We start from the raw sequence: 115,343 nt of genomic DNA, 5'->3' as shown, positions 1-115,343 counted from the left end.
CTTGCTCAGGCCGGTGAGGCGGACGTCCCCGCCGCGGGCGGCCGTGTCGTTGGTCGTCTTCATCTCGTCACGCCCCCGTGAGCTTCGCGAACTTCGTTTCGAATGCCGTCTCTTCCTCGGTGCTCAGGGAGCGGAAGGCACGGGACTTGGCCTGCATGGCCTGGTCGGGGAGGATCAGCGGGTTGTTCGCCGCGTCCTCGTCGATCTTCGCGAGTTCGTCCTTCACGCCTTCGACCGGACAGACGAAGTTGATGTAGGCGGCGAGTTCGGCGGCCGGCCGCGGCTCGAAGTAGTAGTCGATGAGCCGTTCGGCGTTGGTCTTGTGCCGGGCCCTGTTCGGGATCATCAGGTTGTCGCTCGAGGTCATGTAGCCGCTGTCCGGGATCAGGAAGTCGATGTCCGGGTTGTCCGCCTTCAGCTGGACGACGTCCCCGGCCCAGGCCACGCAGGCGGCGAAGTCGCCCTTGCTGAGGTCGGAGGTGTAGTCGTTGCCGGTGAAGCGGCGGACCTGGCCCTTGTCGACGGCCTTCCGGAGCCGGGCGATCCCCGCGTCGTAGTCGTCGGCGGTGAACTTCCCCGGGTCCTTGTCCATGTCGAGCAGGGTCAGCCCCATGGTGTCGCGCATCTCGGTGAGGAGGCCGACACGCCCCTTGAGCTTCGGGTGGTCCAGCAGGTCGGAGAGGGTCTTCACCTCGACGCCGTCGAGCGCCTTCTTGTTGTAGGCGATGACGGCGGCGATGCCCTGCCAGGGGTAGGAGTAGGCACGGCCCGGGTCCCAGTCGGGGCTGCGGAACTGCGGTGACAGGTTGGCGTAGGCGTGCGGCAGGTGGGACGGGTCCAGTTTCTGCACCCAGCCCAGGCGTATCAGGCGGGCGGCCAGCCAGTCGGTGAGGACGATGATGTCGCGGCCCGTGTCCTGGCCGGCGGCGAGCTGCGGCTTGATCTTGCCGAAGAACTCGGTGTTGTCGTTGATGTCCTCGGTGTACGTGACCTCGATGCCGGTCCGTTCGGTGAACGCGTCCAGCGTGGGGTGCCGGCGCCCGCTGTCGTCGACGTCCATGTACTCGGTCCAGTTGGAGAAGGCGACACGCTTCTCCTCCTTCGAGTGGTCCTCGGCCGGTACGCCGCCCCGGGTGTTGCCCGCCGGAGGGATGCCGCAGGCACTCAGCGCCCCGGTTCCGCCGGCCGCGAGCGCAGCGCCCGCACCGGCGCGCAGCAGGGACCGGCGGGACAGGGCCGCCCTGCCGTTTCGGAAGCTGCGCCGCACGGCGGCCACCTGGGCCGGGGAAAGGCGGTCGGGCTCGTACTGCTCCATACGCGTGGTGCCTTTCGGGAGTGGGGCCGCGGGTCGGACGGCCCGGCTGCTATCGGTCCCCGAAGATCGTGCGGTGCCAGTCCTTGCGGACCACCGCGGTGTTGTCGAACATGACGTGCTTGAGCTGGGTGTACTCCTCGAACGAGTAGGCGGACATGTCCTTGCCGAAGCCGGACGCCTTGTAACCGCCGTGCGGCATCTCGCTGATGATCGGGATGTGGTCGTTGATCCACACGCACCCGGCCCTGATCTCGCGCGTGGCACGGCCGGTGCGGTACACGTCCCGGCTCCAGGCGGAGGCGGCGAGTCCGTACGGCGTGTCGTTGGCGAGCGCGATGCCCTCGTCGTCGCTGCCGAAGGGCAGGACGACCAGCACCGGTCCGAAGATCTCGGCCCGCACGGCCTCGCTGTCCTGTGGGGCGTCCGCGATCAGGGTGGGCCGGTAGTAGGCGCCTGCGGCGAGTTCCCCGCCCGGGGCCTCGCCGCCGGTGACCACGCGCGCGTAGGCGCGCGCGCGGTCGACGAAGCCGGCCACCCTCTCGCGCTGCGCGTGCGAGACCAGCGGACCGAGGTCGGTGCCCGCGGCGAAGGGGTCGCCGAGCCGCACGGTCTCCATCAGCGCGGCGGTGCGCTCCACGAACTCCTCGTAGAGGGGCCGTTGCACGTACGCGCGGGTGACGGCCGTGCAGTCCTGTCCGGTGTTGATGAGCGCGCCCGCGACCGCTCCGTTGACGGCGGCGTCGAGGTCGGCGTCGTCGAAGACCACGAAGGGCGCCTTGCCGCCGAGTTCGAGGTGGACGCGTTTGACGGTGGCGGTGGCGACGGCGGCGACCCGCTTGCCCACGGCGGTGGAGCCGGTGAAGGAGGTCATGGCCACGTCGGGATGGCCGACGAGGTGCTCTCCCGCCTCCCGGCCGGTGCCGGTGACGATGTTGATCACTCCGTCCGGGATGCCGGCGTCGGTGGCCGCCCGGGCGAAGAGGAGTGAGGTCAGCGGGGTGATCTCGGCGGGCTTGAGGACGATCGTGTTGCCCGCGGCGACCGCCGGGAGGATCTTCCACCCGGCCATCTGGAGGGGGTAGTTCCAGGGTGCGACGGAGCCGACCACTCCGATGGGCTCGCGGCGCACGTAGGAGGTGTGGTCGCCGGAGTACTCACCGGCCGACCGGCCCGTCAGGTGCCGGGCGGCACCGGCGAAGAAGGCGATGTTGTCGATGCTCCCGGGGACGTCGAACTCCCGGCTCAGCTTCAGGGGCTTGCCGCACTGCAGGGACTCGGCGCGGGCGAAGTCCTCGGCGCGCTCGGCGACCACGGCGGCGAACCGGTGCATCGCGTCGGACCGCTCGCCCGGGGTGGCACCGGCCCACGCCGGAAACGCCCTGCGCGCGGCGGTGACGGCCGCGTCCACGTCGTCGGTGCCGGCGAGTTCGTAGGCGTACACGTCCTCACCGGTGGCCGGGTCGACGACCGTGTGCGTCCGGCCCGAGGTGCCCTTCGTCAGGCGGCCCGCGACGAACTGCGCCCCGTCGGCGAACCGTTCCCGGGCCGGGAACCGTTCCGGGGTGGCCTTGCCCGGGTGCTGCATGTCGCTCTCCTCCGTTTCCCCGAGGGGGCGGCGTGGCGCCGGCTCGATTTGAGTGCCGATCCTGGCAGAGGTATGCGATGCCAACAAGTGATTCCGTTGTTTCCATTTGGTTAAGCAACGAAATCTGTCGACAAGGCTTCTGGGCACCACGGAAAAGGCAGGCTGGTTGTCGGTGCCGCCTGCGAAACTCGCGCGCATGGGGATGAACACGGAGACGGGAACGGCGGGGGACGGGACTGCGGTGGGAGCGGGGGCGGCCGGTTCCCGCGAGGCCCTGATCGAGGCACTGGCGGCCGGGAAGCGGATCAAGTACCTGCACTTCTGGAAGCACCGGCCGCTGCCCGACGGCCGGATCGGGGCGGGCTGCCTGAGCCAGTGGTGGCCGTCGCCGTTCACGGTGGACCGCGTGGCCTACGTGACCGCCGAGCACTGGATGATGGCGGCCAAGGCCCGGATGTTCGCCGACCCGGAGGCGGAGCGGAGGATCCTGACCGCGCAGCACCCCGCCGACGCCCAGAAGGAGGGCCGGCTCGTCCGGGACTTCGACGAGGCGACCTGGCGGCGCGAGCGGTTCCGCGTCGTCGTCGAGGGCAGCACGCACAAGTTCGCGGCCCACACGGACCTGCGCGCCTTCCTGCTGAACACGGGCGACCGCGTCCTGGTCGAGGCGAGCCCCAGGGACCGCGTCTGGGGCATCGGCCTCCCGGCCGACGACGAGAGGGCATCGGACCCCGCCCGGTGGCGTGGCCCGAACCTCCTGGGCTTCGCCCTCATGCGGGCCCGCGCACTTCTCCGGGAGAGCGCGGCAGGGTGACCCGCGCCGCGGCACGTGGCGTTCACCCCGGTGCGGTCGGTGCCGTCCGGACGGCCCGGTGGACACCACCCCGTCCGGACCGGGGTCCCAGCGGCGCGTCACAGCACCGCGGGCGAGGTCCCCGGACGCGGTGCCGGGAGCGCTCAGAGCAGGGTGACGAGGAGGCCGAAACCGCCGCCCAGCACGATGCCGGCCCCGCCGCAGAGGAGGCCGGCCAGGGCGTGGCCCGGGTTCGTGGCCTCACCTCGGGCCGCCTTGCCCCGGCCGAGGGCGCTGAAGATCACGGCCAGGACGCCGAGTCCGACGGCCAGCGGCCAGAGGCAGAAGACGCAGGCCGAGATGATCCCGAGCACGAGTCCGGTGACACCCATGCCGTTGGCCGGCTGCGGCGGCACACCGGTCCAGCCGTAGCCCTGGTCGGGCAGGCCGCCGTGGGCGGGAGCACCGGCGTGGGCGGGCGGCTGTGCGGCCGGGTGGGCGTACCCGCCCTGGTACCCGCTCCCGCGGCCGCCCGGGTAGCCGTACGGCACCCGGCCGGGACCGCCGGGGGCGATGGGCGGCGGCGGGACCGGCTCGGTGGCCGGGGGCGCGAAGGGGTTGGAGGCCGCGACTCCGGGGCCGGCGGGCGGGGTGGAAGAGCCGGAGAGGCCCGCCCACGGCCGGGCCGGCGGTGTGGCCGAAGAGGTGGCCGGGGCACTCGCCGCGGGGAGGGACGTGACCGTCCGCTGGTCGTGCACGGAGGGGGCGGACGGGGCGCCGGAGGCCCGGGGCGCGCCGGGCGTCCCCGGGGCGGGGGCCGGAGGGTCGAACTCCGGAAGGGCGAACGGGTCGGTGACTGCGGCGGAGCCCGACGGCCCGGACGTGCCGTGGCCGCCGAGGTCCACCTGGGTGGGCTCGGGCGGCGACACTTCCCTCGGTGGGCTCTGGGGCGGCTGGGCCTGCGCGGCCCTGCTGTCGGCCGGCGCCGCCCAGACGTCGTCATGGGCGTGCGGGGCCCGGGGCGGAGTGCCGCCCGCCGGGTTCCCCCGCGCTTCCGGCGCCTGCGCGTCCTCGGACATGCGCTGGACCCCCTCCGTCGAACGTCCCGTCATGGTACGGCCCGCCACCGCCTCGTGCGCGCCCGGCCTACGATGACCCCCGATCCATCGATCCACCGATCAGCCGATCACCCGCGTCCCGCCACAGCCGCACCCCGGCCGGGGACGCCGTTTCCGGGAGGGACCATGACCGAACGCCTCGCCGTGTCCGCCGAGACGGCGGGCAGCGGCCCGCACGACTTCATCGCCGGACTGCCCAAGGCCGAACTGCACGTGCACCACATCGGTTCCGCCTCCCCCCGCATCGTCTCGGAGCTGGCCGCCCGCCACCCCGACTCCAGGGTCCCCGTCGACCCCGAGGCGCTCGCCGGCTACTTCACCTTCACGGACTTCGCCCACTTCATCGACGTGTACCTGTCCGTCGTGGACCTGATCCGCACGCCCGAGGACGTCCGGCTGCTCACCTACGAGGTGGCGCGTGAGCTGGCCCGGCAGCAGGTGCGGTACGCCGAGCTGACGATCACCCCGTTCTCGTCGACCCGTCGCGGGATCGACGCGCGGGCGTTCATGGAGGCGATCGAGGACGCCCGCAAGGCGGCCGAGTCCGAGTTCGGGACCGTGCTGCGCTGGTGCTTCGACATCCCCGGCGAGGCCGGACTGGAGGCCGCCGAGGAGACCACGCGGCTCGCCACCGACGACCGGCTGCGCCCGGAGGGCCTGGTCTCCTTCGGCCTGGGCGGGCCCGAGATCGGGGTGCCCCGGCCGCAGTTCAAGCCGTACTTCGACCGGGCCATCGCCGCGGGCCTGCACTCGGTGCCGCACGCCGGTGAGACGACCGGTCCCGGGACGGTGTGGGACGCCCTGGTCGACCTGCGCGCGGAGCGGATCGGGCACGGCACCGGCGCCGCCCGGGACCCCGAGCTGCTCGCGCACCTCGCCGAGCGGCGCATCGCGCTGGAGGTGTGCCCCACCTCCAACATCGCCACCCGCGCGGTCACCCGCCTCGACGAACACCCGATCAGGGAGTTCGCCCGCGCCGGTGTGCTGGTCACCGTCAACTCCGACGACCCGCCGATGTTCGGCACCGACCTGAACACCGAGTACGCGATCGCCGCACGGCTGCTGGACCTCGACGAGGAGGGCCTGGCGGCGCTGGCGAAGAACGCGGTGGAGGCCTCGTTCCTGGACGCGCCGGGCAAGACGCGGCTGGCCGCCGAGATCGACGCGTACACCGCCTCCTGGCTCTCCTCCCGGCCGCTGCGGTGAACCCGTCCCCCACCGCCGTGGACCAGCCGCCCCGTGAGCCGACCCCGCGAAGGACCGCCATGCACCACGTGACCGCCGTGGCCCACCGCGGCGACCCGTACCACGTCCGCGAGAACACGCTCGCCTCACTGCGTTCCGCGCTCCACAAGGGCGCGGACGCGGTCGAGTTCGACGTACGCCTCACCCGGGACGGCGTACCGGTCCTGCTGCACGACGAGACGCTCAAGCGGCTCTGGGAGCACGACCGCCCACTGCGGGCGCTGTCCTGGGAGGAGGTGCGCGGCCTGACCGACGGCGGGGTGCCCACGCTGCCGGACGCGCTGTCGGCGACCGAGGGCACCAGGGTCATGCTGGACCTCCCGGGCGATCCCGGCCCCCTGGCGGTGCGCCGGATCGTGGACGCCGTACGGGAGCACGGCGCCCGGGACCGCGTCTACTACTGCGCGGGCGCCGCCCCGATGCTCGCCGTGCGCGCGGCGGACCCGTCCGCGGAGATCGCCCTCACCGTCGCGTCGTCGGCCCCGCCGCGCGCCGGTGTCCTGGACGCGGTCCGGCCGCGCTGGCTGAACTACCGCTTCGGCCTGGTCGACCGGGCCCTCGCCGACCGGGTCCACGCGGACGGCTGCCTGCTCTCCGTGTGGACCCCGGACACCCGCCGCTCCATGCGCCGCCTGCTGGCGCTGGGTGCCGACTCGATCACCACCAACCGCATCGACGTCCTGTGCGCCCTGCGCGGGCCCGCACAGGGCGCGAGCGCCGGGTCCCCGTCACCGCGGCGGCGGTAGCCGACCGGCGAGGGGGCCCGGCCCCGGTACGGCTCAGATGCCCAGGGAAGCCATCTCGATCGCCGAGCGGTAATGGGCCGCGGCCGTCACCACACAGGCGCGGTAGGTGCGGTTGTCCTTCACGGCCAGGAAGTAGTCGCGCAGGTTCTTCCAGTAATTGACGAGGTAGCCGAGCCCCGGGACGAAGCCCGGCGGGCGCGGCACGAGGGAGAACGCCTCACTGCATCGGAGGATCTCCCCGGTGGCCGTGGACAGCACGTCGGCCACCTCGGCGTTCATGTTCCATCCGGCGGCCAGCTGAGGGGTCCAGATCGCGCCGGCCACTTCCCTGAGCTGCTGCTGCTCCTCGGGGGTCGGATCACTCAGCGCGCTCGCCGCCACCGGGGCCGGCGCGGTGGCGGACGGTCCCCCGGCCGCGACCGCCACCGGCCCCGCGACCGTCACAGCGACCAGCGCCGCCGTCACCACGCCGCAGGCCCTCAGCCCTCGCCGTCTCGCCCTGTTGCGGCCCACTGCCGTCATCGGTCGTCCCCTCCCGTCGTCCTGCCCCGGCCGATCCTGCCGGGGACGGCCCGACCGTGTCATGGGCGGGACAACCCGGTCAACGGCGACAACGCGCCACCTTCCGCGGCCCGTGGCCGGTGGACTCCGACCGCCCCAAAGGTGCCGGTACCGCCCGACGGAACGGCTCCCACCATCCCTCGGAGACCAGACGCTCCACCGTCGCGACCACGCCCGCCGGCCCGGCGACCAGGCCGGTGGAGACGGCCGCCGCCGTCACCCCACCGCAGTGCCGAGTTCACGGTGGCCGACGGTCCCGGCCTGCCGCCACACCTGCTCCGGCACCTCCGGAACCGCTCGCACGCCTCGGACGCATCGCGCCGCGGCCGGCCCGGCCGGATCACCGGCGCCTGCGGGTCGCGCACCGCACGGACCGCGAGCAGCCCGTGCGTGACGGTCCCGTCCACGAGCCCGCCGCTCGGCGGGTCGCCATCCCGCCGCACCACCCCTCACGAGAAAGTTCTCCACACCCTCGAGGGGCGCGGGGAACTGCGGGACCGGCTGTCCACGGCCTCCGGACGGCCGGGCCCCTCGTCGCGCTCAGGACCTCGTCCGGCCGATCCGGCCGAGCGCCTACGCGTCGAGCGACGTCATCACGTGCTTGATGCGCGTGTAGTCGTCGAAGCCGTAGGCGCTGAGGTCCTTGCCGTAGCCGGACTTCTTGAAGCCGCCGTGCGGCATCTCCGCGACCAGCGGGATGTGGGTGTTGATCCACACGCAGCCGAAGTCGAGCTTCTTGGACATGCGCATCGCGCGGGAGTGGTCCTTGGTCCACACCGAGGAGGCCAGCGCGTACTCGACGCCGTTGGCGTACGCGACGGCCTGGTCCTCGTCGGTGAAGGTCTGGACGGTGATGACCGGGCCGAAGACCTCCTTCTGGATGATCTCGTCGTCCTGCTCCAGGCCCGAGACGACGGTCGGCGCGAAGAAGTAGCCCTTGTCCCCGACGCGCCGCCCACCGGCCTCCACGCGCGCGTGCGCGGGCAGCCGGTCGACGAAGCCCTGGACCTGAGCCAGCTGACCGGCGTTGTTGAGCGGGCCGAAGAGGACGTCCTCGTCGTCGGGGGCGCCCGTCTTCGTGTCGGCGGCGGCCTTGGCGAGGGCGGTGACGAACTCGTCGTGGATCGACTCGTGGACGAGGACGCGGGTGGCCGCCGTGCAGTCCTGGCCGGCGTTGAAGAAGCCCGCGACGGAGATGTCCTCGACGGCCTTGGCGATGTCGGTGTCCTCGAAGACGACGACCGGCGCCTTGCCGCCCAGCTCCAGGTGGACGCGCTTGAGGTCCTTGGACGCGGACTCGGCGACCTGCATGCCGGCCCGCACCGAACCGGTGATGGAGGCCATCGCCGGGGTCTCGTGCTCGACCATCATGCGGCCGGTGTCCCGGTCGCCGCAGACGACGTTGAAGACGCCCGTCGGCAGGACCGAGCCGAGGATCTCGGCGAGCAGGACGGTGGAGGCCGGGGTGGTGTCCGAGGGCTTGAGGACGACCGTGTTGCCCGCCGCGATCGCCGGGGCGAACTTCCACACGGCCATCATCATCGGGTAGTTCCAGGGGGCGACCTGGGCGCAGACGCCGACCGGCTCACGGCGCACGATGGAGGTCAGGCCCTCCATGTACTCGCCGGCCGAGCGGCCCTCCAGCATCCGCGCCGCACCCGCGAAGAAGCGGATCTGGTCGACCATCGGCGGGATCTCCTCGGTGCGGGTCAGCCCGACGGGCTTGCCCGTGTTCTCCACCTCGGCCGCGATGAGTTCCTCGGCGCGCTCCTCGACGGCGTCCGCGACCTTCAGCAGGGCCTTCTGCCGCTCGGCCGGTGTGGTGTCGCGCCAGCCGGAGAAGGCCTCGGCGGCGGCCGCCATCGCGGCGTCCACATCCGCCTGTCCGGACAGCGGCGCGGTCGCGTACGCCTCGCCGGTCACGGGGTTGACCACCTCGGTGGTCCGTCCGTCGGCGGCGTCGCGGAACTCGCCGCCGATGCAGTTGCGCAGACGTCGCAGCTCGGTGCTCACTGCAGGTCCTCCCGGTGCTCCTCGTGGGTGTCGGAGGTGTCCAACCCCTGAGACACCCACCCTAGACGGACCTCTGACGCATTCAACACCCCCACTCGCTCCGAGTCTGCGAAATCCGCAGACATCAACCACCGATACAACGGATTTCATCGAATGCGCCTTGCGGAACAGTCGAGACGTCGTGCACAGTGACCATGTGGCCAGTCGAAGCGCAGAACCCAGGGACTCCCGCGAGTCCAGGAACGGCGGCGGTCCCCACCTGGACTCCGTCTCCCTCGCCATCATCGAGCAGCTCCAGGAGGACGGCCGCAGGCCCTACGCCGCCATCGGCAAGGCCGTCGGCCTGTCGGAGGCGGCCGTGCGCCAGCGCGTCCAGAAGCTGCTCGACCAGGGTGTGATGCAGATCGTCGCCGTCACGGACCCGCTCACGGTGGGCTTCCGCCGGCAGGCGATGGTCGGCGTCCGCGTCGAGGGCGACGTGGAGTCCGTGGCCGACGCGCTGAGCGCCATGGACGAGTGCGAGTACGTGGTGATGACCGCGGGCTCCTTCGACCTCATGGTCGAGATCGTCTGCGAGGACGACGACCACCTTCTCGAGGTCATCAACAAGCGCATCCGGGCCGTGCCCGGCGTGCGCACCACCGAGAGTTTCGTCTACCTCAGGCTCAAGAAGCAGACCTACATGTGGGGAACCCGATAATCGTGAGCACCGACAGCCCCAAGGACCTCAGCAAGGCCGCGTACGACCACCTGTGGATGCACTTCACCCGCATGTCCTCGTACGAGCACTCCCCCGTGCCCACCATCGTCCGCGGCGAGGGCACCCACATATACGACGACAGGGGCAAGCGGTACCTCGACGGTCTCGCCGGGCTGTTCGTCGTCCAGGCGGGGCACGGCAGGGTCGAGCTCGCCGAGACCGCCTTCAAGCAGGCGCAGGAACTGTCGTTCTTCCCCATCTGGTCCTACGCCCACCCCAAGGCCGTCGAGCTGGCGGAGCGGCTGGCCCACGAGGCGCCGGGCGACCTGAACAAGGTCTTCTTCACGACCGGCGGCGGCGAGGCGGTGGAGACCGCCTGGAAGCTCGCCAAGCAGTACTTCAAGCTGACCGGCAAGCCGACCAAGTACAAGGTCATCTCCCGCGCGGTGGCCTATCACGGCACCCCGCAGGGCGCCCTGTCGATCACCGGCCTGCCGGCTCTGAAGGCCCCGTTCGAGCCCTTGGTGCCGGGCGCCCACAAGGTGCCGAACACCAACATCTACCGCGCCCCGGTCCACGGCGACGACCCGGAGGCGTTCGGCCGCTGGGCCGCCGACCAGATCGAGCAGCAGATCCTCTTCGAGGGCCCGGACACGGTCGCCGCGGTCTTCCTCGAGCCGGTGCAGAACGCGGGCGGCTGCTTCCCGCCGCCGCCCGGCTACTTCCGGCGGGTCCGCGAGATCTGCGACCAGTACGACGTGCTGCTCGTCTCCGACGAGGTCATCTGCGCCTTCGGCCGCCTGGGCACGACGTTCGCGTGCGACAAGTTCGGCTACGTCCCGGACATGATCACCTGCGCCAAGGGCATGACGTCCGGCTACTCCCCCATCGGCGCGTGCATCGTCTCCGACCGCCTCGCCGAGCCGTTCTACCAGGGCGACAACACCTTCCTGCACGGCTACACCTTCGGCGGTCACCCCGTCTCGGCCGCGGTGGGCGTCGCCAACCTCGACCTCTTCGAGCGCGAGGGGCTCAACCAGCACGTGCTGGACCACGAGGGCGCCTTCCGCGCGACGCTGGAGAAGCTCTACGACCTGCCGATCGTCGGCGACATCCGCGGCAACGGCTTCTTCTACGGCATCGAACTGGTCAAGGACAAGCACACCAAGGAGTCCTTCGACGACGAGGAGACCGAGCGCGTCCTGTACGGCTTCCTGTCCAAGAAGCTGTACGAGAACGGCCTGTACTGCCGTGCCGACGACCGCGGCGACCCGGTCGTCCAGCTCGCCCCGCCGCTGATCTCCGACCAGGAGACCTTCGACGAGATCGAGCAGATCCTGCGTGCCACCCTGTCGGAGGCATGGACGAAGCTGTGACCCGCACCGCGGTCCCCAGCCGTGATCTCCCGCTGTGATCTTCGGCTGGAATGACCGCATACGGCCCCGGTGCCGCCCGTTCGAGTGAGAAACGGCGGTCCGGGGCCGCGTGCTGTCCGGCGTCCCGCCGTGCGCTGCCTAGCGTGCCCAATGACCGATCGGCTCTGCTTTCGTTCCCCCGCACGGGGGATTCACGAATCTCGCACGGCATTTCTGATCCGAACCGAGGTGTACGCCATGGTGGCCCCACCGGACAACGACGTGCTCTGGGCACGTGCCCTGCACTTCCGTTACGACGACGGTTCACCCGGGCTGAGCGGGGTCTCGCTCGGTGTCAGGGAGGGCGAGATCCTCGCCGTCGGCGGCCCGCGCGGCAGCGGCAAGACGACCCTGCTGCGGTGCCTGTCCGGACTGGCCTCCGTGGCGGACGGCGAGGTCTGGTACAACAGCGTGCCCGTGCACACCATGCGCCCGGCCGCCCGCGAGCGGCTGCGCCGGGAGCGCTTCGGCTGGATCGACCCGGCGCCGGTGCTCGTGTCCGAGCTGAACGTCTGGGAGAACACCGCCCTCCCCCTGATGCTGCGCGGCACCGCCCGGCGCCGGGCCAGGGCGACGGCCCTGGAGTGGCTGGAGCGCCTCGACATCGGCGACAAGGCCCGCAGGCGGCCGGCGGAGCTGGTGCACGCGGAGCGGCAGCGGGTCTGCATCGCCCGCGCCCTCGCCCCGGCTCCCTCGGTACTGTTCGCCGACGAGCCGACCGCCCCGCTGCACCGCGCCGACCGGCGGCACGTCCTGCGTACGCTGACCACGGCGGCCCGTTCGCACGGCATCACGGTGCTCCTCGCCACCGCCGACGCGTACACCGCGGCCCTCGCCGACCGCACGGTCTCGCTGCTCGACGGGCGCCGGGTGCGCACCGTGCACCTGCCTCCGGTCTCCGGGACCGCCGAGACGGAGGGCCGGGCGGCGTGCTCGCTCTCCGTCTGACCCGAGGTGCCCGTCCGGCCGTCCAGCTGCGCCGTCTCCTGGTCGCGACGGCCTCGGCGGGTACGGGTTTCCTGCTGCTGTGCGCCCTCGGCCACGCGATCGGCCACCCGGGCGCGCCGTCCGCCTCGCTGCTCCGGCTGGCCTGGTGCGCGGCCCCGCTGGCGGCCACGGTGCACTTCGCGGTCGCGGCGGCCCGCACCGACCCGGGGACCCGGCCCCGTTCCGGGCTCTCGGCGCTCGGCCTGGGCCCGGCACGGCTGATGGCGATCTCCGCGACGACCACGGCCCTGGCCTGCACGCTGGGGTCGGTGACCGCCCTGCTCGTCTTCCTCCACCTGCGCGGCGACCTCACCGGCGTGCCCTTCGACGGTGCCGGCACCGACTTCCTGGCCGCCGGCCGGCCGCTGCCACTGCCGGCGACCCTGACGCTGCTGGCGCTGGTGCCGGTGAGCGCCTCGGTGGCGGTGGCGACGGCGCTGCGTCCGCGCGGACGGGCGGCGGACCCGTCCCGTACGGAGCGGACGGGGTACGGACGCTTCGGCGCGTACCGTGCCACCGCGGGGCGGGAGACGTTCGGCGCGTACGGACGCTTCGGCGCGCGCCTGGAGCCGGCGGCCCACGGCCGCCGACTGGCAGGCGGCCGGCCGGCGACGCCGGAGCAGGCACAGACACAGGCACAGGCACAGGCACAGGCACAGCAGGATCGGGGGCGGGCGGGTCTTCCGGGGAAGGATTCCGAGCGGCCGCGGGGCGTGGAGGGCGGCCCCGCGCCGGTCGTCGCGGCCCCGTCGCCCGGCGTCGGCAGGGCACCGTCCGGCCTGCCCTGGGGCATCGCGGTGCTGGCCATGGGGCTGGCCGTGGAGGCCTACGCGAGCCGCACCGGCACCGCGCCCGGTGACCGGCCCGGCGCTGTGGCCGGTCTGGTGCTGGCCGCCGTCGGCCTCGCGCTGGCCGGCCCCGGTCTCACCCATCTGTGCGGCCGGCTGCTCCAGTCGGTCCGTCCGGGTGCCCTGCGGCTGTTGGCCGGACGGGTCCTCATGACGGAGGCCACCAGGATCGGCCGCCCGCTGGGTGTGGTCTGCGCCGTGTTGTCGGGCGCGTACGCCCTGGGCTCGCTGCACTACGCCGACGGCCTGTCGGTCGGCCCGCTCACCCTGCTCGGGGTCCTGCTGGTGACCGGCTGCACCGTGGCGACGCTGCTGACGGCGGCCGTCGAGGCCAAGCAGGCGCACGCCGGCACCACGGCGGCGCTGCTGCGCCTCGGGGCCCCCGCCTCGACACCGCGCCGGGCCGCGGCCCTCAGGGCCGGCACGCTCCTCGCCCTGTTCGGTCCGCTGACCGTGGTGGTGGCCGAACTGTCGACCCTGCCCCTGGCCCTCTGAGACCGCGCCCCCAGGCCACCGGACCCCGGAGAGGACCTCCGCGGAGCGATGAGTTCCCTACCCTCCGCCGGTCCACCCCTCGAACGGCACGGCACCACTCGAAACCGGTACGGAACCGGGGAACCGCACGGGAGAGGCACCACCATGACACAGCAGATGATCTTCGTGAACCTGGCCACCAACGACCTCGACGCCTCGAAGAGGTTCTTCACGGCACTCGGCTACGGGATCAACGAACAGTTCAGCGACGAGAACACCGTCTCCGTCGTGATCGGCGAGGCCGTCGTCGCGATGCTGCACACCAAGCAGCGCTACGCGGAGTTCACGAAGAAGGAGATCGCCGACTCCACGAAGACCAGCGAGGTGCTGCTGGCCCTGAGCGCCGAGAGCCGCGAGAAGGTCGACGAGCTGGTCGAGAGGGCTCTCGCGGCGGGCGGTTCGGTCAGCCGCGAGACCCAGGACGAGGGCTTCATGTACGGCCGCGCCTTCGACGACCTGGACGGCCACACCTGGGAGGTCGCGTGGATGGACCCGTCCGCGCTGGAGGGCTGAGGGGGAGGCCCGCGGCCGGGGGCGGGGCCCGCCGAGAAGACTCCCAAGGCGTTGAAACGCCTTGGGAGTTAAAGAATCAGTAAAGCGATGGCCTGCTATCGGCATATGCGTTGACACTACTTATGCGGCGCTTATAGACCTGGGAGCCTCATGGGAGCGCTGATGCTCCATCAGCGCTCCTTCAACCCCCCGCATTTGCGTATCCCGTAAGGACAAACGTGACAGTTCTGTCCGTATCACGCCGTACGGCCTCGCGCCGTAACGTCGCGCGCACCGTTCGCGCCCTCGGTGTCGTCTCCGCGTCGGCCGCGCTCACCATCGGCCTCGCCGGCAGCGCGGCCGCGTGCAACATCAACGAGTTCTCGGCCGAGGCGAAGTGTGTCGGTGACAAGGGTGTCATCACCGTCACCGACGTCGACCCGGCGGGCGTTCCCGCGACCGTCACCGTGTTCCTGGAGAACAACGGTGCCGACGAGAAGAAGATCGGCGAGCAGGTCGTCAAGGGCTCCCGCGAGGGTGTGACCATCACCTTCGAGGAGGACTGGCAGCCCAACGCCGAGTACCGCATCCACGTCAAGGCCGAGCCCTACGTGGACGAGGACATCAAGCCGAACCTGACCACCCCGGCCACGGCCTGCAAGGAAGAGGAGGAGCCGCCGGCTCCGTCGGAGCCCGCTCCGACGCCGTCGGACTCCGCCTCGACGCCGTCCGAGGACGAGCCCGGTACCCCGGCTCCGTCCGAGCCGGAGCCCGAGACCACCGCCCCGGCGGGCACCTCGGACAACGCTCCGTCGCCCTCCGTCGGTGAGTCGAACCTCGCCGAAACCGGCGCCGACTCCAACACCGGCCTGATCGCCGGTATCGCGGCGGCCCTGGTCGCCGTCGGTGGCGGTGCGGTCTTCTTCGGCATGCGCCGTCGCGGGGCGAACAGCGACAGCTGACGCCTCGACGACATGACGTGACGGCCCGTCCCCGGTGGGGGCGGGCCGTCACCGTGCGCGGGCCCCCGCCCCTCCCTGCGGTTCGCCTCGTCCGGACAAGCCGCTCCAGCGCCCCCTTCGGAGTGGTGGGCACCGTGCCGTCCGGATCGGCTCCCGGGGTCACCACGGACCGCAACCGGCCTGCCCGGCCGGCGGTCTCGCCGCGGTGGCGAGCACGCGCGAGTGGTGTCGTACCCCTCACCCCGGGCAGGGTGCCTCAGCCGAGCACGACGGTTTCGTCCGCGTCGAACTCCACCCCGACCTCGTCCCCGACCTCCGGTGCCGCCCGCAGCGCACAGGCCGCCTCGAGAACGGGCGCGTCCTCGGGCTGGAGACGGACGGCGACATGGGTGCCGCGGAAGGTGCGCGCGGCCACGGTGCAGCGCAGCCCCGACCCGTCCGGGACCAGACGGACGCCGGCGGGCCGCACCAGCAGGGTGCGGGTGCCCTGCGGGGCGTCGGCCGGCACCGGGATCCTGCCCCAGGGCGTCACCGCGACGTCCGCGGCGATCGTCGCCCCGGCCACGTTCTCGAAGCCGAGGAAGCGGGCCACGAACGCGTCGGCCGGGCGCTGCCACACCTCGAGCGGCGTACCGGACTGGGCGATCCGCCCGTCCCGCATCACCACGACCCGGTCGGCCAGGGCGAACGCCTCGCCCTGGTCGTGCGTCACGGCGAGCACGGTGGTGCCCAGCCGGCCGAACAGCTCACGGAGTTCGACGACGAGCCGTTCCCTCAGCGACCTGTCGAGCTGGCCGAGTGGCTCGTCGAGCATCAGCAGCCGCGGACGGGGCGCCAGCGCGCGGGCGAGGGCCACGCGCTGCTGCTCGCCGCCGGACAGGGCCGCCACCGCCCGTCCGACCGCCCCGGGCAGCCCGACAAGTTCCAGCAACTCCTTTACACGATCTGCCTGTTCGCTGCGGGACGCACCGTGCATCCGCAGCCCGAAGACCACGTTGCCGCCCACGTCGCGCTGCGGGAACAGCTGGTGGTCCTGGAACATCAGTCCGACCCCGCGCCGGTGCGCGGGCACACCGGTCTGGTCGCTCCCGGCGAGCGAGATCCGCCCCGCGTCGAGGGGCTGCAGCCCGGCCACCGCCCGCAGCAGCGTGGACTTGCCGCTGCCGCTCGGCCCGAGCACGCAGACGATCTCGTGCTCGGCGACCTGGAGATCCACGGCGTCCAGCACCGCCCGCCCGCCGAAGCGGACGGTGACACCCTCGAGACCCAACAGCATCTAGAACTCCCCGGACCGGTCGGTCCGCAGCCGCTCGAGGAGCAGCAGCGCCACCGCGCACACGATCATCAGAATCGTCGACAGGGCCATCGCCTGCCCGTAGTTGAGCTCCCCCGGCCGCCCCAGCAGCCGTGCCACGGCCACCGGCAGCGTCGGATTGTCCGGCCGCGCGATGAACACCGTCGCCCCGAACTCCCCCAGCGACACCGCGAAGGCGAACCCGGCCGCGACGAGCACGGCCCGCCGTACCATCGGCAGGTCCACCTCCCGCCACACCCGCCACGGCGACGCTCCGAGCACCGCCGCCGCCTCCCGCAGCCGCACGTCCACGGCCCGCAGCACGGGCAGCATGGTCCGTACGACGAAGGGGACACCGACCAGCGCCTGGGCGAGCGGCACCAGGATCCAGGAGGAGCGCAGGTCCAGCGGCGGCTCGTCGAGGGCGATCAGGAACCCGAAGCCGACGGTCACCGCGGACACCCCCAGCGGCAGCATCAGCAGGGCGTCGAAGCCCCGCACCAGCCGTCCCGCGTCCCGCCTGGTGAGCGCGACGGACGCCAGGGTTCCGATCGTCACGGCGATGGCGGTGGCCACGACCGCGTAGCGCAGGGAGGTGCCGACCGCCTCGATCGGCGCGACCAGGAACACGCCCCCGTCGTCGTGGGTCAGGGCCCGGTAGTGGCCGAGGCCGGCGTCACCGAAGGACCGTTCCACCAGCACCGCGAGCGGCAGGAGCAGCAGCACGGCGGCGGTCGCGACGACCCCGGCGAGCAGCGCCCACTGCCCTGCGCCGCGCGGCCGGCGCGCGGTGTGGGCGGCGTCCACCAGTCGCAGCGCGGTCTCCCGCCGTCGCACGGTCCAGGCGTGCAGGGCGAGGATCGCGCCCACCGCGACGAACTGGATCATCGTCAGGACGGCGGCGGTGGACAGGTCGAAGATCTCCGAGGTCTGCCGGTAGATCTCCACTTCGAGGGTGGCGAAGGTGGGCCCGCCGAGGATCTGCACCACGCCGAAGGAGGTGAAGGTGAACAGGAAGACCATCAGTGCGGCGGCGGCCACGGCGGGGGCCAGCGCGGGCAGCGTGACGGTCCGCCAGGCCGTGAGCCGGGAGGCGCCGAGCATCCGCGCGGCCTCCTCCTGCCGCGGGTCGAGCTGCCCCCACAGTCCGCCGACGGTCCGTACGACGACGGCGTAGTTGAAGAAGACGTGCGCGAGCAGGATCGCCCACACGGTGGTGTCCAGCCGCAGACCCCACAGCTCGTCGAGAAGCCCGCCACGCCCCACGAGCGCCATGAACGCCGTACCGACGACGACCGTCGGCAGCACGAACGGGACGGTGACCACGGCCCGCAGGACCTGCTTGCCGGGGAAGTCGAAGCGGGCGAAGACGTACGCGCCGGGCAGGGCGACCAGGAGGGTGAGGGCGGTGGAGACCAGCGCCTGCCAGGTGGTGAACCACAGCACCTGTCGGACGTCGGACTGCGCCAGCACCTCCCCGATCCGCCCGGGCTGCCAGACCCCGTCGGTCCTCAGGCCGCGCGCGACGATCGCGGCGACGGGGTGGGCGAAGAAGACGGCGAAGAACGCGACGGGCACGGCCATCAGGCCGAGCCGCGCCGCGGCCCCGCGCCACCTCGCCGCGGCCCGGCCCACCTCGGCCCGGCCCACCTCGGCCCGGCCCACCTCGGCCCGGCTCACTTCGGCCCGGCTCACTTCAGTACGAGCGAGGTCCACGACTTGATCCACTGGTCGCGGTGGTCGGCGATCCTCGCCGGGTCCATGGTCTCGGGGCTCTCGGCCTGCGGTCCGAACTCCGCGAACTCCTCGGGCACCTGGGCGGCCTCCCGCACCGGGTAGACGAACATGTTGAGCGGCATGTCCTCCTGGAACCTCTTGCCGACCAGGAAGTCGAGCAGCGCCTTGCCGCCCTCGGGGTTGTGCGCGTTGCTCAGCAGCCCCGCGTACTCGACCTGGCGGAAGCAGGTGCCGTCGGCGACACCGGTCGGCGCGCTCTTCGGCTTCGGGTCGGCGTAGATCACCTCGGCGGGGGGCGAGGAGGCGTAGGACACCACCAGCGGCCGGTCGCCCCCGGCCTGCTTGCCGCCGGCCGAGCCGGAGAACTCCTCGTTGTAGGCCTGCTCCCAGCCGTCGACCACCTTGACGCCGTTGGCCTTGAGCTTCTTCCAGTAGCCCTGCCAGTCCTCGTCGCCGTACTCGGCGACGGTGCCGAGGACGAAGCCGAGTCCGGGCGAGGAGGTGGAGGCGTTCGACGTGACGAGCAGGTCCTTGTACTCGGGCTCGGCCAGGTCGTCGAAGGTCCGCGGCGGGGCCAGGTCGCGCTCCTCGAACCACGCCTTGTCGTAGTTGACGCAGACGTCGCCGGTGTCGACGGGCGTGACCCGGTGCTTGTCCTCGTCGACCCGGTACTCCGGAAGGACGGCGTCGGATTCCTTCGCCTCGTACGGCTGGAACAGTCCGTTGTCGAGGGCGCGGGACAGCAGGGTGTTGTCGACGCCGAAGAAGACGTCTCCCTGGGGGTTGTCCTTGGTCAGGATCGCCTTGTTGACGGCCTGTCCGGCGTCGCCGTCCTCCAGGACCCTCAGCCGGTAGCCGGTCTCCTTCTCGAAGGCGGCGACGACGTCCTTGGACGCGGCCCACGAGTCGTGGCTGACGAGCGTGACGGTCTTCGAACCGCCGCCGCTCCGGCCGTCGCCGCCGGATCCGTCCGACCCGTCGGACGAGGAACCGCAGGCGGACAGCGTGACCAGACCGAGCCCGACGGCCAGGCTCGTGACCTTCTTGGTGATGTTCACCGGTATTTCCTCCTGGGGTGACCAGGAAGAGACGCGGCCCTGCCCGGGACCCCCGCAGGTGCCCAGGGCAGGGCGCAACAGCTCGAGTGATGACCGATCTCCCTACCCAGAATGACCTGGGCGAGGTTCGGAGGGTCTGCGGCCGGTGCCGCACTCTCAGCGCTGTGGCGCTCCCCTGTCGGAATATGAACGTGTGATGGCGCGGTATGAAGTTGTTGTTCCTGCGCCGGTCAGGTTACCGCTCGCTCGCGGCGAGCTGACCGCAGGCCCCGTCGATCTCCTGTCCACGGGTGTCCCGGATCGTCACCGGCACACCGTGCGAGGCGATCGCGTCCACGAACGCCCTCTCGTCCTCGGGCCGCGAGGCGGTCCACTTGGAGCCGGGCGTCGGGTTGAGCGGGATGAGGTTGACGTGCACGGGCCTGCCCTTCAGCAGCCGCCCGAGCCGGTCACCGCGCCACGCCTGGTCGTTGATGTCCCGGATCAGCGCGTACTCGATGGACAGCCGCCGCCCGGACCTGGCCGCGTACTCGAACCCGGAGTCGAGGACCTCACGCACGTTCCACCGCGTGTTCACGGGGACGAGGGTGTCGCGCAGTTCGTCGTCGGGGGCGTGCAGGGAGATGGCGAGGCGGCACTTGAAGCCCTCGTCGGAGAACCGGTTGATCGCCGGCACGAGTCCGACCGTCGACACGGTGATCCCGCGCTGGGACAGGCCGAGACCGTCCGGCTCGGGGTCGGTCAGACGGCGGATGGCTCCGACGACCCGGTTGTAGTTGGCGAGCGGCTCGCCCATCCCCATGAAGACGATGTTGCTCAGCCGCGCCGGCCCACCGGGGACCTCCCCGTCCCGCAGCGACCGCATCCCGTCCACGATCTGGTGCACGATCTCCGCGGTGGACAGGTTCCGGTCGAGACCGGCCTGTCCGGTCGCGCAGAACGGGCAGTTCATGCCGCAGCCCGCCTGCGAGCTGATGCACATCGTCACCCTGTCCGGGTAGCGCATGAGCACCGACTCGACCAAGGTCCCGTCGAAGAGCTTCCACAGCGTCTTGCGGGTGGTGCCCTGGTCGGTGGACAGGTGCCGGACCACCGACATCAGCTCCGGAAGCAGCGCCTCCTGCAGCTTGGCCCGGGCTCCGGCGGGAATGTCGGTCCACTGCTCCGGATCGTGCGCGTACCGCGCGAAGTAGTGCTGCGAGAGCTGCTTCGCCCGGAACGGCTTCTCACCGGCCGCTGCGACCGCCTCCTTGCGCTCGGCGGGCGTGAGGTCGGCAAGGTGCCGCGGCGGCTTCTTGGATCCGCGCGGCGCGACAAAGGTCAGTTCTCCGGGCTTAGGCATGGCTCCACCAGTGTCGCAGATCCATCGGGGTGACCGCGCGGACCGGCCGCGGGCCCCGGGGCCGCCCGGAACGGCCCGCGGAGACCTTTCCGGCACGGCGCGAGCCCCCGCGTCCGGCGGGACGCGGGGGCTCGAAGAGGTGTCGGGCCGGTCGGGTCAGCTCCCGACGAACAGCACCAGCAGCAACCACACCACCGGCGCCGTCGGCAGCAGCGAGTCCAGCCGGTCCATGATGCCGCCGTGCCCCGGGAGCAGTGTGCCCATGTCCTTGATGCCGAGGTCCCGCTTGATCATGGACTCGCCCAGGTCGCCGAGGGTGGCGCTGACCGAGACCGCGAGACCGAGCAGCAGCCCCTGCCACCAGGTGCCCTCGTCGATCAGGAACTGCATGCACAGCGCGCCCGCCGCCATGGCGAACCCGACCGCGCCCAGCAGGCCCTCGCGGGTCTTTCCGGGGCTGATGCGCGGGGCGAGCTTGTGCGTGCCGAAACGCCAGCCGACGGCGTACGCACCGGTGTCTGCGACGACCGTGATCACTATGAACGTCAGCACCCGCCAGGGCCCGTCGTCCGCGGCCAGCATCATCGACACGAAGGTCGCCAGGAACGGCACGTAGAACACGGCGAAGACCCCCGCCGTCACATCCCTGAGGTAGTTCTCGGGCGGCTGGGCCATCCGCCGGACCAGCACCGCCAGCGCGGTGAGCGCCACGGCGATCCAGGCGCCGTCGCTGCCCCAGACGTACCCGGAGACGATCATGGCCGCCCCGCCGACCGCGAGCGGCACGAACGGCGCCCTGATGCCCTTGCGCTCCTCGAGCCGCTTCGTCAGCTCCCGCAGGCCCACCACTATGGCGACGGCGACAACGCCGACGAAGACGGCCTTCACGATGAACAGCGAGACCACGACCAGCGCGCAGAGGCCGACGCCGACGCCTATCGCGGCACCCAGATCACGCCCCGCGGTCTTCTTCTGCGGTGGGGGCACCGGCTGCGGGGCGTCGGACATGGACTCCGGATTCTGCGGATGGTGCGGCATCTCCCCGGGGTGGGGGCGCGCCCGCGTCGTCTCGTCTCGGACCAGGGGGCCGCCCAGCCGAGCGGCCCCCTGGTCCACGTCCTGGCCACCGCCGTGTTCGGGTGCGGCGGGCACGAGGGGCATGGGGCGAGTCTGCTGCGCGTAGTGCGCATCGTACGGGGGACCCACCGGGCCGGCTCCCTGGGCGGGCCCCCGGTCGGGCGACCCCCAGTACCCGGCCTGCGGCGGCGCCTCCCAGGAAGAGTCGTTCATCAGACCTCGAGCAGTTCCGCTTCCTTGTGCTTCAGGAGCTCGTCCACCTGGGCGACATACTTCGCGGTGGTGTCGTCGAGCTCCTTCTCCGCACGGCGTCCCTCGTCCTCGCCGACCTCGCCATCCTTGATCATCTTGTCGATGGCGTCCTTGGCCTTGCGGCGCACGGAACGGATGGAGACCTTGGCGTCCTCGGCCTTGGCCTTGGCCACCTTGATGTAGTCGCGGCGGCGCTCCTCGGTCAGCTCGGGGAACACCACGCGGATGATGTTGCCGTCGTTGCTCGGGTTGACTCCCAGGTCGGAGTCGCGGATGGCCTGCTCGATGTTGCGCAGCGCGCTCTTGTCGAACGGCGTCACCACGGCCATGCGCGGCTCGGGCACGGAGAACGAGGCCAGCTGGTTGATCGGCGTCGGCGCACCGTAGTAGTCGGCCACGATCTTGTTGAACATCGCCGGGTGCGCACGGCCAGTGCGGATCGCGGCGAAGTCCTCCTTGGCGACCACGACGGCCTTCTCCATCTTCTCCTCGGCCTCGAGGAGGGTCTCTTCGATCACCACTTGCTCCTGCGTGTCTTGAGTAGGCCCGGCCGCGGTTCCCTGGCGGGGCAACGACCGGCTGCGTCGCGTCTTGTTCCTGCACGGTTCCCGACCGGTGGGACATTGTCCATCCCCCGGCCCGGTCCGCCCCGTCCGTCCCCCGGGGGTGTCGCCCCTCGGACGGGTGCTTGTGGTCCGGTCACTTCCGGTCCATCGGGTCACCCACCAACGTGCCGATCTTCTCACCCTTGACGGCGCGCGCGATATTGCCCTCCGCCAGCAGTTCGAAGACGACGATGGGGAGCTTGTTGTCGCGGCACAGGGTGACGGCCGTGGCGTCGGCGACCTTCAGATCACGCGTGATGACCTCGCCGTACCCGAGGTGGTCGAACTTCACCGCGTCGGGGTTGGTCTTCGGGTCGGAGTCGTAGACCCCGTCCACACCGTTCTTGCCCATCAGCAGTGCCTCGGCGTCGATCTCCAGGGCGCGCTGGGCGGCGGTGGTGTCGGTGGAGAAGTACGGCATGCCCATGCCGGCGCCGAAGATGACCACACGGCCCTTCTCCAGGTGCCGTACGGCCCGCAGCGGGATGTAGGGCTCGGCGACCTGGCCCATGGTGATGGCGGTCTGGACCCTGCAGTCCACGCCCACCTTCTCCAGGAAGTCCTGGAGCGCGAGGCAGTTCATCACGGTGCCGAGCATGCCCATGTAGTCCGAGCGGGCCCGGTCCATGCCGCGCTGCTGGAGTTCCGCGCCGCGGAAGAAGTTGCCGCCGCCGATGACGATGGCGATCTGTGCGCCGTCACGGACGACCGCTGCGATCTCGCGTGCGATGGCGTGCACCACGTCGGGGTCGACGCCCAGGCCCCCGCCACCGGAGAAGGCCTCTCCGGACAGCTTCAGCAGAAACCGTCCGTGCACGGTGCCGTCGTCGCTCTTCTCAGCCTTGGTCATCGCGGATCCCGCCTCTTTCACCTGTTGCACATACGAAGGAGGCCACTGCCGGCGGGGTGTACGACGCATCCCATGCCGCAATGGCCTCCTCGTCAGATCTGCTGTCGTCCGGCACGCGCGCGTGCGTGACGGCGTGTCCGAACGACTGCTGACGACCCTATAGGGGTCGCGCGCCCGTCGCGGTACGGACTCAGATGCCGACCTTGATGCGCGTGAAGCGCTTCAGGGTGACACCGGCCTCGTCGAGAACCTTCTGGACGGACTTCTTGTTGTCCAGCGCGTAGGGCTGGCCCAGCAGCGTGGCGTCCTTGAAGAAGCCGTTGAGGCGACCCTCGACGATCTTCGGCAGGGCGGCCTCGGGCTTGCCCTCCGCGCGGGTGGTCTCCTCGGCGACGCGGCGCTCGGTCTCGACGACCTCGGCCGGCACGTCCTCCTTGGAGAGGTACTTCGGCGCGAAGGCGGCGATGTGCTGGGCGACGCCCTTGGCGACCGCAGCGGCCTCGTCGGTCTGCTTGTCGAACTCGACGAGAACACCGATCTGCGGGGGCAGGTCGGGCATCGTGCGGTGCATGTACGCCGTCACGTAGCCGTCGGTGAACTGGGCGAAGCGGTCCAGGACGATCTTCTCGCCCAGGTTGGCGTTGGCCTCGTCGACGTACGCCTGGACGGTCTTGCCGGCCTCGATCTCGGAGGCGAGGAGCGCCTCGATGTCGGCCGGGGAGGTCTTGGTGACGTGCTCGGCGATGGTGGTGGCCACGGCCTGGAACTTCTCGCCCTTGGCGACGAAGTCCGTCTCGCACTTCAGCTCGACGAGGACGCCGGAGGAGTTGTCGTCGGCGATGATCGAGACGACGGCGCCGTTCTCGGCGGAGCGGCCCTCGCGCTTGGCGACGCCCTTCTGGCCCTTGATACGGAGCGCCTCGACGGCCTTCTCGACGTTGCCCTCGGCCTCGTCCAGCGCCTTCTTGCAGTCCATCATGCCGGCGCCGGTGAGCTCCCGGAGCTTCTTGACGTCGGCGGCGGTGTAGTTCGCCATGAGTCTGTGAGTCTTCCTCGAAGTCTGGAGAATCGGAGATCTGCGGGGTCTTCGGTCCTCAGTGAGCTGGAGGGCCATGACGCGCCGCGCACCTACGGGTGAACGGCGGGAGCGGACTTCATGTCACCCGCTCCCGCCGTCATCAGCCCGGACAGGCAGGTCAGGCCTGGTCGGCCTCGGCGGCCGGAGCGGCGTCGGCCGCGGGGGCCTCCTCGGCCGGCTTCTCGGCCTCGGCGGCCGGAGCCTCGGCCGCGGGGGCCTCCGCCTCGGGGGTCTCGGCGGGCTTGTCGGCCTCGGCGGCGGCCGGGGTCTCGTCGGCCTTCTTCTCACCCTCGAGCAGGTCGCGCTCCCACTCGGCGAGGGGCTCGCTCGCGGCCTTCTCGCCCTTGCCCTCGGTGGCGGCACCGGAGCGGGACATGAGGCCCTCGGCGACCGCGTCGGCGATCACGCGGGTGAGCAGGGTGACGGAGCGGATCGCGTCGTCGTTGCCCGGGATCTTGTAGTCGACCTCGTCGGGGTCGCAGTTGGTGTCGAGGATGGCGACGACCGGGATGTTGAGCTTCCGGGCCTCGCCGACCGCGATGTGCTCCTTCTTGGTGTCCACGATCCAGACGGCGCTGGGCACCTTCTGCATCTCGCGGATACCGCCGAGGGTCTTCTCCAGCTTGGCCTTCTCGCGGGAGAGGACCAGCAGTTCCTTCTTGGTGAGGCCGGAGGCGGCCACGTCCTCGAAGTCGATCTGCTCGAGCTCCTTGAGGCGCTGCAGACGCTTGTAGACGGTCGAGAAGTTGGTGAGCATGCCGCCCAGCCAGCGCTGGTTGACGTACGGCATGCCGACGCGGGTGGCCTGCTCCGCGATGGCCTCCTGCGCCTGCTTCTTCGTACCGACGAACATGACCGTGCCGCCGTGGGCGACGGTCTCCTTGACGAACTCGTAGGCGCGGTCGATGTACGACAGCGACTGGAGCAGGTCGATGATGTAGATGCCGTTGCGCTCCGTGAAGATGAAGCGCTTCATCTTCGGGTTCCAACGACGGGTCTGGTGACCGAAGTGGACGCCGCTCTCCAGCAGCTCCCGCATCGTGACGACGGCCATGGCCGTATCTCCTTGATTTTCTCGGTTGTGCCGCGGGAACCGGCGGCTCCCGCGCCTGACGCCCACGACGCGCCGTTGCCACGAAGGACCGAGGGGCGCTGACACCGGGAGCGGCCGTGACCGGTCCTGATGTCGGGGCGTGCGAAGTCGACCCGGTGACCCGGGTCGCCACCAGAAGTGTACGGGACCCGCGGGGCACCGGGTGACGCCGTTGTCCACAACCGGGTGACGGTCCACAGGTCCGGGCCGTGATCACGGATTCCGTGGAGGCTTTCCGGCATGCGAATGAGCCGATCCGTGAGCCGGTCCGTGGGGCGGTGTGTGAGCCGGTCCCCGAGGACCTGGGCGCGCCTGGTCGCCCTGCTGGTCCTGACACCGACGATCCTGTCGTCCCCGCCGCCGTCGCCGCCGCTGCGGCCCGCGGCTTCGGCCGGGGACACCGCTCGGGCCGGTGCCGGGGTACCGGCCGTCGGACGGGTCTGGCCCGTGGGGGTACGGCCCCGGGTACTGCGGGGCTGGGAGCCACCGAAGACCCCGTACGGGCGCGGGCACCGGGGAGTGGACCTGGCGGCGGCACCGGGGACGCCGGTGCGGGCGGTGGCAGCGGGCCGGGTCTTTTTCGCCGGCCGGGTGGCCGACCGGGGCGTCGTCTCGGTGGAGCTGTCGGGCACGGGGACACCGCCGCTGCGTACGACCTACGAGCCGGTCCGCCCGTCGGTGGAGAAGGGGGCCGAGGTGGCAGCGGGCGAGGTGGTCGGGGCGGTGGCGGCGACGGAGCCGGCGAGGAGCCCGCACTGCACGGCTCCCTGCCTGCACTGGGGCCTGCTCGGAGCGGACGTCTACCTCGACCCGCTCACCCTGCTTCCGCCCTGGCTCCTGCGCGCCGGTCCGCCGAGGCTCCTGCCGGTCCTCGGACTGCCGGTACCGGAGTGACCGGCAGGACGGGAGCGCGGGGCGGGGCGGCGGGGGGTCCTGCCGCCCCGCGGGCGTGCCGGGAGGAGCCGGGACCCGGCGCGGCCGGACGGCAGCCGTCACGCGCCGCAGCGCCGGACGTCCGGCGTCGAAGTGTCCGGGCTCGGGGGCCCGGAGCTTCGGGCCGTCAGGGCTGGATGCCGCGCAGGGTCATGGCGACCGCGGCTTCCGTGATCGTCTCCGGGTGTTCGGCGGCGCCGAGTTCGATGCGGCGCACCGCCGCGTCGACCACGCCCTGGAGCAGCATCGCGGCGAGCCGGGGCTGGTCGTGGCCCAGTTCGCCCAGGGCCTCGACGATCATCGCGACGAGGCCGCCGTGGGCCGCGCGGATCTTCTCCCGGGCGCCCGCGTCGAGTTCGCTCGCGGAGATCGCCACCACGGCCCGGTGGCGCCGGTCCCCGACCAGTTCCAGCTGCTTGCGGACGTACGCCTCGATCTTGGCCCCGGCGCCGTCGGCCGTGGCCATGGCCGTCTCGACCTCGGCCGCCCAGACCGGGAAGTCGACCTCGCACAGTTCCTCGACGACGGCCGCCCGGGACCGGAAGTACTCGTACACGGAGGAGCGCGCCAGGCCCGTGCGCTCGGCGAGGGCGGGGAAGGTCAGCGCCTCCGTACCGCCCTCGGACAGCAGGGAGCGTGCCGCGTCCAGCAGGGCGGCGCGTTGCATCGACCGGTGCTCGGCCACGGAGGCCGCTCGAATCCTTGGCACGCCACCACTTTACGGACGCGCCGCGCGAGGTGGGAGTCCCCGGCCGAAACCGCAGGCCGGGCGGGCCTACCGCAGGGGGAGGTCCGGCGGCCGGCTCGGACGGCGGGGCGAGCGTGGGGCCCGGCGTCCGGCTCAGCCCCGGAAGCCCGCCAGCTTCGCCCTGAGCTGGAGGACGGACTTGGTGTGGATCTGGCTGACCCTGCTCTCGGTGACCCCCAGCACATGGCCGATCTCGGCCAGGGTGAGCCCTTCGTAGTAGTAGAGCGTGACCACGGTCTTCTCCCGCTCCGGGAGGGTGTTGATCGCCCGGGCCAGGAACCGTCGCAGCTCCCGGTCCTCGGCCACTTCCACCGGGTTGTCGGCGGCGGTGTCCTCCAGGGTGTCCATCAGGCTGAGCCGGCCGCCGCCGTCGCCCCCGGCATGCAGCAGCTCCTCCAGGGCGACGACGTTGGCGAGCGACAGCTGGCTGAAAACCGCGTGCAGTTCGTCCACGGCGATGCCCATCTCGCCGGCGACCTCGCTCTCCGTCGGCGTACGCCTGAGCCGTGCCTCCAGCGTCGCGTACGCCCGCTCGACATTGCGCGCCTTCTGCCGCACCGAGCGCGGAATCCAGTCCAGGGCCCGCAGTTCGTCGATCATCGCGCCCCTGATGCGGGTGATCGCATAGGTCTCGAACTTGATCTCCCGCTCGACGTCGAACTTCTCGATCGCGTCGATCAGCCCGAACACCCCGGAGGAGACGAAGTCCGCCTGGTCCACGTTGGGTGGCAGCCCCACGCTGACCCGGCCCGCGACGTACTTCACCAACGGCGAGTAGTGCAGGATCAACTGCTCCCGCAGCCGCTCGTCGCCCGTCGCCTTGTACGACCGCCACAGCTCGTCGAGCGTCGAGGGAGCGGGCGGCCGCACGCTGCCACCGTCACGGGCGGCTGGGGGGATCGCCGCCCGGTCGGACCCGGAGGTGTGCTGGGGCATTCGTCGCCTTGTGCCGTTCTGCAGTGGGCTGGTGTTGCCCGGGTGGGCCGTCTGTCTGATACCGGGCCGCCTGCCGGCGGCTGCCTGCCCGTATCGCCTGCGGTCGTCGCCTGCCGGGCTTCCTTCCATGCCGTCGTTCCGTGCGGGGACGCCTGTGAGCGTAGCGTGACTGCGAGATCGCGGTGTGCGAAGAAGTGAGGTCGGGGTGGGTGCGAGCGTGTCCCGCACGCCGCCCACCGGGTGAACCTCGTCGCTCTAAGTGATCACCCGGGTGTCCCAACTGACGTATTTTCCAAGGGGTGTAGCCGTTCCCCCGGACGGCCGAACACCCTCCGTCAGGGGACCCCGGAACCGTCGTCGACCGGAATCACCGCCTGGCGTGTCAACTTCCAGCCGTCGCCGTGTCGTTCGACGTACCCGAGTGCGCGCAGTTCGTACAGTCTCGCGATCGCGTCGTCCCGGGTGGTCCGCGCGTCGCGCGCGATCGAGTCGGCCGGGGCCGCCCCGCGCGCGGGCAACGCGTCGAGGACCTGGTGGGCGGCGGGGTCCAGCAGGTCCCGGGGCAGTACCGGCCCGCACCGTTCCGGGGCCAGTTCACCCATGTCCCCGACCAGTTCGACGATCTCCGCGGCATCGGTGACCAGTACCGCGCCCTGCCGCAGCAGTTCGTGCACCCCGGCCGAGCGCCCGCTGGTGGCCGGTCCCGGTACCCCCATCGTGTGACGTCCCAGGCGCCCGGCCGCCCTGGCGGTCACCAGGGAGCCGCTGCGGTGCGCGGCCTCGACGACCACGGTGCCCCGGGTGAGCGCGGCGATGACCCGGTTGCGGAGGATGAACCTGTTCGGAGTCGGGTGGTCGCCGGGCGGCAGCTCGCCGACGACCAGTCCTTGTTCCGCGATCCTGGTGATCAGCCCGGTGTGTCCGCGCGGGTAGGGCCGGTCGACGCCGCAGGCGAGGACGGCGACGGTGGCGCCGCCCGAGCCGAGCGCGCCGCGGTGTGCGGCGCCGTCGACCCCGTAGGCACCGCCGGAGACCACGACCCAGCCGCGCTCGGCGAGCTCGGCGGCGAGGGTGGCGGCCATGTGGGCGCCGTACTCGGTGCAGGCGCGGGCGCCGACGACGGCGACCGAGCGCAGCGCCCACATCCGCAGGTCGGCGGGACCGCGCACCCACAGCCCGAGGGGCCGGCCGTCCCCCAGGTCGTCGAGCTGCCGGGGCCATTCGGCCGTCCCCGGGTGCACGAACCGCACCCCGGCGTTCCGCGCGACGGCGAGATCCCGGCCCGGGGCGGCCTGCTCGGCCCGGGCCACCATTCCTGCCCAGCGCCGGCCGCTCGCCCCCGGCAACGGCTCGCCCCTCGTTCGCAGCCGCTCCGCCACCTCCCGCGCGCCCAGCTCCCGCACCCATCGCCCACCGGTCTCGTCGCCGGGTTCGAGGACCCGTGTGAGGAAGACCCGGGCGAGGAGTTCACCGTCCGCGGGCCCGGTGGGCCCGGTGGGCCCGCCGGCGCCGCTCATGTCAGCGCCCCGATCGCCATGGGCACTCCGCGCGGGACGCCGGTACGCAGGTGCAGGGCGAGGGCGACGTCCCTGGCGTCGGGCCGGTCGCGGCCGACCAGGTCGGCGACGGTCCACGCGACCCGCAGCACCCGGTCGAGTCCGCGCGCGCTGAGCACGCCGCGCTCCAGGCACCGCTCGGCGTCCTCCATCGCGCCCGGGGCCGCGTGCCAGCGGTTGCGCAGGTCCCGTCCGGGGATGTCGCTGTTGGTGCGCCACGGAGTGCCCGCGAGCCGTCTCGCGGCGCGCTCCCGGGCCGCGCGCACCCGGTCGGCGACCGTGGCGGTGGACTCGCCGCGGGCTCCGTCGGCGGTCAGTTCGGCACGGGTGACGCGCTCGGCCTCGACCCGCAGGTCGACCCGGTCGAGCAGCGGGCCGGACAGCCGGGCCTGGTAACGGCGGATCGACGAGGGCGGGCACTCGCACAGGCTGTCCTTCGGCGAGAAGCGGCCGCAGGGGCAGGGGTTGGCGGCGAGCACCATGAGGAACCTTGCCGGGAAGCGCACGACGCCCGAGCTGCGCGCGATGACGACGTGTCCGGCCTCCAGGGGCTGACGCAGGGCGTCCAGGGCATGGCTGCCGAATTCTGGCGTTTCGTCCAGGAAGAGCACGCCGCGATGGGCGAGCGACACGGCTCCGGGACGGGCGATGCCGGGGCCGCCGCCGACGAGCGCCTGCATGGTGGCCGAGTGGTGGGGGGCGCAGTAGGGGGCGGTGTCGATCAGGGGCCGGTCCGGAGGCAGCAGGCCGGCCACCGAGTGCACGGCGGTGACCTCCAGGGACGCCTGCCGGTCGAGCGGCGGCAGGAGCGAGGGCAGCCGTTCCGCAAGCATGGTCTTGCCCGCGCCGGGCGGCCCCTCGAGGAACAGGTGGTGGCCGCCGGCCGCCGCCACCTCCACCCCGGTCCGGGCCGGGAGCTGGCCGACGACGTCCGCGAGGTCGTGGCCGGTGTCGTAGTGTGCCGCGCCGGCGCTGTGCATGCCGGTGGCCGCGCCGGTGCCGGGTACCCGCAGTCCGGCCAGGAGCGGGTCGGGCCGCCCCTGGCCGCCGGGTTCCTCCTCGGGCACCGGCTCGTCGGTGAGCAGGGCGATCAGCTGGCGCAGGCTGCGGACCCCCAGTACGGACACGCCCGGCACCAGCGAGGCCTCGGCGGCGGCGCACTCGGGCACCACGACCTGTTCGTATCCGGCGTCGGCCGCCGCGACGACCGCGGGCAGCGTGCCCCGGACGGGCCGCACCCTGCCGTCCAGGCCCAGCTCGCCGATCATCACGAGGTCGGCGAGCACCCGAGGGTCGATCCGCTCGGCGGCGCCCAGGACGGCACTGGCGACGGCCAGGTCGAAGCCGCTGCCCGCCTTCGGCACCGACGCCGGGCTGAGCCCCACGGTGAGTTTCTTCTGGGGCCATTCCTCCCCGGAGTTGACGATCGCGGCCCTGACCCGGTCGCGGCTCTCCGTCAGGCTCTTGTCCGGCAGCCCCACCAGCGTGAACGCCGACACTCCCGGTTCGAGGTCGGCCTGGACCTCCACGACCACGCCCTCGACGCCGACCAGCGCCACCGAGCACGTACGGGCGAACCCCATCTCAGGCCGCCCCCCGGACATGCTCCACCCGGGGCGCGCCGCGCTTCGGCAGCAGGACGCCGACCAGGTCGATGCGGACGCCGCCGGGCGGCGCTCCCCCGTGTTCCTGGAGCCAGCGTTGTGCCAGACCCCGCAGGCGGGCCGCCTTGGCGGGGGTGACCGCCTCCATGGGGTGCTGGAAGGACCCGGCCCTGCGGGTCTTGACCTCGCAGACGACGAGAGCGTCGCCGTCCCGGGCCACGATGTCGATCTCGCCGGTCCTGCCGCAGCGCCAGTTCCGCTCCAGGACCGTCATTCCGGCCTGCGCCAGCCGTCGCGCGGCCAGCGTTTCGCCGTACCTGCCGAGTGCGCCGCGTGCCTGCTGTCGTGGGTTCATGTGGGCACCACCTCCGGTGCCCACCGTCACCCGGCCGGCCGTCCGAAGTGGATCTTGGTGGACGACCCGGCGGTTGTGGAGAACTCCGTCACCCGCCCGGGAGCTCCAGGTCGCTCTTGTTGAGCTCCTCGATGTTCACGTCCTTGAATGTCAGGACGCGTACCTGCTTCACGAACCTGGCCGGCCGGTACATGTCCCAGACCCAGGCATCCGCCATGGATACCTCGAAGAACACCTCGCCCTGGACCGAGTGCACCTGCATCTCGTAGTCGTTGGTCAGATAGAAGCGGCGCTCGGTCTCGATCACGTATTTGAACAGACCGACGACGTCGCGGTACTCCCGGTAGAGCTTCAGCTCCATCTCGGTCTCGTACTTCTCGAGGTCCTCGGCGCTCATGGCATGTTCCCCTTCACCTGTGCGATCCCACCATTGTGCGCCAGTCCCGGGGGCCCCGTCCCCGAACCGGCCCGACCCGCCGGACGGCCCCCGGGGCCCGCGTCCAGGTCCTGTCCTAGACGGTCTCGGTGCCCAGGGGGACGGGTCCGGCCGGGGGACCCTCGTCGAGCAGGACGCGCAGCAGCTCGGCGAGTCCCGTCGGGTACACCGTCTCACGGGCCCGGGCCAGTTCCGGGCACGTCCACCAGCGTGCTCCGGTGACGCTGCGGCGCTCGAGCTCGGTCAGCGCCGTGGCCCCGGTGACCCTCCCGGTGGTGCGAGCGAGGTAGTACCACTCGTCCTGGTCCCAACGGCGGCCCGCGAACGGGAAGGAGCACGTCCGCCGCCACAGCACGGGCCCGAGCTCCACCTCCGTGATGCCGGTCTCCTCCGCGAGCTCCCGCAGCGCCGCCTGTTCACGGCTCTCGTCGCCCTCCACACCGCCGCCGGGCGTGAACCACCAGTCGTCGGCGGGGTCGTCCGGCTCATGACCGTGCAGCAGCAGGATGCGGTCCTCCGGGTCGAGCAGGACGACGCGGGCGACCCTGCGCAGCCCGCCCCCGGTCCCGCCCTCGTGGGAGTCCCCGGCGGAGTGGGCCGTCTCAGCGGACACCGTTCGCCTCCGCTCCCTCGTCCGCCCGACGGGCCCGGGAGGCACCGGCCCGCGCGGCGAGCGGGCCGTACGCGGCCCCGCCGAGGATGAGCACGGCACCGCCGGTGACCAGGGCGATGACCGTCGGCAGCGGCCCCGGTGAGGAGAGTCCGCCGAGCTCTTCGAAGCCGGTCGGAGCCTGCAGCATGCCGTCCATCGGCCAGACCACCGCGTCGACCCGGGCCTCGACCGCCTCGCGGGAGACGGTGCCGTTCGCGGTGTCGGTGAGATGGGAGGCCGAGTCCAGGGAGCCGCTGCGCTCGTCACCGAGCAGGAACAGGCGGCCCTTCGGCACGGTCACCTCCGGGAAGGCATTGAGCCCGGCCGTCTCGTCCGCGGAGAGATACGGCTCGTCGATCTCCGTACCGTTGACCCTCAGCCTGCCGTCCTGTCCGGTGGAGACGGTGTCCCCGCCGACGGCGACCACCCGCTTGACGACCGGTACGTCCGCCCAGTTCTCGTCCTCGAAGACCACGACGTCGCCGCGGCGGACGTCGCCGCCGTCGACGCGCTGGGCCAGCACCCGGTCCCCGGCACCGATCGTCGGCGCCATCGAGGGGGTGGGCACGGTGTACGGCAGGTACACCAGCGCTCCCCAGACGAACCCGCCGAGGAACAGCACCAGACCCAGCGCCACGGCCAGTGAGGACAGTCGCTGCCCGGTCCGGCTTCCCGCCGGACCCCGGCCCGCACCGCCGCCGCCGCCGCCGCGAGAAGCCGTACGTGTCGTGCTCTGCCCAGTCATGGGCGGCACCCTATCCGGCAGTACCGGACCGGGTCAGCCCCTCCTGCGGGCGGCCGCCGCGGCGGCCGCCCGCAGCGCTCAGGCCCTGGGCCCGTCCTCGCGGCGGCGGTCCCACCCGCGCCGCCACAGCACCGGTGGCACCGCGCCCACGAGCGCGACCCCCTGGGGTGCCACCGTCAAGGCCGCGGACGCCGATGCCTGCGTGCCCAGCGCGGACTGGTCGAAGGTGTCCGGAACCTCGAGCATGTCCCAGCGGCCGACCGGCCAGGCGATGACGACGGCACGGCCGACGACCTCACTCACCGGAACCATGCCGTCGTTCTTGTCGGCCCGGTTGTAGCGCGAGTCCCGGGAGTTCTGCCGGTGGTCGCCCATGACCCAGATCTTGCCGTCGGGAACCTCGACCTTGAACTGGCCGCCCTGGTCGTCCTGGCTGCACGGGGTGTTGCCCGGATAGACGTAGTCCGCCTCGTTCAGGGCGACGCCGTTGACCGTGAGCGGGCCGGTGCCCTTGCACTCGACGACGTCACCACCGACCCCGACGACCCGCTTGATCAGGTCCTTCTCCTCGGCGGACGGCATCAGGCCGATCCAGCTGAGGAACGTCTGCAACACGTTGGATTCGGGCGTCGGCTCGCCCGCCAGCCAGTTGTCGGGGTCGTGGAAGACCACGACCTCGCCGCGCTCGGGCTCGGAGCCGAACCAGGGGGTGAGCTTGTCGACCAGGACGCGGTCACCCTGCTGGAGGGTGTTCTGCATCGAGTCCGACGGAATGGAGAACGCCTGCAGCAGGAACGTCTTGATCAGCAGCGCCAGAACCAGGGCGATACCGACCAGGATGGGCAGCTCCTTCCAGAAGGAACGTGGCTTCCTCTGTTCGCGGGGCGGCTCGTCCGGCCCTCGGCCACCGCGCTCCGACCGGTCGTCCGCCACTCTTCCCTCTCCTGCCGCCGGGGAGTCGCTCCCGGAGGTCGCGGCGCCGTCCTCGGCCGGGACGCGGGGTTCCGCGGGACGCCCGCGGTGCTCCTCGCCGTCGGCTCCGGACCGTGCGCCAACCGCCACATCCCCCACGCCAGCTCCTCACTCTGTGCCGCCGCCTGCCCCATGCGCGGCGCAGGCCCACCACTCCCATAACGAGCGGGAGTTCCGCAGGGCTCGGGAGCTGGATCATTCCGTTCGAATCATCCGGGGCAACCCTATGCGACAGCTGGGCGACGGCGGTCGACCCGGTCGTCGAGTCCGACACGGAGGCGTAGGTCGTCGGTTCGTCCAGCGTGTTCCAGTGACCGAACGGCCAGGCGATGACCACGGCCCGGCCCACCACCTGTTCCTCGGAGACGGTGCCGCCGTAGTCGGTGTCCTGGTGGGCTCGGGAGTCGGCGGAGTTGGACCGGTGGTCGCCCATCACCCACAGACGCCCCTGGGGCACGGTGACGTCGAACGGCGTGGTGGACGGGGCGTTCCCGGGGAAGAGGTAGTCGCTCTCCTCCAGGGGCACGCCGTTGACGGTGACCCGTCCCTGCGTGTCGCAGCACCGGACCTGGTCACCGCCGACCCCCACGACCCGCTTGATCAGGTCCTTCTCGTTCTCCGAGGGCAGCAGGCCGATGAAGGTGAGCCCGGTCTTGACCTGCTTGATGCCGACCGGGTCCTCCTTCTGGGGAGTGGGCTGCTCGTCCTGCAGCCAGCCGCCGGGGTCCTTGAACACGACGACGTCCCCGCGCTGCGGCTCGGAGCCGAACCACGGGGTCAGCTTGTCGACCAGGACACGGTCGCCGACCTGGATGGTCTGCTCCATGGAACCGGACGGGATGACGAAGGCCTGGACGAGGAACGTCTTCAGCACCAGCGCTATCAGGAGGGCGACTCCGATGAGCAGCGGTATCTCCTTGACCGCGCCCTGCCGGCGGCGCCGCTTGACCTTCCGCTGGAGCTTGCGCCGGTCGGCCCGGCTGCGGCCGCTCGCCGCGCTCACCGCGCGGCGCGCGCCGGTGGGCAGCAGGTTGTCCGCGGCGCTCGCCGGGACGCCGCGGGGTTTGCCGCGGTTACCCATGGATCCCCTCCCCCGGGCGCGCCGCGTCCGCCTGCGCCGCCGGATCCGGGGCCGGCACGCGCGCGTAGGCGTCGGGGCGGTGCAGCCGGGTGGCACGGCCGAAGGGCTGGACGATCCAGTCGGCGCGGCCGATCACCCTGCTCACCGGGATCATGCCGCCGCCGGGCGAACCGAGACGGTCACGGGAGTCGCTGGAGGCTCCGCGGTGATCGCCGAGGACGAACAGGCGCCCCTCGGGGACGACGACGTCGAAGGGGACCGTGGAGGCGCTCTCGCCGGGGAACAGGAATCCCGACTCGTCGACCGACCGGCCGTTCACCCGGATCCTCCCCTCCCTGTCGCAGCAGACCACGTGGTCCCCGTCCACCCCGGCAACGCGCTTGATGTAGTCGGCGTCCCCGAAATACCCGGTGCCGTCGAACACGACCACGTCGCCGCGCTGCGGTCCGGCACCGAAACGGTATGCCAACTTGAGTACGAGAACGCGGTCTCCGGCCCTCAGCGAGGGCTCCATCGATCCGCTGGGGATCTGGAACGGACGGGCCACGAAGGTGCTGAGCGCCAGCAGGAGCAGCAGCACGAGGAGCAGGGCCGCGGTGATCCGTCCCCCGGGAAGCCGTCCCGCGAGGTGCCCCGCACACGAGGAACGCGACCGTCCCTCCGGGCCCGGGGCCCCCGAGGTGTCCTCGGGGCCGGCCGGGTGGGAGGAGCGGTCGCGCTCCGTGGGCTGTGCTTCGGTGTCCATCGAGGCCAGATGTTATCCGGCCCCGCGCTCACCTCGGAAAAGCGCTCAGTTCTCGCGCTTCTCCTTGATCTTCGCGGCCTTGCCGCGCAGCTCACGCAGGTAGTACAGCTTGGCGCGGCGGACGTCGCCCCTGGTGACGAGCTCGATCTTCTCGACGATCGGGGTGTGCACCGGGAAGGTGCGCTCGACGCCGACGGAGAAGGAGACCTTGCGGACCGTGAAGGTCTCGCGCACGCCGGCACCCTGGCGGCGGATCACGACGCCCTTGAACTGCTGCACACGGGAGCGGCTGCCCTCGATGACGCGGACGTGGACGTTGACGGTGTCACCGGGGCGGAAGCCGGGGACGTCGTCGCGCAGCGACGCGGAGTCGACGGAGTCGAGCAGGTGGGACATTTCGTCTGCTTTCTTCGCTGATGCCGCAGGTCATCAACGGCGATAGGAGTGGGGATCGGGGTGTGCGGTTCGAAGCGGGCGTCATGTCCCCCTGCGGCAGGGGCGCACGCCGGACGACGCACAACAGCGGCCTATTGTTCCACGCCGCCGGTCCTGCGCCAAAATCTGCCGTACGGCTCCCCTGCCGGGTCCGCCTCCCAGCCCAGGACGGAGAGCATCTCACGGTCCTTCTTGTCGAAGGCCCCGGGCTCGCAGCGCTCGATGAGGTCGGGCCGGTTGGCCGTGGTGCGGCTCAGGGCCTCGTCGCGCCGCCAGCGGGCGATCTTCCCGTGGTGGCCGCTGAGCAGCACGTCGGGGATCCCCCTGCCGCGCCAGACCGGCGGCTTGGTGTGGACGGGGCCTTCCAGGAGGTTGGCCATGGCGCCCGGGGCGAAGGAGTCGTCCCGGTGGGACTCGGCGTTGCCCAGGACACCGGGCAGCAGCCTGGCCACGGCCTCGGTGACGACGAGGACGGCGGCCTCGCCGCCGGCCAGGACGTAGTCGCCGATGGACACCTCGTACACCGGTATGCGGGTCGCGTACTCGTCGACGACGCGCCGGTCGATTCCCTCGTAGCGGGCCGGTGTGAAGATCAGCCAGGGGCGCTCGGAGAGGCGGACGGCGAGTTCCTGGGTGAAGGGGCGGCCGCTGGGGGTGGGGACGATCAGGGCGGGCGCGTGCGCGCCGGTCTCGTAGCCGTCCGCCAGGATCTCGTCGAGCGCCTCGCCCCACGGCTCGGTCTTCATGACCATTCCGGGGCCGCCGCCGTACGGGGTGTCGTCGACGGTGTTGTGCCGGTCACGGGCCCAGGAACGGAGGTCGTGCACCTGGACGTCCAGCTGTCCCCGTGCGCGTGCCTTGCCGACGAGGGAGACGTTCAGCGGTTCGAGGTACTCGGGAAAGATGGTGACGACGTCGAGCCGCATCACATCTCGTCCCGCGAGGAGGCGATCTCGGCCCGGTCGTCGATGAGACCCGGCGGCGGGTCGATGACCGCGCGCTGCTCCTCGAGGTCGATCTCGGTGACGATCTGCTCCACGAACGGGACGAGTACCTCGCTGCCGTCGGGCCGCTCCACCACGAAGAGGTCCTGCGTCGGCAGGTGGGAGACCTCGGTGATCCGGCCCACCGGCTGTCCGTCCCGGGTGACGACGTCGAGGTCGATCAACTGGTGGTCGTAGTACTCGTCCTCGTCCTCGGGCCGCTCGTCCGGGTCGGCCTCGGCGATGAGGAGGGTGTTGCGCAGCGCCTCGGCGCCGGTGCGGTCACGGACGCCCTCGAAGCGCAGCAGGAGGCGGCCGCTGTGCACCCGCCCGGTCTCGATGGTGAGCGGTCCGGTGGAGGCCGGATCGGTGGCCAGGACGGCACCGGGCCCGAGCCTCAGCTCCGGCTCGTCGGTGCGGACCTCGACGGTGACCTCGCCCTTGATGCCGTGGGCACGGCCGATGCGAGCGACTACCAGCTGCACTGTGCTTGTTCTCCTGTCGTACGACGACGGGCCGGGGACGGCCCTGGGGCCCTCCCCGGCCCGAGCCGGTTGCGCTGAGCGTCAGCGGACGTGGTCCACGTCGACGAGGTCGACCCGGACACCGCGGCCGCCGATGGCGCCCACGACGGTGCGCAGGGCGCGTGCGGTGCGGCCGTTGCGGCCGATCACCTTGCCGAGGTCGTCCGGGTGGACCCGGACCTCGAGCACACGCCCGCGGCGCAGGTCGCGCGAGGCGACCTGCACATCGTCAGGATGGTCGACGATGCCCTTCACGAGGTGCTCGAGAGCGTCCTCGAGCATGCTCAGGCCTCGGTCGACGCAGACGAAGAGGAGTCGGCCGGAGCCTCGTCCTTCTTCTCAGCCTTCTTCTTCTGGGTGATGGCCTCACCCTTGCCCTCGTCCTCGCCGCCGAGCGCCTCGAACGACGGGCGGGCGGACTTCTCGGCCTGCTGCAGCAGCGGAGCCGGGGCGGGCTCGCCCTTGAACTTCTGCCAGTCGCCGGTCTTCTTCAGAATGGCGAGCACGGGCTCGGTCGGCTGTGCGCCGACACCGAGCCAGTACGCCACACGCTCACCGTCGACCTCGATCACCGACGGGTGGTACGTCGGGTGGTACTTGCCGATCTCCTCGATGGCCCGGCCGTCACGGCGGGTACGGGAGTCGGCGACGACGATGCGGTAGTGAGGCGAACGGATCTTGCCCAGACGCTTCAGCTTGATCTTGACTGCCACGGGAGTGGGTTCTCCTGGATTTTGACGTGGTTGGGCACGGCGGGACGGCCGCGTGGGGTTGCGGTACCCGAGTGCCCGATGGACGCGTCAGCCGGAGGAGAGAGGGTTCCTGTGCGACTGTCGAGTACAGCTAGCCATTGTGCCACACCCCGCGGGGCGCCCGGGACCGCGGGGCACGGCAGGCCGTCGCACCGGGGTACGCCTCACCGGCACCCGGCGCGACGGGGGCCGTGCCGCCACGCCGGGTGCCGGCGCCCGGCACGACTGCCGTGGATGCGCCCGCCGGGGCGGCATCCGCGCGTCTGACGTGCGTCCGGCACCCACGAGATGCCGGGTTGCTGTCAGCTCGCGGCCGCGGCCACCCCCTCGGGGATCCGGAACGGCTTGCCGCAGCCGCCGCAGACGATGGGGGCCTGCGCCAGGACCGACGGGACGACGCGCACGTTGCGGCCGCAGTCGCAGACGGCCTTGACGCGCACACCACCGCCGGACGAGCCGTGCCTCGCCGCCGGACCGCGGAAGCTGCGGGCGGTGTCGCCCGCGGTCGCGACGGTGTGTGCCTTCAGGGCCCGCTGGAGGCGCTCGGTCGTGGGACGGTAGCGGCGCTTCGCCTCCGGCGTGAGGGAGACCAGCGAGAAACCACTGCTGGGATGCGGCTCGTCGGGGTGGTCCAGACCCAGTTCCTCTGCGATCGCGAGGAATCTGCGGTTGTGGTAGCGACCGGCGCGGGAAGTGTCGCGTACGCCGCGCGCGGCGGCGACGCCATGGACTGCCTCGTGCAGCAGTCGCTCGAAGGAGAGCTCGTGACCGCACGCGGACGACGACTCCCCGATCAGGGACTCGGGCGCGGCAAGATCGGGCAGCTCGGGGTGGTACCGCTGAATGTCGGCCCACGCCTGCGCCAGTTCTGCGGCGAGTACAGGTGGTGTCTGTGTCGTGCTCACGTAATGACAACGAGCCTGGGTGCCTCTGTGTTCCGATTCCGGGGCATCCCAAATAATTTGCCCTTACCCGTCAGTATGCGCTCATGCGTCCCGACGAGGGCGGGTGCGCTGATCTGCGGAGAAGCCTCGCAGCTCACCTCAAGGTGGTGCGTAGGCTGACGTACACGATCCCCCGGCCCGGCGCGTACGCGGTACCCGCGCGCCGGTGCTCCCGTGGCCCACGCGCGCGCAAGGGGCGTTTCGGCCGCCCTCGCGACGGAGCGGTCCCGCACCGGACCCGCTTCCCCGGGCGGGTGCCACGGTCGCGACGTTACCCCCTTTGCCGGCGGCATCCGACACCGGCCCGCCCTCCCCCGCCGCCGCCTGCTCCGACCTGGTCCGCGATCACCGTTTTGCGGACCTTGGCCGGAACCATCCGGTCTCCGCCGGATTACCGGAATGTGAATTCTTGCCACTGGCACGAGCGACTCCCAAGCCGCCGCCCCGTTCCACTGGACGCCGGGTCGTGGGCGGAGTTTCCTGGCATGACGGGGGGAGTACGAGCGCGCCGCACGACGGGGGCGAGGCGATGGGGCGGCGCGGGAACTCTCGGCTGATTGGGGCGCTCACCTATGACACCTACGCTCGTGCGGCAGCACCTTCCTCGCACAGGGCACGACCCTCGCGTGGACCGGCGGGCACGCGCGCGTGACTGGTCCGAGATACAGGAGAGGATGCTCGTACCGCTCTACGAGGCCGTCTACGGGCGATTGGACGTGGGCTCCGGGACGCGGCTGCTCGGCCTCGGCTGCGGTTCCGGGCTCGCCCTGCTGATGGCGGCCTCCCGGGGTGCCTCGGTCACCGGCGTCGACACCTCGTCGGACCGGCTGGTCCTCGCGCGCGAGCGGCTGCTGCCCGCCGGGCGGGACGCACGTGGGCACACGGACGCCCGGATCGTGGACGGCTCGCCCGGGGACACGGCCGGCACGGACACGGCAGGCGGGGACGGCCCCGCGTACACCGTGGTGACCGCCTTCGAACCGATCGGCTGCCTGGCGGGCGAGGCGGACGGGCTGGGCGAACAGCTCGCCGAGGCGGTCCTGCTCGCCGGTCACGGAGCGGCCGTGGTGCTCGCCGGCTGGGGCCCGCCGGAGCGCTGCGCCACGGCGTCCGTGCTCCGGGTGGCCACCCGGCTGGCGGAGCCGCTGCGCGGTACGGGCGCCTGGCGCCCCGCACACCGCGACGACCTGGAGGACGTCGCCCGGCGGGCGGGCCTCAGGCCGGACGGCTCGGGACGGGTGGCCTGCCCCTTCGGATACGCCGACATGGACAGTGCCGTGCGGGGCCTGCTGTCGACGGGACTGTTCGACCCCGCGATCACGGCGACGGACCAGGTACAGGTGGACAAGGAACTCGCCGAGGCGCTGCATCCGTACGAGCGGCAGGACGGGACCGTGTGGATGCCGAACGTCTTCCGGTACCTGATCGCCCGCACCTCCTGACCCCACGGCTCCACGCACCCGACGCCGATACGGGACGGGGGCGCCCCCGGGCAAGGGGCGCCCCCGCTGCACGGCCGACCCGACGGATCGAACCGCTCGTCAGCCCATGAACTTCTTGAACTCGTCCGGCAGCTCGAAGTCCTTGCCGCCCTGCTGCGGCAGCCCGAAGGCGCTGCCCCCCTCGGCCGCGGCGGCGCGGCGCTGGGCCTCCTCTTCCTCCTGCTGCTTGCGCTTCATCGGATTGCCCGAGCGCTGCTTGCCCTTGGCCTGCTTCTGCTTCTTCTTCGTCCGGCCGGGACCGCCGCCCGTGCCCGGCATCCCCGGCATCCCCGGCATGCCGCCGCCCTGGGCCATCCGGGACATCATCTTGCGGGCCTCGAAGAACCGCTCCACAAGGGACTTCACGGCGCTGACCTCGACGCCGGACCCCTTGGCGATACGGGCGCGGCGGGAGCCGTTGATGATCGACGCGTCCTGGCGCTCGGCCGGGGTCATCGACTTGATGATCGCGGCCGTGCGGTCGACGTCCCGCTCGTCGAGGTTGTTGATCTGGTCCTTGATCTGCCCCATGCCGGGCAGCATGCCGAGCAGCTTGGAGATGCTGCCCATCTTCCTGACCTGCTCCATCTGGGCCAGGAAGTCGTCCAGGGTGAAGTCCTGGCCCTTCTTCGACGCCAGCTTGGAGGCCATCTTCTCGGCCTCGTCCTGGCTGAACGTCTTCTCCGCCTGCTCGATCAGGGTGAGCAGGTCACCCATGTCGAGGATGCGGGAGGCCATCCGGTCGGGGTGGAAGGCGTCGAACTCGTCGAGCTTCTCGCCGTTCGACGCGAACATGATCGGCTTGCCGGTCACCGAGGCGATCGACAGGGCCGCACCACCGCGGGCGTCACCGTCGAGCTTGGAGAGCACCACGCCGTCGAAGCCGACGCCGTCGCGGAAGGCCTCGGCGGTGTTGACCGCGTCCTGGCCGATCATCGCGTCGACGACGAACAGGATCTCGTCGGGACGAACGACGTCCCTGATGTCCGCGGCCTGCTGCATCATCTCCTGGTCGATGCCCAGGCGGCCGGCGGTGTCCACGACGACGATGTCGTGGACCTTGGACTTGGCGAATTCGATGGAGTCCTCGGCGACCTTCACCGGGTCACCGACGCCGTTGCCCGGCTCGGGCGCGTAGACGGCGACGCCGGCGCGCTCGGCGACGACACTGAGCTGGTTGACGGCGTTGGGGCGCTGGAGGTCACAGGCGACCAGGAGCGGCGAGTGGCCCTGCTCCTTGAGCCAGTGTCCGAGCTTGCCCGCGAGGGTGGTCTTACCGGCACCCTGCAGACCGGCGAGCATGATCACGGTCGGCGGCTGCTTGGCGAACCGCAGCCGGCGGGTCTCGCCGCCGAGGATGCCCACCAGCTCGTCGTTGACGATCTTGATGAACTGCTGTGCCGGGTTCAGGGCCTTGGAGACCTCGGCGCCGAGCGCCCTCTCCTTGACGCTCTTGATGAACGCCCGGACGACCGGCAGGGCCACGTCCGCTTCGAGGAGGGCGATGCGGATGTCGCGCGCCGTGGCGTCGATGTCCGCTTCGCTCAGCCGGCCTTTTCCGCGGAGGTTCTTGAAGGTCAGGCTGAGGCGGTCGGAGAGAGTATCGAACACGGCGGCGTCGGTCCTCGGAGTCGGGGGCGGAGCTGGGCTGCCCTCCAGGGTATCCGGCCCGGCAGGCAAATCGCCCCCGCCCGCTGCAGTCAGTGGACGGGGGCGGGCCCCCGCGTCGGCGGAGAGCAGGTGGACACTCCCTCTGAACGCCTGCCGGTCGCCGGATCACCCCCGCGTCAGCGGGGAGCACATCCGGTCGACGCGCGACATGACCGAAAGGTCATGCCCGCAGGATCTCCTGCAACTTCCCCGCGAGCGCCTCCGCCTCTTCACCCGGCAGAGGCACACCCGGCGCTTGCGTCACGTAGAAGGCGTCGACCGCGTTCGCGCCCAGCGTGCTCGCGTGCGCGCTGCGCACCCGTACCCCCGCCCCCTCCAGCGCCTGCCCGATCCGGAACAGCAGTCCCGGTGCGTCCTGCGCCCGGACCTCGATCACCGTGGCCAGACGGGACGCGGCCGGGGCGACCGTCACCCGGGCCGGGGGCGGGACCACGCCCCGACGGCGCGGGTAGGCGGCGTCGCGTTCGGCGAGACGGCCGGCGATGTTCAGGGTGCCGTCCAGGGCGCGGACGAGGTCGGCGCGCAGGCGGGCGGCCTGGGGCAGCGAGCCGTACTCGGCGGCGACCCGCCAGTCGAGCAGCAGGACGGAGCCCTCGACGCCCTCCGGCAGGTCGAGGGTGCGCAGCTCGGCGGTGCGGACGGTCAGGCGGTGCAGGGCCAGCACCCCGGCGACCGCGGGGAGCACGCCCGCCTGGTCGGGTAGGGCGATCAGCAGCTCCACGCCGAGGGGTTCCGGCTCGCCTGCCCGCTCCGGTTCTGCCGGTGTTTCCTTCGGCGGCCCGGCGGGCGGTTCGGTCTGGGCGCGCAGGGACAGCACCGGGCCGCCGGTGGCGATCGCCTCGAGGGCGAGCCGTTCCTGCTCGGCGGTGGGCGCGGCGGGCGCGGCGGCCTCGGACTCCTCCGGCGGGTCCCCGGCCAGGAGCGCGGAGACGCGTTGGACCAGGTCGGCGACGAGTGAGGCGCGCCAGGACGACCAGGCCGCCGGTCCGGTGGCCAGCGCGTCCGCCTCGGTCAGGGCGTGCAGCAGTTCCAGGGTTCCCTGGGTGCCGACCGCGTCGGCGACCGCGCGCACCGTGGCCGGGTCGTCGAGGTCGCGACGGGTGGCCGTCTCGACGAGCAGCAGGTGGTGGCGTACGAGGGTGGCGAGGACGCCCGCGTCGGCGCGGTCGAAGCCGATCCGCGCGGCCATGTCCGAGGCGATGGTCCCGCCGGTCACGGAGTGGTCGCCGGGCCAGCCCTTGCCGATGTCGTGCAGCAGCGCGGCGACCAGGAGCAGGTCGGGGCGGTGCACGCGCCGGGTGAAGGCGGAGGCGCGGACCGCCGTCTCGATGAGGTGCCGGTCGACGGTCCACAGGTGCACGGCGTTGCGCTGCGGACGGCAGCGGACCCGCTCCCAGTCCGGCAGCAGCCGTGTGATCAGGCCTTCCGCCTCCAGTGCCTCCCAGACGTCGACGGTGGGGCGGCCGGAGCCGAGCAGGGTCACCAGTTGTTCGCGGGCCTCGGCGGGCCAGGGGGTGGGCAGCGGACGCACGGTGGCGGCGAGGCGCCGGACGGCGTGGAGCGACAGCGGGAGCCCCGCCTGTGCTGCGGCGGCTGCGGCACGCAGGGGGAGCACGGGGTCGCGTTCGGGGCGGGCGGCGCGGGCGAGGACCGCCTCGCCGTCCTGCTCGACGACGCCCTCGGCGAGCGGCGAGCGCTCGGCGTTCTGCTTTCCGCCGCCGGGCGCCCTCCCGCCGCCCGCCACCGCCCTTCTGAGGAAGTCGCTCCGTTCCCTCGCCAGTTTGCGCAGCCTCGGTCGCACGGCCCGGGAGCGCAGTACCCGTCCGACCTCGCGCCAGGTGACGTCGCCGGCGTACGCGATGCCCCGGGCGGCCTCGTACACCTGGCGCAGCAGGGCGTCGGCGTCGAGCAGGCCGAGTTCGGCGGCGACCTGGTCCTGTTCCTGGAGGGCGAGCCGGTCGGTGGCGCGGCCGGTCGTCAGGTGCAGCGCGTCCCGTACGTCGAGGAGCCGGCGGCGGGCGTCGGCGAGGCCTTCGCGCGGGGCGTCGGCGAGCCAGGATGCGGCGACGGCGCGCAGGACGGTGGCGTCGCGCAGCCCGCCACGGGCCTCCTTGAGGTCGGGTTCCAGGAGGTACTGCAGCTCTCCGTGGCGCTCGGCGCGTTCGGCGCAGAGTTCCTGGAGTTCGGGAAGGCGTTCGGGTGCCTGGTTGCGCCAGTCGGCCAGGAGGGTGGTGCGCAGGGCGGCGGTGAGGCCGAGGTCTCCGGCGATGTGCCGGGCGTCCAGGAGGCCCAGCTGGACCTTGAGGTCCTCGCCGGCGGTGCGTCGGGCCTCGGCCGGGGTGCGTACGGAGTGGTCGAGGGCGATGCCGAGGTCCCAGACCGGGTACCAGAGCCGGTCGGCGAGGGCGGCGACGGCCTTGGGGTCGCTGCCGTCGTGCAGCAGGAGCAGGTCGAGGTCGCTGCGCGGGGACAGTTCGCCCCGCCCGTAGCCGCCGACCGCGATCAGGGAGGCACCGCGCAGTTGTTCGGTGCCCGCGGTGAACAGTGCGGTGAGCCAGTCGTCCGTGAGCCGGGCGAGGGCGGCACGGCGCGGCGGCCCGGACCGCGCCCCCTCGGTGAGGAGGCGCAGCCGGGCCGCCGCGTAGCCGCTGGGTCCCGAGTCCTGTGTCTCGTTGTGCGTGTCGGTGCTCGTCACCCGGCGACTCCTGTTCCGTCGGTCTTCCTCAGAGCGCTTCCGGTCCGCGCTCGCCGGTCCGGACCCGTACGGCCGTGTCGACCGGGATCGACCAGACCTTGCCGTCACCGATCTTGCCGGTGCGGGCCGCCTTGACGACGACGTCGATGAGCTGTTCGGCGTCGTCGTCCTCGACCAGCACCTCGATGCGGATCTTGGGGACCAGGTCGACGGTGTACTCGGCACCGCGGTAGACCTCGGTGTGGCCGCGCTGGCGGCCGTAGCCGCTGGCCTCGGTGACCGTCAGGCCGTGTACCCCGAAGGCCTGCAGGGCCTCCTTGATCTCGTCGAGCCGGTGCGGCTTGACGACGGCGGTGATGAGCTTCATGCGTCCACCTTCTTGCTCTCGGCCTGGGCTGCGGACGGGGCGGCGGTGCTGCGGGCGCCGCCACCGGCACCGCTGTAGTCGTACGCGGTCTCGGCGTGCTCGACCTGGTCGATGCCGGCGACCTCGTCGTCCTCGGAGACTCGCATACCGATCGTCTTGTCGAGGAGGAGGGCGAGGACCGCGGAGACGACCAGGGAGTAGGCGAGGACGCCGAAGACACCGGCGCACTGCTTCCAGAACTGGTCGAGGCCGCCGCCGTAGAAGAGGCCCTCGACCTCGGACTGGCCCTTGCCGCTGGCGAAGAAGCCGACGAGGAGGGAGCCGAGGATGCCGCCGACGAGGTGGACGCCGACGACGTCCAGGGAGTCGTCGTAGCCGAACTTGTACTTCAGGCCGACGGCCATGGCGCACAGCACACCGGCGATGGCGCCGACGGCGATCGCGCCGAGCGGGGTGACCGCTCCGCCGGCCGGGGTGATGGCGACGAGGCCGGAGACCGCGCCGGAGGCGGCGCCGAGCGTGGTGAAGGCGCCGTGGCGGATCTTCTCGTAGGCGAGCCAGCCGAGGACGGCGGCGGCGGTGGCGATCTGGGTGTTGACGAACATCAGCGCGCCGACGCCGTCGTCGTTGCCGAGCCAGGAACCGGCGTTGAAGCCGAACCAGCCGAACCACAGCAGCCCGGCGCCGAGCATGACCAGCGGCAGGCTGTGCGGGCGCATCGGGTCCTTCTTGAAGCCGACCCGCTTGCCGATCACCAGGATGACACCGAGTGCGGCGGCGCCCGCGTTGATGTGGACGGCCGTACCGCCGGCGAAGTCGATGACGCCCATTTCGAAGGCCCAGCCGCCGGAGCCCCAGACCCAGTGCGCGACCGGGAAGTAGACGATGGTGGCCCACAGGGCGACGAACAGCGCCCACGCGGTGAACTTCACGCGGTCCGCGAGCGCGCCGCTGATCAGGGCGGGCGTGAGGACGGCGAACATCAGCTGGAAGACCAGGAAGACGAAGACGGGGATGGTGTAGCCGTCCCAGAGTTCGGTCAGGCCGATGTCGCTGAGGCCGATCCAGTCGGAGTTCCAGCCGACGAGACCGGCGGAGTCGGTGCCGAACGCCATCGAGAAGCCGTACAGCACCCACAGGATGGTGACGATTCCCAGGCTGATGAAGCTCATCATCAGCATGTTCAGGGTGCTCTTGACCCGGACCATGCCTCCGTAGAAGAAGGCCAGGCCTGGCGTCATGAGCATCACCAGAGCGGAACAGATGAGCATGAACCCTGTGTTGGCGGCAGAGAGCGTGGGCGCTTCTGCGGCAAGGGTGATGGCTGGTGCCATCGGCGTCTCCTCGTCGTTGGTACGGCCCCGTGCGGGCGAAGCCTGAGCGGGTCGTGAGGGGTGGGCCGGTTCTGCGCCAAGAGATTCGCGCAGCGCCGTTTCGGTGGAAGCCCCTCGCTGTTTCACCGCCGTGACGAAGGCACCCGGCGTGTTACGCGTCGATGAACTGCCGGATGCGGACAGTGCCGATCGTTATCGTGACGCAATCTTCGCCACACGGCACCGCGCCCATCGGTGGCGGCACCACGACGGCGGGCAGCCGGGCCCGCGAGAGCGGCGCCGGCTCGGGTGCACAAAGGTGCCGGCCGCGGCGGGCCTTCCGATGACCTGGCATGGGGGAGCCGAGTCGGGCGGTTCGGGAGGGCCGGCCGCGGCCGGGGTTCTGGATTTCCCGGAGATCTCCGGGGTTTTGGGACGTCAGACCGCTTCGGCGGTCTCCGGCAGTTCGACGGCGAGCCGCTCGGTGAGGTCGACGACGTCGGCCCGGTCGCCGAAATCCCGGACGGCCGTGCCGACCGTCTTTCGGATACGAGTGTTGACGCGCTCGGAGCGGACCTTCTTGGCCGCCTTGATGGCGTCGGTGGCGAGAACCGCTCCCTGCTCGGGCTCGCGCTGGAGCAGGTGGACGGTGGCCATGCCGATCAGGTTGAGGGCGTACGACCGCTGGTGCCGGTCGGCCTCCGCGGCGAACAGCTCGACGGCCCGTTGCATCAGCGGCTCGGCGAGCGAGGCGTACGTGGGGCTGCGGCCCGCCACGTAGGCGAGGTCGCGGAAGGAGTGGGAGTTCTCGCCGTACAGCTCGGCCTCGGAGAAGAAGCGGATCCAGTCGGGGTCCGGCTCGTCCCACTCGTCGGCCTCGGCGAAGGTGTCCTCGGCCATCCTGACCGCGCGCTTGCACCGGCCGGGCTGGCCCATGTTGGCGAAGGCGCGGGCCTCCATCGCATACAGCATCGCCTGGGTGCGGGGGCCGGCGCAGTCACGGCTGCCGTACTGCGCGAGATGGATGAGCTCCAGGGCGTCCTCGGGCCGGCCGAGGTGGATCATCTGACGACTCAGATTCGACAGGATGTACGAGCCGAGCGGCCGGTCCCCGGCCTCCTTCGCCGCGTGCAGGGCGAGGACGTGGTACTTCTGCGCGGTGGGCTGCAGCCCGACGTCGTACGACATCCAGCCGGCCAGTTCGGCGAGCTCGGCGGCGACCTTGAACAGGCGCCGCCGGATCGGGGCGGGCTGGGGTTCCTGGAGCAGGTCCGTCACCTCGTGGAGCTGCCCGACGACCGCCTTGCGGCGCAGGCCGCCGCCGCACTGGGCGTCCCACTGCCGGAACATCACGGTGGTGGTCTCCAGCAGGTCCAGCTCCGGCGGGGACAGCCGGCCGCGCGCGCGGCCGGCGGGGACCGGCTCGGGCTCCGGGGGGGACTGCGCCGCGGACGGCGAGGGGACGAGCCAGCGCTGCATGGGCTCGATGAGGGACGGGCCCGCGGAGAGGGCCAGCGAGCTCCCGAGGAAACCGCGCCGCGCGAGCATCAGGTCGCTGCGCGAGAACTCGCTGAGCAGGGCCACGGCCTGCGGGCCGGTCCAGGGCAGGTCGACGCCGGTGGCGGAGGGTGAGGGCCGGGTGGTGCGCAGGCCCAGGTCCTCCACGGACACGACGACGCCGAAGCGCTCGGAGAACAGCTCGGCGAGGATCCGGGGGATGGGCTCGCGCGGATTCTCGCCGTCCAGCCAGCGGCGCACGCGCGAGGTGTCGGTGGAGATGTGGTTGGCGCCCAGTCGGCGGGCTCTGCGGTTGACCTGGCGGGCGAGCTCGCCCTTCGACCAGCCGCTGCGGGCGAACCACGAGGCGAGCAGCTCGTTCGGACGCTTCTGACTGCTCGCAGCGTTCGTCCCGCCACCGCCGTTGCCGCTCAACTGGAACGCCCCCATCCCTGAAAACCACTTGCCGCTGAGTGCGCCAAGCCCTACCAGAATGCCGGTTGCCGGAACCGCCGTCCGGCGCTTCCCACCCTTCGAACGGAATGCCGAGTTGCCTCCGGCATACCCGCACGCGCATGTGCCCCGGCGGACCGTGCACACAACGTAGCCCCACGATCACCCGTCCAGCCACGGCGAACCCGGAATCGCCACCATTCGCCACCCCATCGAATGAACTCGCCGTGACCGACTCGCGCTTCACTTGGCACGGGACGGCCAGGAGTGGTGCGGCGACGCACTCGGGGGCGCGCGGCACCGTACACACCACCCCGGTCACCCCGAAGCGCCGACTGAGCAGGACCGCACCGGGAAGTCGAGAACAGAGAGTCACGCGTCGCGCCCGTTGCGTAACCGGCGGTGCGTCGGACCCGTTGGAGGGGGCATGGGCTTCACGATCGGTATCAGCCGGGGCATCCGTGACATCCGGTCCGGCTCGCGCCGCCGGGGCCGCGGGTCGGGGGGCACCGCCGTGGCGGAGTACACCGGGCTGTGGGGCTGGGACGTGGTGCCGGGCGCCCGCGCCGCCGCCGGCGCCTGCTCCTGCGGCCGGGCGGGGTGCCGGGCACCGGGCGCGCATCCGCTGGATTTCGCGCCGGAGATCCCCGCCGGGGCCCCGCTGGACGACGTGTCGGAGATCTGGGCCGAGTACCCGGGTGCCGCGATGATGCTGCCGGTCGGGCGGGCCTTCGACGTGATCGAGGTGGCGGAACCCGCCGGGTGCCGAGCCCTGGCCCGGCTCGAGCGCATGGGCCTGCCCGTCGGCCCCGTCGCCGCCACCCCGGACAGCCGGGCCCAGTTCTTCGTCGCCCCCGGCGCCGCCGCCGCGCTGCCCGAACTGCTCTACCGCATGGGCTGGGACGACCCGGCCGCCCTCGACCTGCACGGCCTCGGCCCCGGTACGCACATCACGGCGCCGTCGTCCGACCGGGGCGGTCTCGGTCCGGTGCGCTGGCTGCGCTCCCCCGCCCTCGATTCGGCACTCCAACCGCCGGAGGCCCGCCTGGTGCTGGGCACGCTGGCCTACGTGGTGCACCGGTCGCGGGCGTAGGCCACCGTGCCCGCATGGCGAAGCGCCCGTTTCCGGATTCCGGAAGCGGGCGCTTCTTCGCGTTTCCAGGGCGGGTCCGGTCCGGCCGGCCGCCACGGGGTCTCACTCGCCGATCAGCGCGTCCACGAACGCGTCCGGCTCGAACGGCGCCAGGTCGTCCGCGCCCTCGCCGAGACCGATCAGCTTGACCGGGACGCCCAGTTCGCGCTGGACGGCGACCACGATGCCGCCCTTGGCCGTACCGTCGAGCTTGGTGAGCACGATGCCGGTGATGTCGACGACCTCGGCGAAGACCCGGGCCTGGACCAGGCCGTTCTGGCCGGTGGTGGCGTCGAGCACGAGCAGCACCTCGTCCAGCGGGGCGTGCTTCTCCACGACCCGCTTGACCTTGCCGAGCTCGTCCATGAGGCCGGTCTTGGTGTGCAGCCGGCCGGCGGTGTCGATGAGCACGACGTCCGCGGCCATCTCCTTGCCCTCCTTGACCGCGTCGAACGCGACGGAGGCCGGGTCGCCGGCTTCCGGGCCGCGCACGGTGTGGGCGCCGACCCGCTCGCCCCAGGTCTCGAGCTGGTCGGCGGCGGCGGCGCGGAAGGTGTCGGCGGCGCCGAGGACGACGGTGTTGCCGTCGGCGACCAGGACCCGGGCGAGCTTGCCGGTGGTGGTGGTCTTGCCGGTGCCGTTGACCCCGACGACCATCACGATGCCCGGACCGCCGGTCTCGTTCTCGGTGTGCACGGTGCGGTCCATGCCCGGGTCGATCAGGGCGACCAGTTCCTCGCGGAGCAGTCCGCGCAGCTCGGCGGGGGTGCGCGTGCCGAGCACCTTCACGCGCTCACGCAGCCGCTCCACCAGTTCCAGGGTGGGCTGCACGCCGACGTCGGCGGTGAGCAGTGTGTCCTCGACCTCCTCCCAGGTGTCCTCGTCGAGGTGCTCGCGGGACAGCAGGGTGAGCAGGCCCTTGCCGAGCGCGTTCTGCGAACGGGAGAGACGGGCACGCAGCCGGACGAGCCGGCCGGCGGTGGGCTCCGGGATCTCGATCGCGGGCGCCTCGGTGGGCGGTTCCTCGACGACGACCGGGGCGGAGCCGTCCGGAAGGTCAACCTCCTCTACGGTGCGCCGCGGTTCCTCCCGCGGCGTCTCGGCCTCGTCGCCGACGTGCGGCTCGGCCGGTGGGGCGGTGATGTCGGGGGCGGCGGATGGCGGCGGGGGCAGCTGCTTCTTGCGGCGGCTGCCGACGATGAGCCCGCCGAGCGCGCCGACCACGACCACGGCGATGACTACAGCAAGGATGAGGATGTCCATAACAGCCCCAGTATCAGCCATGGGCACCCCGGCCGTGCCGAGGGCGGCCCGTACGACGCGCCCCGTTCCGTCGGGCGCCTGCGGCCTGGTGGTCCGATGCCCCGCCGGTCAGGGTCCGCCCCCGCACACGGCCCGCCCTGTGCACGGGGAGGAGAGGGCCAGGTCCTGCCCGTCACGGTCGGGGGTCTCCCTCCGGGACGAGGTGCCGGAGGTGGTGCGGCACCCCGCCGCCCCGGCCCGGACGGGGTCCGGGCCGGGGCGGCGGGGGTACGAGGAGAGGGACAGCGGGGACTTGGACCCTTCTCCTCGGTCCGGGGGGCGGGCGGCCCGAAGGGGACCCGTCGGCATCGGCCCTGCGGCCGCGCTCAGCCCATTTCCTCCAGGGCCTTGCCCTTCGTCTCCTTGACGAACTTGAGGACGAACGGGATGGAGAGCGCGGCGAACACGGTGTAGATCACGTAGGTGACCGACAGGTTCCAGTCGGCCAGGGACGGGAAGCTCGCGGTGATGGCCCAGTTGGCGATCCACTGCGCGGCGGCGGCCACGCCCAGGGCGGCGGCGCGGATCCGGTTGGGGAACATCTCACCGAGCATGACCCAGACGACGACACCCCACGACAGGGCGAAGAAGAGGACGAACACGTGGGCGGCGACCAGCGCGACCCAGCCCTGGGTGGCGGGGAGCTTGCCGTCGACGAGGTCGAAGGAGAACGCCCAGGCCTCCAGGGCGAGGCCGATCACCATGCCGACGGAGCCGATGATCGCGAGCGGCCTGCGGCCGATGCGGTCGACGAAGATCATCGCGATGACGGTGCCGACGATGTTGATGATCGACGTGGTGAAGGAGTAGAGGAACGAGTCCGTCGGGTCGACGCCGACCGACTGCCACAGCGTCGAGGAGTAGTAGAACGCGACGTTGATGCCGACGAACTGCTGGAAGACCGAGAGGCCGATACCGACCCAGACGATGGGCTTGAAGAAGAAGCTGCCGCCGAGCAGGTCCTTGAAGCGGGACTTCTCCTCGCTGTGCATCGCCGACTCGATCTCGGTGACGCGCGCGTCCAGGTCGACACCCCGGCCCTCGACCTCGCCGAGGATCTTCCGGGCGCGCTCGTGCTTGCCGACGGAGATCAGGTAGCGCGGGGACTCGGGGATGGCGAAGGAGAGCAGTCCGTAGAGGACGGCCGGGACGACCATGACGCCGAGCATGAGCTGCCAGGCCTCCAGGCCCAGCAGTTCGCCGCGCTGGTCGCCGCCGGCCGCGTTCAGGATGCCCCAGTTGACCAGCTGCGAGACGGCGATGCCGATGACGATCGCGGCTTGCTGGAAGGAGCCGAGCCGGCCGCGGTAGGCGGGCGGGGCGACCTCGGCGATGTAGGCCGGGCCGATGACGGAGGCCATGCCGATGGCTATGCCGCCGACGATCCGCCAGAAGGCGAGGTCGTAGAGGGAGAAGGGGACGGCGGAGCCGACGGCGCTGACGGTGAACAGGACCGCGGCGATCTGCATGCACCGGATGCGGCCGATGCGGTCGGCCACACGGCCGGCGGTGGCGGCACCGATGGCGCAGCCGATCAGCGCGATCGCGATGACCTGGGCGAGAGCGGCCGAACCGATGTCGTAGCGGTCGCGGATGGCCTCGACGGCGCCGTTGATCACGGAACTGTCGTAGCCGAAGAGGAAACCGCCCATGGCGGCCGACGCCGCGATGAAGACGACGTGCCCGAGATGATCGGGGTGAGCCGTACCGGCTCCTGACTTCTGTACCTGCACTGAGCTGGTCACGTGTAACTCCTCGGGCCACCGGCAGCACCGCCGGGTGGGGGTTCAGCCCTTCGAGGTCCACCTGAAGGTACCTGAAGGTAAAAGCGACGCCGACGAGACTATGTCTTCAAGTCCTGAAGTCAAGAGAGAAGGTGAGTGGCGAATCAGACACACACTTCCTGCAATGCCTGCACACGCACGGCAGCATTGAGTTCAAAATGTGAAGCCAATGAGTGCGAAGGGCCGTCAGGATGCCTGGCGGAGACGCTGGCTGATGACCTTGGACACACCGTCGCCCTGCATGGAGACGCCGTAGAGCGCGTCGGCGACCTCCATGGTGCGCTTCTGGTGCGTGATCACGATCAGCTGCGAGGCCTCCTGCAACTCCTGCATGATCCGGATGAGCCTCTGGAGGTTGGTGTCGTCGAGCGCGGCCTCGACCTCGTCCATGACGTAGAACGGGCTCGGCCGCGCCTTGAAGATCGACACCAGCAGCGCCACGGCGGTCAGCGACCGTTCTCCGCCCGAGAGCAGCGACAGCCGCTTGACCTTCTTGCCCGGCGGACGCGCCTCGACGTCCACGCCCGTGGTGAGCATGTTGTCGGGATCGGTCAGCACCAACCGCCCCTCGCCGCCGGGGAACAGCCGCGAGAAGACTCCTTCGAACTCCCTGGCCGTGTCCCGGTAGGCCTCGCTGAAGACCTGCTCGACGCGCTCGTCGACCTCCTTGACGACCTGGAGCAGATCCGCGCGGGTCTTCTTCAGGTCCTCCAGCTGCTCGCCGAGGAACTGGTGGCGTTCCTCCAGCGCGGCGAACTCCTCCAGGGCGAGCGGGTTCACCTTGCCGAGCTGCTGGTAGGCGCGCTCGGCCGCCTTCAGCCGCTTCTCCTGCTCGGCGCGGACGAAGGGACGGGTGGCCCCGTCCCCCGGCTGCCCTCCCCCCGCGGAGCCGCCGCCGGAGCCGGCGTCGGAACCGGAACCGGCATCGGCATCGAAGCCTGCGGAGCCACTGGGCTGTCCGTCGTCCGGGCCGGCCGTGGCCGGGAGCCGTCCGCCCGGTCCGCCCTCGGGAGGCGGTGCCGCCGGTACCGGCCGGTGCGGGCCGTACTCGGCCATGAGGTGGGCGGGTTCCACGCCCAGCTCCTCCAGGGCCTTGGTCTCCAGCTGCTCCATCCGCAGCCGCTTCTCGGCGCCGAGCACTTCGCCCCGGTGCACCGAGTCCGTCAGCTTGTCGAGGTCCGCCTTCAGGTCGCGTCCCTCGGTCCGCGCGCGGGCGAGCCCCTGCTCGCTGCGGGCCTTCGCCGCCTCGGCGGCGGTGCGCTCCTCGTCGGCACGCGCGAGGGACACCTCGACGTGCGCGAGCAGGTGCCGGGCACCGGCGGCGACGGACCCGGCGACGGCCGCCTCGTGCCGCAGCCTGGCCCGCCGCTGCTCGGCACGCGCGCGTGCCTCGCGTTCCGTACGGGCGGCCCGGTCCAGGGAGTCGGCCCGCCCGGCAAGCCCCTTGACCCGCTCCTCGTGCGTGCGCACCTGGAGGCGGGCCTCCATCTCGGTCTGGCGGGCGTTGGCCCCGTCGGCGGCGAGCCGGTCGCGCACGGAGGTGTCGGGCTCCTCGTCGAACGGCATCTCCTCGGCGACGGCGAGCCGTTCGGCGAGTTCCTCCACGTCGTCGAGCGCCTTGTCGAGGACCTCCTGCGACCGGGCCGCCGCGGCGGCGGACCGCTCCGCCTCCCCGGCGGCCCCACGGGCCTGCCCGGCGAGCCGGCCGAGCTGCTGGGCGACGGAGGACTTCTCCCGCTCGGCCGCCCGGCGCCGCTCCCCCAGTTCCTCGACGAGGGCGGCGCACCGCCCGCGTTCCTCGGTCGCCGTGTGCTGTGCCCGGGTCAGCTCCTCGCACCGCACGGCGAGCTCCTCCAGCTCGGCGGCGGCCTCGTCCACGGAGGCCTGCACCTCAAGCAGGCTCGGAGCGCCCGCCGAGCCGCCGTGTGCGAAGTGCGCGCCCAGCAGGTCGCCTTCGGCGGTCACGGCGGTCAGCTCGGGCCGCTCGCACACCAGTTCCTCGGCGTCCTCGAGGGTGCCGACGACGACGATCCCGCGCAGCAGCCGGCGTACGGCAGGGAGCAGCTCGGCGGGCCCGCGCACCAGATCGGCGGCGTACCGCGGTCCGTCGGACACGCCGGTGAGCGGCTCGTGCGGACCGTCGGGTGCCCCGGTACCCACCGCGTCCGGGCCGGTGGTGAGGAGCAGGGCGGCACGGCCCGCGTCCTGTGTGCGCAGCAGGCGGATCGACTCGGCGGCAGCGGCGGGGCCGGTCACGGCGAGGGCGTCGGCGGCGGCCCCGAAGGCGGCGGCGAGGGCGGTCTCGTGGCCCGGGGTGACGGTGAGCAGTTCGGCGGCGGGACCGAGCAGTCCGGCCGGCCGGTCCTGGGCCGAGAGCAGCGCGCCGGTGCCGTCCTTGCGGCGCAGGCCCAGGGCGAGCGCCTCGTGGCGGGCCCGGGTCGCCGCGCGTTCGCGTTCGGCGGCGGTGGCCGCCTCGCGGGCGGCGGTGAGGGCGGCCTCGGCCTCGGCGAGCCGCTGCTTGGCCGCCTCGTGCTGTCCGGCGAGGTCCGCGTCCCCGGCGTCGAGGCCGTCGACCTCGGCCTGCAGGGTCTCGTACTCCTCCTGGGCGGCGGCGGCCCGTTCCCGGGCCTCGTCCCGGGCGGCCGCCAGGCGCTCGATCTCGGCCCGGGCCGCCGCGGCGCGCGAGCGGGCGGCACCCACCTTTCCGGTGAGCCGGGCGAGTTCCTCGCGCCGGTCGGCGATGGCGCGGGCGGCGTCCTTCAGGCGCCGTTCCTCCTGGGCCAGGTCGCGTTCCAGCTCGGCGCGATGGGCGACCGTGTCCTCCAGGGCGCGTTCGGCGGCTTCGAGGGCGGCCTCCAGCCCGGCCTCCTGTTCGCGGACCCGGGCGGCCTCGCGTTCCAGGTCCTCGGGGTCGCGTCCACGGCGTTCCTCGGGAGGTGCGGAGGTGGCGCTCTTCACGCGCGCGTCGGCGAGCGAGACGGTGCCGCGCACCCGCTCGGCGAGCTGGGAGAGCTCGTACCAGGTCTGCTGGGCGTTCTGCAGGCCCGGGGTGAGGCGCCGGACCTCGTCCTCGAGAACCGCCTCGCGTCGGAGGGCCTCGCGCAGTTCCTGCTCGGCGGTGTCCTTGCGCTCCTTGAGGGCGGCCTCGTCGGCGATCTCCGCCGTGAGGGCCTCGCGCAGGCGGACGAGGTCGTCGGCGAGGAGGCGCAGGCGGACGTCGCGCAGGTCGGCCTGGATGACGGCGGCCCGCCGGGCGACCGCCGCCTGGCGGCCGAGGGGTTTGAGCTGGCGCCGCAGTTCGTCGGTGAGGTCCTGCACGCGGGCGAGGTTGGCCCGCATCGCGTCCAGCTTGCGCAGCGCCTTCTCCTTGCGCTTGCGGTGCTTGAGGACGCCCGCGGCCTCCTCGATGAAGGCGCGGCGGCCCGTCGGGTCGGCGTGCAGGACGGAGTCCAGCTGGCCCTGGCCGACGATGACGTGCATCTCACGGCCGATGCCGGAGTCGGAGAGCAGTTCCTGGATGTCGAGGAGGCGGCAGGTGTCGCCGTTGATCTGGTACTCGCTGCCACCGTTGCGGAACATGGTCCGCGTGATGGTGACCTCGGCGTACTCGATGGGCAGGGCCCCGTCGGAGTTGTCGATGGTCAGGGACACCTCGGCCCGGCCGAGCGGCGGGCGGCCGGTGGTGCCCGCGAAGATGACGTCCTCCATCTTTCCGCCGCGCAGCGACTTGGCGCCCTGCTCGCCCATGACCCAGCTGAGCGCGTCCACGACGTTGGACTTGCCCGAGCCGTTCGGTCCGACGACACACGTGATCCCCGGTTCGAACCGGAGCGTGGTCGCCGAGGCGAACGACTTGAAGCCACGGAGGGTCAGGGCCTTGAGGTGCACGCCGCCGGACTCTACCTGCCCGGGATGTCCCCCTCCGTGAACCGGCGGTTTCACGGGTGAACGCTCAGGGCACACCACACGTTGAAGACGGTGAAAGGATGCGCGGAGCAAGGAACTTGGGAATCCGGTCGGCGCGGGGGACGCGGAGGCAAGAAAGAAGGGACGCCGGGGCGTCCCTTGCACTTCTGACAGCGTGGCGGTGGTGACGGGCGGGCCGACCGACCACTGCGTGCCGTGGTGGAGCGGTGCAGTGATCAGGTCAGCGCAGGCTCCGCCTGGTGTGCGTCAACGCTCTCCATGATCCTGTCGTGAGAAGCGGCAGCCGCAAGCTCGTCGTTCTCCGCCTGGATCCGTACGAGTTCGGATTCCAGGTCCTGGACGCGCTGCTGGAGCCGTCGCATCTCGGCGAGGAGTCGAGGGTCGGAGCCGCCGACGTAACCGAGAAGCGCCTTTGCCATGATGGATGGTCCTCCACAATGCGTGACCGACCTGTGCGGTGTGGGTCGTGAGGGATGAGCACCCGCGATGCCTGGCAGACCTGCAGTTGTGCTGCCGTTCAGCCATGCCAAACAGCTAAGGTGCGCGGGGACTTTCAGCGTCTCACCAAAAAGTTTGACGGTCAACACGATCACACGCCGTATCGGCCGACGACGCGGCGCACACGGCCGCCGGGCGGCGTCGCAGCGGTTCCGGCGGGCCCTCCCGGCGTTGTGGCCGTCGGTGCCGGAGGGCTTCCCACGGCACCCCGGGCCTCGGCGGTCACCAGGACTTTTCCGCGCCCGAGAGCCTGCCGAGGCGGTCGGCCGGCACCCCGGAGGCCCTTCGGACGCGGAGGGCTCAGCGGATGGCGAAGCCGTCGTATCCGCCGCGGGGTGTGTCCCAGATCTCGGTGACGCCGTCCACGCGCCCGGGCGTGTCGCCGTCCTGGAGCCAGTCGAGCAGTCCGTCGCAGCGCTCACGGGAGCCCTCCGCGACCACTTGGACGCGTCCGTCCGCCAGATTGAGAGCAAAGCCACTCAGGCCGCCGATCTCCAGCGCCTTGGCCCGCGTGAACCAGCGGAAACCCACACCTTGGACACGTCCCCGCACCCAGGCGACCAGTCGCACATCCTCGCTCATGGCTGCAACCTAACCGGACAATGTCACTCGGGGCACTCCCTCCCCTGACGGCATGCGGTACCGTCCCGATCGAATGAATCTCATATGAAACTCACTCGATGGTGTGAGTTTCATGTTGAACGCGAGGACGAGTCGACCGACCGCCAGGACTGAGGAAGGCCAGAACATGGGACGCCACCGACGCTCCGCCGCCGGCCGCGCCGCCACGGGCCGCGCCGCCACGGGGGTCACTCAGCACGACGACCTGCACGACGGAGGCCACGGTCCGCTGGGTGCTCACGCCGAAGACGTTCCGGCCATGGGCATCGCCCCCTATCTGAACCCGGAGGCGTACGCCGAGACGGCCGCGAGGAGCGAGGCCTACCTCTTCGCGACGGAGGGCGCTCCCGGGGACGACTACGCGGGGGACTTCGCGCAGGGCGGCTTCCCTCCGGGCGCCCACCGGGAGAACCACCACCAGGGGTACGTCCACCGGGACGACCGCTTCTCCGCGGGGCCGGACCGCTCCAGGTCCGCTGACACGGCCGCCGCCGACACGGCCGTGTTCGCGGGCGACGGCCTCCGGCCCGGGGGCTTCCCGCGGAGCGGCTCCCCGGGCGACGGCTTCACGCCCGGCGAGAGCGACCGGCACGCGGGGGGACGGCGCCGGAAGAAGAAGGCCGCGACCCCGGTCCGCACCGGCCTGCTCGGGGTGTCCGCCGCGGTGGCCCTCGGCACGGTGGCGGTGGCCACGGGCGTGGTGCCCGGCCTCGAGAACTACAAGCTGGGCGGCGACCGCGCGCCCGGCGACAGCGTGGAGGCCGCGGGCACCCCGACCAACACGCCCGGCGAGCTGGGGGGCACCTCGGGCAGCCTCGAGAGCCCGGGCCGCGACGCCGGTGAACCCGCGAGCCGCGACGCCGACCGCGACGTCTCCCCCACGCCCTCGCCGTCGGGTTCCTCGGACGAGAAGAGGACGAGGACCCCGGAGAAGGAGGCACCCGCCGAAGCAGAAGCGGGAGCGGCAGAGGAGAAGGAGAAGCCTTCGACGACACCGGGCGAGGAGGTGTCCGAGAAGACGACGGCTCCGGAGCGCAGGACCGCTCCGCAGCCGGAGAAGATGACGCCCGGCAGCCCGGTGACCGTTTCCGAGGAGGCCGCCGCCGGAGCCCAGGTACTCCGGCTGGTCAACCAGGAGCGGGCCAAGGTGGGCTGCAGGCCGGTGGCCGCGAACAGTGCGCTGTCCGGTCTGGCCACGGCGTTCAGCAAGGACATGGCCGACCGCGACTTCTTCGACCACACCGACCCCGACGGCGACACACCGTGGGACCGGGCGTCGGCGGCCGGGATATCCGACCTCGGCGGGGAGAACATCGCCCGCGGCCAGGCCACCGCCGCGGCGGTCATGGAGGCCTGGATGAACAGCCCCGGCCACAAGGCGAACATCCTGAACTGCGACTTCAAGACCCTGGGCGTGGGCGTGCACTTCGGCTCCGGCGGCCCCTGGTGGACCCAGAACTTCGGCTACTAGGGGGTGTCCGGCGCATGAGCGCGGGGGAAGGAACGATGCCCGGCACGTGCGATCGCAAGGCGCCGGGGCGTCCTCGACGGGGGTTCCCCCGCTCGGGCGAAGCCGAGAGTGGGGGAGGAGCCACGTGGGCGTTTGGGCAACGCGGCGAGCGTGCGTGCCAGATGCCGTGACGCCGTGGGCATGTGCCAGACACCCCCCAGAGGTTCACCCACCCGAGGATCGCAGCAGTACGCACACGGAAGCACGGACGGCGGCCCGGGATGTCCCGGCCGCCGCCGGGTTCCGCGCACTTCTCCGCGTGGTCTGCCTGCGCTGTCGCGTGGTGAGTGCCACCTGCTGGTAAGCGCTGCGCCGAAGTACGCTGAAGGCATGACCACCACGCGGCCGCACCCGGAGGACTCGGCGGAGCAGCGGCTCCCCTACGACGTGTTCGCCAGGGGGTGCCCCTCGCGCGGCACGCTGGAGCATGTGACGGGACGCTGGGGCGCGCTGACGCTCGGGGCGCTGTGCGGGGGATCGCTGCGCTTCAACGAGTTGCGCCGCCGTGTCGACGGCGTGAGCGAGAAGATGCTCTCCCAGACACTGCACGCGCTGGAGCGCGACGGCCTGGTGCACCGCGAGGCCCAGGCGACCAATCCGCCCCGGGTGGACTACGAACTCACCCCGCTGGGCCACGAGGTGGCACGGCGCGTGCTGTCCCTCATCCATTTCCTGGAGGGCAGGATGGGCGACGTGCTCCAGGCCCGCGAGCGCTACGACGAGACGCGCGGCGCCCGCTGACATGTCGGGCAGAAGTAACTGGACCGGTTCATCCAGGGCCGGCGGCGCATCGGCGTACCGCAGCGGCGGCAGGGCAGGCCCTCCCGGCCGTAGGCGTCCAGGGAGCGGTCGAAGTAGCCCGATTCGCCGTTGACGTTGACGTACAGGCTGTCGAAACTGGTGCCGCCCACCGCGAGGGCCGCGTTCATCACGTCACGGACGTGGTCCAGGAGGAGCTGGGAGCGCGGGCGGGTGAAGGTCTCCGTGGGGCGCTCGTAGTGGATGCGGGCCCGCCACAGTGCCTCGTCCGCGTAGATGTTGCCCACTCCGCTGATCAGGGACTGGTCGAGCAGGGCCCGCTTGATCGTGGTGCGCTTGCGGCGCAGCGCCCGGTGGAAGGCCTCGTCGTCGAAGAGCGGGTCGAGCGGGTCGCGGGCGATGTGCGCGATGACGTCGGGCAGCCCGTCGGGGGTGTTGTCGTGCAGCGAGAGCCCGCCGAACGTCCGCTGGTCGACGAAGCGGAGTTCGGTGTCGCCCGCCGCGGCAGCGGCTGACGTCCGCGTGTCGGTGAAGCGGACGCGGACACGCAGGTGCTTCTCGTCGGCGGCGGTGTGCGGCTGGACCAGCAGCTGGCCGCTCATGCCGAGGTGGGCCAGGACCGACTGGTCCGCGTCCTCGAGTGGCAGCCACAGGTACTTGCCGCGGCGGCGGGGAACGCCGAGGCGGTGGCCCTTCAGCCGGTGCGCGAAGTCGTCGGCGCCGGCGAGATGGCGGCGCACCGCACGCGGGTGCAGCACCTCGGCCTCGGCGACGGTCCGGTGGGCGACCCACCGCTCCAGTCCGCGCCGTACGACTTCGGCCTCGGGCAGCTCGGGCATGGTTCCTTTTCCCTCCGAGGACCGGTCTTCACGAGCGCGACCCGGGTGCCCGTCCCCTTGCGGGGCGGGCACCCGGGTCGCGCTCTGCGTGTGTCGCGAACACCCCGGCGCCCGCGGGTGCCGCGCGATCCGTGGACGTGTGCGCGGGTGCGCGCGGGTACGGATCGTCAGGCGGAGGCCGACGACGTGTCGGCGGCAGGCTCGACATCTGCCGCCGCACCTGTCTCCGCGCTCGCCGCTTCGACAAGGCCGGCCGCTTCGACAAGGCCGGCCGCCTCGGCGGGGGCGGCCGCTTCGGCGGGGGCGGCCGCTTCGGCGCGCTCGTCCGCCGCGGCCCGGATGGACCGCCAGGCGGACTCGGCGGCCTGCTGCTCCGCCTCCTTCTTGCTGCGGCCGGTGCCGGTGCCGTACGAGACGCCTCCGACGCGGGCGGCAGCAGTGAAGGTCTTCTCGTGGTCGGGGCCGGTCTCCGTGACCAGGTACTCGGGCACGCCGAGTCCTTCGGTCGCGGTGAGCTCCTGGAGACTGGTCTTCCAGTCCAGGCCGGCGCCGAGGTTGGAGGACTTCTCGATCAGGGGGTCGAACAGGCGGTGCACCAGCTCCGCCGCCGAGTCGAGTCCCTGGTCGAGATAGACGGCGCCGATCACCGCTTCGAGGGTGTCGGCGAGGATGGACGCCTTGTCCCGGCCACCCGTGCCCTCTTCACCGCGGCCGAGCCGGATGAAGGAGCCGAGGTCGAGCCCGCGGCCCACCTCCGCCAGCGCACGCGAGTTGACCACCGCGGCCCGCAGCTTGGCCAGTTGGCCTTCGGGCAGGTCGGGGTGGGCGTGGTACAGCGTGTCCGTGACGACGAGACCGAGCACGGAGTCCCCGAGGAACTCCAGCCGCTCGTTCGTCGGCAGACCGCCGTTCTCGTACGCGTAGGAACGGTGGGTCAGCGCACGCACCAGAAGGGCGGACTCGAGCCGGTAGCCGAGCCGCCCTTCCAGAAGCGTGGGGGACGAGGCCTGGTTGTTGTCCGCCGATCCGCTCCCGCTCGCGCGGGGCGACTGCTTCTTGGGCGTGGACACAGTGCCTCTCACCAGCCGCTCAGACCTCGAGGACCTGGCGCTTGTTGTAGGTGCCACAAGACGGGCACGCGATGTGCTGCTGCTTGGGCTCGTGGCAGCGCTCGCACGCAACCAGGGTGGGGACCGCAGCCTTCCACTGCGACCGGCGGTGGCGCGTGTTGCTGCGCGACATCTTCCGCTTCGGAACAGCCACGGCTACTTCTCCTGCTTCTCGTCGACGCCCGGTTCGGCGCCGCTCATCTCGTCCTTCTCGCCATCTTCGAGTGAACCGGCGAGTCCCTGCAGTGCCGCCCAACGGATGTCGACGGCGTCGTGGTGGTGGTCCGGGTCGTCCGCGAGCCGGGCTCCGCATTCGGAGCACAGGCCGGGGCAGTCGTCCTGGCACACCGGCTGCATCGGCAGTGCGAGCACCACCGCATCACGCAGCACGGTCTCGAGGTCGAACATGCCGTCCTCGAGGAAAAGCCTGTCCTCGTCGTCCTCGGCGTCGTCGCCCGGTTCCGCCTTCACGCGGCCCCGGTCGTCGGCGTCAGGGTACGAGAACATCTCCTGGTACTCCGCGACGAGCTCCCGCTCGAGCGGCTCCAGACACCTTACGCACTCCCCCTCGGCCGTCGCACGGGCGGTGCCGGTGACGAGCACACCTTCCATGACCGACTCGAGCCGGAGTTCGAGTTCCACCGGGGCGCCTTCCGGCACTCCGACGACTCCCTGGATCCCGAGGTCCCCGGGCGCCTCGATCGAGCGGGTCAGGCGCTGTTGCGCGCCCGGCCTCCGTCCCAGCTCGTGTGTGTCGAACACGAGGGGATTGCGGTGGTCGAGGCGGGCGTTCAGAACCATTCCTGCTTTCGATCTTCGAGCTCGGAGATACGCTGCCCCGTCGTGTTCTGGGCAGCGTGGGTCGCGGACGTCCACGAAGTCGGCACAACGCACACACGACCGATGAGCCAGGATACTGGACCTTCGGCTCTCGTCCCAATCCGGGCCGGTGGCAGCCGTGGGGCCGGGTGGCGCCGGCCGGGCCGTGGCCGGGCGGTCAGCCGTTGCCGCGGCCCTGTTCGTAGGCGCGCAACTGCTCGGCGCTGATCATGCTGGTGTCGAAGAGGCTGGTCTCGTCGAGGGCGGCCGGGTCCTGCTGCTGCGGGGCGTAGCCCTGCCGGTCCTGACCGGTCTCGTAGGCCGGCTGCTGCGGCGTCTCGTAGCCCTGGTAGGCGGCGTACGGGTCGGCCTGCTGCGGGTAGCCGTACGAGTCCTGCCCCCCGCCGTACTGCTGCGGGTAGCCGCCGTACGGATCGGACTGCCGGTTCTGCTGCTCGTAGCCGTACGTCTGCTGCTGGGCGTAGTCCTGCTGCGCGGCCTGCGGAGCCTGCTGGGGCGGAGCCTGCTGGGGCGGAGCCTGCTGGGGCGGAGCCTGCTGGGGCGGAGCCTGCTGGGGCCGGTCGGGCGCGGTCTGCTGGGACCGGGCGCGCTGGGCCGGGGCGTCCGACATGGCCGCGAGGTCGGCGAGGTAGTCGGCGTCGCTGGAGTGCTGGACGGTCGTCATGTCCTCGGAGAGGGCGCCGAGGTCGTCGCTGGCGATCCGGCCGTGCAGGGTCTGACGGCCCCGGCCCACCGCCTCCAGGGTCTTGGCGAGGACCGCCTCGAAGGCGCCGAGCTTGACGTCGACGTACGCGTCGGCACTGCGGCGCAGGGTCTCCGGGTCGTGACTGCGCTCGGGGGCGTCCTCGTCCTCGTAGCCCTGCTCGTCGAGCCCGGGGCCGGTGCCGAGCAGCTTCTCGCGGCCGCGGCCGACGGAGCCGAGGGTCTTGGTCAGGACGACCTCGAAGTTGGCGAGCTTGGAGTCGACGTAGTCGTCGGCCTCGGCACGGACCTCTTCGGCCTCCTTGCGGGCCTCGGTGAGGATCCGGTCGGCCTCGGACTGGGAGCGGCGGGCGATCTCGGTGCCCGAGACCAGGGAGCCGCGCTCGGCGTGCGCGCCCTCGATGATCCGCTCGGCCTCCTGGCGGGCCTGCTCGACCATCTGCTCGCGGCCGCCGATGAGTTCCCGGGCCTGGGCGAGGGAGTCGGGCAGCGCCGCGCGCACCTCTTCGAGCATCGAGAGCAGTTCGGCGCGGTTGACCACGCACGAGGCCGACATGGGCATCGACCGGGCCCCGGAGACCAGGTCGACGATCTCGTCCAGCTTCTTCTGCACGTCCACCGTGTGCTCGCCACTCTCTACAGCTGTGTTGGAGACGGACGCAACGACTGTACGGCCCTGGGACGGGTGGGGAACACCGCCCGGCGAATTCCCCGGAGGCCGGCCCGGCGGCGGGCCTCGGGCCGGCCCGGCACCGTCGCGCGCCCGTGCGGCGCGCGGGCGGCGCCCGGTCGCTCTCAGTCCTTGCGCAGGCGCTCGGAGAGGGCGGCGAAGACCTCCTGGGGCACCAGGTGGGAGACGTCGCCGCCCCAGGTGGCGACCTCCTTGACCAGGGAGGACGACAGGAAGCTGTAGGTGGGGTTGGTGGGGATGAAGAGGGTCTCCACGCCCGAGAGGCCGTTGTTCATCTGGGCCATCTGCAGTTCGTAGTCGAAGTCGCTGACCGCGCGCAGGCCCTTGACGATCGCGGGGATGTCGCGCTGCTTGCAGAAGTCGACGAGCAGGCCGTGGAAGGCCTCGACCCGGACGTTCCCGTACTCGGCGGTGACCCGGCCGATCAGGTCGATCCGTTCCTCGACCTCGAAGAGGCCCTTCTTGGACTGGTTGATCATCACCGCGACGTAGACCTCGTCGTAGAGACTCGAGGCTCGGGCGATGATGTCGAGGTGTCCGTTGGTGATCGGGTCGAACGACCCGGGGCAGACGGCGCGGCGCACTGGTGATCCCTCGCTCTCCGGTCCGGTCATCGTGCGTCTTTGCACGCAGCGGCGGCGCGACCGTACCAAAACGTTCCCTCGCCGTACCGACGGGACCGGAGCGCTTCGAAGCCGGGTGGCCACGCGAACTCCCCGCCTCTGGTGCTGCGCTCCACGGTGACGAGGGCTTCGTCGGCGAGCCAGCCCCCGGTGCGGAGTGTGAGCAGGATCTCGCGGAGATCGTCGTCGGAGACGGCGTACGGAGGGTCGAGGAAGACGACGTCGTACGGCTCGGCCGGCGGGGGCGTGCGGATGACCTGTTCCGCTTTGCCCGGTCTGACCTCGGCGCCGGGGAGCCCGAGTGCCTTGACGTTGTCCCGGACGGTACGGACGGCCCGGGAGTCGGCCTCGACGAGGAGGGCGTGCCCGGCCCCCCGGGACAGGGCCTCCAGGCCCACGGCACCGGAACCGGCGTACAGGTCGAGGACGCGCTCGCCGTGCAGCGGGCCGCCGAGGAGGGCCTGCCAGGTGGAGAACAGGCCTTCGCGGGCCCGGTCGGAGGTGGGGCGGGTGCCGTTGCCCGGCGGTACGCCCAGGCGGCGTCCGCCGGCCCGGCCGGCGATCACGCGGGTCATGTCCTCGTCCTTGTCCTCGGTCGTCCTGGGTCGCTGGGGTCCTGCCGGCGTGCCGACCGGTGCGGCCGGCCAGTGCCCAAGGGCCGGCCGCACCAGTCTGTCAGCCCTTCTCCAGGTACTGCTCCCTCTCGTCGTCCAGCAGGGCCGCGAGCGCGGTGCGCAGTCCCGGCAGGCTCTCCAGCCCGGGGTCGGTGGCGACGACCGCGGTGGCCTCCTCGCGGGCTTCGGCGATGATCTCCTCGTCGTCGATGACGGCGAGCATGCGCAGGCTGGAGCGGGTGCCCGACTGGGCCTGGCCCAGGACGTCGCCCTCACGGCGCTGTTCGAGGTCGAGGCGGGAGAGCTCGAAGCCGTCGAGGGTGCCGGCGACCGCGCCGAGCCGCCCGCGGGCCGGGCTCGCCTCGGGCATCTCGGTGACGAGCAGGCACAGGCCGGGGGCCGAGCCCCGGCCGACCCGGCCGCGCAGCTGGTGGAGCTGGGAGACGCCGAAGCGGTCCGCGTCCGTGATCACCATGACGGTGGCGTTGGGAACGTTGACCCCGACCTCGATGACGGTGGTGGCGACCAGGACATCGGTCTCCCCGGCGGCGAAGCGGCGCATGACGGCGTCCTTGTCGTCGGGCTGCATCCGGCCGTGCAGGACCTCCACGCCCAGGCCGCTCAGCGGGCCCTTCGCCAGGTGGTCGGCGACGTCGAGGACGGCCAGCGGCGGACGCTTCTCGGCGTCGTCCTCGGGAGACCCGGGCTTCTTCCTCCCCGCCTTCTTCGGGTCGTCCTCCTCGTCCCCGATGCGCGGGCAGACCACGTACGCCTGGTGGCCGTTGCCGACCTCCTCGCGGACCCGTTCCCAGGCGCGGGCCAGGAAGTGGGGTTTGTCGGCGGCCGGGACGACGTGGCTGGCGATGGGTGAGCGGCCGGCCGGGAGCTGGTCGAGGACGGAGGTCTCCAGGTCGCCGAAGACCGTCATCGCGACGGTGCGCGGGATGGGCGTGGCGGTCATGACGAGCAGGTGCGGGGGCTGTTTGCCCTTGCCGCGCAGGGCGTCGCGCTGTTCGACGCCGAACCGGTGCTGCTCGTCGACGACCACCAGGCCCAGGTCGTGGAACTGGACCTTGTCCTCGATCAGCGCGTGTGTGCCGATGACGAGGCCGGCCTCGCCGGTGACCAGGTCGAGCAGGGCCTGACGGCGGGCGGCCGCGCCCATGGAGCCGGTGAGCAGCACGACCTTGGTGGCGTTCTCCGCCCCGCCCAGCATGCCGCCCTCGGCCAGCTCGCCCATCATCTCGGTGACCGAGCGGTGGTGCTGCTGGGCGAGCACCTCGGTGGGCGCCAGCATGGCCGCCTGCCCCCCGGCGTCGACGACGGCGAGCATGGCGCGCAGGGCGACCAGGGTCTTTCCGCTGCCGACCTCGCCCTGGAGCAGCCGGTGCATCGGGTGCTCGGTGGCGAGGTCGTCGAAGATCTCCTCGGAGACTTTCCGCTGGCCGTCGGTGAGCGTGAAGGGGAGCCGGTCGTCGAAGGCGGCGAGCAGGCCGTCGGGCCGCGGTCTGCGGGCGACGGCGGGCAGCAGGCCGTCGGCGTGGCGGCGTCGGGCGAGGGCGACCTGGAGGACGAAGGCCTCGTCCCATTTCAGGCGGGCGCGGGCGTCCTCGATGTCGGCCCTGGTCTGCGGGCGGTGGATCTTCAGCAGCGCCTCCGGGAGCGGGACCAGGCCGCGTCCCTCGCGCAGCGGTCCGGGGAGGGGGTCCACGGCGTCCTGGGCACGGGGCAGGACGGTCTGGAGCGCCTTGCCGATCTTCCAGGACTCCAGTTTGGCGGTGGCGGGGTAGATCGGGATGAGCGAGCCGGCCCAGGTCTCGACGCTCTCCTCCGGGTCGCCCCGCAGCAGCTCGTACGCGGGATGGGTGAGTTGGAGGCGGCGGTTGAAGAGGGAGACCTTGCCGGCGAACATCGCGCGGGTGCCCGGCAGGAGTTCCTTGTGCGGCTTGTGGACACCGTGACCGAAGAAGACCAGTTGGAGCCTGCCGCTGCCGTCCGTGATGGTGACCTCGAGGCGCTGGCCCTTGCCGCGCGGGGCCTTGGCGGAGGCGAAGGTGTGCAGCCGCGCGTCGGCGACCTGGGCGACCACGGTGACGTGCTCGTCCATGGGGAGGTCGGCGAGGTGGGTGAGCTGGCCGCGCTCCTCGTATCTGCGGGGGTAGTGGTGGAGGAGGTCGCCGACCGTGTGCAGGCCGAGGTGCTCGGCCATCACCTTCGCGGTGGGCGGACCGAGCACCGACCTCAGCGGCTGTTGCAGTGGTTCTCGCGACGGTTCTTGCAGTGCGGGCACGGGATCCATTGCACACCACGGCACTGACAAAGCGGGAACACCGGTGCCGCGGCGCCTTCCGGCGGATGGGGAATTCCCTGGTCGGCGGAGTCCTCCGGGCCCTAGGATGACGCGCCGACACCCCGGCCATCCCCGCGGTCACCGCCTCACCGGACCGCCCGACCCCGCGCCGTCGAGAGCCCCCCACCGGCGCCGTGACGATGGACTCCCAGATCTCTCAGGCATCCCAGGCATCCGGCCCACCTCAGCCGCCCCACACGTTCCAGGTCGATCTCCGCGGCCTGGTGGACCTGCTCTCCCACCACCTCTACTCCAGTCCCAAGGTCTATCTGCGCGAGCTGCTGCAGAACGCGGTGGACGCCGTCACCGCCCGCCGCGCCGAGGATCCGGACGCCCCGGCACACGTGCGGCTGTCCGTGGAGGCGGACGGGCTGCGGGTGGAGGACACCGGCGTCGGCCTCACCGAGGCGGACGTGCACGACCTGCTGGCCACCATCGGGCGCAGCTCCAAGCGCGCCGAGGGCCTGCAGGAGGCCCGCTCCGGCTTTCTCGGACAGTTCGGCATCGGGCTGCTCGCCTGCTTCGTGGTGGCCGAGCGGATCCGCGTCGTCAGCCGCAGCGCGCGGACGGCGGACGCGCCGCCCGTGGAGTGGACCGCGCGCGACGACGGTTCGTACACCGTGCGGACGCTGCCCGGGGAGGCGCGGCCCGAGCCGGGCACCACCGTGCACCTGGTGGCGCGGGCCGGGTCCGCCGAGTGGCTGGCCGAGGAACGGGTGCTGTCGCTGGCCCGGGACTTCGGCTCGCTGCTGCCGTACGACGTACGGGTGGGCGAGGAGGCGGTGACCGGGCTGCCCGCGCCCTGGGACCGCGCGTATCCGAGCCCCGCCGCCCGCAGGGTGGCACTGGCCCGGCACTGTCACGACCTGTTCGGCTTCACCCCGCTGGACTCCGTCGACCTGGACGTGCCGCTGGCGGGGGTGCGCGGAGTGGCGTACGTGCTGCCGTCCGCGGTCGGCCCGGCCCGGCGCGCGGGGCACCGCGTGCACCTGAAGGGCATGCTGCTGACCGAGCGGGCCGAACAACTGCTGCCCGACTGGGCGTTCTTCGTGCGCTGCGTCCTGGACACGGACAGTCTGCGACCGACGGCCTCGCGCGAGGCGCTGTACGAGGACGAGACGCTGGCCGGGGTCCGCGAGGCGCTGGGCGAGCGGATCCGCGGCTGGCTGACCGGGCTGGCCGCCGGGGACCCGGAGCGCCTTGCGGCGTTCCTGTCGGTGCACCATCTGGGCGTGAAGGCGCTCGCGCGGCACGACCGGGAGATGCTGCGCACGATGCTGCCCTGGCTGCCGTTCGAGACGACGGACGGGCGGCTGTCCCTGGAGGAGTTCGCGCAGCGGCACCCGGTGGTGCACTTCACGCGCACGGTCGAGGAGTACCGGCAGGTCGCGCCGATCGCGTCCGCGCAGGGCATCGGCGTGGTCAACGGCGGTTACACGTACGACAGCGAGCTGGTCGAGGCGCTGCCGGCGGTGCGGCCGAACACCGCGGTCGCCGAGCTGGACGCGGACACGGTCACCGCCCATCTGGACGCGGTGGACCCGGCCGAGGAGCTGGCCCTGTCGGGCTTCCTGGCCGCTGCACGGGCCAGACTGGACCCGCTGGGCTGCGACGTGGTCCTGCGCGCGTTCCACCCGCTGTCGGTGCCCGCGCTGCACCTGGACGACCGGGAGGTCCGGCACGAACAGGCGCGCGCCGAGGCGGAGTCGGGGGCCGACGACCTGTGGGCGGGCATTCTCGGCTCGCTGCGCGGCAGCGCCCCGCGGGCACGTCTGGTGCTCAACCATCTCAACCCGCTGGTACGGCGCATCGGTTCACTGGGCGAGACCGAACTCATCGGCACCGCCACCGAGTCCCTGTACGGGCAGGCGCTGCTCATGGCACAGCGGCAGCTGCGGCCCGCCGACTCGGCGCTGCTCAACCGGGCGTTCCTCGGCCTGCTGGAGTGGGCCACCCACGACGACTCCACGGGGGGCTCCGGCCGATGACCTCGATCACCGATCTCGATTCCCTGCGCCGCGCGATGGGCGAGAACTCCGAGCAGCCGGAGGGGCCGGCCCGCAACGCGCGCGCGGAGCACCTGCTGCTCGAGGCCGAGAAGCTGGGCATCCCGCTCGCCGTGATCGAGGCGCTCGGGCACCAGCTGAAGGTCTACAACTACAGCTCGGAGAAGGGAAAGATGTTCGTCCCCTTCGCGCGGCTGCTGCGCCTGTGGGACGAACGCCCCGAGGACTTCGACGCGGACGAGACGCATGCGCTGCACTGGGTGTTCAAGTGGATGTCGGCCGGCATGCTGGACCAGCCGCACATCCCGCTCGCCTCGATCGAGAAGTGGCTCGGCGAGATGGAGCGCCGCTACCGGCTGGCCGGTCATTCCGAGCGAGCGGTGCGCAGTGCCGAGTTCAGTGTGGCCGCGCATGTCGGGGACATGCCGCGGGCCGAGCGTGCGTACGCCGCGTGGCTGGCCGCCGACCGGGACACCATGGCCGACTGCCATGCGTGCGAGCTGCACGGGCAGGGCTGGTGGCAGGCGCACAACGGGCGGGACGCGGAGGCTCTCGAGCTGTGGCGGCCGGTCCTGGAGGGCGGGTTCACCTGTGCCCACGAACCGCACACGGTCCTGGCGTCCTCCCTGGTGCCGCTGCTGCGGCTGGGCCGCGTGGACGAGGCGCGCGCCCACCATCTGCGCGGTTTCCGGCTGGTCCGGCCCATGGAGAGCATGCGCGGCGCGTACGCGGACCATGTGGAGTTCTGCGCGCTGAGCGGCAACGAGGCGCGCGCCCTCGAACTGCTCGCGGAGCGGCCCGCCTACTTCACCGACGAGGGGCATCCGCGCAGCAAGCTGGACTTCCTGAGTGTGGTGACGCTGGTCATGGACCGGCTGACCGGGCTCGGTCTGGGCGGCAGCCGGGTCCCCGGGCCGGCCGGGCGGACCTGGACCGCCGCGGAACTGGCCCCGCACGCGCGGGACCGGGCGCTGGCTCTGGCGGCCCGTTTCGACGAGCGCAACGGCACGGAGTACGTCGGTGAGCGGGCCCGCGCGCGGATGGCGCGCCGCCCGCTGGTGGACCGGCTGCCGCTCGGCGTGCGGCCGTCGGGCACGTCCCCGGCACGGTCGCCCGAGCCCCCGGTACGGCCCGTGGCGCCGGGTGCCGGGGCGTCGGCGGCGCCGGACACGGAGCCCTTCGGCGGTTCCGGGCTGCCCGCGCTGCTCGTCGAGGCGCGGCGGTTGTCGGACACCCTGCGGCCGCACGCCGCGGAGGCGTGGGCGGCGGTGGCGCGCGCCGCGCGGGAGGCCGAGGCGGCGGGGAACGACGACGTCCTGGAGGTCCGCGACCGCGCGGAGGTCGCCGACCACGAGGCGATGGCCCTCGGCCCCGGGGCCACCGGCCTCTTCGAGCGGGCCGCCGAGCTGTACGCGGAGGCGGGCGACCCCGGGGAGGCTCTGGCGGCACGCGCGCGTGCGGCATACGTCCACGCGTTGGAGGGCCGGGTGGACGAGGCGCTCGCGGCGGTGGCCGGACCGCACGAGGAGATCCTCGCGCTGTACGCCGCCGGCGGTACGGGCCCGCGGCAGACGGCGTCGGTACTGATGGCGCGGGCGCGGATCCTGACCCGGCGGGTGCACGCCGCCGGTGAAAACCGTGAGGACGCCGTCCTGGAGGAGGCCGTGACCGCCGTCCGCGCGGTCCTGGCGTTCGTGGAGGGGCACACCGGCGAGGACGTGCGGCTCGCCGCGCGGGCCGCCGAGGCCCAGGCGATGCTCGGCGAACTGGCGGGGCACTCCGGGGACGTGGAGAGTGCCGCGGAGCTGTCCGCGCGGGCCGCCGAGGCGTTCGTCGCGGCGGGGCTGCCGTGGTTCGCGGTGGAGTACGAGGCCCGGCTGGCGCAGCTCGCCCACCATCTCGGTGACGTCGACGGTGCCGAACGGGCGCTGCGGACGGCTCTGGAGCACGGCGGGCCGTATCTGGAGCCGGTCGGGCGGGCGCAGCTGCATCTACAGCTCGCCGAGGTGACCGGCGGGCTGGGGCGGGTGGCTCAGGCCGCGGACCACGCCCTGGAGGCCGCGCACTGGGCCGACGAGGCGGGCGAGGGAGCGACGCTGGGCGCCTGGGCGCGGCATCAGCTCGGCGGGTTCCTGCTGCGGCGCGGACGGTGGGCGGAGGCGGCCGAGGTGCTGGAGTCCGTCCTGCCCGACGTGACGGCCGGTACGCACGGGGACGGGGCGGTCGTCCAGACGCTGTGGTGGCTCGGGGACTGCCTCGGTGAGCTGGGCGAGCACCGGGCCGCCGCCGAGCGGCGGTTGCAGGCCGCCGAGATCGCCCGGCACTGGCCGGAGCAGCAGGACCACGCGACGCTGGCCCATCTGGCCGCGGCCAGCCTGGAGCAGGCGGGCCTGTCCGGGGACGCGGAACGGGCCTTCGCCCGTGCGGGCGAGCTGTGGCGCACGGTCGGCGACGTGCCCGGCCTGGTGCGCTCGTTGCGTGCCCGCGCGTGGCTCCTGCTGCGTGCGCAGGCCGACCCCGACGGGGCACGCGCGCTGATGGCGGACGCGGTCGAGGAGTGCGGGGCGGCGGCGGCCGCGGCCCCGGACGACGAGATCCGTGTGCGTCTGGCCGCCGAGCTCGGCCACACCCACCTGCAGTTCGCGGACCTGCTGGTGCGGGTGGCGGGCGTCGGGACCGCCGACGACGGGAGGTCCCTGCTCGAGGAGGCGGTGGCCGCGCTGGACCGGGCGATCGCCACGTTCGCCCCGCTGGGCCCGGACACCCTCGAGGACCGTTCCCGGGCCGAACTGGCCGCGGCCCGGCTGGAGGCCGACCTGGGCCGCCCCGCCGCCGCGACGGCACGCGCGCGTGCCGTCCTGACCGCCCACGGGAACGCCCCCGAGCAGGACGGGACGGCCCGGGCCCTGCGCGCCCAGGCGGAACACCTGGTGCATACCGTCGAGGGGAAGCAGGCGGAGGACGAGCGGGGCACGGCGGAGAGCTGAACCCGCCGCACGACGACCGCGCGGACCGGACCGCCCCTGGAACCTCCTCGCACGCAGCCGGGCCCACCGCCGGCCCGGGGCGGGGCGGTCCGGCGCGCAACGGGGCGGCGACGGCGACGTCCGGCTGTCTCCCGCCACGTCATCCAGCCGGCCGGGCCGACGGAACAGCCGGACCGCGGCCCCGGTCGCACCGTCGCCGGCGTCCCGGTCCGGCGTCGTGGAGCCGGGCGGCGACGGCCGGCGGGCGCTCCCTCGGCGGATGCGCCCGCCGGCCCGGACCGGAGGCAACGGGTCGTGGCCGGCGGCACCACGGCGGATCCGGCGACCGAAACGTCCGGGAACAGGACTGGACAGGACTGCCGCGGCAGCGACCAGGCGCGCACACGCGCCCCCGGCGACGACACGGCTCGGGCCGCCCGCCGGGGGACCCGTCCTCACTCCACCCCGATGAGGAGCAGGGCTCCCTGCCTGCCGCCCTGGTGGAGGGCCGTGTCGACGGCCAGGTAACCCTCGCGGACGTGGGTCTCCAGGCGGGTGGCGACGGTGTGCGGGGTCTCGTCTCCGAGGACCAGGGTGACCATCTCGCCGCCGGCGGAGAGCATGCGGTCCAGGACGGCGGTGGCGGTGGCGGTGACGTCGTCACCGATCACGGCCACGTCGCCGTCGATGAGGCCGAGGACGTCGCCGGCCTGGCAGATGCCCGCCATGGTCCAGGACTGCCGTTCGGCGACGGCGATCTCGGCGTACCGGGTCGCGCCCGCCGCCGAGGTCATCGCCACCACGTCCTCGTCGAAGCGGCGCTCCGGCTCGTGCACCGCGAGCGCCGCGATGCCCTGGACCGCGGAACGGGTGGGGATGAGGGCCACCCTGAGCCCGTCGGCGCGGGCCTGTTCGGCGGCCGCGGCGGCGGTGTGGCGCAGCTCCGCGTCGTTGGGCAGCAGCACCACCTCGTGCGCGTGGGCCCGCCGTACGGCGTCGACCAGCTCGCCGCTCGCGGGCGGCTCGCCGGGGCGGGCCAGCACCGTGGTCGCCCCGGCCTCGGTGTACAGGCCGGCCAGCCCTTCGCCGGGCACCACGGCCACCACGGCCCGCGCGACGCGTTCCGCGGGCGGGCGGCCGGCACCGGGGGCGTGGGCGTCACCGGCGCCGAAGTGCGTGATCCGGATGCGGTGCGGGCGCCCTGCCTCGACCCCCGCCTCCACGGCGGCTCCGGCGTCGTCGACATGGACGTGGACGTTCCACAGTCCGTCGCCACCGACCACGACGAGTGAGTCCCCGAGGGCGTCGAGCCGCTGCCGCAACCGCTGCACGGCCGCGTCCTCGGCCTCCAGGAGGTAGATCACCTCGAAGGCGGGTCCGGTGACCGCGGCCTCCGCCGCTCCCCGGCCGTCGGCGCACCCGGCGGGAGGCGTGACGCCGGCGGGGCGCCCGGCCCCGGCGGGTTCCCCGTGCCCCACCCGCGCGTGCCCCACCCACGCGTGCGCCCCGGGCCCGGTCCCTCCCGGTGTCTCTCCCGTGAACGTCTCCACCAGGGCCGCCAGCACCGCCACCAGTCCCTTGCCGCCCGCGTCCACCACCCCCGCCCGCTGGAGCACGGCCAGCTGGCCCGGCGTCGCGGCGAGGGCCGTGCGGGCGCCGTCGTAGGCCGCCCGCGCCACCTCCCCGCAGTCGCCCTCCGCACCGCCGGCCGCGTCGGCGGCGGCCGTGGCGACGGTGAGCACGGTGCCTTCGACGGGGTGGGCCACGGCCCGGCGCGCGGAGTCGGCCGCGGTCCGCAGGGCGCGCCGCAGCACCTGGCCGTCGGCGTGGGCCGCCTCCTCCCCGGCCAGCACCTGTGCCATTCCGCGCAGCAGCTGCGCCAGGATCGTCCCGGAGTTGCCGCGGGCGCCGATCAGCGCCCCGTGCGCCATCGCGCGCGCCGCGTCCGCCAGCGTGGGCCCCTCGGGCCCGCCCGTCTCGTACCCCGCGAACACCGCCTCGACGGCCGTGGCCGCGGACTCGACCGTCAGGTAGAGATTGGTCCCGGTGTCCCCGTCCGCCACGGGGTAGACGTTGATCGCGTCGATCTCCTCACGCGCGCGCCCCAGCGCGTCGAGCGCGAGTCCGCACCAGGCACGCACCGCGAGAGCATCGAAGAATGTCTGCGGCACCTGCGCCACCTGCGCCTCCTTGAGCTGCTGGACGTGGCACGCAGCGTAGACCTCGGGGGTCCGGTCGGCGGAAGCGGGCCGGGCGGGCCCCTGAGCTGCCATGCCGGTTTCGTTCTCCTGGTTCACCCGTTGTATGCTGCTCCGGTTGCCCGATCCGAATCGGGCCTCTCCCTGGCAGAGCCACTCAGATTCCCAAGAGCTCCTCGAGTTCCGACGTTCCTGATCCCGGCATGCCGGGATCAACCGTAAGTGCATCTGAAGTCTTTGGAGTGACCCGTGGCTGCCAACTGCGACGTCTGTGGCAAGGGGCCGGGCTTCGGCAACAACATCTCGCACTCGCACCGCCGTACGCCCCGTCGCTGGAACCCGAACATCCAGCGTGTGCGTACCGTGGTGGGCGGGACGCCGAAGCGCGTGAACGCTTGCACCTCGTGCATCAAGGCCGGCAAGGTCTCGCGCTGACGCTCTCGCTGAGCGCGCGGCCACAGCTGGTTCACCGCACTGAGCCGGTCCACCCAGGGGTGGACCGGCTTCTTGCCATGCCCGCGCGAGCTGTCCCGGCCGTGAGGCGGGCCTCAGCACCCGTCGGACGCGGGGCGGGCCCCGGATCCGACGCCGGCCCTGCGCCCGAGCGCCCATCCGTGGTCCACCGGCCCGATCCCGGCGCCCAGCCCGAACCCGGCCGCGATCGCCCCCGTGACGTACTCCTTGGCTGCCGTCACCGCCTCCGGCACCGACTGCCCCTTGGCCAGCTGCGCGGCGATCGCCGAGGCGAGGGTGCAGCCCGTTCCGTGGGTGTGCCGGTTGTCGTACCTCGGGGCGCGCAGCCAGTGTTCCTGTGAACCGTCCGTGAGCAGGTCGACGGCGTCGCCCGGGTCCCCGGCGAGATGGCCGCCCTTGATCACCACCCACCGCGGCCCGAACGCCAGCACCGCTTCCGCGGCCCGGCGAAAGTCCCGTTCCGACTGCGCCCGGACACCGGTGAGCTGCGTCACTTCGTCCAGGTTCGGCGTGGCCACGGTCGCGACCGGCAGCAGCTTCGTCCGCACGGAGTCGAGCGCGGAGGGCGCCAGCAGCGCGTCCCCGTGCTTGGAGACCCCCACGGGGTCGACGACCACCGGTACCCGGCTCCCGGCGAGCAGGCCGGCCACCGCCTCCACCAGCTCGGCGGAGGCGAGCATGCCGGTCTTGACCGCCCGGACTCCGATGTCGTCGACGACGCTGCGGTACTGGGCCCGCACCGCCTCCACCGGCAGCGGCCAGGCGCCCTGCACGCCGAGGGAGTTCTGCGCGGTGACCGCGGTGATCACGCTCATGCCGTGGGTGCCCAGCGCGAGCATCGTCTTCAGGTCGGCCTGGATCCCCGCTCCCCCGCCGGAGTCCGAGCCGGCGACCGTCAGCACCCTCGGCGGCACGGCCGCGGCACCCTCGGCTCCCTCCACGCTCCCGGCGCTCACGACTCGATGTCCGCGAAGTGGTCCCAGCCGCCCTGGGCGGTCCAGGGGGCCCCGTCGACCGTCACCTGGGGCAGCGCCGAGGGGTTGAGGACCTCGCCTATCACCTTCCAGCGGGCGGGCAGCTTCACGTCCGGCGGGAAGGTGGCCACGATCGCGTGGTCCTCTCCGCCCGTCAGCACCCACTGCATGGGGTCGACGCCGACGGCCTGCCCGATGTCGTTCATCTGGGAGGGGATGTCGACCGCCCCGGAGCGGATGTCGATGCGGACCTTGCTGGCCTCGGCGATGTGCCCGAGGTCGGCGATCAGTCCGTCGCTCACGTCGCACATCGCGGTCGCCCCCAGCCCGGCCGCCGCGGGGCCCGCGTGGTACGGCGGTTCGGGCCGGCGGTGCGCCTCGACGAAGGCGCGCGGCGAGCGGAAACCGCGCGAGAGCACCGCGAACCCGGCCGCGGACCAGCCGAGCCAGCCGGTCACCGCGACGAGGTCGCCGGGCTGTGCGCCGCCCCGGGTCACCGGCTCCTGGTTGCGCAGGTCACCGAGCGCGGTGATCGCGACCATGATCGTGTCGCCGCGTACGACGTCTCCGCCGACCACCGCGGCGCCCGCCACCTGGCACTCGTCGCGCAGGCCGTCCATCAGCTCGGAGGGCCAGGTCACCGGCAGTTCGGCCGGGACGACCAGCGCGAGCAGCAGCGCGGTCGGCACGGCGCCCATGGCGGCGATGTCCGCGAGGTTCTGCGCGGCGGCCTTGCGGCCGACGTCGTAGGCGGTGGACCAGTCGCGGCGGAAGTGCCTGCCCTCGAGCAGGACGTCACTGCTGGCCACGACCCTGCGGTCGGGTGCGGCGACCACGGCGGCGTCGTCGCCCGGGCCGATCCGGACCGCCGGGGTGGTGGTGAGGCGGGAGGTGAGCTCCCTGATGAGCCCGAACTCCCCGATCTCACCAACCGTACCCTTCATGTCCCCAGCTCCCCTTCTGTCCCGGTCCGTTCCCGGTTCCGTTCCCGGTCGCGAGTCGTCTCCGCCCTCGCTACGGTCGAAGTGACCGTCACCTTGTGTCCAGCCCGTGCCCCGGCGCGCGGGACCCGGTTTCCGCAGGTCTCCCCGCGACGAGCGGCAACGCGATACCGTGGCGTTCCTTTTCCCCACATGATCCTCGTGGCCGCTCTGGAGGTTCCGTGGTACAGGCGTACATCCTGATCCAGACCGAGGTCGGCAAGGCGTCGACCGTCGCCGACACGATCGGCAGGATCCCTGGAGTCGTCCAGGCCGAGGACGTGACCGGACCCTATGACGTCATCGTGCGCGCTCAAGCCGACACCGTCGACGACCTGGGCCGCATGGTGGTCGCGAAGGTGCAGCAGGTGGACGGCATCACCCGTACCCTGACCTGCCCGGTCGTCCATCTGTAGCCCCCGTCTACCCTGTGGCGGTGAGCTCCTTCCGTCACCGTCACGCCGTCCTTCCCGCTCTCGCCCTGCTGATCACCGCCGTGGGCTGCTCCTCGGCAGACGACAGCGCGTCGGCGGCGGTTCCCAGCCCGGACGCGAAGGCCGCCCAGCTGTGCCAGAACCTGGACCAGGTCCTGCCGGCGGAGGTGGACGGCGAGAATCGCGACGATCCCGAACCCGCGTCCGCGCTGACCGCGGGCTGGGGCGGCGAGGCGATCATACTGCGGTGCGGTGTCGGGCAACCGCCGAAGATGGTGGATCCCCAAGTGGCGGGCGGCAACGACCCGGAGGCGTTGGCGGGCGGCGTCGACGGCGTCGACTGGCTCATGGAACAGCAGGACCACGGGACACACCGCTTCACGACCGCGAGCCGTGAGGCCTATGTCGAGGTCAGGGTGACTGACGGACGCGACAGCACGGGCGTACTGATCGATCTCGCGCCCGCCGTCAAGGAGGCGATCCCCGAGGGGATCGCCTCCTAGGGCCGTTCTTCCGGCCGCCCGTTTTCCGACCGCCCGGCCGTGCGTCTCAGCGCAGTCCGGTCCGCCGGCGCAGCGCCGCCTGCACCAGTCGGTCCACCAGCTCGGGGTACTCGAGGCCGGTGGCCTCCCACATCTTCGGGTACATCGAGATGGGCGTGAAGCCGGGCATCGTGTTGATCTCGTTGATGACGAACCCGCCGTCCTCGGTGAGGAAGAAGTCCGCGCGCACCAGCCCTTCGCAGCCCGCCGCCTCGAACGCCTCCACCGCCAGCCGGCGCACCTCGGCGGTCTCCTCGCCGGTCAGCGGTGCGGGCACCACGCCGGGCGTGGAGTCGATGTACTTGGCCTCGAAGTCGTAGTAGGCGTGCGCGTCGGGCGGCGGGATCTCGGCGGGCACCGAGGCGCGCGGGCCGTCCTCGAACTCCAGCACCCCGCATTCGATCTCGCGGCCGCGCAGCGCGGCCTCCACCAGGATCTTCGGGTCGTGCCGCCGGGCCTCGGCGATCGCCTCGTCCAGACCGGCGAGGCCGTCGACCTTGGTGATGCCGATCGAGGAGCCCGCCCGCGCGGGCTTCACGAACAGCGGCCAGCCGTGCTCCCCGGCGAAGTCGACGATCTTCTTGCGGGCGGCGGACTCGTCGTTCTCCCACTCGCGGGGCCGGATCACCACGTACGGGCCGACCTCCAGCCCGAAGGAGGTGAACACCCGCTTCATGTACTCCTTGTCCTGCCCGACGGCGGAGGCGAGCACCCCCGAGCCCACGTAGGGGACGCCGGAGAGCTCCAGGAGCCCCTGCAGGGTGCCGTCCTCGCCGTAGGGGCCGTGCAGCACGGGGAAGACGACGTCGACCTCGCCGAGCGCCTTCGGGACCGAACCGGGCTCGCTGTAGACGACTTCGCGGTTCGCGGGGTCGAGGGGGAGCACCACCGTGCCCTCGGCCGCGTCGGTGAGCTGGTCCACGCTGGGCTGGCGCCGGTCGACGATGGCCATACGGTCCGGCTCGTCGGCGGTGAGTGCCCAGCGGCCGTCCCGGGTGATACCGATCGGCAGGACGTCGTACTTCGTCCGGTCGATGGCCTTGAGGACGGCGCCGGCGGTGACCACGGAGATCCCGTGTTCGGAGCTGCGCCCGCCGAACACAACGGCCACACGCGGCTTGCGAGGCGGCTGCTCGGGGCTCTGGGGGAGGTTCTGGGTGCTCATATGGCGATGAGAGTACCCGGTGGCCGTACCCCTGATACAGCGCCCACGGTGCGGCAGACGGAGGGTTGCCGCGCAGGACGGCGCCCACGCCGCTCCCCCGCCGCCGCGCCGTCGCTCAGTGTCGTTCCGGCTTCGCGCTGCGCGACATCAGCTCCTTGAGGGCGACCACCGGGGGCTTGCCCTCGTGCACGATGCCGACGACCGTCTCGGTGAGCGGCATGTCGACGCCGTGCCGACGGGCGAGATCCAGCACCGACTCGCAGGACTTGACGCCCTCGGCGGTCTGACGGGTGACCGCGACGGTCTCCTGAAGGGTCATGCCCTTGCCGAGGTTGGTGCCGAAGGTGTGGTTGCGCGACAGCGGTGAGGAGCAGGTGGCCACCAGGTCGCCGAGGCCCGCGAGTCCGGCGAAGGTCAGCGGGTCCGCGCCGAGCGCGACCCCGAGCCGGGTGGTCTCGGCGAGCCCGCGGGTGATGAGCGAGCCCTTGGCGTTGTCACCGAGCCCCATGCCGTCCGCGATGCCGACGGCCAGCCCGATCACGTTCTTCACGGCGCCGCCCAGTTCGCAGCCGACCACGTCGGTGTTGGTGTACGGGCGGAAGTACGGCGTGTGGCAGGCGGCCTGGAGCCGCTGGGCGACGGCCTCGTCGGTGCAGGCGACGACGGTGGCGGCCGGCATCCGGGCGGCGACCTCCCGGGCGAGGTTGGGTCCGGTGACCACGGCGATCCGGTCGGCGCCGACCCCGGCGACGTCCTCGATCACCTCGCTCATCCGCATGGCGGAGCCGAGTTCGACGCCTTTCATCAGCGACACCAGGACCGTGTCCGGGGCGAGCAGCGGCTTCCACTCGGCGAGGTTGTCGCGCAGCGTCTGGGAGGGGATCGTGAGGACGGTGAAGTCGGCGTCGCGCGCGGCCTCGGCGGCGTCCGTGGTGGCCCGCAGGTTCGCCGGGAGTTCGACTCCGGGCAGGTAGTCGGGATTGGTGCGGGTGGAGTTGACCGCGTCGACGAGTCCGGGGCGCCGCGCCCACAGCACCACGTCGCACCCTGCGTCGGCGAGCACCATGCCGAAGGCCGTGCCCCACGATCCGGTGCCGAAGACGGCCGCCTTGACCGGCTTGCTCACGTGTTCAGCCCCTCTTCCCGCGCGGTGGCGCGTTTTTTGGGCCACCGCTGTTCGTTCTGCCGTTCCTGGTGCCGGTGTTCCGCCGGTCCGTGCCCGGACGGACCGGCGGGTCCCTTTCGCCGGGTCTGGGCCCGGGTCTTGCGGCGCTGCTCCACACGTTCACGCTGCGGATCGTAGGGCTCCCCGGGGGCCTTCTCGCCGCGGATCTCCTCCAGCTGGCGGGTCACCGCGGCCATGATGACCTCGGTCGCCTCCCTGAGCAGCTCGGGTGTCATCTCCCGGCCGTAGAAACGGTCCAGGTCCACCGGCGGTCCGGCCAGCACGCGGTGCGTCTTGCGCGGGAAGAGGCGGGGCCTGGAGGCGTACGGCGGCAGCAGCTCGTTGGCACCCCACTGCGCGACCGGGACGACGGGGCACCTGGTCTGCAGGGCGACCCGCGCGGCACCGGTCTTGCCGGTCATGGGCCAGCCGTCCGGGTCCCGGGTGAGGGTGCCCTCGGGGTAGAAGGCGACGCATTCGCCGCGCTCCACGGCGTCGATCGCGGCCCGGAAGGCGCTGAGCGCGTCCGTGCTCTCGCGATAGACGGGGATCTGCCCGGTGCCGCGCATCATGGCGCCGACGAATCCCCTGCCGAAAAGGCCGTTCTTCGCCAGGAATCGCGGAACGCGACCGGTGTTGTACTGAAAGTGCGCGTAGGCGACGGGGTCAATGTGCGAATTGTGATTTACCGCAGTGATAAATCCACCTTGGCGCGGAATGTTCTCCATTCCGCGCCAGTCCCGCTTGAGCAGAACCACCAGCGGAGGTTTGCAGATCACCGCGGCGAAGCGGTACGCGAAGCCGATTCTGCGGCGCGGCACACGGACACCTTCCTCTAAGTCCTGGACCCGGGGGCCAGGCGGGCCGCACAAGTGTCGCCCCGGGCCGCCGGTCTGTCGAGAACACCGTACGCCCCGGTCCCCCGGCCACCGGGTGCCGCGGGGGACAATGCCGACGACAAGAGAGGGACGTAACACGCGTGCAGTGGACCTTGGTGGTACCCCTGAAACCGCTGGCCGAGGCCAAGAGCAGGCTCTCCGGCACCGCGGACGACGCCCTGCGTCCGGGGCTCGCGCTCGCCTTCGCACAGGACACCGTGGCGGCCGCCCTGGCCTGCCGCGCGGTGCGGGACGTGGTGGTTGTCACGGACGACGCCCTGGCCGGCCGCGAGCTGGCCGCGCTGGGTGCGGGCATCGTCGCCGACGAGCCGGGCAGCGGGCTGAACGCGGCCCTCGCCCACGCGGCCGCCACCGTGCGGACCGTGCGGCACGCGGGTCCCGTGGCGGCCCTCAACGCCGATCTCCCGGCACTGCGCCCGGCCGAACTGGCGCGCGTGCTGGAGGGGGCGGCCGCGTTCCCGCGCGCGTTCCTCCCCGATACCGCGGGCGTCGGCACCACGCTGCTCGCAGCGGCGGCGACGGAGGAGCTGCGGCCGTCCTTCGGCCCCGGCTCCCGGGCCCGGCACCGCGCGCGGGGAGCCGTCGAACTGTGCCTCGACGCGGTGGATTCCGTACGGCAGGACGTGGACACGGGGAACGATCTCCGGGCGGCGCTGGCGCTGGGGGTGGGGCCCCGCACGGCGGCCGCCACCGCGCGGCTGCTGATCGCGGAGCAGTAGGCTGCGGCCCATGCAGGCGACCGCGTACACCTACGACCCCGAGAGCCGAAGCGGCCAGGTGCTGCTGGACGACGGCACTCCGGTGCCCTTCGACGCACCGGCCTTCGACGCCGGAGGCCTGAGGCTGCTGCGTCCGGGGCAGCGCGTGCGCATCGAGTTCCGGGGCGAGGGCGAGGCCCGGCGGATCACCCTGGTGACGCTCCAGACGTTCTGACCACCGTCCACGCTCCGACGGCGTTTCGGGTGTGTGCCGGCACACCGCGGGCCGGACTCCGTGACGGAGTCCGGCCCGGCGCGTGAGTACCGTTTCGCCGCCGCTACTTCTTGCGGGCGGTGGTCTTCTTGGCGGTGGTCTTGCGTGCGGTCGACTTCTTGGCGGGCGCCTTCGTGGCCGTCGCCTTCTTCGCCGGGGACTTCTTGGCGGTCGTCTTCTTCGCGGCGGCGGTCTTGGCGGTCGCCGCGGACGCGCCGGTGGCCTTCTTGGCGGTGGTCTTCTTCGCGGCGGCCTTCTTTCCCGCGGCCCGCTTCGCCGTGGCCTTCTTGGCGGCGCTCTTCTTCGCGGCGGCCTTCTTCACCGTCGCGGAAGCCCCGCCGGACAGGCTGCCCTTGGGCGCCTTCTTGACGGCGACCTCGCCACCGCGCGGCAGCTTCTTCGAGCCGCTCACCAGGTCCTTGAAACCCTGGCCCGCACGGAAACGCGGCACCGACGTCTTCTTGACCCGCACCCGCTCACCGGTCTGGGGGTTGCGGGCGTAGCGGGCCGGGCGGTCGACCTTCTCGAACGAACCGAAGCCGGTGACCGAGACCCGGTCACCCGCGACCACGGCACGGACGACGGCGTCCAGGACCGCGTCGACGGCATCGGCGGCCTGCTGCCGGCCGCCCATCTTGTCGGCAATCGCTTCTACGAGCTGCGCCTTGTTCACGTCTTCCCCTTCGGAGACATCGCCCGAACGAATCCGTTCAAGCGTTTTCGCACGTTAGGCAGATATATACCGCAAATCAAACATGAAACGGGCTTATCACCCTTGTGCCGCAATGAGCTCGGCCGCCTCGAGTGGCTCAGCGTTCCTCTTCGGGAAATCGGCCCTCGTCGAGGTCCGCGATGAACCGCTCCAGCCGCTTTGCCGCAGAGGCGAGATCGTGCTTGGCCGCGGCCGTAATGACCAGCAGCTTCCGGGCCAGCGCCATCCGTACGCCCTCCGGTACTTGCAGTGCGCGCACTCTTGCATGCGCTTCTTTGAGCCGGACCGCGACCACCGTGCAGAGCTCGAGTTGGCCGTCGCGTTCCATGCACAGATTGTGCCATCTGGGGCGAGTTGTCGCCTGCGCAGGGGGCAACTGCCACCTCGGACGGCGGTCCGAGCACACTCCGAGGTCACGCGCACGTGACACGTGTACCCCGGCAACCACCTTCATAACGTGGGAAGTTGCCAGGTCTCAAGAGGGCGCGCAGGTCCGAACGGGTGCAGACGCGGCCGTACCCCCGATCGGTCCGATCGGGGGTACGGAAGGGGGGTGGGCGTGGCTGAAAGTCGACCTGCTGCCCGGACTGCGCGCTACGGAGGGTCAGGCGCCCTGCGTCGTGAGCGTCCGCGGCTTGAACGACGGGCGCTTCGCCTCGTACGTGGCGATGTCCGCCTCGTTCTGCAGGGTGATGGAGATGTCGTCGAGCCCGTTCAGCAGCCGCCAGCGGGAGTTCTCGTCGAGCTCGAAGGCGGCGGTGATCCCCTCGGCGCGCACTTCGCGGGCCTCGAGGTCGACGGTGATCTCGGCCTCGGGGTCCCGCTCGGTGAGCTCCCAGAGCGCGTCCACGACCTTCTGCTCGATGACCACGGTGAGCAGGCCGTTCTTCAGCGAGTTGCCGCGGAAGATGTCGGCGAAGCGGGAGGAGACCACGGTCTTGAAGCCGTAGTTCTGCAGCGCCCAGACGGCGTGCTCACGGGAGGAGCCGGTGCCGAAGTCGGGGCCGGCGACCAGGACCGTGGCACCCTCGCGCTCGGGACGGTTGAGCACGAACTCCGGGTCCTTGCGCCAGGCCTCGAACAGCCCGTCCTCGAACCCGTCCCGCGTCACCTTCTTGAGCCAGTGGGCGGGGATGATCTGGTCGGTGTCGACGTTGCTGCGGCGCAGCGGGACGGCCCGGCCGGTGTGCGTGGTGAATGCTTCCATGGCTATCGGACTCCAGCGGACGTACGGGTGTCGGCGGCGAGGTCGGCCGGGGAGGCCAGGTGACCGAGGACCGCGGTGGCGGCGGCGACCTGCGGGGACACCAGGTGGGTACGGCCCCCCTTGCCCTGCCGGCCCTCGAAGTTGCGGTTGGAGGTGGACGCGGAGCGCTCACCGGGAGCGAGCTGGTCGGGGTTCATGCCCAGGCACATGGAACAGCCCGCGTGCCGCCACTCGGCGCCGGCCTCCTTGAAGACCACGTCCAGGCCCTCGGAGACGGCCTGCAGACCGACCCGCGCGGAGCCCGGGACGACCAGCATCCGCACCCCGTCGGCGACTTTGCGGCCCTTGACGATGTCCGCGGCGGCGCGCAGGTCCTCGATCCGCCCGTTGGTGCAGGACCCTACGAAGACGGTGTCGACACTGATGGAGTTCAGGGGCCGACCGGCCTCCAACCCCATGTATTCCAGGGCCTTTTCGGCGGCGAGGCGCTCCGAGGCGTCTTCGTACGAAGCGGGGTCGGGGACCGCCGCCGACAGCGGCGCGCCCTGGCCCGGGTTGGTGCCCCAGGTGACGAACGGGGACAGCCGGGAGGCGTCGATGACGACCTCGGCGTCGAACTCGGCGTCGTCGTCGGTACGCAGCGTCTTCCAGTAGGCGACGGCCGCGTCCCAGTCCTCGCCCTGCGGGGCGTGCGGGCGGCCCTCGAGGTAGGCGAACGTCGTCTCGTCGGGGGCGATCATGCCCGCGCGGGCGCCGGCCTCGATCGACATGTTGCAGATGGTCATGCGGGCCTCCATCGAGAGCTTCTCGATGGCCTCGCCGCGGTACTCCAGGATGTAGCCCTGTCCGCCGCCGGTGCCGATGCGCGCGATGACCGCCAGGATCAGGTCCTTGGCCGTGACGCCGTCGGGCAGTTCGCCGTCGACGGTGATCGCCATGGTCTTCGGGCGGGCCATCGGCAGCGTCTGCGTGGCGAGCACGTGCTCGACCTGGGAGGTCCCGATGCCGAAGGCCAGCCCGCCGAACGCGCCGTGCGTCGAGGTGTGCGAGTCCCCGCAGACCACGGTCATGCCGGGCTGGGTCAGGCCCAGCTGGGGTCCGACGACGTGCACGACGCCCTGCTCGACGTCGCCCAGCGAGTGCAGCCGGACGCCGAACTCGGCGCAGTTCGCCCGCAGCGTCTCCAGCTGGACGCGGGAGACCGGGTCGGCGATGGGCTTGTCGATGTCGAGGGTCGGGGTGTTGTGGTCCTCGGTCGCGATGGTGAGGTCGAGGCGGCGCACCGTACGGCCGCTCTTGCGGAGGCCGTCGAAGGCCTGGGGGCTGGTCACCTCGTGCAGCAGGTGCAGATCGATGAAGAGGAGGTCGGGCTCGCCCTCGGCGCGCCGGACGACGTGGTCGTCCCAGACCTTCTCCGCGAGTGTCCTACCCATCGCTTTCCCTCCGGCCGGCAAGGCGCGCCGGCCCAACTAGAGATCCGTGAGGAGACGGCACCCCACCCCTGATCGCGGGGCGTCGCCGCCCGGCCCGGTGATTCACGGACCGTGGTGCTGATGAACTGTGTACGTCCAGAGTGGCGCGTCCCACGGAAAATTGAACTTGCGTTTCACAGAGTGAGACGCGAGTATCGTTGCATGGACAACAGTAGTGGCGTCGGCGTTCTGGACAAGGCAGCCCTTGTCCTGAGCGCTCTGGAGTCCGGTCCGGCCACCCTCGCGGGGTTGGTCGGTGCCACCGGACTGGCACGACCCACGGCCCACCGCCTGGCCGTGGCCCTGGAGCACCACCGGCTGGTGGCCCGCGACATGCAGGGCAGGTTCATCCTCGGCCCGCGCATGGCCGAGCTGGCCGCGGCGGCCGGCGAGGACCGGCTGCTCGCCACGGCGGGCCCCGTCCTCACGCACCTGCGCGACATCACCGGCGAGAGCGCCCAGCTCTACCGCCGTCAGGGCGACATGCGCATCTGCGTCGCCGCGGCGGAGCGCCTGTCCGGCCTGCGGGACACGGTCCCGGTGGGCTCCACGCTCACGATGAAGGCCGGTTCCTCCGCGCAGATCCTGATGGCCTGGGAGGAGCCGGAGCGCCTGCACCGCGGCCTGCAGGGCGCCCGTTTCACGGCGACGGCCCTGTCGGGTGTCCGGCGGCGCGGCTGGGCGCAGTCGATCGGTGAGCGCGAGCCCGGTGTGGCCTCGGTCTCCGCGCCGGTGCGCGGTCCGTCCAACCGCGTGGTGGCCGCCGTCTCCGTGTCGGGGCCCATCGAGCGCCTGAGCCGCCACCCGGGCCGGATGCACGCCCAGGCCGTCATCGACTCCGCGACCCGCCTCTCCGAGGCGCTGCGCCGCACCTGACCCCGCCCGCCTTCCGGGACCGGCCTGCCCCAACGCCGCGGCAGGCTCTCCCCCGGACCCGGGGCATGGACGTACGGACAATGACGAAAGCCCTCCACCGAAGTGGAGGGCTTCCTTCTCTGTACCCCCGACCGGATTCGAACCGGCGCTACCGCCTTGAGAGGGCGGCGTGCTAGGCCGCTACACAACGGGGGCGTGGACACTGCGTTTCCGCAGGTCCGAGCTGGTCTACCTGGACTCGAACCAAGACTAACTGAACCAGAATCAGTCGTGCTGCCAATTACACCATAGACCAATGATGGTTTAGACCAGTTCAGTACCCCCGACCGGATTCGAACCGGCGCTACCGCCTTGAGAGGGCGGCGTGCTAGGCCGCTACACAACGGGGGCCCTGGCGATCCTGCATCGTGAGCAGTGGGAGCTACCCTGCTGCCCTCGCGGGAAGGATCTGTACCCCCGACCGGATTCGAACCGGCGCTACTGCCTTGAGAGGGCAGCGTGCTAGGCCGCTACACAACGGGGGCTCGCGGATGAGATCCGCGCGGTGCAGATGAGCTCTGCGAGCTGGCCTACCTGGACTCGAACCAAGACTAACTGAACCAGAATCAGTCGTGCTGCCAATTACACCATAGGCCACTGGAACGCAAGCCCCGAAGGGTTCTTGTTCTAGCTGTGCGCTGGGGGGTTCTGACCTTCCGGCCCGGACCCCCGCGGCGCAGGAAGAACATTACCCGATGCCGGTCGGGGCTCCAAAACGGGTATCCGCGCGCAGGAGTGCGGGGAGTTCACCGAGGGAGACGATCCGGCGCGGCCCCACGGGCGGCTCGGCGGTCGCGTACGCCCCGCCCCGGTCGATCCACACCGACAGCAGCCCGGCCTCCGCGGCGCCCCGCCCGTCGATCTCGGGATGGTCGCCGACGTACGCGACCTGGTCGGGCGGCAGCGCCAGGGCCTCGCAGGCCGCCAGGAACGCGCCGGCCTCGGGCTTGGAGACACCCAGCTCGGCGGCGCACAGGACGGCCTCGAAACGGTCGTGGACGCCGAGGGCGCGCAGCTTGGGGTCCTGGACGTGCAGGCTGGAGTTGGACAGCACGGCGTGCCGGTGGCTGGCGGCGAGCGCGTCGAGGACCGGCAGGACGTCCGGGAAGAGGGACCAGGCGGACTCGTAGTGCACCAGGTAGCGCCGGAACCAGTCGTCGGCCTCGTCGTCGGTCAGCTCGCGCTCCAGGAAGATCCGGATGCGGTCGCGCCGCTGGGTCTCGAAGTCGACCTCGCCCGCGGCGAACCGGGCCCACTGGAGGTCGGTCACCTCCCGCCAGCGCAGCAGCGCCTCCTCCACGGAGGCGTACCCGGCGAGCAGCTCCTCGGCGAGGAGATGTGCCCGCATGCCTTCGCGGTCGGCGGAGGTGTAGTCGAAGAGGGTGTCGTCCACGTCCCAGACAACTGCTCGGATCGCCATGCAACCGACGGTACCGACAACGGCCGAGGGGCGGCACCCCGTACTTCGGGTGCCGCCCCTCGGCCTGGGTGGGACTACGCGGTGAGCTTCGCCAGGGCGGCGTCGATGCGGGTCAGGGTCGTCTCCTTGCCCAGGACCTCGAGGGACTCGAAGAGGGGCAGGCCGACCGTGCGGCCGGTGACGGCGACGCGGACCGGGGCCTGCGCCTTGCCGAGCTTGAGGCCGTGGGCCTCGCCGGCGGCCAGGACGGCCTCCTTCAGGGACGCGGCCGACGTCCAGTCGGCCGCGTCCAGCTTCTCGCGGGCGGTGCGCAGCAGGGCGTCGGAGCCCTCCTTCATCGCCTTGGCCCAGGAGGCCTCGTCGAAGACCGGCTCCGGCAGGAACAGGAAGTCGACGTTGTCGGTGATCTCCGACAGCACCTTCAGGCGGGTCTGCGCGTGCGGGGCGATCGCCTGCCACTTGGCCTCGTCGAAGGCCTCCGGGGTCCAGGGGGCGGCGGGGGCCTGCAGCCACGGGCGGCAGCGCTCGGTGAAGTCCTTCACGTCGAGCAGGCGGATGTGGTCGGCGTTGATCGCCTCGCACTTCTTGAGGTCGAAGCGGGCCGGGTTGGGGTTGACGTCGGTGACGTCGAAGGCCGCGACCATCTCCTCGACCGTGAAGACGTCCTGGTCGGCGGAGAGCGACCAGCCGAGCAGGGAGAGGTAGTTGAGCAGGCCCTCGGGGAGGAAGCCGCGCTCGCGGTAGAGGTTGAGCGACGACTGGGGGTCGCGCTTGGAGAGCTTCTTGTTGCCCTCGCCCATGACGTAGGGCAGGTGGCCGAAGGCCGGGGTCCGCTTCGCGATGCCCAGCTCGGTCAGCGCCTTGTACAGGGCGACCTGGCGGGGGGTGGAGGAGAGCAGGTCCTCGCCGCGCAGGACGTGGGTGATCTCCATCAGGGCGTCGTCGACCGGGTTGACCAGGGTGTACAGCGGGGCGCCGTTGGCGCGCACGATGCCGTAGTCCGGGACGTTCTCCGGGGTGAAGGTGAGCTCGCCGCGGACCAGGTCGGTGAAGGTGATCGTCTCGTCGGGCATCCGGAAGCGGACGATCGGCTCGCGGCCCTGGGCCCGGTACTCCTCGACCCGGGCGTCGGTCAGCTCGCGGCAGTGGCCGTCGTACCCGGAGGGCCTGCCGGCGGCACGGGCGGCCTCGCGGCGGGTGTCCAGCTCCTCCTGGGAGCAGTAGCAGCGGTAGGCGTGGCCGGCGTCCAGGAGCCGGTCGGCGACGTCCCGGTAGATGTCCATGCGCTGCGACTGGCGGTACGGCGCGTGCGGGCCGCCGACCTCGGGGCCCTCGTCCCAGTCGAAGCCGAGCCAGCGCATCGCGTCGAGGAGCTGGTCGTACGACTCCTCGGAGTCGCGGGCCGCGTCGGTGTCCTCGATGCGGAAGACCAGCGTGCCCTGGTGGTGCTTGGCGAACGCCCAGTTGAACAGGGCGGTGCGGACCAGGCCCACGTGCGGGTTGCCGGTGGGCGACGGACAGAAACGGACGCGAACTGAGGAACCTGCTGCGCTAGCCACGCTTGACAACCTTGTTGGTGAGAGTGCCGATGCCTTCGATGGTGACGGCGACCTCGTCGCCGACGTTGAGGGGGCCGACGCCGGCCGGGGTGCCCGTGAGGATCACGTCGCCGGGGAGCAGCGTCATCGCCTCGGAGATGTTGACGATCAGATCCTCGATGGAGTGGATCATCTCGCTGGTGCGGCCGAGTTGGCGCTGTTCCCCGTTGACCGTGAGCTGCACGGTGAGGTCGCCGGCGGCGGCGAGGTCCAGGTCCGTCTCCACCCAGGGGCCGAGCGGGCAGGAGGTGTCGAAGCCCTTGGCGCGCGCCCACTGCTTCTCGCGCCGCTGGACGTCGCGGGCGGTGACGTCGTTGGCGCAGGTGTAGCCGAAGATCACGTCCTCGACGCGCTCGCGCGGGACCTCGCGGCAGAGCCGGCCGATCACCACGGCCAGTTCGGCCTCGTGGTGCACCTCCTCGGAGAAGGAGGGGTACTGGATCTCGTCGCCGGGGCCGGTCACCGAGGTGGCGGGTTTGAAGAAGGCGAACGGGGCGTCGGGGACCTCGTCGCCCATCTCCCTGGCATGCTCGGCGTAGTTGCGGCCGAAGGCCACCACCTTGTTGGGGAGCACCGGGGGCAGCAGCCTGACCTTGCTCACCGGGACCTTCGTGCCGGAGAGTTCGAAGTCCGTGAACGGGATGCCCTTGATGATGTCCAGGACGAGCTCGTCCTGCTGGTCGCCCTCGACCGCGCCGAAGGCGACGTTCCCGTCAATGGAGAATCTGGCGATGCGCACGGGATGCTTGGCCCCTTGACCTTGACTGAGCTGGCTGGAGTCTGATGCTCCAGGCTAACGCGGCAGGGGGCGCGCGCCTCGCGCATCGCCCCGTGTACAGCACGGAGCGGCGCCCCCTGGTGAGAGGGGACGCCGCGGGACCGTTCCGGCCGCTCGGACTGCCTCCGGGGCCCTTGAGCATTTCGGGGCCGGTGCCCGTACCAGTCGGTGCCGGTACGGGAAGGCCGGTGCGGGAAGGAGGACTAGCTCGCGGCGCCGGCCGCGGACGGCATCTCCATGAGGACGGTGCGCCTGGGATTGGCGGTCTGGGCCGGGAGCTCGACGGTGTGCTCCTGCTGGACCGGCGCCTGCAGTTCGGCGGCGCCGTCGAGGTGGGCCAGCGTCGTGCGCCGCGGGTTGGCGATCTTGTGGAACATCGTCGTCTTCACTGTGTACTCGACCCTGTCCTGTTCACGGGCGTCCGACGGGGTCCGAGGACCGCCCCCTCGGGCGCGGGTTGTCTGTTGTGCCGTCTCTGTAAAGCGTCAGGCTAAACACGCGTTTCCCACCGACCGGCGTGAGGGACCGTCATATGCGTGTGAGTTTGCTCACGAATCGAGGGGCAAATCGCACAATCCGGGCCGCTTTCCCTTGGGAGTGAAACGGACATTGGACACCTGAAGCGGCCATTCCGCTCCCGATCATCGCGACTGGGACACCGCGTCGACCCCGGATCCGCCCAGCGCAATCACCCCTCTTGGCCCCCTTTGCCCGAGATCGCTTCCCACGCGCGGTGACCTCCCCTTCACCCCGTGTCATGTAGGTCACCGCATACCCCGTGGGCCTTGTTGGGAGATCCCGCACTGTGCTGGAATTCCAGCGACCGCCGCAGATTCCGATCCGGCGCACAAGGGGCGCGCGAACGCGCCGCCGTGGCGGTGAGCAAGGGGGAACCCGCGCCGGTCACTCACGACCGCCACGGGGGCGTATTCAGGGCGCCCCTATGGCGCCGACACCGTGTCCCGCCGTTCACGCGGAGGGGCGCCTGGTCCAGAGGTTGCGACGCTAGTGCAGGGACGTTTCAAGAGGGATGGCAGCGCTTCGGCGGAGCCGGAGCACGGCGGGAATGGCCCCATGGCCGTCGGCTCCTCGCCCCAGCACGCCCAGAACCAGGGCCCGGCCGTGAACGGTGAAGGCGGCGACCGCCCCGGCGCCAAGTCCGCGGGAGCGGAGGGTGCTCCCCCGGCCCCGTCGAAGCCTCCGAAGAACCCCACCGGCCCGGGGCCGCGCATAGCCCTGCGCAACTGGCGGATCTCCACCCGACTGGTGTCGCTGCTCGCGCTCCCGGTGGTCGCGGCCACCTCGCTGGGCGCCCTGCGTATCAACCAGTCGATGGACGACATCCAGCAGCTCGACAACATGAAGCTGCTGACCGACATGACCCAGCAGGCCACCGAGCTCGCCGCCGCGCTCCAGGAGGAGCGCGACCAGTCGGCCGGCCCGCTGGCGCACGGCGGCAAGGCCACCGACTTCGGGGTCAAGGGCCACCGCGAGAAGACCGACCGCGCCCGGAAGAACTTCCTCGACAGCTCCGAGGAGATCAACAACGCCAGCCGGGACGGCAATCTCACCGGTGTCCGCGACAACCTTGTCCAGCTCGCCGGCGACCTGGGCGACCTCGAGAAGATCCGCAACACGGCCTACGTGGCGGAGGGCAACTCCACCCAGACCGTCGAGGCCTACCACCGTCTGATCGAGAATCTGATCGGCCTCTCCCAGGACATGGCCGAGGCGACCAGCAACTCCGAGATGATCCAGCGCACACGCGCCCTGGGGGCCTTCTCCGCCGCCAAGGAGTACGCGTCGATCCAGCGCGCGGTCCTCGCGGCGGCCCTGCCCGCCAACAACACCAGCTTCGGCGACCTCGCCGAGAACGACCGGCTCTACGCCGAGTCCGCGCTGGAGAGCCAGAAGTCCGAGGTGCGCAGCTTCAAGAGCATCTACGGCGAGGACCCGGCCACCGAGCTGCTGCTGCCCATCGAGGACGGCAACGCCACCATCCAGGCCACCGACAAGTACGCGAGCCGTGCCCTGGTGTCGGCCGGCGGCCTGGAGTCGATGGACAAGCGGTCCTACCGGGACTGGCTGGACGACAGCTCCACCAAGCTCCAGCAGATGAAGAACGTCGAGCACACGCTGCTCGAGGAGATGGAACAGAAGGCCCGTGAGCTGCGCAGCGCCACCGAGCGCGACGCGATCATCTCCGGTGCGCTGATCCTGATCGTGCTCGGTGTCTCGCTGGTCGGCGCCTTCGTCGTGGCCCGCTCCATGATCCGCTCGCTGCGCCGCCTCGAGGACACCGCGACCAAGGTCGCCCAGGAACGTCTGCCCGAGCTGGTCAAGCAGCTGTCCGAGGCCGACCCGCAGGACGTCGACACGTCCGTGGAGTCGGTCGGTGTGCACTCCCGGGACGAGATCGGCCGTGTGGCCGCGGCCTTCGACGACGTGCACCGCGAGGCGGTCCGCCTCGCCGCCGAGCAGGCCCTGCTGCGGGGCAACGTCAACGCGATGTTCACCAACCTCTCGCGCCGCTCCCAGGGTCTGATCCAGCGCCAGCTGTCGCTGATCTCCGAACTGGAGTCCCGCGAGGCCGACCCGGACCAGCTGTCCTCGCTGTTCAAGCTGGACCACCTCGCCACCCGTATGCGCCGCAACGGTGAGAACCTGCTGGTTCTCGCGGGTGAGGAGCCCGGACGACGGTGGACCCGCCCGGTCCCGCTGGTCGACGTGCTCCGTGCCGCCGCCTCCGAGGTGGAGCAGTACGAGCGCATCGAACTGGCCTCCGTGCCGGGCACCGAAGTGGCCGGCCGGGTCGTCAACGACCTCGTCCACCTGCTCGCCGAGCTGCTGGAGAACGCGACGTCGTTCTCCTCCCCGCAGACCAAGGTCAAGGTCACCGGGCACGCGCTGCCCGACGGCCGGGTGCTGATCGAGATCCACGACACCGGTATCGGTCTGTCGCCGGAGGACCTGGCCGCGATCAACGAGCGGCTCGCCTCGCCGCCCACCGTGGACGTCTCCGTCTCCCGCCGCATGGGTCTGTTCGTGGTCGGCCGGCTGTCGCAGCGGCACGGCATCCGCATCCAGCTCCGCCCGTCCGACTCCGGTGGTACGACCGCGCTGGTCATGCTGCCCGTGGATGTCGCCCAGGGTGGCAAGAAGCCCCAGGGCAAGCCCGGCCAGCCGGGTGGCGGCGGTCCCGCGGCCGCGCAGGCCGCGGCCGGTGCCGCGGCGGCCCGCCGGGCCGCCGGCGGCGGTCAGTCGGGCGGCGGCTCCCTCGGTGCCGGTCAGTCCGGCGGTGGTCTGCTCGGCGCGGGCCAGGGTCCGCGGGCGGCCCTGCCCGGACGGGACGGCCAGGGCCGGCCGGGTGCCCCGGGAGGGGCGCGCGGCCAGCAGGGCCAGCCGGGCAGGTCGTCCGCTCCCTCGCTGTTCGAGCAGGGCGGCGCTCCGTCACAGGGCCGTCCGGCCCCGGCCGGCGCGGGTGCCGGCTACGGCGGCCAGGCTCCGGGTGCCCCGCAGGGGATGCAGTCCCCGGGTCAGGGCGGTGCACAGGGCCAGGACCTGTTCGGTGGCGGCCGGGGCGACATGCCCCAGCAGCGGGGCAACGGCAACGCCGAGCGCGGCCGTCGGCCGCAGCTGCCCCCGCGCGACAACGGTCCGCGCGCCGAGCTGCCCGGCGACCAGCAGCCGCGGGTGCCGAGCTGGGGCGACGAGAACGCCCAGCCGCCGGTGCCCCGGGCACCGCTGGACGCCCCGCGCGGCCACGACGAGCCGGACGCCGCCCGGACGAACGCCATGCCGCGGTTCGACGACCAGCACGGTGTCGGCGCGACGGCCGAGATGCCCAGGTTCGACGACCGGCAGGGCTCCGGCGCTCCCCGTCACGGCGCTCCCGGCGGCGACGCCCCGCAGCACACCGGTCAGTACGGCCGGCCCGGTGCGGACGGCGCCCAGGACCCGGACCAGTTCGTCCGCGGTGACCTCTACGGCGCCCCGGCGGACCTCTACAACGGACAGGGCAACGGTCAGAACCCCTCCCACACCGGCCAGTTCCCGGGCCAGCAGGGCTATGACGCCAAGGCCTACGGCAACGGCTCGTACGACAACGGTTCCACCGGTCAGTACCCGGCCCAGCAGGGCCAGGGCGACGGCGCTCCCGCGCGGTACCCCGCCCCGGAGCGCCCGAACCTCGCGGACCCGGCCTCCACCGGCCAGTTCGAGCGTCCCCGGACGAACGGGACGCAGGAGGGCGGCCAGGGCAGCCGGCGTCCCGCGGCCCCGCAGCAGCGTCCGGACCGTCCCCAGCTGGAACAGGGAGCCGCCCCGCAGCGGCCCGACAACGGCCGCGGGCAGAGCGACGCCTGGGCACTGCCGCCGGCGTCCGGTCCCGGCGACGGGCGCACCCCGCTGTACGACACCCTGGAGACCAACTGGTTCCATGGTGCCCGGGAGGAGGAGCAGGGCAATCCCCCGGCTCCGGCCCAGCAGCAGCCGCAGCAGCCGCAACAGCAGTCACCGCAGCCGCCGCAGGGGCCCACCGGCCCGCAGCGGTCCGCTGCCACCACCTGGCGCAGCTCGCCCAACGACGAGCTGGTCCGGCAGGCCGAACGCGTCCGGCAGCCGGCCGCGGGCGGCGTCACCACCTCAGGCCTGCCACGCCGGGTGCCCAAGGCGAACCTCGTCCCGGGCACGGCTCAGCAGCAGTCCCACCAGAGCGGTCCGCAGGTCTCCCGTGCGCCCGATGACGTGCGCGGCCGGCTGACCAATCTCCGTCGAGGTATCGCACAGGGTCGTCAGGCCGGTTCGTCCACCCAGACCGGCAGCTTCCCCCGACCCACTCACCAGCAGGAGCGTTAGTTGAGCCCGATGAGCCAGGCGGCACAGAACCTCAACTGGTTGATCACCAACTTCGTGGACAACACCCCCGGGGTGTCCCACACCGTCGTCGTGTCCGCCGACGGACTCCTTCTGGCGATGTCCGAAGGATTTCCCCGCGACCGCGCGGACCAGCTCGCGGCCGTGGCATCGGGACTGACCTCCCTGACCGCCGGCGCCTCCCGCATCTTCGAAGGCGGCGACGTCGCACAGACGGTCGTCGAGATGGAGCGGGGTTTCCTCTTCCTCATGTCCGTCTCGGACGGTTCGTCCCTGGCCGTCCTGGCTCACCCCGAGTGCGACATCGGCCTCGTCGGCTACGAGATGGCACTCCTGGTCGACCGCGCGGGAGCGGTCCTCACCCCGGACCTGCGGGCTGAGCTACAGGGAAGTCTGCTCCACTGATCGGCCCCGGCACCACCCGTCTCACCAAATCACCGTCCGGCCGCCACATTCCCCCCACCGGCCCCGTCAGACGGCTTGACCGACCGACTTGCTGTCCCGCCCGGAGGATCCATGACCCCGCCCACCGCCTCTCATGATCCGTACGCGGAGCCGTACGAGGACGAGGGCGACCAGCCACTGGTCCGTCCCTATGCGATGACCGGTGGCCGGACCAGGCCGCGCTATCAGCTCGCCATCGAGGCACTGATCAGTACGACGGCCGATCCGGCAGCGCTCATGGGGCTCCTGCCGGAGCACCAGCGCATCTGCCATCTGACCCGTGAGGTGAAGTCGGTCGCCGAGGTCTCGGCGCTCCTGAACATGCCGCTGGGCGTGGCCCGGATCCTGGTGGCAGACCTCGCGGAGGCGGGTCTCGTCGCCATCCACCAGCCGGGTGGCGACGAGACCACCGGCGCACCGGACGTGACACTGCTCGAAAGGGTGCTCAGTGGACTTCGCAAGCTCTAGCGGCGGGACGGTCTCCGAAAGCCGTTCCACCACCTCCGCGAAGATCGTGGTGGCGGGCGGCTTCGGCGTGGGCAAGACCACGTTCGTCGGTGCCGTGTCGGAGATCAACCCCCTGCGTACCGAGGCCGTGATGACCTCCGCCAGCGCGGGCATCGACGACCTCACGCACACCGGAGGCAAGACCACCACGACGGTGGCCATGGACTTCGGCCGTATCACCCTGGACCAGGACCTGATCCTGTACCTCTTCGGTACACCCGGCCAGGACCGCTTCTGGTTCATGTGGGACGACCTGGTGCGCGGCGCGATCGGCGCGGTCGTCCTGGTGGACACCCGCCGGCTGGCCGACTGCTTCCCGGCCGTCGACTACTTCGAGAACAGCGGACTTCCGTTCGTCGTCGCCCTCAACGGCTTCGACGGACAGCAGCCCTACCAGCCGGAAGAGGTGCGTGAGGCCCTGCAGATCGGGCCCGACGCCCCGATCATCACCACCGACGCCCGGCACCGCTCGGACGCCAAGAGCGCGCTGATCACCCTGGTCGAGCACGCCCTCATGGCGCGCCTGCGGTAGTAAGGCGGCCGGGCCGTACGGCAGGTGCCGTAGATATGCCGGGGCCTGCTGTGTCCTTGGACACGGCCGGCCCCGGTGTTCATAACGTTTCGGGAGAGGAATCGGCCGGGGTCGCCACGCGACGCGTTCGATCCGTACCGCTGCGCGCACGACCGCCCCGTCATTTGATGGGGCTCACTCTTTTTGACCGTTTTATCTGCGGTTTACATCACGCCGGAACCTTCCCTTCCGTTGTTTGGAAGAGAACTGGTCGGCATGCTGGAATGCCTGGACTGCCCTTTGGTCAAAGACGCACTCAGCAGTCGTTGGCCCGCCGGGCTCTGAGACACTGCGGCACGACGTTGGTGCCGACCCGCTGAGAGGTTGTTGGTCGAGTGAGGCGAAGCCCGCGAAGTCCCGAGCCGTCGGCCCGGGGCAACTTCACCCCGCCGCCGCGCGCAGCGGCCCCCGTGCACGACACGGAACCGACGGCCGCGCCCGCCCCGAGCGGCGGCCGCCTCTCCCCCCGCAACTGGCGGGTGGCCACCAGGCTGAACGCGATCCTGCTCATACCCGTGCTGGTCGGCCTCGTCATGGGCGGCTTCCAGGTGAAGGGCTCGATCGACACCTGGCAGGAGGCCGAGGACGCCGAGAACACCGCCCGTCTGGTGCGGGCCTCCCTCACGTACGCCGACGCCCTCTATCTGGAGCGTGACCTCACCGCGGCTCCACTGCTGCAGGGCGAGGGCCAGGACGACCCGACCGTCGTCAAGGCGCGTGCCGCGACGGACCAGGCCGCCGACGACTTCGACGCCGCGGCCCAGTCCATGCCGGACAAGCCCGGCCTGCAGCGCCGGCTGGAGCTGCTGCGCGAGGCCGAACCCGGACTCGCGCAGCTGCGCGAAGCCGCGTACACCTCCGAGCTCAAGGGGGTGGAGACCGAGGAGGGCTACGTCCGGGTGGCCAACCCTCTGATGCAGTTCGCCAACGAACTCGGTCTGGGCACCGGCAACATCACCAGTTACGGCCGTACGGTCTACGCGATCTCGCTGTCCAAGGCGGCGGTGTCGCTGCAGCGGTCCATCGGTACGCATCTGCTGGTGAAGCCCGGTCCCACCGACAGCCAGCTCGCCAGCCAGCGCGTCGCGCTCTCGTCCTACGCCTACCTCGAGGGCATCGCCGTCCAGGAGTACACGGGTGGCGGCACCGAGACCGACGTCAACAACCTGGCGCAGACCCGTAAGGACATCGAGGCCGACGGCGCGGCCCTGGCCAGGGAGAACTCCGCCTCGGACCCGGACTACGTGCCGCCGCCCGAGGAACCGGTCACGCTGGTCACCGAGGTCGCGCGGCTCAATACCACGGACCCGGCCGCCCGCACCGAGATGGCCGGCCGCGGCATCACCGCCGAGAACTACTGGGCGGTCAACACCCTCAAGTTCGACGGCTACCGCGAGATCGAGGCGGACCTCGCCGACACCGCGGTGGAGGACTCGGCCGCCATCGCCAGTGACGCGCAGCGCGACGCCTTCGTCACCGGTGGCGCCGTCGTGATCGCCCTGCTCGCCGCGTTCGTCCTGGCCGGCATGGTGGCCCGCCAGATGAGCCGCTCCATGCGCCAGCTGCGCAACGCCGCCTTCGGCATCGCCGAGCAGCGGCTGCCGATGCTGGTCGACCAGCTCTCCCGTACCGACCCCGGCCGGGTCGACACCCGGGTCGCTCCGATCCCGATCAACTCCACGGACGAGATCGGCGAGGTCGCCCGTGCCTTCGACCAGGTCCACCGCGAGGCCGTACGGCTCGCCTCCGAGCAGGCTCTGCTGCGGGGCAACATCAACGCGATCTTCACCAACCTCTCGCGCCGCAACCAGTCGCTGATCGAGGGCCAGCTGACCCTGATCACCGGCCTGGAGAACAACGAGGCCGACCCGGACCAGCTGGAGCACCTCTTCAAGCTGGACCACCTGGCCACCCGCATGCGCCGCAACGGCGAGAACCTGCTGGTCCTCGCCGGTGAGGAGCCGGGCCGCCGCTGGGACCAGCCGGTTCCGCTGGTCGACGTGCTGCGCGCCGCCTCCTCCGAGGTGGAGCAGTACGAACGCATCGAGTTGTCCGGCGTCCCCGAGGCCGAGATCCACGGCCGTGCGGTGACCGACCTCGTGCACCTGCTGGCCGAGCTCCTTGAAAACGCGACCACGTTCTCCTCGCCCCAGACCAAGGTCCTTGTCACCGCGACCCGTCTTCCCGACGGCCGCGTGATGATCGAGATCCACGACAAGGGCATCGGCCTGACCGCCGAGGACTTCGCGGACATCAACCACAAGCTGGCCAACCCGCCGACCGTGGACGCCGCGATCTCGCAGCGCATGGGTCTGTTCGTGGTCGGCCGGCTGTCCGGCCGGCACGGCATCCGGGTCCAGCTGCGCCCCTCGGGCGAGCAGGCCGGTACGACCTCGCTGGTCATGCTGCCGGACGCGATCGCCCATGGTGGCGGTGGCGAGACGCAGCCCGCCCCCGACGAGTTCACCGTCTCCCAGATCATCCCGGAGCAGAACGCCTACCCGGGCGAGGACTTCAGCCGGCAGCAACAGCAGCAGCTGCGCACGGCGGCGGAGCTCGGCTTCGACGACAGCCGCTACGAGGTCCCGGACGACCTCCGCGACCTGGACCCGGTCGGCCGTTCCCTGACCCGCGAGGAGCGCCGGGCGGCCCTGGATCCGCAGAGCGAGCCGCCCGCACTCTCCGGCCCGCGGGCGCCCGGCGAGCCGGACGGCTCCGAACAGGCCGCCCGCCCCGACGAGTTCGCCGCCTCCCCGCAGGGCTACGGCGACGGTCAGGATGTCACCGACTCCCAGACCTTCGAGGGCGCACCGGCCGGTTACCCGGAGCAGGAGCAGGCCGGTTTCGACCAGCAGGCGTACGGCAACGGGCAGCAGGCGCAGTACGAGGGACAGCAGCAGGCGTACGGCGAGTCGTACTACGCACCGGGCGCCCACCTGCCGCGGGACGACTCCTTCTCCTCGAACGGCGGTTACCCGGACGGCTCCTACGCGGAGCCGGTCCAGGACGATCGCACGACGGGCGGCCGGACCGGCCCGGGGGAGTTCCCGGCCTTCGGTGAGCAGCGTCCGCAGGACGACTGGCCGCAGCAGGACGGCTACCGGAACGGCTACCCCACGGCGTCCCCCCAGGCGGAGTCCGCCCCGGCCGCTGACGCGACGGCGCAGGACAGCGTAGGCTTCGACCGTCCGGGTCCGGCCGACTCCGCCTCCCACGAGCTGACCGACGCCGGGCTTCCGCGCCGTGGAGCCTCCACGGGCGGCGCCGGTGACAAGCAGCGTGCGCACCAGGGGCCCCCGGCTCCGGGTCCCGCCGCCACCTCGGCTCCGGCCCAGCAGGGCGACGGCGACAGCTCCTGGCGTTCGTCGAACGACGAGCGCTGGCAGCAGGCGTCCTCGTTGCGGAGGCCCAAGGCGGGCGGGGTGACCCCGTCCGGGCTGCCGCGGCGTGTTCCCAAGGCCAACCTGGTCGAGGGCGCCGCCGAAACCACCCCTCAGGGAGGCCCCCAGGTCTCCCGCGCCCCGGAGGACGTCCGGGGCAGGCTGAGCAACCTGCGGCGCGGCGTACAACGAGGCCGCAACGCGGGCAGTGAAACGAACGGCCAGGCCACCGGGAATCACCGCAGTGGTCCTGACAGCACCTACAACCAGGAGCGTTAGTGTGAGCCCGATGAGCCAGGCGGCACAGAACCTGAACTGGTTGATCACCAACTTCGTGGACAACACCCCGGGGGTGTCCCACACGGTGGTGGTCTCCGCCGACGGACTCCTTCTGGCGATGTCCGAAGGATTTCCCCGCGACCGCGCGGACCAGCTCGCGGCCGTGGCCTCCGGGCTGACGTCGCTGACGGCAGGCGCCTCCCGGATCTTCGAGGGCGGCAGCGTGAACCAGACGGTGGTGGAGATGGAGCGGGGGTTCCTGTTCCTCATGTCCATCTCCGACGGTTCCTCACTCGCCGTTCTCGCACATCCCGATGCGGACATCGGTCTCATCGGCTACGAGATGGCCCTCCTGGTCGACCGTGCCGGTACGGTCCTGACCCCGGACCTTCGCGCGGAGCTCCAGGGGAGCCTGCTCAACTGACAAACGGACGGTGCGGTTTCGCGTCCCGTGGCCGTAAGGTCTGGGGACGCGGCTTCCACGTGATGGATGCCAGGCACAGCCGGAGGAGGAGAAAAGTGGCTACACCACCAGACGGATCGTCTACGGGCAACTGGTCGTACGACCCCGCACAGGGGCACGACGACGGTTCCCGGAACCGGTACGGCTACCCCTCTTCGCCGGACCACGGCCATCCGTACGCGCGGCAGGGCCCCGGTCCTTCGCCGTACGAGCAGCCGCATGCGCCGCACATCCAGCCCGTGCAGCCGCAGCGCCGCACCCCCGAGCCGACGCCCGCCGGGGCGTCGAACAATCCCCTGGTGCGCCCGTACGCCATGACGGGCGGCCGCACCAGGCCGCGGTACCAGCTCGCCATCGAGGCGCTGGTGCACACCACCGCGCAGCCGCACCAGATGCAGGGCCAGTTGCCCGAGCATCAGCGGATCTGCCACCTCTGCCGGGAGATCAAGTCGGTGGCCGAGATCTCGGCCCTGCTGACCATCCCTCTCGGTGTGGCCAGGATTCTCGTCGCCGACTTGGCGGAGGCAGGACTGGTCGCCATCCATCAGCCCGGCGGCGACGAGAGCGCCGGCGGCCAGCCAGACGTGACACTGCTCGAAAGGGTGCTCAGTGGACTTCGCAAGCTCTAGCGGCGGTCCTTCCCGCTCCACCACCTCCGCGAAGATCGTGGTGGCGGGCGGCTTCGGCGTGGGCAAGACCACGTTCGTCGGCGCTGTCTCGGAGATCAACCCGCTGCGTACCGAGGCCGTGATGACGTCCGCTTCAGCGGGCATCGACGACCTCACCCACACCGGGGACAAGACCACCACGACGGTGGCCATGGACTTCGGCCGTATCACCCTGGACCAGGACCTGATCCTGTACCTCTTCGGTACACCCGGCCAGGACCGCTTCTGGTTCATGTGGGACGACCTGGTGCGCGGCGCGATCGGCGCGATCGTGCTCGTCGACACGCGGAGGCTCGCCGACTGCTTCCCGGCCGTCGACTACTTCGAGAACAGCGGACTTCCGTTCGTCATCGCGCTCAACGGCTTCGACGGACAGCAGCCCTACCAGCCGGAAGAGGTGCGTGAGGCCCTGCAGATCGGGCCCGACGCCCCGATCATCACCACCGACGCCCGGCACCGCTCGGACGCCAAGAGCGCGCTGATCACCCTGGTCGAGCACGCCCTCATGGCGCGCCTGCGGTAGTAAGGCGGCCGGGCCGTACGGCCGGCGAACACGGGAGAGTCCCCCCACCGGTCCGGTGGGGGGACTCTCCCGTGTCGTTCTCCGTGTCGTGGTGCGGCCCTGCGGCCCCGCCCGGGGGGGCGGACGCGTGCAGGGGGCCCACCCGGGCGGGTGGGCCCCCTGCGGGGCGTGCTCGTGGGCTCAGCGCCAGCTGTGCGGGGCGCGGAAGCCGGGCTCGCGCTCGAGGCGGCGCCAGCCGGCCCTGGCGCGGCCGGGGTGGGCCGGGGCGTCGTGGGCGGGGCGGGCGGCGGCGCGGGCGAGGAGGATCGCGGTGATCGCGGCGACTTCCTCGGGCCCGGCGTGGCCCTTCTCGACGCGGATGTCAGGTGTGCTCATGGGTGTCAGTCTCCCTGGGAGAGAGGTCCGCGGGGTTGCCGCGGCGGGTCCGCCGGGTTACCGGGGCGGGTTGCTCGGTCCGGCCGTCTACTGCGGCGGGTTGCCGTGTTTGCGGGAGGGCAGGTCGGCGTGCTTGGTCTGCAGCATCGCCAGGGAGCGGATCAGCACCTCGCGGGTCTCGGCGGGGTCGATGACGTCGTCGACCAGACCGCGTTCGGCCGCGTAGTAGGGGTGCATCAGCTCGGACTTGTACTCCTTGACCATGCGCGCCCGCATGGCGTCCGGGTCCTGGGCGTCGGCGATCCGGCGGCGGAAGATGACGTTGGCCGCACCCTCCGCGCCCATGACGGCGATCTCGTTGGTGGGCCAGGCGTAGGTGAGGTCGGCGCCGATGGACTGGCTGTCCATGACGATGTAGGCGCCGCCGTACGCCTTGCGCAGGATCAGCGAGATCCTGGGGACCGTCGCGTTGCAGTAGGCGTAGAGGAGCTTGGCGCCGTGGCGGATGATGCCGCCGTGTTCCTGGTCGACGCCCGGGAGGAAGCCGGGGACGTCCAGGAAGGTGAGGATCGGGATGTTGAAGGCGTCGCACATCTGGACGAAGCGGGCGGCCTTCTCGGACGCCTCGATGTCCAGCACGCCGGCCAGCGCCTGGGGCTGGTTGGCGACGATGCCGACGACCTGGCCGTCCATCCGGGCCAGCGCGCAGACGATGTTCCGCGCCCAGCGCTCGTGGACCTCGAGGTACTCGCCGTCGTCGACGATCTCCTCGATGACCTTGGTCATGTCGTACGGGCGGTTGCCGTCGGCCGGGACCAGGTCCAGCAGGACCTCGCTGCGACGCTCGGCCGGGTCGCCGTTCTCGGTCCTCGGGGGGTTCTCGCGGTTGTTCTGGGGGAGCAGCGAGAGGAGGTAGCGCACCTCGGCGATGCACGTCTCCTCGTCGTCGTAGGCGAAGTGGCAGACGCCGCTGGTCTCGGCGTGCACGTCCGCGCCGCCCAGGCCGTTCTGGCTGATCTCCTCGCCGGTGACCGCCTTGACGACCTCCGGTCCGGTGATGAACATCTGCGACGTCTCGCGGACCATGAACACGAAGTCGGTGAGGGCGGGGCTGTAGGCCGCGCCGCCCGCGCACGGGCCGAGCATCACGCTGATCTGCGGGATGACACCGGACGCCTTGGTGTTGCGCTGGAAGATGCCGCCGTAGCCGGCGAGCGCCGAGACGCCCTCCTGGATCCGGGCGCCCGCACCGTCGTTGAGGGAGACCAGCGGCGCGCCCGCCGCGATGGCCATGTCCATGATCTTGTGGATCTTGGTGGCGTGGGCCTCGCCCAGCGCGCCGCCGAAGATCCGGAAGTCGTGGGCGTAGACGAAGACCGTGCGGCCCTCCACCGTGCCCCAGCCGGTGATCACACCGTCCGTGTACGGCTTCTTCTCCTCCAGACCGAACCCGGTCGCCCGGTGCCGGCGCAGCTGCTCGACCTCGCGGAAGGAGCCCGGGTCCAGCAGCAGTTCGATGCGCTCCCGGGCGGTCAGCTTGCCCTTGGCGTGCTGCGCCCGGGTCGCCTTCTCGCTCGGGCCGGTCAGTGCCTGGGCACGGATCTCGTGCAGTTCGGCAACGCGTCCGCGCGCGTCGGTCGGCTCACCCGGTGCGTCATCCAAAACGGTCATGCTGCGACCTTACGAAGCCCACCCGGGAATGCGAGCCGTCGACTCCTCACAGTCTCGGGGGTGTTTTCCTGGTAGCACCGGACAGAACCATGGCGGAATGCAACCGTTCCGACTGCTCGGAGTGCTTTCCGCTTGTAGGGGTCGCACAAAGGCGTCACCTGAGAGTCGCCCCACATTCCTCGGCGGCGCGTACCTCCACGGGAGTGACGCGCGACCACGGATCAGCCGAAGCGGTTCAGGAGTCTGCGGTGGAGGCCGGGGGCGAGGGCGCGTACCCGGGGCTGGAGGGTGAGCCAGGCGGGGACGTGGGCGTCGTCGCGGCCCCGGGAGACGGCGTCCCAGAGCGCGCCCGCGACCCGGCCGGGCGAGGTGGGGCGCGGGTGGGAACGATGGTACGGCCTGCCGCGGCGGGCGAAGAAGCCCGTCTCGACGGGGCCGGGCACGACGAGCGTCACCCCCACACCCGTCCCGCGCAGTTCCTGCCGGAGCGCCTCGGCGAAGGCGGCGAGTCCGGCCTTGGCGGCGGAGTACACCGCTTCCTCCCGTACGCCCACGGCGCCGGCCACCGAGCCGACGAGCACCACCCGGCCGCTGCCGGCCGCCACCATGGAGGGCAGCACCTCCCGTACGAGGTGCAGCGTCGCGCTGAGATCCAGGAACAGCACCCGGTCGATGTCGGTGTGCGGCATGGTCAGGAACGGTCCGGCCCAGCCGATGCCCGCCCCCGCGACCAGCACGTCGATCCGTCCGGTCTCCCGCAGCGCGGCCTCCGCCAGCGTTTTCGCACCCTCCGGTGCGGCGAGGTCGGCGGGCAGGAGGACCGCCGAGGTGCCGGACGCCGTCTGCTCCAGCCGTCGCCGGTCCTGGCCGCTGAGCAGCAGCTGCCAGCCCTCGGCGGCGAAGCGCCGCGCGGTGGCCGCGCCGATGCCCGAGGACGCGCCGGTGACGAGGGCGACGCGCCGGTCCGTGCGGGGCGGCGGCCCCTGACCGCGCGCCGCCTCCGGCACGGAGGTGAAAACGACGGCACGGGCGGCACCGCCTTCGGGGCCCGCCGGGGGGTCGTAGGTGGAACCGGATCCGGTGGTGGTCACGAGTCGGTCTCCCATGCGCTTGTCGCTGCTGGTCCTCGTCGTCCAGGACACCCCCACCCCGGTGCGCCGCGCCAGTGCGGGAGCCCGTCCGCCCGGCCTGCTGCGACACGCGCCGTTCCCCGTCGGCGGGCGGTGTCCCGGCTCCCGGCGCCCGGTACGCCGCGCCGCAGGACCACTCCTGCGTGCCGCGGGATACGGCCGGCCGGGCGTACGGGCGGGCACGGGGCCGGTCCGCCGGGATACGAAGGGGGCACGTCCCTTTCGTATCCCGGTCCGTCCGGCCCCGTGGCGAGGTCACCATGCGTCTGCTGCTCGTCCACCCCAGCGCCCTGATGTACTCCGAGATCTTCCTCCGCCTCGAACCACTCGGTCTGGAGCGGGTGGCGGGCGCCGCCCGTGCGGCCGGTCACGAGGTCCGGGTCGTCGACCTCCAGGTGCGGGGCGTGAACCGGCTGCGGGACGAGGTGCGGTCCTTCCGCCCGGAGGCACTGGGCATCTCGCTGAACTATCTGGCGAACGTCCCCGAGGCGATCGCGCTGGCCGCGCGGGTGAAGCGGGAGGTGCCGGGCTGCTTCGTGTTCCTCGGCGGGCACAGTGTCTCGTTCGTCGCCGAGGAGGTTCTCGCGCAGGCGAAGGGCGCGGTCGACGCGGTGGTCCGCGGGGAGGGGGAACCGGCGGTCGCACCGCTGCTGGAGGCGGTGCGCGACGGCGGGGTGGAGGGTGTGCCGGGCGTCGTCACGACGTCCGGGCACGGACCCGCGCCACTGATGCTGCACAGCATCGACGGGCCGCTCCCGGCCCGTGATCTGATGCGCAACCGGCGCCGCTACTTCATCGGCGAGCTCGACCCGTGCGCCTCCGTCGAGTTCACCCGCGGCTGCCCCTGGGACTGTTCGTTCTGCTCGGCGTGGACGTTCTACGGCCGCAGCTACCGCAAGGCCTCGCCCGAGGCGGCGGCGGAGGACCTGGCGAGCATCCGCGAGCCGAACGTGTTCATCGTGGACGACGTGGCCTTCATCCGGCCCGAGCACGGGAACGCCATCGCCGCCGAGGTGGAGCGGCGCGGCATCCGCAAGCGGTACTACCTGGAGACGCGCTCCGACGTCCTGCTGCGCCATCCCGAGGTGTTCGAGCGGTGGGCGCGGCTGGGGCTGCGCTACATGTTCCTCGGCATGGAGGCGATCGACGCCGAAGGGCTCGACCTGTACCGCAAGCGGGTCAGCCCCGACGAGAACCTGAAGGCGCTGGAGACGGCCCGCCGGCTGGGCATCAGGGTCGCCGTGAATCTGATCGTGGACCCGGCCTGGGACGAGGAACGCTTCCGTGTGGTGCGCGAGTTCGCGCTGGCCGTGCCGGAGATCGTGCACTTCACGGTGATGACGCCGTATCCGGGTACGGAGATCTGGCACACCGAGTCGCGCCGGCTCACCACCCGCGACTACCGCCTCTTCGACATCCAGCACGCGGTGGTGCCCACCACGCTGCCGCTGGAGCGCTTCTACGAGGAGCTGGTGCGGACCCAGGCGGTCATCAACCGCAAGCACCTGGGACTGCGCACGGCGTTCGGCGCGGCGCGGGTGCTCACCCGCAACCTGTTGCACGGGCAGACGAACTTCGCCCGCATGCTGTGGAAGTTCCACCAGGTCTACAACCCGCGCCGGCAACTCGCCGACCACGCGCGGCCGGTGCGCCACGAGCTGCCGCTCCCCCAGCGCCTCGACGTCGGTGACCGGCGCAGGCTGTACGTCCACACCCGGGGGGCGACCGGGGGCGCGCCGACCGGCCGGACCCCGGACTAGCCCGCGCGGGGCCCTTCCGTCATGGCGATCGCCGTTCTCGCCTCGCTCGCCGCCGGTGTCTGTTTCGCCGTCGCGGGGGTCGTGCAGCAGTGGGCGGCGGCCACCCGGCCGGACGCGGAGGCGCTCACCGCACGGCTGCTGGCTCATCTGGCACGGGATCCGCTGTGGCGGTGCGGGATCGGGCTGGCCGTGGTGGCGTACGGATTCCAGTCGCTGGCGCTGGCGTTCGGACCGCTGAGTCTGGTGCAGCCGCTGATCGTCGCCGAACTGGTCTTCGCGGTCCCGCTGTCGGCACGGCTGCACCGGCTGCGGCTGGGCCGGCGGGAGTGGTTCGGCACGCTCGCGGTCGCGGCGGGCCTGGCCCTGGCCCTGCTCTCCGCCCGCCCGCACGGCGGCGACCCGCGGGCGGCCGGCCCGCTGTCCTGGCTGACGGCCGTCGGTGCGACCGCGGCCGTGGTGTGCGGCGCGCTCGTGACGGCGCGGGTCCTGACGGGCCCCTGGCGCGCTTCGGCGACGGCGCTCGCCGCGGGGGCGGTGATGGGCACCCAGTCCGTCCTGCTGGCCGCGACGGTGGACCGGCTCCGGCACGGGCTGCTCACGGCCCTGACCGCTTGGCAGACCTACGCGCTCGTCGCGGCCAGCGTGGGCGGCCTGCTGCTCATCCAGAGCGCCTTCCAGCAGGGCCCGCTGGCCGCGAGCATGACCGTCCTCGACGCGACGGAGCCGGTGGTCGCGGTGACCCTGGGCGTGCTCCTCTTCGGCGAGACGGTCCGCACGGGCTGGCCGGTCTCGGCGGTGACGGTGGCGGGGCTGGCACTGGTGGCGGCGGGCATCGCGGCCCTGGACACGTCGGCGGTGGTCATGGCACTGCACGGGCGGCGCGGGAGGGACGGGCGGGACCGGACGGCATGAGCGGGCCCGGCACCTTCTTGGCGCGTTCCCGGGTCGCGCGGGATCCAGGACTCACTCCCGCTCGGTCGTGAGGCACGGGCGGGACCAGACCGGGAGGAGGTCCTCCTCGAGCACGCGGTCCCAGGTGGGGTGGCAGGTCCTGGACGTCGCCACCGCCCGGCGCCGTACGGCCTCCCGTACGGCGGGGCCGTCGGTCAGCGGGCGCAGGGCGTCCGCCCAGGTCCGTGGGTCGTCGGCCGGGACGACGATGCCGTCCCGGCCCGGTGCGGCCAGCCAGCGGGTGGTGTGCGCGCCCTCGGGCAGCACGACCGCCAGGCCGCACGCCATCGCCTCGGCGACGACGTTGCCGCTGGTCTCCGTGCGGGACGGGAAGGCGAAGATGTCGCAGCCCGCGTACACCCGTGCCAGCCGGTCCTGCGGAAGCGGCCCGAGCAGGGTGACGTCCGGGCCGAGCGAGCGGCGTACGGTGTCCTCCTCGGCGCCCGAACCCGCCACGACCAGGTGCGCGGGGCTGCCCCCGGCGCGCAGCAGCCCGATGCTCTCGGCCAGCAGCGGCACGCCCTTGGTGGCGTCCAGCCGGCCGGCGAACAGCACCAGCGGGCGGCCGTCCGGTACGCCGTACTCGCCCACCAGCCGGGCCCGCGCGGTGGGGTCGGGCCGGAAGAGGTCGTGGTCGACGCCCCGGCGCAGCAGGGCGACCCGGTGCGGGCCGAGGGTGTGGGCGAGTTCCGCTCGCGCTTCCGGGGTCGGGACCAGGACGCGTTCGCAGGGGTCCAGCAGCCGGTCCCGGAGCCGGCGCAGCACGGTCTCGGCCTGTCCCGCGAGCAGGTCGTCCACCCTCGGATGACGACCGGGCAGCAGTCGCCCGGCCAGATAGCGGGCGTAGACGGAGGCCAGCAGCGGTACGTCGGTGTGCACGGAGCCGATGAGCCGGGGCCGGGGGGCGGAGCGCCGGGCGGCACGCTGGTCGAGCCGTACGGCGGTGGCGGCGAAGGCGAAGCTGTGGGTCAGGTGCCAGACGTCGTGCCGGGGCAGCAGGGCCGCGAGACGCGGGTGGTACGGCGCGAGGTCGCAGACGTCCTCCGCGTCGTCGGCCGACCGCACGGCCGCCGAGCTGAGCACCGGCCGGAGCATGACGAACCGGACGTGCGGGGACAGGGGCTCGACCCGCTCGCGCTCACCGAGGAAGTAGAGGGTCAGGTCGAGGGGTGTGCCGCCACGGTCGTCGGGCACCCGGCCCGGGAGGCGGGCGGCACTCCGGGCGAAGTGCTCCCAGCACTTCACCTGGCCGCCCGACGTGTCGCGCCGCAACAGCTCCACCAGGACCGCTACCGAAGGCACGGGGGGCGGGTACCACGCGTTCCGGTGGTCCAATCCCGCCGCTCCCACCAAAGATGTTGAAAATTGAAGGGAATGGGTCTACGGTAGACCTCGTCGAGTTAGTTGAACATTCAACGTGATCTCTCAGGAGGAACACCATGGGCGTCTTCGGCCGCAAGGACAAGGACACCGCCACCGCGACCCCCGCCGCGGTCAGCCCGGACCTGGCCGCACTGACCGGCGAGTACACGATCGATCCCGCGCACAGCACGTTCGGCTTCGTCGCCCGGCACGCCATGGTCACCAACGTCAAGGGCGGCTTCCAGGACTTCACCGGCACGCTGCACCTCGACGGCACCGACCCGTCCAACTCCACGGCCACCATCGACGTGGTGATGGACAGCATCGACACGGGCAACGCCGACCGTGACGGCCACCTGAAGAGCGCGGACTTCTTCAAGACGGACGAGTTCCCGACGATGACCTTCCGCACCACCGAGGCGGAGGCCCTCGGCGGCGACGACTACCGCGTCACCGGCGACCTGACCATCCTGGGCACCACCCGGCCGCTCACCATCGACCTCGAGTTCAACGGCGCCGCGAAGGACCCCTTCGGCAACGAGCGCGTCGGCTTCGAGGGCAAGGCGGAGATCCTGCGCTCCGAGTGGGGCCTGACCTGGAACGCGGCCCTGGAAACGGGCGGCGTCCTGGTCTCCGACAAGATCAAGCTGAACTTCGACGTCTCGGCGATCAAGCAGGCGTGAGCTTCGCCGCCCTCCTCGGGGACACCTGAGTTCACCACGGCAGCGGTCCGGAGCCCGACACGGCGTCCGGGCCGGCGCCTGCCGGGCCATGCGCCCGGCCGCGAACCCGCTCCCACCGCGTGCACCACCGCACCCACCCACCGCAAGCCGCCGGGCCCTGCCGGCGTGCGGGCAAGGCGCCGCCGCGTGCCGCCGGCCACGCAGCACACCCCACACCACGGGCGTGCCCGGGCCAACCGCTCCCTCCAGCCGCGCGCACTTCTCCCCCGTGCCGGAGCGAGCCGGGCCGGGGGTGGGCCGCAGGCCCGTCGCCGAAGGCGACGCGGAGCACCCTTCACCCTGCTCGCGGAAGCACGACACCGGCCGGGAAGCGCGCGGCCCCGCGGCCACCCGCCCGCCCACGGCGCCGCCGTCGCCCCTGCGCCGCCGTCCGCGTCAGAAACCTCCGCCGAAGTCCCCTCCGCCGAAGCCGCCGCCCCCGAAGTCACCGCCGAAGTCACCGGGGTCGAAGTCGGCACCGGAGACGTCGCCGCCGCCGTACCCGCCGAAGTCGCCGTAGCCGGCGCCGTAGTCGGCACCGTAGGCGGGGCTCGCCATCATGCTGCCGAGCATCGTGCCGACGAGCAGACCGGGCAGCATGCCACCGCCGAAGTAGCCGCCGGCCCAGGGACCGTAGGCCGGTCCCGCCTCCCAGTAGGGGCGGCGGCCGAAGTCGGTGTCGACCTCGCGGACCACCGGCTCCAGGCCGTCGGCCAGGCGGGCCCGGTCGGCGGCGCACACCGGCACCTCCCGCGCGGTGCCGCTCGGCGGCGTCCAGTGGGCGTCCGCGACCGACGGGCCGTGACGCGGGTCGAAGAAGCAGGGCGGACGGCGTTCCGGCAGCGGCCGGCCCTCACGGCGTGCGGCGAGCGCGGCCAGCGCGAAGCGGCCGTCCTCCACGGCCTGGGTGACCGCCCGGACGTCCTCCGGCCTGCCCGCCCCGTCCATCAGGTGCTTGGACAGCTCGTAGGAGTCCAGCGCGCGCTCGTAGTCCGCGCGCATGGCGTCGTCGGCGCGGGGCTCGCCGGGATGGAAGTCGAGCCGGTCGAGCTCCTCGCCGAACGCGGTGATGTCCTCGTCGACCACGACCCGCAGCTTCTCCAGCGCGGCCCGCTGCTCCTCCTCGTGGCGCTTGCGGTTGCGGCGGACCACGGCGTACGCGCCCGCGCCGCCCACCGCCACCACCGCGCCGACGGTGATCAGCCCGCCGACCGGCACCTCGCCGCCGCCCTCGTTCCAGGAGGCGGGTGCCGAGCCACCGAGGTTGCGCAGGGCGTCGTCGACGAAGTCGTTCAGCTGGGCCTTGGCGTCGCCCGCGCCCTGCGCGGAGGTGACCAGGTTCTCCACGCCCTGACGGCTCAGCACGCTGCTGTCGGCGCGTGCGTCGAACTCGTCACCGAGGCGGACGCCGTACAGACCGGTGATCCCGGTCTCGGTACGCAGGTTCTGGAAGAGGTTCTCGGTGGGGTATCCGGCCGGGAGAACCGCGACGAAGACGGGTTTGTCCGCCTCCTCGATCTTGTCCGCGAGGGCCTCGGCGTCCGACTCGGACAGGATGCCGGTCGCCTCGGGATCGACGTAGACGGGGCTCTCGCGCAGGGCCTGGGCCACGGTCGAGAGGTCGGTGGCCGCGTGCGCGCCCGGCGCCCCGGCCATCAGGACCGCCAGAACGGCGGCCACCGGCACGATCAGCAGGCGTACGAGGGTACGCGTCAGCGCGTCCTTCATATGTTCGAAGCTACCCGAACCGGGCCGGAAACGGACATCCGGTCCGGCAGGGATTTCCCGTACGGCCCGCGCGCCCCGTACGGCCCGCGCATCACCACGCGGCACCGCACGCCGCACGGGCCGTCCCTGCCGGACCGGACCCGTCGCCATCAGGCCGCCGGTTCGACCCCGGCGCGCAGCAGGCCGTACGTGTACGCGTCCTCCAGCGCCTGCCAGGACGCGGCGATGACGTTGTCCGCGACGCCCACCGTCGACCACTCCCCCGCACCGTCGGACGTGGAGATCAGGACCCGGGTGGTGGACTGGGTGCCGTGCTTGCCCTCGAGGATGCGGACCTTGTAGTCGACGAGCTCCAGTTTGGCGAGCTGCGGGTAGATCCGCTCCAGGGCGACGCGCAGGGACCGGTCCAGGGCGTTGACCGGGCCGTTGCCCTCCGCGGTGGCGACGATGCGCTCGCCCTTGGCCCACAGCTTCACCGTGGCCTCGTTGGCGTGGGTGCCGTCGGGGCGGTCCTCGACGATGGCGCGCCAGGACTCGACGTCGAAGTACTTCAGCGGCCTGCCCTCGGCCTCCGTGCGCAGCAGGAGTTCGAAGCTCGCGTCGGCGGCTTCGTAGGTGTAGCCCCTGAGCTCGTGTTCCTTGACCCGCTCCACGACCCGGCCGACCAGTTCGCGGTCGTCGCCGAGGTCGACGCCGAGCTCCTTGCCCTTGAGCTCGATGGAGGCGCGGCCGGCCATGTCGGACACCAGCATCCGCATGGTGTTGCCTACCTGCTCGGGGTCGATGTGCTGGTACAGGTCGGGGTCGACCTTGATCGCGGAGGCGTGCAGGCCGGCCTTGTGGGCGAAGGCGGAGACGCCCACGTAGGGCTGGTGGGTGGAGGGGGTCAGGTTGACCACCTCGGCGATGGCGTGCGAGATGCGCGTCATCTCCCTCAGCCGCCCCTCGGGCAGGACCTGCCGGTCGTACTTGAGTTCCAGCGCGGCCACCACCGGGAACAGGTTGGCGTTGCCGACGCGCTCGCCGTAGCCGTTGGCCGTGCACTGCACGTGGGTGGCGCCCGCGTCGACCGCGGCGAGGGTGTTGGCGACCGCGCACCCGGTGTCGTCCTGGGCGTGGATGCCGAGCCGGGCGCCGGTGTCGGCGAGCACCGTGGCGACGACGGCCTGGATCTGCGCGGGGAGCATGCCGCCGTTGGTGTCGCACAGGACGACGACGTCGGCGCCGGCCTCGGCGGCGGCGCGGACGACGGACTTGGCGTACTCGGGGTTGGCGCGGTAGCCGTCGAAGAAGTGCTCGCAGTCGACGAAGACCCGGCGCCCCTCGGCCTTGAGGAAGGCCACGGTGTCACGGACCATCGCCAGGTTCTCGTCCAGGGTGGTGCGCAGGGCGAGTTCGACATGGCGGTCGTGGGACTTGGCGACCAGCGTGACGACCTGCGCACCGGAGGCGAGGAGCGCCCTGACCTGCGGGTCCTTCTCGGCGGTGGTGCCGGCTCGGCGGGTGGCGCCGAAGGCGACCAGCTGGGCGTGCCGGAAGTCGATCTCCTGCTGGGCGCGGGCGAAGAACTCGGTGTCGCGCGGGTTCGCGCCGGGCCAGCCGCCTTCGATGAAACCCACGCCGAAGTCGTCCAGGTGCCGTGCGATGGCCAGCTTGTCGGCGACGGTGAGGTTGATGCCCTCACGCTGGGCACCGTCGCGCAGGGTGGTGTCGAAGACGTGGAACGAGTCGTCGGGCTCGCTGGTTGCGGTCATGGTCTGAAGGCTCCTGATGTCGGATCTCGGTCTACCGGAATGACCGGTTCCACCGCCCCCCATGGTCCCTCGCGCCCGGTCCCCGGCTTGAGGTGGGCCAGGAAACAGAAAAACCCCTCGCGGGTGCGAGAGGTCTGCGCGCGGGTCGAGGACGACGGTGTCCGCCCGTACGTTGTCGTACGTGCGGTCACTGCGGACCGGCGCGCCTGCTGCCAATAATCGTGGCGAACGAGAGCACGGGGGAAGTCTGGCACAGAGCGGTCCCGCGATCACCGTCCGTCTCAGGATGCGGGCGCTGGGTGTCCGGCCCGCGGTGTCCGGCCGCGGCGACCGGCGGCCCGGGACCGGGAAAGCGGGGGCGGCGGGCCCGGGACCGGGAAAGCGGGGGCGGCGGGCCCGGGACCGGGAAAGCGGGGGCGGCGGG

The 115,343-nt window shown here is 72.0% G+C and carries 101 protein-coding genes, 5 tRNA genes, 2 pseudogenes and 1 riboswitch (1 of these 109 only partly in view); of the genes and pseudogenes, 33 read left to right on the top strand and 75 right to left on the bottom strand.

The window, feature by feature from the left end; all coding sequences use genetic code 11:
• The 3 genes in view from TU30_RS11635 to TU30_RS11625 are tightly spaced (at most 49 nt apart) and all read right to left on the bottom strand, a layout consistent with a single transcriptional unit that may run on beyond the window.
• On the bottom strand, positions 1-63 hold the beginning of the coding sequence (locus tag TU30_RS11635) for an ABC transporter ATP-binding protein (protein WP_042168183.1). Its footprint begins 1,125 nt before the window's first position; only the first 63 of its 1,188 coding nucleotides appear in the window; its start codon is at positions 61-63; the stop codon falls past the left edge of the window.
• Positions 64-67: 4 nt separating this feature from the next.
• Positions 68-1,315 (bottom strand): PotD/PotF family extracellular solute-binding protein, encoded by a 1,248-nt coding sequence (locus tag TU30_RS11630; protein ID WP_042168181.1) that lies wholly within the window; start codon positions 1,313-1,315, stop codon positions 68-70.
• Between the two features lie 49 nt (positions 1,316-1,364).
• Positions 1,365-2,900 (bottom strand): gamma-aminobutyraldehyde dehydrogenase, encoded by a 1,536-nt coding sequence (locus tag TU30_RS11625; RefSeq protein ID WP_042168176.1) that lies wholly within the window; start codon positions 2,898-2,900, stop codon positions 1,365-1,367.
• A 202-nt stretch (positions 2,901-3,102) separates the two neighbouring features.
• On the opposite strand from TU30_RS11625, the gene TU30_RS11620 reads away from it, so the two are divergent.
• A complete protein-coding gene (locus TU30_RS11620) occupies positions 3,103-3,714 on the top strand; it encodes an NADAR family protein (protein WP_042168329.1) in 612 nt (203 codons plus the stop codon).
• A gap of 143 nt (positions 3,715-3,857) precedes the next feature.
• Here the strand turns inward: TU30_RS11620 and TU30_RS37100 are convergent, their stop codons facing one another.
• Positions 3,858-4,772, bottom strand: a complete 915-nt coding sequence (locus TU30_RS37100) for a hypothetical protein (RefSeq protein ID WP_234307837.1) — start codon at positions 4,770-4,772, stop codon at positions 3,858-3,860.
• A gap of 59 nt (positions 4,773-4,831) precedes the next feature.
• Here TU30_RS37100 and TU30_RS11610 point away from each other — a divergent pair.
• Together TU30_RS11610 and TU30_RS11605 are read left to right on the top strand one after the other, a co-directional pair.
• A pseudogene (locus tag TU30_RS11610) lies at positions 4,832-6,017 on the top strand (adenosine deaminase); the annotation flags it as partial.
• A 59-nt stretch (positions 6,018-6,076) separates the two neighbouring features.
• On the top strand, positions 6,077-6,802 hold the full coding sequence (locus TU30_RS11605; protein ID WP_042168171.1) for a glycerophosphodiester phosphodiesterase: 726 nt from the start codon (positions 6,077-6,079) through the stop codon (positions 6,800-6,802).
• Between the two features lie 33 nt (positions 6,803-6,835).
• Here TU30_RS11605 and TU30_RS11600 read toward each other — a convergent pair whose 3' ends face one another.
• Together TU30_RS11600 and TU30_RS11595 are read right to left on the bottom strand one after the other, a co-directional pair.
• Entirely contained in the window at positions 6,836-7,324 is a 489-nt protein-coding gene (locus TU30_RS11600; RefSeq protein ID WP_042168168.1) for a hypothetical protein, read from the bottom strand.
• A gap of 612 nt (positions 7,325-7,936) precedes the next feature.
• Positions 7,937-9,376 carry a gamma-aminobutyraldehyde dehydrogenase gene (locus TU30_RS11595; RefSeq protein ID WP_042168166.1) on the bottom strand — a complete coding sequence of 480 codons (1,440 nt, stop codon included), beginning with the start codon at positions 9,374-9,376 and terminating at the stop codon, positions 7,937-7,939.
• Between the two features lie 181 nt (positions 9,377-9,557).
• Here TU30_RS11595 and TU30_RS11590 point away from each other — a divergent pair, with 181 nt between their 5' ends.
• The 6 genes from TU30_RS11590 (at position 9,558) to TU30_RS11565 (ending at position 15,314) form a co-directional block, all read left to right on the top strand.
• Positions 9,558-10,076 (top strand): Lrp/AsnC family transcriptional regulator, encoded by a 519-nt coding sequence (locus TU30_RS11590; protein ID WP_042168163.1) that lies wholly within the window; start codon positions 9,558-9,560, stop codon positions 10,074-10,076.
• A 2-nt stretch (positions 10,077-10,078) separates the two neighbouring features.
• The gene (locus TU30_RS11585) at positions 10,079-11,452 is read left to right on the top strand and encodes an aspartate aminotransferase family protein (protein ID WP_042168158.1); all 1,374 of its coding nucleotides are present in this window, start codon (positions 10,079-10,081) and stop codon (positions 11,450-11,452) included.
• Positions 11,453-11,689: 237 nt separating this feature from the next.
• Entirely contained in the window at positions 11,690-12,439 is a 750-nt protein-coding gene (locus TU30_RS11580; RefSeq protein WP_042168156.1) for an ABC transporter ATP-binding protein, read from the top strand.
• Positions 12,421-13,821 (top strand): hypothetical protein, encoded by a 1,401-nt coding sequence (locus TU30_RS11575; RefSeq protein ID WP_042168153.1) that lies wholly within the window; start codon positions 12,421-12,423, stop codon positions 13,819-13,821. The genes TU30_RS11580 and TU30_RS11575 overlap by 19 nt, the downstream gene beginning before the upstream one ends.
• Before the next feature lie 144 nt (positions 13,822-13,965).
• Positions 13,966-14,373 carry a VOC family protein gene (locus TU30_RS11570; protein ID WP_042168150.1) on the top strand — a complete coding sequence of 136 codons (408 nt, stop codon included), beginning with the start codon at positions 13,966-13,968 and terminating at the stop codon, positions 14,371-14,373.
• Between the two features lie 218 nt (positions 14,374-14,591).
• Entirely contained in the window at positions 14,592-15,314 is a 723-nt protein-coding gene (locus TU30_RS11565) for an LAETG motif-containing sortase-dependent surface protein (RefSeq protein WP_042168149.1), read from the top strand.
• Between the two features lie 256 nt (positions 15,315-15,570).
• Here the strand turns inward: TU30_RS11565 and TU30_RS11560 are convergent, their stop codons facing one another.
• The 9 genes from TU30_RS11560 to rpsB all read right to left on the bottom strand — a co-directional run bounded on the left by TU30_RS11560 (position 15,571) and on the right by rpsB (position 25,661).
• Entirely contained in the window at positions 15,571-16,590 is a 1,020-nt protein-coding gene (locus TU30_RS11560; protein WP_042168147.1) for an ABC transporter ATP-binding protein, read from the bottom strand.
• Complete coding sequence (locus TU30_RS11555; RefSeq protein ID WP_107068432.1) at positions 16,591-18,192, bottom strand: iron ABC transporter permease; 1,602 nt, start codon at positions 18,190-18,192, stop codon at positions 16,591-16,593.
• A gap of 107 nt (positions 18,193-18,299) precedes the next feature.
• Entirely contained in the window at positions 18,300-19,403 is a 1,104-nt protein-coding gene (locus TU30_RS11550; protein ID WP_042168145.1) for a thiamine ABC transporter substrate binding subunit, read from the bottom strand.
• 81 nt (positions 19,404-19,484) lie between these two features.
• Positions 19,485-19,590: riboswitch (TPP riboswitch) on the bottom strand.
• A 48-nt stretch (positions 19,591-19,638) separates the two neighbouring features.
• Complete coding sequence (rlmN, locus tag TU30_RS11545; protein ID WP_042168144.1) at positions 19,639-20,745, bottom strand: 23S rRNA (adenine(2503)-C(2))-methyltransferase RlmN; 1,107 nt, start codon at positions 20,743-20,745, stop codon at positions 19,639-19,641.
• A 156-nt stretch (positions 20,746-20,901) separates the two neighbouring features.
• A complete protein-coding gene (locus TU30_RS11540) occupies positions 20,902-22,035 on the bottom strand; it encodes a phosphatidate cytidylyltransferase (RefSeq protein ID WP_042168143.1) in 1,134 nt (377 codons plus the stop codon).
• On the bottom strand, positions 22,035-22,592 hold the full coding sequence (frr, locus tag TU30_RS11535; RefSeq protein ID WP_004924833.1) for a ribosome recycling factor: 558 nt from the start codon (positions 22,590-22,592) through the stop codon (positions 22,035-22,037). Before frr ends, TU30_RS11540 begins: the two co-directional genes overlap by 1 nt.
• A 181-nt stretch (positions 22,593-22,773) precedes the next feature.
• Positions 22,774-23,529, bottom strand: coding sequence for a UMP kinase (gene pyrH / locus TU30_RS11530; RefSeq protein ID WP_042168138.1), 756 nt, complete (start codon positions 23,527-23,529; stop codon positions 22,774-22,776).
• 190 nt (positions 23,530-23,719) lie between these two features.
• On the bottom strand, positions 23,720-24,565 hold the full coding sequence (gene tsf / locus TU30_RS11525; RefSeq protein ID WP_042168136.1) for a translation elongation factor Ts: 846 nt from the start codon (positions 24,563-24,565) through the stop codon (positions 23,720-23,722).
• A gap of 160 nt (positions 24,566-24,725) precedes the next feature.
• A complete protein-coding gene (rpsB, locus tag TU30_RS11520) occupies positions 24,726-25,661 on the bottom strand; it encodes a 30S ribosomal protein S2 (RefSeq protein WP_042168132.1) in 936 nt (311 codons plus the stop codon).
• Between the two features lie 321 nt (positions 25,662-25,982).
• Here rpsB and TU30_RS11515 point away from each other — a divergent pair, with 321 nt between their 5' ends.
• Positions 25,983-26,594 (top strand): murein hydrolase activator EnvC, encoded by a 612-nt coding sequence (locus TU30_RS11515; protein WP_234307836.1) that lies wholly within the window; start codon positions 25,983-25,985, stop codon positions 26,592-26,594.
• Positions 26,595-26,760: 166 nt separating this feature from the next.
• Here the strand turns inward: TU30_RS11515 and TU30_RS11510 are convergent, their stop codons facing one another.
• The 17 genes and pseudogenes from TU30_RS11510 to TU30_RS11430 form a co-directional block, all read right to left on the bottom strand.
• Positions 26,761-27,318, bottom strand: a complete 558-nt coding sequence (locus TU30_RS11510) for a TetR/AcrR family transcriptional regulator (protein ID WP_042168130.1) — start codon at positions 27,316-27,318, stop codon at positions 26,761-26,763.
• Positions 27,319-27,474: 156 nt separating this feature from the next.
• Positions 27,475-28,317: an RNA polymerase sigma factor WhiG gene (whiG, locus tag TU30_RS11505; protein WP_042168128.1), complete on the bottom strand. Its 843-nt coding sequence runs from the start codon at positions 28,315-28,317 to the stop codon at positions 27,475-27,477.
• 335 nt (positions 28,318-28,652) lie between these two features.
• Entirely contained in the window at positions 28,653-29,834 is a 1,182-nt protein-coding gene (gene dprA, locus TU30_RS11500; RefSeq protein WP_042168125.1) for a DNA-processing protein DprA, read from the bottom strand.
• Positions 29,831-31,456, bottom strand: a complete 1,626-nt coding sequence (locus tag TU30_RS11495; protein WP_042168124.1) for a YifB family Mg chelatase-like AAA ATPase — start codon at positions 31,454-31,456, stop codon at positions 29,831-29,833. The genes dprA and TU30_RS11495 overlap by 4 nt, the downstream gene beginning before the upstream one ends.
• A 1-nt stretch (position 31,457) precedes the next feature.
• On the bottom strand, positions 31,458-31,832 hold the full coding sequence (locus TU30_RS11490) for a YraN family protein (protein WP_042168122.1): 375 nt from the start codon (positions 31,830-31,832) through the stop codon (positions 31,458-31,460).
• An 88-nt stretch (positions 31,833-31,920) separates the two neighbouring features.
• Positions 31,921-32,229, bottom strand: a complete 309-nt coding sequence (locus tag TU30_RS11485) for a DUF2469 domain-containing protein (protein ID WP_003965949.1) — start codon at positions 32,227-32,229, stop codon at positions 31,921-31,923.
• A gap of 115 nt (positions 32,230-32,344) precedes the next feature.
• A complete protein-coding gene (locus tag TU30_RS11480; protein WP_042168107.1) occupies positions 32,345-32,881 on the bottom strand; it encodes an NUDIX hydrolase in 537 nt (178 codons plus the stop codon).
• Positions 32,871-33,665 (bottom strand): signal peptidase I, encoded by a 795-nt coding sequence (gene lepB, locus TU30_RS11475; protein ID WP_042168105.1) that lies wholly within the window; start codon positions 33,663-33,665, stop codon positions 32,871-32,873. Before lepB (TU30_RS11475) ends, TU30_RS11480 begins: the two co-directional genes overlap by 11 nt.
• A gap of 78 nt (positions 33,666-33,743) precedes the next feature.
• Entirely contained in the window at positions 33,744-34,736 is a 993-nt protein-coding gene (lepB, locus tag TU30_RS11470; RefSeq protein WP_078878229.1) for a signal peptidase I, read from the bottom strand.
• Positions 34,627-35,718: pseudogene (gene lepB, locus TU30_RS11465) on the bottom strand (signal peptidase I); the annotation flags it as partial. The pseudogene lepB (TU30_RS11465) and the gene lepB (TU30_RS11470), both read right to left, overlap by 110 nt.
• Positions 35,711-36,463, bottom strand: coding sequence for a signal peptidase I (gene lepB / locus TU30_RS11460; protein ID WP_042168100.1), 753 nt, complete (start codon positions 36,461-36,463; stop codon positions 35,711-35,713). The pseudogene lepB (TU30_RS11465) and the gene lepB (TU30_RS11460), both read right to left, overlap by 8 nt.
• 45 nt (positions 36,464-36,508) lie before the next feature.
• The gene (gene rplS / locus TU30_RS11455) at positions 36,509-36,859 is read right to left on the bottom strand and encodes a 50S ribosomal protein L19 (RefSeq protein WP_042168098.1); all 351 of its coding nucleotides are present in this window, start codon (positions 36,857-36,859) and stop codon (positions 36,509-36,511) included.
• Between the two features lie 131 nt (positions 36,860-36,990).
• Positions 36,991-37,824: a tRNA (guanosine(37)-N1)-methyltransferase TrmD gene (trmD, locus tag TU30_RS11450; protein ID WP_042168096.1), complete on the bottom strand. Its 834-nt coding sequence runs from the start codon at positions 37,822-37,824 to the stop codon at positions 36,991-36,993.
• Entirely contained in the window at positions 37,824-38,366 is a 543-nt protein-coding gene (rimM, locus tag TU30_RS11445; RefSeq protein WP_042168094.1) for a ribosome maturation factor RimM, read from the bottom strand. The genes trmD and rimM overlap by 1 nt, the downstream gene beginning before the upstream one ends.
• 81 nt (positions 38,367-38,447) lie before the next feature.
• Positions 38,448-38,687, bottom strand: a complete 240-nt coding sequence (locus TU30_RS11440; RefSeq protein WP_042168092.1) for an RNA-binding protein — start codon at positions 38,685-38,687, stop codon at positions 38,448-38,450.
• Positions 38,688-38,689: 2 nt separating this feature from the next.
• Positions 38,690-39,118 (bottom strand): 30S ribosomal protein S16, encoded by a 429-nt coding sequence (gene rpsP / locus TU30_RS11435; RefSeq protein WP_042168090.1) that lies wholly within the window; start codon positions 39,116-39,118, stop codon positions 38,690-38,692.
• A gap of 341 nt (positions 39,119-39,459) precedes the next feature.
• The gene (locus tag TU30_RS11430; RefSeq protein WP_042168087.1) at positions 39,460-40,062 is read right to left on the bottom strand and encodes a hypothetical protein; all 603 of its coding nucleotides are present in this window, start codon (positions 40,060-40,062) and stop codon (positions 39,460-39,462) included.
• Between the two features lie 611 nt (positions 40,063-40,673).
• Here TU30_RS11430 and TU30_RS11425 point away from each other — a divergent pair.
• Positions 40,674-41,543 carry a class I SAM-dependent methyltransferase gene (locus TU30_RS11425; protein ID WP_078878228.1) on the top strand — a complete coding sequence of 290 codons (870 nt, stop codon included), beginning with the start codon at positions 40,674-40,676 and terminating at the stop codon, positions 41,541-41,543.
• 99 nt (positions 41,544-41,642) lie between these two features.
• On the opposite strand, the gene ffh is transcribed toward TU30_RS11425, so the two are convergent.
• From ffh to TU30_RS11400, 5 genes are all read right to left on the bottom strand, one after another.
• The gene (ffh, locus tag TU30_RS11420; RefSeq protein WP_042168081.1) at positions 41,643-43,193 is read right to left on the bottom strand and encodes a signal recognition particle protein; all 1,551 of its coding nucleotides are present in this window, start codon (positions 43,191-43,193) and stop codon (positions 41,643-41,645) included.
• A 220-nt stretch (positions 43,194-43,413) separates the two neighbouring features.
• The gene (locus tag TU30_RS11415) at positions 43,414-45,948 is read right to left on the bottom strand and encodes a [protein-PII] uridylyltransferase (protein ID WP_042168079.1); all 2,535 of its coding nucleotides are present in this window, start codon (positions 45,946-45,948) and stop codon (positions 43,414-43,416) included.
• 28 nt (positions 45,949-45,976) lie between these two features.
• On the bottom strand, positions 45,977-46,315 hold the full coding sequence (locus tag TU30_RS11410; protein WP_042168077.1) for a P-II family nitrogen regulator: 339 nt from the start codon (positions 46,313-46,315) through the stop codon (positions 45,977-45,979).
• Positions 46,312-47,649 carry an ammonium transporter gene (locus TU30_RS11405; protein WP_042168074.1) on the bottom strand — a complete coding sequence of 446 codons (1,338 nt, stop codon included), beginning with the start codon at positions 47,647-47,649 and terminating at the stop codon, positions 46,312-46,314. Before TU30_RS11405 ends, TU30_RS11410 begins: the two co-directional genes overlap by 4 nt.
• Before the next feature lie 417 nt (positions 47,650-48,066).
• The gene (locus TU30_RS11400; protein WP_042168323.1) at positions 48,067-49,560 is read right to left on the bottom strand and encodes a hypothetical protein; all 1,494 of its coding nucleotides are present in this window, start codon (positions 49,558-49,560) and stop codon (positions 48,067-48,069) included.
• 445 nt (positions 49,561-50,005) lie between these two features.
• On the opposite strand from TU30_RS11400, the gene TU30_RS11395 reads away from it, so the two are divergent.
• A complete protein-coding gene (locus TU30_RS11395; protein ID WP_042168071.1) occupies positions 50,006-50,671 on the top strand; it encodes a bifunctional DNA primase/polymerase in 666 nt (221 codons plus the stop codon).
• Positions 50,672-50,773: 102 nt separating this feature from the next.
• On the opposite strand, the gene ftsY is transcribed toward TU30_RS11395, so the two are convergent.
• The 5 genes from ftsY to TU30_RS11370 form a co-directional block, all read right to left on the bottom strand.
• Positions 50,774-51,973, bottom strand: a complete 1,200-nt coding sequence (gene ftsY, locus TU30_RS11390; protein WP_042168069.1) for a signal recognition particle-docking protein FtsY — start codon at positions 51,971-51,973, stop codon at positions 50,774-50,776.
• A 365-nt stretch (positions 51,974-52,338) separates the two neighbouring features.
• A complete protein-coding gene (locus TU30_RS11385; protein ID WP_042168066.1) occupies positions 52,339-53,757 on the bottom strand; it encodes a sugar porter family MFS transporter in 1,419 nt (472 codons plus the stop codon).
• 225 nt (positions 53,758-53,982) lie between these two features.
• The gene (gene smc / locus TU30_RS11380) at positions 53,983-57,684 is read right to left on the bottom strand and encodes a chromosome segregation protein SMC (protein WP_042168064.1); all 3,702 of its coding nucleotides are present in this window, start codon (positions 57,682-57,684) and stop codon (positions 53,983-53,985) included.
• A 254-nt stretch (positions 57,685-57,938) separates the two neighbouring features.
• Positions 57,939-58,142 (bottom strand): hypothetical protein, encoded by a 204-nt coding sequence (locus TU30_RS11375; RefSeq protein ID WP_004924871.1) that lies wholly within the window; start codon positions 58,140-58,142, stop codon positions 57,939-57,941.
• A gap of 379 nt (positions 58,143-58,521) precedes the next feature.
• Positions 58,522-58,803, bottom strand: coding sequence for an acylphosphatase (locus tag TU30_RS11370; RefSeq protein WP_042168058.1), 282 nt, complete (start codon positions 58,801-58,803; stop codon positions 58,522-58,524).
• Positions 58,804-58,969: 166 nt separating this feature from the next.
• Here TU30_RS11370 and TU30_RS11365 point away from each other — a divergent pair, with 166 nt between their 5' ends.
• Together TU30_RS11365 and TU30_RS11360 are read left to right on the top strand one after the other, a co-directional pair.
• A complete protein-coding gene (locus TU30_RS11365; protein WP_042168057.1) occupies positions 58,970-60,313 on the top strand; it encodes a CAP domain-containing protein in 1,344 nt (447 codons plus the stop codon).
• Positions 60,314-60,682: 369 nt separating this feature from the next.
• Entirely contained in the window at positions 60,683-61,093 is a 411-nt protein-coding gene (locus tag TU30_RS11360; protein ID WP_042168054.1) for a helix-turn-helix domain-containing protein, read from the top strand.
• Here the strand turns inward: TU30_RS11360 and mutM are convergent.
• The 8 genes from mutM to recG form a co-directional block, all read right to left on the bottom strand.
• Complete coding sequence (gene mutM / locus TU30_RS11355; RefSeq protein WP_042168052.1) at positions 61,066-61,950, bottom strand: bifunctional DNA-formamidopyrimidine glycosylase/DNA-(apurinic or apyrimidinic site) lyase; 885 nt, start codon at positions 61,948-61,950, stop codon at positions 61,066-61,068. The genes TU30_RS11360 and mutM overlap by 28 nt on opposite strands.
• A 167-nt stretch (positions 61,951-62,117) precedes the next feature.
• Complete coding sequence (gene rnc, locus TU30_RS11350; protein ID WP_370626620.1) at positions 62,118-63,032, bottom strand: ribonuclease III; 915 nt, start codon at positions 63,030-63,032, stop codon at positions 62,118-62,120.
• Positions 63,033-63,039: 7 nt separating this feature from the next.
• A complete protein-coding gene (gene rpmF / locus TU30_RS11345; protein ID WP_003951102.1) occupies positions 63,040-63,213 on the bottom strand; it encodes a 50S ribosomal protein L32 in 174 nt (57 codons plus the stop codon).
• 2 nt (positions 63,214-63,215) lie between these two features.
• Entirely contained in the window at positions 63,216-63,860 is a 645-nt protein-coding gene (locus tag TU30_RS11340) for a DUF177 domain-containing protein (protein ID WP_042168046.1), read from the bottom strand.
• Positions 63,861-64,056: 196 nt separating this feature from the next.
• Positions 64,057-65,220 (bottom strand): ATP synthase F0 subunit B, encoded by a 1,164-nt coding sequence (locus tag TU30_RS11335; RefSeq protein WP_042168044.1) that lies wholly within the window; start codon positions 65,218-65,220, stop codon positions 64,057-64,059.
• 176 nt (positions 65,221-65,396) lie between these two features.
• On the bottom strand, positions 65,397-65,876 hold the full coding sequence (gene coaD / locus TU30_RS11330; protein ID WP_042168041.1) for a pantetheine-phosphate adenylyltransferase: 480 nt from the start codon (positions 65,874-65,876) through the stop codon (positions 65,397-65,399).
• Positions 65,877-65,902: 26 nt separating this feature from the next.
• Positions 65,903-66,490 carry a 16S rRNA (guanine(966)-N(2))-methyltransferase RsmD gene (rsmD, locus tag TU30_RS11325; RefSeq protein ID WP_042168039.1) on the bottom strand — a complete coding sequence of 196 codons (588 nt, stop codon included), beginning with the start codon at positions 66,488-66,490 and terminating at the stop codon, positions 65,903-65,905.
• A 100-nt stretch (positions 66,491-66,590) separates the two neighbouring features.
• A complete protein-coding gene (gene recG, locus TU30_RS11320; protein WP_042168036.1) occupies positions 66,591-68,828 on the bottom strand; it encodes an ATP-dependent DNA helicase RecG in 2,238 nt (745 codons plus the stop codon).
• A gap of 191 nt (positions 68,829-69,019) precedes the next feature.
• Between recG and TU30_RS11315 the strand changes: the two genes are divergently transcribed.
• Positions 69,020-70,867 (top strand): HSP90 family protein, encoded by a 1,848-nt coding sequence (locus TU30_RS11315; RefSeq protein ID WP_078878227.1) that lies wholly within the window; start codon positions 69,020-69,022, stop codon positions 70,865-70,867.
• Positions 70,864-73,872, top strand: a complete 3,009-nt coding sequence (locus TU30_RS11310; RefSeq protein WP_042168031.1) for a tetratricopeptide repeat protein — start codon at positions 70,864-70,866, stop codon at positions 73,870-73,872. Before TU30_RS11315 ends, TU30_RS11310 begins: the two co-directional genes overlap by 4 nt.
• Before the next feature lie 434 nt (positions 73,873-74,306).
• On the opposite strand, the gene TU30_RS11305 is transcribed toward TU30_RS11310, so the two are convergent.
• Positions 74,307-76,031 carry a DAK2 domain-containing protein gene (locus TU30_RS11305; RefSeq protein WP_042168321.1) on the bottom strand — a complete coding sequence of 575 codons (1,725 nt, stop codon included), beginning with the start codon at positions 76,029-76,031 and terminating at the stop codon, positions 74,307-74,309.
• A gap of 267 nt (positions 76,032-76,298) precedes the next feature.
• Here TU30_RS11305 and rpmB point away from each other — a divergent pair, with 267 nt between their 5' ends.
• Positions 76,299-76,484, top strand: coding sequence for a 50S ribosomal protein L28 (gene rpmB, locus TU30_RS33925; protein WP_004924906.1), 186 nt, complete (start codon positions 76,299-76,301; stop codon positions 76,482-76,484).
• Between the two features lie 113 nt (positions 76,485-76,597).
• On the opposite strand, the gene thiD is transcribed toward rpmB, so the two are convergent.
• Both thiD and TU30_RS11295 read right to left on the bottom strand, forming a co-directional pair.
• Positions 76,598-77,479 (bottom strand): bifunctional hydroxymethylpyrimidine kinase/phosphomethylpyrimidine kinase, encoded by an 882-nt coding sequence (gene thiD, locus TU30_RS11300; RefSeq protein WP_370626618.1) that lies wholly within the window; start codon positions 77,477-77,479, stop codon positions 76,598-76,600.
• Entirely contained in the window at positions 77,476-78,441 is a 966-nt protein-coding gene (locus TU30_RS11295) for a thiamine-phosphate kinase (protein ID WP_042168029.1), read from the bottom strand. The genes thiD and TU30_RS11295 overlap by 4 nt, the downstream gene beginning before the upstream one ends.
• A 218-nt stretch (positions 78,442-78,659) precedes the next feature.
• Between TU30_RS11295 and TU30_RS11290 the strand changes: the two genes are divergently transcribed.
• Positions 78,660-78,893 (top strand): Lrp/AsnC family transcriptional regulator, encoded by a 234-nt coding sequence (locus TU30_RS11290; RefSeq protein WP_042168027.1) that lies wholly within the window; start codon positions 78,660-78,662, stop codon positions 78,891-78,893.
• 20 nt (positions 78,894-78,913) lie between these two features.
• On the top strand, positions 78,914-79,414 hold the full coding sequence (locus tag TU30_RS11285; RefSeq protein WP_042168319.1) for a DUF3515 domain-containing protein: 501 nt from the start codon (positions 78,914-78,916) through the stop codon (positions 79,412-79,414).
• 46 nt (positions 79,415-79,460) lie between these two features.
• Here TU30_RS11285 and TU30_RS11280 read toward each other — a convergent pair whose 3' ends face one another.
• From TU30_RS11280 to TU30_RS11270, 3 genes are all read right to left on the bottom strand, one after another.
• Entirely contained in the window at positions 79,461-80,618 is a 1,158-nt protein-coding gene (locus TU30_RS11280) for a D-alanine--D-alanine ligase family protein (protein ID WP_042168024.1), read from the bottom strand.
• A 115-nt stretch (positions 80,619-80,733) separates the two neighbouring features.
• Complete coding sequence (locus TU30_RS11275) at positions 80,734-81,744, bottom strand: NAD(P)H-dependent glycerol-3-phosphate dehydrogenase (RefSeq protein WP_042168021.1); 1,011 nt, start codon at positions 81,742-81,744, stop codon at positions 80,734-80,736.
• Complete coding sequence (locus TU30_RS11270) at positions 81,741-82,604, bottom strand: 1-acyl-sn-glycerol-3-phosphate acyltransferase (protein WP_042168017.1); 864 nt, start codon at positions 82,602-82,604, stop codon at positions 81,741-81,743. The genes TU30_RS11275 and TU30_RS11270 overlap by 4 nt, the downstream gene beginning before the upstream one ends.
• A 158-nt stretch (positions 82,605-82,762) precedes the next feature.
• Between TU30_RS11270 and cofC the strand changes: the two genes are divergently transcribed.
• Both cofC and TU30_RS36460 read left to right on the top strand, forming a co-directional pair.
• The gene (cofC, locus tag TU30_RS11265; RefSeq protein ID WP_042168014.1) at positions 82,763-83,401 is read left to right on the top strand and encodes a 2-phospho-L-lactate guanylyltransferase; all 639 of its coding nucleotides are present in this window, start codon (positions 82,763-82,765) and stop codon (positions 83,399-83,401) included.
• 10 nt (positions 83,402-83,411) lie between these two features.
• A complete protein-coding gene (locus tag TU30_RS36460) occupies positions 83,412-83,615 on the top strand; it encodes a hypothetical protein (RefSeq protein ID WP_042168011.1) in 204 nt (67 codons plus the stop codon).
• A 103-nt stretch (positions 83,616-83,718) separates the two neighbouring features.
• Here the strand turns inward: TU30_RS36460 and TU30_RS11255 are convergent, their stop codons facing one another.
• The 4 genes from TU30_RS11255 to leuC form a co-directional block, all read right to left on the bottom strand.
• A complete protein-coding gene (locus TU30_RS11255) occupies positions 83,719-84,327 on the bottom strand; it encodes an HU family DNA-binding protein (RefSeq protein WP_042168009.1) in 609 nt (202 codons plus the stop codon).
• A gap of 136 nt (positions 84,328-84,463) precedes the next feature.
• Positions 84,464-84,694 (bottom strand): hypothetical protein, encoded by a 231-nt coding sequence (locus TU30_RS11250; protein ID WP_042168006.1) that lies wholly within the window; start codon positions 84,692-84,694, stop codon positions 84,464-84,466.
• Between the two features lie 276 nt (positions 84,695-84,970).
• Positions 84,971-85,573: a 3-isopropylmalate dehydratase small subunit gene (gene leuD / locus TU30_RS11245; RefSeq protein WP_042168004.1), complete on the bottom strand. Its 603-nt coding sequence runs from the start codon at positions 85,571-85,573 to the stop codon at positions 84,971-84,973.
• A gap of 2 nt (positions 85,574-85,575) precedes the next feature.
• Positions 85,576-87,006 (bottom strand): 3-isopropylmalate dehydratase large subunit, encoded by a 1,431-nt coding sequence (leuC, locus tag TU30_RS11240; RefSeq protein ID WP_042168003.1) that lies wholly within the window; start codon positions 87,004-87,006, stop codon positions 85,576-85,578.
• A gap of 201 nt (positions 87,007-87,207) precedes the next feature.
• Between leuC and ndgR the strand changes: the two genes are divergently transcribed.
• Positions 87,208-87,921 carry an IclR family transcriptional regulator NdgR gene (gene ndgR, locus TU30_RS11235; protein ID WP_042168001.1) on the top strand — a complete coding sequence of 238 codons (714 nt, stop codon included), beginning with the start codon at positions 87,208-87,210 and terminating at the stop codon, positions 87,919-87,921.
• 122 nt (positions 87,922-88,043) lie between these two features.
• Here ndgR and TU30_RS11230 read toward each other — a convergent pair.
• The 9 genes from TU30_RS11230 to TU30_RS11190 form a co-directional block, all read right to left on the bottom strand.
• Positions 88,044-88,116, bottom strand: a tRNA-Glu gene (locus TU30_RS11230).
• A 28-nt stretch (positions 88,117-88,144) separates the two neighbouring features.
• A tRNA-Gln gene (locus tag TU30_RS11225) sits at positions 88,145-88,216 on the bottom strand.
• A gap of 22 nt (positions 88,217-88,238) precedes the next feature.
• A tRNA-Glu gene (locus TU30_RS11220) sits at positions 88,239-88,311 on the bottom strand.
• Positions 88,312-88,372: 61 nt separating this feature from the next.
• Positions 88,373-88,445, bottom strand: a tRNA-Glu gene (locus TU30_RS11215).
• Positions 88,446-88,485: 40 nt separating this feature from the next.
• A tRNA-Gln gene (locus tag TU30_RS11210) sits at positions 88,486-88,557 on the bottom strand.
• A gap of 91 nt (positions 88,558-88,648) precedes the next feature.
• Positions 88,649-89,380, bottom strand: coding sequence for an HAD family hydrolase (locus TU30_RS11205; protein ID WP_042167998.1), 732 nt, complete (start codon positions 89,378-89,380; stop codon positions 88,649-88,651).
• A 74-nt stretch (positions 89,381-89,454) separates the two neighbouring features.
• Positions 89,455-90,939 carry a glutamate--tRNA ligase gene (gltX, locus tag TU30_RS11200; RefSeq protein ID WP_078878226.1) on the bottom strand — a complete coding sequence of 495 codons (1,485 nt, stop codon included), beginning with the start codon at positions 90,937-90,939 and terminating at the stop codon, positions 89,455-89,457.
• Positions 90,932-91,717: a fumarylacetoacetate hydrolase family protein gene (locus TU30_RS11195; protein WP_042167991.1), complete on the bottom strand. Its 786-nt coding sequence runs from the start codon at positions 91,715-91,717 to the stop codon at positions 90,932-90,934. The genes gltX and TU30_RS11195 overlap by 8 nt, the downstream gene beginning before the upstream one ends.
• A gap of 242 nt (positions 91,718-91,959) precedes the next feature.
• On the bottom strand, positions 91,960-92,133 hold the full coding sequence (locus TU30_RS11190) for a hypothetical protein (RefSeq protein WP_107068431.1): 174 nt from the start codon (positions 92,131-92,133) through the stop codon (positions 91,960-91,962).
• Between the two features lie 631 nt (positions 92,134-92,764).
• Between TU30_RS11190 and TU30_RS11185 the strand changes: the two genes are divergently transcribed.
• The 8 genes from TU30_RS11185 (at position 92,765) to TU30_RS11150 (ending at position 103,466) form a co-directional block, all read left to right on the top strand.
• Positions 92,765-96,613: a nitrate- and nitrite sensing domain-containing protein gene (locus TU30_RS11185; RefSeq protein WP_042167986.1), complete on the top strand. Its 3,849-nt coding sequence runs from the start codon at positions 92,765-92,767 to the stop codon at positions 96,611-96,613.
• A gap of 9 nt (positions 96,614-96,622) precedes the next feature.
• Complete coding sequence (locus TU30_RS11180) at positions 96,623-97,036, top strand: roadblock/LC7 domain-containing protein (RefSeq protein ID WP_005479910.1); 414 nt, start codon at positions 96,623-96,625, stop codon at positions 97,034-97,036.
• A 111-nt stretch (positions 97,037-97,147) separates the two neighbouring features.
• A complete protein-coding gene (locus tag TU30_RS11175) occupies positions 97,148-97,543 on the top strand; it encodes a DUF742 domain-containing protein (RefSeq protein ID WP_042167979.1) in 396 nt (131 codons plus the stop codon).
• Positions 97,524-98,114 (top strand): ATP/GTP-binding protein, encoded by a 591-nt coding sequence (locus TU30_RS11170; protein WP_042167976.1) that lies wholly within the window; start codon positions 97,524-97,526, stop codon positions 98,112-98,114. The genes TU30_RS11175 and TU30_RS11170 overlap by 20 nt, the downstream gene beginning before the upstream one ends.
• Before the next feature lie 374 nt (positions 98,115-98,488).
• Entirely contained in the window at positions 98,489-101,812 is a 3,324-nt protein-coding gene (locus TU30_RS11165; protein WP_042167974.1) for a nitrate- and nitrite sensing domain-containing protein, read from the top strand.
• Positions 101,813-101,822: 10 nt separating this feature from the next.
• Positions 101,823-102,236, top strand: coding sequence for a roadblock/LC7 domain-containing protein (locus TU30_RS11160; RefSeq protein WP_042168317.1), 414 nt, complete (start codon positions 101,823-101,825; stop codon positions 102,234-102,236).
• 95 nt (positions 102,237-102,331) lie between these two features.
• A complete protein-coding gene (locus TU30_RS11155) occupies positions 102,332-102,904 on the top strand; it encodes a DUF742 domain-containing protein (protein WP_042167971.1) in 573 nt (190 codons plus the stop codon).
• Entirely contained in the window at positions 102,885-103,466 is a 582-nt protein-coding gene (locus tag TU30_RS11150) for an ATP/GTP-binding protein (RefSeq protein WP_042167969.1), read from the top strand. Before TU30_RS11155 ends, TU30_RS11150 begins: the two co-directional genes overlap by 20 nt.
• Before the next feature lie 180 nt (positions 103,467-103,646).
• Here TU30_RS11150 and TU30_RS11145 read toward each other — a convergent pair whose 3' ends face one another.
• The 3 genes from TU30_RS11145 to TU30_RS11135 form a co-directional block, all read right to left on the bottom strand.
• Entirely contained in the window at positions 103,647-103,841 is a 195-nt protein-coding gene (locus TU30_RS11145; protein WP_042167967.1) for an acyl-CoA carboxylase subunit epsilon, read from the bottom strand.
• An 87-nt stretch (positions 103,842-103,928) separates the two neighbouring features.
• Positions 103,929-105,512: an acyl-CoA carboxylase subunit beta gene (locus TU30_RS11140; protein ID WP_042167965.1), complete on the bottom strand. Its 1,584-nt coding sequence runs from the start codon at positions 105,510-105,512 to the stop codon at positions 103,929-103,931.
• 221 nt (positions 105,513-105,733) lie between these two features.
• Positions 105,734-106,603 (bottom strand): SDR family oxidoreductase, encoded by an 870-nt coding sequence (locus tag TU30_RS11135; protein ID WP_052479778.1) that lies wholly within the window; start codon positions 106,601-106,603, stop codon positions 105,734-105,736.
• 299 nt (positions 106,604-106,902) lie between these two features.
• Between TU30_RS11135 and hpnR the strand changes: the two genes are divergently transcribed.
• Together hpnR and TU30_RS11125 are read left to right on the top strand one after the other, a co-directional pair.
• Positions 106,903-108,402, top strand: a complete 1,500-nt coding sequence (gene hpnR, locus TU30_RS11130) for a hopanoid C-3 methylase HpnR (RefSeq protein ID WP_042167963.1) — start codon at positions 106,903-106,905, stop codon at positions 108,400-108,402.
• A 21-nt stretch (positions 108,403-108,423) separates the two neighbouring features.
• The gene (locus tag TU30_RS11125; protein WP_052479776.1) at positions 108,424-109,314 is read left to right on the top strand and encodes a DMT family transporter; all 891 of its coding nucleotides are present in this window, start codon (positions 108,424-108,426) and stop codon (positions 109,312-109,314) included.
• A gap of 51 nt (positions 109,315-109,365) precedes the next feature.
• Here the strand turns inward: TU30_RS11125 and TU30_RS11120 are convergent, their stop codons facing one another.
• Positions 109,366-110,655, bottom strand: a complete 1,290-nt coding sequence (locus TU30_RS11120; protein ID WP_042168311.1) for a glycosyltransferase — start codon at positions 110,653-110,655, stop codon at positions 109,366-109,368.
• A 137-nt stretch (positions 110,656-110,792) separates the two neighbouring features.
• Between TU30_RS11120 and TU30_RS11115 the strand changes: the two genes are divergently transcribed.
• Positions 110,793-111,398: a YceI family protein gene (locus tag TU30_RS11115; RefSeq protein ID WP_042167961.1), complete on the top strand. Its 606-nt coding sequence runs from the start codon at positions 110,793-110,795 to the stop codon at positions 111,396-111,398.
• 435 nt (positions 111,399-111,833) lie between these two features.
• On the opposite strand, the gene TU30_RS11110 is transcribed toward TU30_RS11115, so the two are convergent.
• Positions 111,834-113,165, bottom strand: a complete 1,332-nt coding sequence (locus TU30_RS11110; RefSeq protein WP_042167959.1) for a hypothetical protein — start codon at positions 113,163-113,165, stop codon at positions 111,834-111,836.
• A 149-nt stretch (positions 113,166-113,314) separates the two neighbouring features.
• Positions 113,315-114,919, bottom strand: a complete 1,605-nt coding sequence (gene cimA, locus TU30_RS11105) for a citramalate synthase (RefSeq protein WP_042167957.1) — start codon at positions 114,917-114,919, stop codon at positions 113,315-113,317.
• Between the last annotated feature and the right edge of the window lie 424 nt (positions 114,920-115,343).

The sequence above is a fragment of the Streptomyces sp. NBRC 110035 genome (assembly GCF_000829695.1).
In the GTDB taxonomy this organism is placed as follows: Bacteria; Actinomycetota; Actinomycetes; order Streptomycetales; family Streptomycetaceae; genus Streptomyces.
The sequence above is the reverse complement of the archived record's forward strand: the minus strand, read 5'-3'. Positions and strand labels throughout refer to the sequence as shown.

Coding starts and splice junctions, on each gene's coding strand:
- TU30_RS11425 (WP_078878228.1), top strand. CDS start 40,674: ATGACACCTACGCTCGTGCGGCAGCACCTTCCTCGCACAGGGCACGAC.
- TU30_RS36460 (WP_042168011.1), top strand. CDS start 83,412: ATGCAGGCGACCGCGTACACCTACGACCCCGAGAGCCGAAGCGGCCAG.
- TU30_RS11580 (WP_042168156.1), top strand. CDS start 11,690: ATGGTGGCCCCACCGGACAACGACGTGCTCTGGGCACGTGCCCTGCAC.
- tsf (WP_042168136.1), bottom strand. CDS start 24,565: ATGGCGAACTACACCGCCGCCGACGTCAAGAAGCTCCGGGAGCTCACC.
- TU30_RS11375 (WP_004924871.1), bottom strand. CDS start 58,142: ATGGCAAAGGCGCTTCTCGGTTACGTCGGCGGCTCCGACCCTCGACTC.
- TU30_RS11600 (WP_042168168.1), bottom strand. CDS start 7,324: ATGACGGCAGTGGGCCGCAACAGGGCGAGACGGCGAGGGCTGAGGGCC.
- lepB (WP_042168100.1), bottom strand. CDS start 36,463: ATGGACACCGAAGCACAGCCCACGGAGCGCGACCGCTCCTCCCACCCG.
- TU30_RS11250 (WP_042168006.1), bottom strand. CDS start 84,694: ATGGAACGCGACGGCCAACTCGAGCTCTGCACGGTGGTCGCGGTCCGG.
- TU30_RS11555 (WP_107068432.1), bottom strand. CDS start 18,192: ATGGCCGTGCCCGTCGCGTTCTTCGCCGTCTTCTTCGCCCACCCCGTC.
- recG (WP_042168036.1), bottom strand. CDS start 68,828: ATGGATCCCGTGCCCGCACTGCAAGAACCGTCGCGAGAACCACTGCAA.
- TU30_RS11625 (WP_042168176.1), bottom strand. CDS start 2,900: ATGCAGCACCCGGGCAAGGCCACCCCGGAACGGTTCCCGGCCCGGGAA.
- TU30_RS11405 (WP_042168074.1), bottom strand. CDS start 47,649: ATGGCACCAGCCATCACCCTTGCCGCAGAAGCGCCCACGCTCTCTGCC.
- pyrH (WP_042168138.1), bottom strand. CDS start 23,529: ATGACCAAGGCTGAGAAGAGCGACGACGGCACCGTGCACGGACGGTTT.
- TU30_RS11570 (WP_042168150.1), top strand. CDS start 13,966: ATGACACAGCAGATGATCTTCGTGAACCTGGCCACCAACGACCTCGAC.
- TU30_RS11110 (WP_042167959.1), bottom strand. CDS start 113,165: ATGAAGGACGCGCTGACGCGTACCCTCGTACGCCTGCTGATCGTGCCG.
- TU30_RS11140 (WP_042167965.1), bottom strand. CDS start 105,512: ATGACCGTTTTGGATGACGCACCGGGTGAGCCGACCGACGCGCGCGGA.
- TU30_RS11440 (WP_042168092.1), bottom strand. CDS start 38,687: ATGCTCGAGGACGCTCTCGAGCACCTCGTGAAGGGCATCGTCGACCAT.
- TU30_RS11620 (WP_042168329.1), top strand. CDS start 3,103: ATGAACACGGAGACGGGAACGGCGGGGGACGGGACTGCGGTGGGAGCG.
- leuC (WP_042168003.1), bottom strand. CDS start 87,006: ATGGGTAGGACACTCGCGGAGAAGGTCTGGGACGACCACGTCGTCCGG.
- TU30_RS11205 (WP_042167998.1), bottom strand. CDS start 89,380: ATGGCGATCCGAGCAGTTGTCTGGGACGTGGACGACACCCTCTTCGAC.
- TU30_RS11495 (WP_042168124.1), bottom strand. CDS start 31,456: ATGGGGTTCGCCCGTACGTGCTCGGTGGCGCTGGTCGGCGTCGAGGGC.
- hpnR (WP_042167963.1), top strand. CDS start 106,903: ATGCGTCTGCTGCTCGTCCACCCCAGCGCCCTGATGTACTCCGAGATC.
- TU30_RS11365 (WP_042168057.1), top strand. CDS start 58,970: ATGGGACGCCACCGACGCTCCGCCGCCGGCCGCGCCGCCACGGGCCGC.
- rsmD (WP_042168039.1), bottom strand. CDS start 66,490: ATGACCCGCGTGATCGCCGGCCGGGCCGGCGGACGCCGCCTGGGCGTA.
- TU30_RS11410 (WP_042168077.1), bottom strand. CDS start 46,315: ATGAAGCTCATCACCGCCGTCGTCAAGCCGCACCGGCTCGACGAGATC.
- trmD (WP_042168096.1), bottom strand. CDS start 37,824: ATGCGGCTCGACGTCGTCACCATCTTTCCCGAGTACCTCGAACCGCTG.
- TU30_RS11605 (WP_042168171.1), top strand. CDS start 6,077: ATGCACCACGTGACCGCCGTGGCCCACCGCGGCGACCCGTACCACGTC.
- TU30_RS11280 (WP_042168024.1), bottom strand. CDS start 80,618: ATGAGCACCCAGAACCTCCCCCAGAGCCCCGAGCAGCCGCCTCGCAAG.
- mutM (WP_042168052.1), bottom strand. CDS start 61,950: ATGCCCGAGCTGCCCGAGGCCGAAGTCGTACGGCGCGGACTGGAGCGG.
- TU30_RS11190 (WP_107068431.1), bottom strand. CDS start 92,133: ATGTTCCACAAGATCGCCAACCCGCGGCGCACGACGCTGGCCCACCTC.
- TU30_RS11310 (WP_042168031.1), top strand. CDS start 70,864: ATGACCTCGATCACCGATCTCGATTCCCTGCGCCGCGCGATGGGCGAG.
- TU30_RS11340 (WP_042168046.1), bottom strand. CDS start 63,860: ATGGTTCTGAACGCCCGCCTCGACCACCGCAATCCCCTCGTGTTCGAC.
- TU30_RS11370 (WP_042168058.1), bottom strand. CDS start 58,803: ATGAGCGAGGATGTGCGACTGGTCGCCTGGGTGCGGGGACGTGTCCAA.
- TU30_RS11490 (WP_042168122.1), bottom strand. CDS start 31,832: ATGAACCCACGACAGCAGGCACGCGGCGCACTCGGCAGGTACGGCGAA.
- TU30_RS11315 (WP_078878227.1), top strand. CDS start 69,020: ATGGACTCCCAGATCTCTCAGGCATCCCAGGCATCCGGCCCACCTCAG.
- TU30_RS11175 (WP_042167979.1), top strand. CDS start 97,148: ATGACCCCGCCCACCGCCTCTCATGATCCGTACGCGGAGCCGTACGAG.
- TU30_RS11560 (WP_042168147.1), bottom strand. CDS start 16,590: ATGCTGTTGGGTCTCGAGGGTGTCACCGTCCGCTTCGGCGGGCGGGCG.
- TU30_RS11115 (WP_042167961.1), top strand. CDS start 110,793: ATGGGCGTCTTCGGCCGCAAGGACAAGGACACCGCCACCGCGACCCCC.
- TU30_RS11360 (WP_042168054.1), top strand. CDS start 60,683: ATGACCACCACGCGGCCGCACCCGGAGGACTCGGCGGAGCAGCGGCTC.
- rpsB (WP_042168132.1), bottom strand. CDS start 25,661: ATGGCCGTCGTCACGATGCGGGAGCTGCTGGAGAGCGGCGTCCACTTC.
- TU30_RS11485 (WP_003965949.1), bottom strand. CDS start 32,229: ATGAGCGCCGAGGACCTCGAGAAGTACGAGACCGAGATGGAGCTGAAG.
- TU30_RS11125 (WP_052479776.1), top strand. CDS start 108,424: ATGGCGATCGCCGTTCTCGCCTCGCTCGCCGCCGGTGTCTGTTTCGCC.
- dprA (WP_042168125.1), bottom strand. CDS start 29,834: ATGAGCGGCGCCGGCGGGCCCACCGGGCCCACCGGGCCCGCGGACGGT.
- rlmN (WP_042168144.1), bottom strand. CDS start 20,745: ATGCCTAAGCCCGGAGAACTGACCTTTGTCGCGCCGCGCGGATCCAAG.
- rplS (WP_042168098.1), bottom strand. CDS start 36,859: ATGTCCCACCTGCTCGACTCCGTCGACTCCGCGTCGCTGCGCGACGAC.
- TU30_RS11160 (WP_042168317.1), top strand. CDS start 101,823: ATGAGCCAGGCGGCACAGAACCTGAACTGGTTGATCACCAACTTCGTG.
- leuD (WP_042168004.1), bottom strand. CDS start 85,573: ATGGAAGCATTCACCACGCACACCGGCCGGGCCGTCCCGCTGCGCCGC.
- TU30_RS11180 (WP_005479910.1), top strand. CDS start 96,623: ATGAGCCAGGCGGCACAGAACCTCAACTGGTTGATCACCAACTTCGTG.
- TU30_RS11295 (WP_042168029.1), bottom strand. CDS start 78,441: ATGAAGGGTACGGTTGGTGAGATCGGGGAGTTCGGGCTCATCAGGGAG.
- ndgR (WP_042168001.1), top strand. CDS start 87,208: ATGGACAACAGTAGTGGCGTCGGCGTTCTGGACAAGGCAGCCCTTGTC.
- TU30_RS11145 (WP_042167967.1), bottom strand. CDS start 103,841: ATGAGCACACCTGACATCCGCGTCGAGAAGGGCCACGCCGGGCCCGAG.
- TU30_RS11395 (WP_042168071.1), top strand. CDS start 50,006: ATGGGCTTCACGATCGGTATCAGCCGGGGCATCCGTGACATCCGGTCC.
- cimA (WP_042167957.1), bottom strand. CDS start 114,919: ATGACCGCAACCAGCGAGCCCGACGACTCGTTCCACGTCTTCGACACC.
- TU30_RS11540 (WP_042168143.1), bottom strand. CDS start 22,035: ATGAACGACTCTTCCTGGGAGGCGCCGCCGCAGGCCGGGTACTGGGGG.
- ftsY (WP_042168069.1), bottom strand. CDS start 51,973: ATGGACATCCTCATCCTTGCTGTAGTCATCGCCGTGGTCGTGGTCGGC.
- TU30_RS11630 (WP_042168181.1), bottom strand. CDS start 1,315: ATGGAGCAGTACGAGCCCGACCGCCTTTCCCCGGCCCAGGTGGCCGCC.
- TU30_RS37100 (WP_234307837.1), bottom strand. CDS start 4,772: ATGTCCGAGGACGCGCAGGCGCCGGAAGCGCGGGGGAACCCGGCGGGC.
- lepB (WP_042168105.1), bottom strand. CDS start 33,665: ATGACTGGGCAGAGCACGACACGTACGGCTTCTCGCGGCGGCGGCGGC.
- whiG (WP_042168128.1), bottom strand. CDS start 28,317: ATGCCCCAGCACACCTCCGGGTCCGACCGGGCGGCGATCCCCCCAGCC.